This window comes from Enterococcus sp. C46 (genome assembly GCF_040887565.1).
Lineage (GTDB): Bacteria > Bacillota > Bacilli > Lactobacillales > Enterococcaceae > Enterococcus_B > Enterococcus_B lactis.
Window position 1 is genome coordinate 401813 of sequence record NZ_JBFOGA010000001.1, and the last position, 115343, is coordinate 517155.

Annotated in this window: 110 protein-coding genes, 2 tRNA genes, 1 other RNA gene and 2 pseudogenes (1 of these 115 cut by a window edge); 29 read left to right on the forward strand and 86 right to left on the reverse strand. The window is 38.5% G+C overall.

The annotated features are described in order from the left end of the window. From AB3I27_RS01990 to AB3I27_RS02080, 19 genes and pseudogenes are all read right to left on the reverse strand, one after another. A protein-coding gene (locus tag AB3I27_RS01990; RefSeq protein ID WP_002309306.1) for a PTS system mannose/fructose/sorbose family transporter subunit IID crosses the window boundary here: on the reverse strand, positions 1-693 show its 5' portion. 120 nt of this gene lie to the left of the window's left edge; the window shows 693 of its 813 coding nt (coding positions 1-693); its start codon is at positions 691-693; the stop codon falls past the left edge of the window. A 14-nt stretch (positions 694-707) separates the two neighbouring features. Continuing rightward, positions 708-1487, reverse strand: a complete 780-nt coding sequence (locus AB3I27_RS01995; protein ID WP_002313784.1) for a PTS sugar transporter subunit IIC — start codon at positions 1485-1487, stop codon at positions 708-710. Between the two features lie 19 nt (positions 1488-1506). After that, the gene (locus tag AB3I27_RS02000) at positions 1507-1977 is read right to left on the reverse strand and encodes a PTS sugar transporter subunit IIB (RefSeq protein ID WP_002309310.1); all 471 of its coding nucleotides are present in this window, start codon (positions 1975-1977) and stop codon (positions 1507-1509) included. Further along, positions 1974-2390, reverse strand: a complete 417-nt coding sequence (locus AB3I27_RS02005; RefSeq protein ID WP_002309312.1) for a PTS sugar transporter subunit IIA — start codon at positions 2388-2390, stop codon at positions 1974-1976. Before AB3I27_RS02005 ends, AB3I27_RS02000 begins: the two co-directional genes overlap by 4 nt. A gap of 452 nt (positions 2391-2842) precedes the next feature. Continuing rightward, the gene (gene pyrE, locus AB3I27_RS02010) at positions 2843-3472 is read right to left on the reverse strand and encodes an orotate phosphoribosyltransferase (protein ID WP_029680876.1); all 630 of its coding nucleotides are present in this window, start codon (positions 3470-3472) and stop codon (positions 2843-2845) included. Positions 3473-3481: 9 nt separating this feature from the next. Beyond that, positions 3482-4195: pseudogene (gene pyrF / locus AB3I27_RS02015) on the reverse strand (orotidine-5'-phosphate decarboxylase); the annotation flags it as partial. After that, entirely contained in the window at positions 4192-5124 is a 933-nt protein-coding gene (locus AB3I27_RS02020; RefSeq protein WP_002309316.1) for a dihydroorotate dehydrogenase, read from the reverse strand. The pseudogene pyrF and the gene AB3I27_RS02020, both read right to left, overlap by 4 nt. Next, positions 5121-5897 (reverse strand): dihydroorotate dehydrogenase electron transfer subunit, encoded by a 777-nt coding sequence (locus AB3I27_RS02025; protein ID WP_002309317.1) that lies wholly within the window; start codon positions 5895-5897, stop codon positions 5121-5123. Before AB3I27_RS02025 ends, AB3I27_RS02020 begins: the two co-directional genes overlap by 4 nt. A gap of 53 nt (positions 5898-5950) precedes the next feature. Beyond that, positions 5951-9136: a carbamoyl-phosphate synthase large subunit gene (gene carB / locus AB3I27_RS02030; protein ID WP_002309319.1), complete on the reverse strand. Its 3186-nt coding sequence runs from the start codon at positions 9134-9136 to the stop codon at positions 5951-5953. Between the two features lie 4 nt (positions 9137-9140). After that, entirely contained in the window at positions 9141-10217 is a 1077-nt protein-coding gene (locus AB3I27_RS02035) for a carbamoyl phosphate synthase small subunit (protein WP_002329184.1), read from the reverse strand. A 4-nt stretch (positions 10218-10221) separates the two neighbouring features. Continuing rightward, positions 10222-11502 (reverse strand): dihydroorotase, encoded by a 1281-nt coding sequence (locus AB3I27_RS02040; RefSeq protein ID WP_002329183.1) that lies wholly within the window; start codon positions 11500-11502, stop codon positions 10222-10224. Positions 11503-11520: 18 nt separating this feature from the next. After that, on the reverse strand, positions 11521-12447 hold the full coding sequence (locus tag AB3I27_RS02045) for an aspartate carbamoyltransferase catalytic subunit (protein WP_002309323.1): 927 nt from the start codon (positions 12445-12447) through the stop codon (positions 11521-11523). A 12-nt stretch (positions 12448-12459) separates the two neighbouring features. Then, the gene (locus tag AB3I27_RS02050; protein ID WP_002309324.1) at positions 12460-13743 is read right to left on the reverse strand and encodes a solute carrier family 23 protein; all 1284 of its coding nucleotides are present in this window, start codon (positions 13741-13743) and stop codon (positions 12460-12462) included. Positions 13744-13756: 13 nt separating this feature from the next. Beyond that, entirely contained in the window at positions 13757-14296 is a 540-nt protein-coding gene (gene pyrR, locus AB3I27_RS02055) for a bifunctional pyr operon transcriptional regulator/uracil phosphoribosyltransferase PyrR (RefSeq protein ID WP_002295862.1), read from the reverse strand. A gap of 235 nt (positions 14297-14531) precedes the next feature. After that, positions 14532-15443 carry an RluA family pseudouridine synthase gene (locus AB3I27_RS02060; protein ID WP_002309325.1) on the reverse strand — a complete coding sequence of 304 codons (912 nt, stop codon included), beginning with the start codon at positions 15441-15443 and terminating at the stop codon, positions 14532-14534. Then, positions 15440-15904 (reverse strand): signal peptidase II, encoded by a 465-nt coding sequence (gene lspA / locus AB3I27_RS02065; protein WP_002309326.1) that lies wholly within the window; start codon positions 15902-15904, stop codon positions 15440-15442. Before lspA ends, AB3I27_RS02060 begins: the two co-directional genes overlap by 4 nt. A 4-nt stretch (positions 15905-15908) precedes the next feature. After that, positions 15909-16607: a CBS domain-containing protein gene (locus tag AB3I27_RS02070; protein ID WP_002309327.1), complete on the reverse strand. Its 699-nt coding sequence runs from the start codon at positions 16605-16607 to the stop codon at positions 15909-15911. Further along, entirely contained in the window at positions 16594-16980 is a 387-nt protein-coding gene (locus AB3I27_RS02075; RefSeq protein WP_002309328.1) for a hypothetical protein, read from the reverse strand. The genes AB3I27_RS02070 and AB3I27_RS02075 overlap by 14 nt, the downstream gene beginning before the upstream one ends. Before the next feature lie 173 nt (positions 16981-17153). Next, positions 17154-18824: a formate--tetrahydrofolate ligase gene (locus tag AB3I27_RS02080; RefSeq protein WP_002329182.1), complete on the reverse strand. Its 1671-nt coding sequence runs from the start codon at positions 18822-18824 to the stop codon at positions 17154-17156. A 182-nt stretch (positions 18825-19006) separates the two neighbouring features. On the opposite strand from AB3I27_RS02080, the gene AB3I27_RS02085 reads away from it, so the two are divergent. Further along, on the forward strand, positions 19007-19237 hold the full coding sequence (locus tag AB3I27_RS02085) for a cold-shock protein (RefSeq protein ID WP_002309330.1): 231 nt from the start codon (positions 19007-19009) through the stop codon (positions 19235-19237). Positions 19238-19340: 103 nt separating this feature from the next. Here AB3I27_RS02085 and AB3I27_RS02090 read toward each other — a convergent pair whose 3' ends face one another. Further along, the gene (locus AB3I27_RS02090) at positions 19341-19790 is read right to left on the reverse strand and encodes an EbsA family protein (RefSeq protein WP_002309331.1); all 450 of its coding nucleotides are present in this window, start codon (positions 19788-19790) and stop codon (positions 19341-19343) included. Positions 19791-19868: 78 nt separating this feature from the next. Between AB3I27_RS02090 and AB3I27_RS02095 the strand changes: the two genes are divergently transcribed. Further along, positions 19869-20273 carry a ribonuclease HI family protein gene (locus tag AB3I27_RS02095; protein WP_002309332.1) on the forward strand — a complete coding sequence of 135 codons (405 nt, stop codon included), beginning with the start codon at positions 19869-19871 and terminating at the stop codon, positions 20271-20273. A gap of 46 nt (positions 20274-20319) precedes the next feature. On the opposite strand, the gene AB3I27_RS02100 is transcribed toward AB3I27_RS02095, so the two are convergent. The 3 genes from AB3I27_RS02100 to alaS form a co-directional block, all read right to left on the reverse strand. Continuing rightward, the gene (locus AB3I27_RS02100; protein ID WP_002309334.1) at positions 20320-21468 is read right to left on the reverse strand and encodes a cation diffusion facilitator family transporter; all 1149 of its coding nucleotides are present in this window, start codon (positions 21466-21468) and stop codon (positions 20320-20322) included. 122 nt (positions 21469-21590) lie between these two features. Next, entirely contained in the window at positions 21591-22187 is a 597-nt protein-coding gene (locus tag AB3I27_RS02105) for an ECF transporter S component (RefSeq protein ID WP_002309336.1), read from the reverse strand. Positions 22188-22392: 205 nt separating this feature from the next. Next, on the reverse strand, positions 22393-25035 hold the full coding sequence (alaS, locus tag AB3I27_RS02110; protein ID WP_002313789.1) for an alanine--tRNA ligase: 2643 nt from the start codon (positions 25033-25035) through the stop codon (positions 22393-22395). A gap of 390 nt (positions 25036-25425) precedes the next feature. Between alaS and AB3I27_RS02115 the strand changes: the two genes are divergently transcribed. Then, positions 25426-25857, forward strand: coding sequence for a GNAT family N-acetyltransferase (locus tag AB3I27_RS02115; protein WP_002309339.1), 432 nt, complete (start codon positions 25426-25428; stop codon positions 25855-25857). Between the two features lie 44 nt (positions 25858-25901). Here the strand turns inward: AB3I27_RS02115 and AB3I27_RS02120 are convergent, their stop codons facing one another. Both AB3I27_RS02120 and AB3I27_RS02125 read right to left on the reverse strand, forming a co-directional pair. Then, the gene (locus AB3I27_RS02120; RefSeq protein ID WP_002309341.1) at positions 25902-27251 is read right to left on the reverse strand and encodes a DEAD/DEAH box helicase; all 1350 of its coding nucleotides are present in this window, start codon (positions 27249-27251) and stop codon (positions 25902-25904) included. A gap of 69 nt (positions 27252-27320) precedes the next feature. Continuing rightward, positions 27321-28484, reverse strand: coding sequence for a VanZ family protein (locus AB3I27_RS02125; protein ID WP_104760136.1), 1164 nt, complete (start codon positions 28482-28484; stop codon positions 27321-27323). A gap of 128 nt (positions 28485-28612) precedes the next feature. On the opposite strand from AB3I27_RS02125, the gene AB3I27_RS02130 reads away from it, so the two are divergent. Continuing rightward, positions 28613-28936, forward strand: a complete 324-nt coding sequence (locus AB3I27_RS02130; protein WP_002313792.1) for a hypothetical protein — start codon at positions 28613-28615, stop codon at positions 28934-28936. Positions 28937-28975: 39 nt separating this feature from the next. Here AB3I27_RS02130 and AB3I27_RS02135 read toward each other — a convergent pair whose 3' ends face one another. The 11 genes from AB3I27_RS02135 to AB3I27_RS02185 all read right to left on the reverse strand — a co-directional run bounded on the left by AB3I27_RS02135 (position 28976) and on the right by AB3I27_RS02185 (position 41466). Next, positions 28976-30517 (reverse strand): AbgT family transporter, encoded by a 1542-nt coding sequence (locus AB3I27_RS02135; protein ID WP_104771502.1) that lies wholly within the window; start codon positions 30515-30517, stop codon positions 28976-28978. Positions 30518-30737: 220 nt separating this feature from the next. Continuing rightward, complete coding sequence (gene pepV / locus AB3I27_RS02140) at positions 30738-32156, reverse strand: dipeptidase PepV (RefSeq protein WP_002344201.1); 1419 nt, start codon at positions 32154-32156, stop codon at positions 30738-30740. A gap of 88 nt (positions 32157-32244) precedes the next feature. Then, on the reverse strand, positions 32245-33594 hold the full coding sequence (locus tag AB3I27_RS02145; RefSeq protein ID WP_104771501.1) for an APC family permease: 1350 nt from the start codon (positions 33592-33594) through the stop codon (positions 32245-32247). 63 nt (positions 33595-33657) lie between these two features. Next, positions 33658-34611: an L-threonine 3-dehydrogenase gene (locus AB3I27_RS02150; RefSeq protein ID WP_002309349.1), complete on the reverse strand. Its 954-nt coding sequence runs from the start codon at positions 34609-34611 to the stop codon at positions 33658-33660. A gap of 101 nt (positions 34612-34712) precedes the next feature. After that, positions 34713-35903 carry a glycine C-acetyltransferase gene (locus tag AB3I27_RS02155; RefSeq protein WP_002309350.1) on the reverse strand — a complete coding sequence of 397 codons (1191 nt, stop codon included), beginning with the start codon at positions 35901-35903 and terminating at the stop codon, positions 34713-34715. A gap of 495 nt (positions 35904-36398) precedes the next feature. Continuing rightward, a complete protein-coding gene (locus AB3I27_RS02160; RefSeq protein WP_002313797.1) occupies positions 36399-37082 on the reverse strand; it encodes an HD domain-containing protein in 684 nt (227 codons plus the stop codon). A gap of 80 nt (positions 37083-37162) precedes the next feature. Then, on the reverse strand, positions 37163-38659 hold the full coding sequence (locus tag AB3I27_RS02165) for a carboxypeptidase M32 (RefSeq protein ID WP_002309354.1): 1497 nt from the start codon (positions 38657-38659) through the stop codon (positions 37163-37165). A gap of 45 nt (positions 38660-38704) precedes the next feature. Further along, the gene (locus tag AB3I27_RS02170) at positions 38705-39871 is read right to left on the reverse strand and encodes a class I SAM-dependent RNA methyltransferase (protein WP_002309357.1); all 1167 of its coding nucleotides are present in this window, start codon (positions 39869-39871) and stop codon (positions 38705-38707) included. 157 nt (positions 39872-40028) lie between these two features. After that, an RNA gene (gene rnpB, locus AB3I27_RS02175) (RNase P RNA component class B) lies at positions 40029-40396 on the reverse strand. A gap of 21 nt (positions 40397-40417) precedes the next feature. Next, entirely contained in the window at positions 40418-40837 is a 420-nt protein-coding gene (gpsB, locus tag AB3I27_RS02180) for a cell division regulator GpsB (protein ID WP_222896818.1), read from the reverse strand. An 89-nt stretch (positions 40838-40926) separates the two neighbouring features. Further along, the gene (locus tag AB3I27_RS02185) at positions 40927-41466 is read right to left on the reverse strand and encodes a DUF1273 domain-containing protein (protein ID WP_002309361.1); all 540 of its coding nucleotides are present in this window, start codon (positions 41464-41466) and stop codon (positions 40927-40929) included. Between the two features lie 63 nt (positions 41467-41529). On the opposite strand from AB3I27_RS02185, the gene recU reads away from it, so the two are divergent. Both recU and AB3I27_RS02195 read left to right on the forward strand, forming a co-directional pair. Beyond that, a complete protein-coding gene (gene recU, locus AB3I27_RS02190; RefSeq protein ID WP_002309362.1) occupies positions 41530-42177 on the forward strand; it encodes a Holliday junction resolvase RecU in 648 nt (215 codons plus the stop codon). Beyond that, a complete protein-coding gene (locus AB3I27_RS02195) occupies positions 42167-44542 on the forward strand; it encodes a PBP1A family penicillin-binding protein (protein WP_002309364.1) in 2376 nt (791 codons plus the stop codon). Before recU ends, AB3I27_RS02195 begins: the two co-directional genes overlap by 11 nt. Positions 44543-44558: 16 nt before the next feature. Here AB3I27_RS02195 and nth read toward each other — a convergent pair whose 3' ends face one another. Both nth and AB3I27_RS02205 read right to left on the reverse strand, forming a co-directional pair. Next, positions 44559-45236, reverse strand: coding sequence for an endonuclease III (gene nth, locus AB3I27_RS02200; RefSeq protein ID WP_002309365.1), 678 nt, complete (start codon positions 45234-45236; stop codon positions 44559-44561). Positions 45237-45242: 6 nt separating this feature from the next. Continuing rightward, the gene (locus AB3I27_RS02205; protein WP_002309366.1) at positions 45243-45941 is read right to left on the reverse strand and encodes a DnaD domain-containing protein; all 699 of its coding nucleotides are present in this window, start codon (positions 45939-45941) and stop codon (positions 45243-45245) included. A gap of 267 nt (positions 45942-46208) precedes the next feature. Between AB3I27_RS02205 and AB3I27_RS02210 the strand changes: the two genes are divergently transcribed. After that, the gene (locus tag AB3I27_RS02210; RefSeq protein ID WP_104760133.1) at positions 46209-47396 is read left to right on the forward strand and encodes an MFS transporter; all 1188 of its coding nucleotides are present in this window, start codon (positions 46209-46211) and stop codon (positions 47394-47396) included. Between the two features lie 2 nt (positions 47397-47398). On the opposite strand, the gene AB3I27_RS02215 is transcribed toward AB3I27_RS02210, so the two are convergent. From AB3I27_RS02215 to AB3I27_RS02250, 8 genes are all read right to left on the reverse strand, one after another. Continuing rightward, positions 47399-47842: a MarR family winged helix-turn-helix transcriptional regulator gene (locus AB3I27_RS02215; RefSeq protein WP_029743112.1), complete on the reverse strand. Its 444-nt coding sequence runs from the start codon at positions 47840-47842 to the stop codon at positions 47399-47401. Between the two features lie 149 nt (positions 47843-47991). Next, on the reverse strand, positions 47992-48279 hold the full coding sequence (locus tag AB3I27_RS02220) for a DUF5960 family protein (protein WP_002309371.1): 288 nt from the start codon (positions 48277-48279) through the stop codon (positions 47992-47994). A gap of 232 nt (positions 48280-48511) precedes the next feature. Further along, the gene (locus tag AB3I27_RS02225) at positions 48512-49864 is read right to left on the reverse strand and encodes an NADH oxidase (RefSeq protein ID WP_002348029.1); all 1353 of its coding nucleotides are present in this window, start codon (positions 49862-49864) and stop codon (positions 48512-48514) included. Positions 49865-50134: 270 nt separating this feature from the next. After that, a complete protein-coding gene (locus tag AB3I27_RS02230; RefSeq protein WP_002289542.1) occupies positions 50135-50581 on the reverse strand; it encodes a Fur family transcriptional regulator in 447 nt (148 codons plus the stop codon). A 240-nt stretch (positions 50582-50821) separates the two neighbouring features. Further along, positions 50822-51748, reverse strand: a complete 927-nt coding sequence (cysK, locus tag AB3I27_RS02235) for a cysteine synthase A (protein ID WP_002309374.1) — start codon at positions 51746-51748, stop codon at positions 50822-50824. 142 nt (positions 51749-51890) lie between these two features. Further along, entirely contained in the window at positions 51891-52784 is an 894-nt protein-coding gene (locus AB3I27_RS02240) for a glucosaminidase domain-containing protein (protein ID WP_002309375.1), read from the reverse strand. A 246-nt stretch (positions 52785-53030) separates the two neighbouring features. Continuing rightward, positions 53031-55028, reverse strand: a complete 1998-nt coding sequence (gene tkt, locus AB3I27_RS02245; protein ID WP_002309376.1) for a transketolase — start codon at positions 55026-55028, stop codon at positions 53031-53033. 101 nt (positions 55029-55129) lie between these two features. Beyond that, positions 55130-55381, reverse strand: coding sequence for a DUF896 family protein (locus tag AB3I27_RS02250; RefSeq protein ID WP_002309377.1), 252 nt, complete (start codon positions 55379-55381; stop codon positions 55130-55132). Between the two features lie 146 nt (positions 55382-55527). On the opposite strand from AB3I27_RS02250, the gene lexA reads away from it, so the two are divergent. Together lexA and AB3I27_RS02260 are read left to right on the forward strand one after the other, a co-directional pair. After that, positions 55528-56151, forward strand: a complete 624-nt coding sequence (gene lexA, locus AB3I27_RS02255; RefSeq protein WP_002309378.1) for a transcriptional repressor LexA — start codon at positions 55528-55530, stop codon at positions 56149-56151. A gap of 177 nt (positions 56152-56328) precedes the next feature. Further along, complete coding sequence (locus AB3I27_RS02260; RefSeq protein WP_002297436.1) at positions 56329-56547, forward strand: hypothetical protein; 219 nt, start codon at positions 56329-56331, stop codon at positions 56545-56547. Between the two features lie 221 nt (positions 56548-56768). Here the strand turns inward: AB3I27_RS02260 and AB3I27_RS02265 are convergent, their stop codons facing one another. The 7 genes from AB3I27_RS02265 to obgE form a co-directional block, all read right to left on the reverse strand. Further along, the gene (locus tag AB3I27_RS02265; protein WP_002295813.1) at positions 56769-57281 is read right to left on the reverse strand and encodes an adenine phosphoribosyltransferase; all 513 of its coding nucleotides are present in this window, start codon (positions 57279-57281) and stop codon (positions 56769-56771) included. A 13-nt stretch (positions 57282-57294) separates the two neighbouring features. Beyond that, the gene (gene recJ, locus AB3I27_RS02270) at positions 57295-59592 is read right to left on the reverse strand and encodes a single-stranded-DNA-specific exonuclease RecJ (RefSeq protein ID WP_002344196.1); all 2298 of its coding nucleotides are present in this window, start codon (positions 59590-59592) and stop codon (positions 57295-57297) included. Between the two features lie 141 nt (positions 59593-59733). Then, a complete protein-coding gene (locus AB3I27_RS02275; protein WP_002309380.1) occupies positions 59734-60177 on the reverse strand; it encodes a lipopolysaccharide assembly protein LapA domain-containing protein in 444 nt (147 codons plus the stop codon). Next, the gene (locus tag AB3I27_RS02280; RefSeq protein WP_002309381.1) at positions 60178-60966 is read right to left on the reverse strand and encodes an SDR family oxidoreductase; all 789 of its coding nucleotides are present in this window, start codon (positions 60964-60966) and stop codon (positions 60178-60180) included. After that, on the reverse strand, positions 60963-61904 hold the full coding sequence (rnz, locus tag AB3I27_RS02285) for a ribonuclease Z (RefSeq protein ID WP_002313806.1): 942 nt from the start codon (positions 61902-61904) through the stop codon (positions 60963-60965). The genes AB3I27_RS02280 and rnz overlap by 4 nt, the downstream gene beginning before the upstream one ends. Positions 61905-62088: 184 nt before the next feature. Next, entirely contained in the window at positions 62089-62676 is a 588-nt protein-coding gene (locus tag AB3I27_RS02290) for a hypothetical protein (RefSeq protein ID WP_002309384.1), read from the reverse strand. A 164-nt stretch (positions 62677-62840) separates the two neighbouring features. Continuing rightward, positions 62841-64154: a GTPase ObgE gene (gene obgE / locus AB3I27_RS02295; RefSeq protein WP_002313807.1), complete on the reverse strand. Its 1314-nt coding sequence runs from the start codon at positions 64152-64154 to the stop codon at positions 62841-62843. A gap of 288 nt (positions 64155-64442) precedes the next feature. Between obgE and gap the strand changes: the two genes are divergently transcribed. Further along, positions 64443-65453 (forward strand): type I glyceraldehyde-3-phosphate dehydrogenase, encoded by a 1011-nt coding sequence (gene gap, locus AB3I27_RS02300; protein ID WP_002309387.1) that lies wholly within the window; start codon positions 64443-64445, stop codon positions 65451-65453. A gap of 85 nt (positions 65454-65538) precedes the next feature. Here gap and AB3I27_RS02305 read toward each other — a convergent pair whose 3' ends face one another. Next, positions 65539-66474 carry an alpha/beta hydrolase gene (locus AB3I27_RS02305; protein ID WP_002313809.1) on the reverse strand — a complete coding sequence of 312 codons (936 nt, stop codon included), beginning with the start codon at positions 66472-66474 and terminating at the stop codon, positions 65539-65541. Positions 66475-66636: 162 nt separating this feature from the next. Then, complete coding sequence (locus AB3I27_RS02310; protein ID WP_002309391.1) at positions 66637-67731, reverse strand: DUF871 domain-containing protein; 1095 nt, start codon at positions 67729-67731, stop codon at positions 66637-66639. A 188-nt stretch (positions 67732-67919) separates the two neighbouring features. Between AB3I27_RS02310 and AB3I27_RS02315 the strand changes: the two genes are divergently transcribed. Beyond that, positions 67920-68672 carry a peptidylprolyl isomerase gene (locus tag AB3I27_RS02315; protein ID WP_002313811.1) on the forward strand — a complete coding sequence of 251 codons (753 nt, stop codon included), beginning with the start codon at positions 67920-67922 and terminating at the stop codon, positions 68670-68672. 125 nt (positions 68673-68797) lie between these two features. Here the strand turns inward: AB3I27_RS02315 and fabZ are convergent, their stop codons facing one another. Next, the gene (gene fabZ, locus AB3I27_RS02320) at positions 68798-69238 is read right to left on the reverse strand and encodes a 3-hydroxyacyl-ACP dehydratase FabZ (RefSeq protein ID WP_368022893.1); all 441 of its coding nucleotides are present in this window, start codon (positions 69236-69238) and stop codon (positions 68798-68800) included. A 218-nt stretch (positions 69239-69456) separates the two neighbouring features. Here fabZ and fabI point away from each other — a divergent pair, with 218 nt between their 5' ends. Then, the gene (gene fabI / locus AB3I27_RS02325) at positions 69457-70212 is read left to right on the forward strand and encodes an enoyl-ACP reductase FabI (protein WP_002309397.1); all 756 of its coding nucleotides are present in this window, start codon (positions 69457-69459) and stop codon (positions 70210-70212) included. A gap of 110 nt (positions 70213-70322) precedes the next feature. On the opposite strand, the gene AB3I27_RS02330 is transcribed toward fabI, so the two are convergent. Beyond that, a complete protein-coding gene (locus AB3I27_RS02330) occupies positions 70323-71375 on the reverse strand; it encodes a branched-chain amino acid aminotransferase (protein ID WP_002316226.1) in 1053 nt (350 codons plus the stop codon). Positions 71376-71500: 125 nt separating this feature from the next. Here AB3I27_RS02330 and AB3I27_RS02335 point away from each other — a divergent pair, with 125 nt between their 5' ends. Continuing rightward, complete coding sequence (locus AB3I27_RS02335; RefSeq protein WP_002313813.1) at positions 71501-72421, forward strand: mechanosensitive ion channel family protein; 921 nt, start codon at positions 71501-71503, stop codon at positions 72419-72421. 278 nt (positions 72422-72699) lie between these two features. On the opposite strand, the gene cbpB is transcribed toward AB3I27_RS02335, so the two are convergent. The 8 genes from cbpB to AB3I27_RS02375 all read right to left on the reverse strand — a co-directional run bounded on the left by cbpB (position 72700) and on the right by AB3I27_RS02375 (position 79062). Beyond that, positions 72700-73200, reverse strand: coding sequence for a cyclic-di-AMP-binding protein CbpB (cbpB, locus tag AB3I27_RS02340; protein ID WP_002309404.1), 501 nt, complete (start codon positions 73198-73200; stop codon positions 72700-72702). Between the two features lie 106 nt (positions 73201-73306). Next, on the reverse strand, positions 73307-73825 hold the full coding sequence (locus AB3I27_RS02345; RefSeq protein WP_002309405.1) for a metallophosphoesterase: 519 nt from the start codon (positions 73823-73825) through the stop codon (positions 73307-73309). Further along, positions 73825-75180: a ribonuclease PH gene (rph, locus tag AB3I27_RS02350; protein WP_002309406.1), complete on the reverse strand. Its 1356-nt coding sequence runs from the start codon at positions 75178-75180 to the stop codon at positions 73825-73827. The genes AB3I27_RS02345 and rph overlap by 1 nt, the downstream gene beginning before the upstream one ends. Next, positions 75170-76003 (reverse strand): glutamate racemase, encoded by an 834-nt coding sequence (gene racE / locus AB3I27_RS02355; protein WP_002316225.1) that lies wholly within the window; start codon positions 76001-76003, stop codon positions 75170-75172. The genes rph and racE overlap by 11 nt, the downstream gene beginning before the upstream one ends. A 160-nt stretch (positions 76004-76163) precedes the next feature. Beyond that, entirely contained in the window at positions 76164-76820 is a 657-nt protein-coding gene (locus tag AB3I27_RS02360) for an amino acid ABC transporter permease (RefSeq protein ID WP_002309409.1), read from the reverse strand. Between the two features lie 15 nt (positions 76821-76835). Then, positions 76836-77483, reverse strand: a complete 648-nt coding sequence (locus AB3I27_RS02365; RefSeq protein WP_002313814.1) for an amino acid ABC transporter permease — start codon at positions 77481-77483, stop codon at positions 76836-76838. Positions 77484-77495: 12 nt separating this feature from the next. Then, positions 77496-78311, reverse strand: coding sequence for a transporter substrate-binding domain-containing protein (locus AB3I27_RS02370; protein ID WP_002313815.1), 816 nt, complete (start codon positions 78309-78311; stop codon positions 77496-77498). A 13-nt stretch (positions 78312-78324) separates the two neighbouring features. After that, entirely contained in the window at positions 78325-79062 is a 738-nt protein-coding gene (locus AB3I27_RS02375) for an amino acid ABC transporter ATP-binding protein (protein ID WP_002309413.1), read from the reverse strand. Positions 79063-79315: 253 nt separating this feature from the next. Between AB3I27_RS02375 and trpS the strand changes: the two genes are divergently transcribed. Further along, positions 79316-80326, forward strand: coding sequence for a tryptophan--tRNA ligase (trpS, locus tag AB3I27_RS02380; protein ID WP_002309414.1), 1011 nt, complete (start codon positions 79316-79318; stop codon positions 80324-80326). 164 nt (positions 80327-80490) lie between these two features. On the opposite strand, the gene AB3I27_RS02385 is transcribed toward trpS, so the two are convergent. The 8 genes from AB3I27_RS02385 to AB3I27_RS02420 all read right to left on the reverse strand — a co-directional run bounded on the left by AB3I27_RS02385 (position 80491) and on the right by AB3I27_RS02420 (position 94651). Beyond that, entirely contained in the window at positions 80491-80664 is a 174-nt protein-coding gene (locus AB3I27_RS02385; protein ID WP_002309415.1) for a hypothetical protein, read from the reverse strand. A 269-nt stretch (positions 80665-80933) separates the two neighbouring features. After that, the gene (locus AB3I27_RS02390) at positions 80934-81068 is read right to left on the reverse strand and encodes a hypothetical protein (protein WP_002292952.1); all 135 of its coding nucleotides are present in this window, start codon (positions 81066-81068) and stop codon (positions 80934-80936) included. A gap of 500 nt (positions 81069-81568) precedes the next feature. Continuing rightward, positions 81569-83989, reverse strand: coding sequence for a phenylalanine--tRNA ligase subunit beta (gene pheT, locus AB3I27_RS02395; RefSeq protein WP_002309416.1), 2421 nt, complete (start codon positions 83987-83989; stop codon positions 81569-81571). Positions 83990-83993: 4 nt separating this feature from the next. Further along, on the reverse strand, positions 83994-85037 hold the full coding sequence (gene pheS / locus AB3I27_RS02400) for a phenylalanine--tRNA ligase subunit alpha (RefSeq protein ID WP_002292949.1): 1044 nt from the start codon (positions 85035-85037) through the stop codon (positions 83994-83996). A 310-nt stretch (positions 85038-85347) separates the two neighbouring features. Then, on the reverse strand, positions 85348-85689 hold the full coding sequence (locus AB3I27_RS02405; RefSeq protein ID WP_002292948.1) for a helix-turn-helix domain-containing protein: 342 nt from the start codon (positions 85687-85689) through the stop codon (positions 85348-85350). Between the two features lie 68 nt (positions 85690-85757). Further along, entirely contained in the window at positions 85758-89480 is a 3723-nt protein-coding gene (gene addA, locus AB3I27_RS02410) for a helicase-exonuclease AddAB subunit AddA (RefSeq protein WP_002335032.1), read from the reverse strand. Continuing rightward, on the reverse strand, positions 89477-93004 hold the full coding sequence (locus AB3I27_RS02415) for a PD-(D/E)XK nuclease family protein (protein WP_002309421.1): 3528 nt from the start codon (positions 93002-93004) through the stop codon (positions 89477-89479). Before AB3I27_RS02415 ends, addA begins: the two co-directional genes overlap by 4 nt. Positions 93005-93184: 180 nt before the next feature. Continuing rightward, complete coding sequence (locus tag AB3I27_RS02420) at positions 93185-94651, reverse strand: peptide MFS transporter (protein WP_002309423.1); 1467 nt, start codon at positions 94649-94651, stop codon at positions 93185-93187. Positions 94652-95037: 386 nt separating this feature from the next. Here AB3I27_RS02420 and AB3I27_RS02425 point away from each other — a divergent pair, with 386 nt between their 5' ends. Beyond that, a complete protein-coding gene (locus AB3I27_RS02425; RefSeq protein WP_002309425.1) occupies positions 95038-95634 on the forward strand; it encodes a nitroreductase family protein in 597 nt (198 codons plus the stop codon). A gap of 55 nt (positions 95635-95689) precedes the next feature. Here the strand turns inward: AB3I27_RS02425 and AB3I27_RS02430 are convergent, their stop codons facing one another. Next, positions 95690-96172, reverse strand: a complete 483-nt coding sequence (locus AB3I27_RS02430) for a hypothetical protein (protein WP_002292941.1) — start codon at positions 96170-96172, stop codon at positions 95690-95692. A 105-nt stretch (positions 96173-96277) separates the two neighbouring features. Continuing rightward, positions 96278-96475: a hypothetical protein gene (locus tag AB3I27_RS02435; protein WP_002288059.1), complete on the reverse strand. Its 198-nt coding sequence runs from the start codon at positions 96473-96475 to the stop codon at positions 96278-96280. Positions 96476-96769: 294 nt separating this feature from the next. Between AB3I27_RS02435 and AB3I27_RS02440 the strand changes: the two genes are divergently transcribed. The 3 genes from AB3I27_RS02440 (at position 96770) to AB3I27_RS02450 (ending at position 98134) form a co-directional block, all read left to right on the forward strand. Beyond that, positions 96770-97528 carry a C39 family peptidase gene (locus tag AB3I27_RS02440; RefSeq protein WP_002292940.1) on the forward strand — a complete coding sequence of 253 codons (759 nt, stop codon included), beginning with the start codon at positions 96770-96772 and terminating at the stop codon, positions 97526-97528. A 59-nt stretch (positions 97529-97587) separates the two neighbouring features. Continuing rightward, positions 97588-98016 (forward strand): hypothetical protein, encoded by a 429-nt coding sequence (locus tag AB3I27_RS02445; RefSeq protein WP_002292939.1) that lies wholly within the window; start codon positions 97588-97590, stop codon positions 98014-98016. 45 nt (positions 98017-98061) lie between these two features. Beyond that, positions 98062-98134 (forward strand) — tRNA-Gln (locus AB3I27_RS02450). A gap of 147 nt (positions 98135-98281) precedes the next feature. Here AB3I27_RS02450 and AB3I27_RS02455 read toward each other — a convergent pair. Further along, positions 98282-98653, reverse strand: coding sequence for a YxeA family protein (locus AB3I27_RS02455; protein WP_002292938.1), 372 nt, complete (start codon positions 98651-98653; stop codon positions 98282-98284). Between the two features lie 215 nt (positions 98654-98868). On the opposite strand from AB3I27_RS02455, the gene AB3I27_RS02460 reads away from it, so the two are divergent. Next, positions 98869-99057 carry a hypothetical protein gene (locus AB3I27_RS02460; RefSeq protein ID WP_002292937.1) on the forward strand — a complete coding sequence of 63 codons (189 nt, stop codon included), beginning with the start codon at positions 98869-98871 and terminating at the stop codon, positions 99055-99057. 154 nt (positions 99058-99211) lie between these two features. Here the strand turns inward: AB3I27_RS02460 and AB3I27_RS02465 are convergent, their stop codons facing one another. Then, positions 99212-99400 (reverse strand): hypothetical protein, encoded by a 189-nt coding sequence (locus tag AB3I27_RS02465; RefSeq protein ID WP_002344185.1) that lies wholly within the window; start codon positions 99398-99400, stop codon positions 99212-99214. A gap of 23 nt (positions 99401-99423) precedes the next feature. Next, complete coding sequence (locus AB3I27_RS02470) at positions 99424-99687, reverse strand: hypothetical protein (RefSeq protein ID WP_002292935.1); 264 nt, start codon at positions 99685-99687, stop codon at positions 99424-99426. Between the two features lie 157 nt (positions 99688-99844). On the opposite strand from AB3I27_RS02470, the gene AB3I27_RS02475 reads away from it, so the two are divergent. After that, the gene (locus AB3I27_RS02475; protein WP_002292934.1) at positions 99845-100102 is read left to right on the forward strand and encodes a hypothetical protein; all 258 of its coding nucleotides are present in this window, start codon (positions 99845-99847) and stop codon (positions 100100-100102) included. Between the two features lie 69 nt (positions 100103-100171). On the opposite strand, the gene AB3I27_RS02480 is transcribed toward AB3I27_RS02475, so the two are convergent. From AB3I27_RS02480 to AB3I27_RS02490, 3 genes are all read right to left on the reverse strand, one after another. Further along, complete coding sequence (locus AB3I27_RS02480; RefSeq protein ID WP_002344183.1) at positions 100172-100363, reverse strand: hypothetical protein; 192 nt, start codon at positions 100361-100363, stop codon at positions 100172-100174. Between the two features lie 142 nt (positions 100364-100505). After that, positions 100506-100826 carry a hypothetical protein gene (locus AB3I27_RS02485; protein ID WP_002292931.1) on the reverse strand — a complete coding sequence of 107 codons (321 nt, stop codon included), beginning with the start codon at positions 100824-100826 and terminating at the stop codon, positions 100506-100508. 22 nt (positions 100827-100848) lie between these two features. Further along, on the reverse strand, positions 100849-101283 hold the full coding sequence (locus AB3I27_RS02490) for a universal stress protein (RefSeq protein WP_002292929.1): 435 nt from the start codon (positions 101281-101283) through the stop codon (positions 100849-100851). A 334-nt stretch (positions 101284-101617) separates the two neighbouring features. Between AB3I27_RS02490 and AB3I27_RS02495 the strand changes: the two genes are divergently transcribed. Next, on the forward strand, positions 101618-102244 hold the full coding sequence (locus AB3I27_RS02495) for a LysM peptidoglycan-binding domain-containing protein (RefSeq protein ID WP_002310878.1): 627 nt from the start codon (positions 101618-101620) through the stop codon (positions 102242-102244). 225 nt (positions 102245-102469) lie between these two features. Here AB3I27_RS02495 and AB3I27_RS02500 read toward each other — a convergent pair. Together AB3I27_RS02500 and AB3I27_RS02505 are read right to left on the reverse strand one after the other, a co-directional pair. Further along, positions 102470-102553, reverse strand: a tRNA-Leu gene (locus AB3I27_RS02500). A 21-nt stretch (positions 102554-102574) separates the two neighbouring features. Beyond that, entirely contained in the window at positions 102575-104095 is a 1521-nt protein-coding gene (locus tag AB3I27_RS02505) for a hypothetical protein (protein ID WP_002344182.1), read from the reverse strand. A 295-nt stretch (positions 104096-104390) separates the two neighbouring features. Between AB3I27_RS02505 and AB3I27_RS02510 the strand changes: the two are divergent. Then, positions 104391-104890, forward strand: a pseudogene (locus tag AB3I27_RS02510) (GNAT family N-acetyltransferase). Positions 104891-105078: 188 nt separating this feature from the next. On the opposite strand, the gene AB3I27_RS02515 reads toward AB3I27_RS02510, so the two are convergent. Further along, positions 105079-105423, reverse strand: a complete 345-nt coding sequence (locus AB3I27_RS02515) for a metal-sulfur cluster assembly factor (protein ID WP_002292174.1) — start codon at positions 105421-105423, stop codon at positions 105079-105081. A gap of 151 nt (positions 105424-105574) precedes the next feature. Beyond that, positions 105575-106495: a YitT family protein gene (locus AB3I27_RS02520; protein ID WP_002316215.1), complete on the reverse strand. Its 921-nt coding sequence runs from the start codon at positions 106493-106495 to the stop codon at positions 105575-105577. Positions 106496-106679: 184 nt separating this feature from the next. Between AB3I27_RS02520 and AB3I27_RS02525 the strand changes: the two genes are divergently transcribed. Further along, entirely contained in the window at positions 106680-107171 is a 492-nt protein-coding gene (locus AB3I27_RS02525; protein ID WP_002309430.1) for a YajQ family cyclic di-GMP-binding protein, read from the forward strand. A gap of 24 nt (positions 107172-107195) precedes the next feature. Here the strand turns inward: AB3I27_RS02525 and AB3I27_RS02530 are convergent, their stop codons facing one another. Beyond that, positions 107196-109571 carry an ATP-dependent DNA helicase gene (locus AB3I27_RS02530; protein ID WP_002348579.1) on the reverse strand — a complete coding sequence of 792 codons (2376 nt, stop codon included), beginning with the start codon at positions 109569-109571 and terminating at the stop codon, positions 107196-107198. 327 nt (positions 109572-109898) lie between these two features. Between AB3I27_RS02530 and AB3I27_RS02535 the strand changes: the two genes are divergently transcribed. The 6 genes from AB3I27_RS02535 to AB3I27_RS02560 all read left to right on the forward strand — a co-directional run bounded on the left by AB3I27_RS02535 (position 109899) and on the right by AB3I27_RS02560 (position 115200). Then, positions 109899-110525 (forward strand): MBL fold metallo-hydrolase, encoded by a 627-nt coding sequence (locus AB3I27_RS02535; protein ID WP_047929585.1) that lies wholly within the window; start codon positions 109899-109901, stop codon positions 110523-110525. A 23-nt stretch (positions 110526-110548) separates the two neighbouring features. Beyond that, on the forward strand, positions 110549-111253 hold the full coding sequence (locus AB3I27_RS02540) for a histidine phosphatase family protein (protein WP_002309433.1): 705 nt from the start codon (positions 110549-110551) through the stop codon (positions 111251-111253). 191 nt (positions 111254-111444) lie between these two features. Continuing rightward, positions 111445-112278 (forward strand): undecaprenyl-diphosphate phosphatase, encoded by an 834-nt coding sequence (locus AB3I27_RS02545; protein WP_002309434.1) that lies wholly within the window; start codon positions 111445-111447, stop codon positions 112276-112278. Between the two features lie 196 nt (positions 112279-112474). Next, positions 112475-114403: a heavy metal translocating P-type ATPase gene (locus AB3I27_RS02550; protein ID WP_047929583.1), complete on the forward strand. Its 1929-nt coding sequence runs from the start codon at positions 112475-112477 to the stop codon at positions 114401-114403. A gap of 132 nt (positions 114404-114535) precedes the next feature. Continuing rightward, on the forward strand, positions 114536-114991 hold the full coding sequence (locus AB3I27_RS02555; RefSeq protein ID WP_002292185.1) for a DUF441 domain-containing protein: 456 nt from the start codon (positions 114536-114538) through the stop codon (positions 114989-114991). A gap of 80 nt (positions 114992-115071) precedes the next feature. Next, positions 115072-115200: a hypothetical protein gene (locus AB3I27_RS02560; protein WP_002292186.1), complete on the forward strand. Its 129-nt coding sequence runs from the start codon at positions 115072-115074 to the stop codon at positions 115198-115200. The last annotated feature ends 143 nt before the right edge of the window (positions 115201-115343 follow it).

The window sequence follows — 115343 nt, forward strand, 5'->3', positions numbered from 1 at the left end:
AATCAACTGGGGCATGATATTATCTAAAACATCCTGTAAAACAAACGCCTTGCCGAATCTTAGCGGCGTGGTGATCCCAATCATACTAGCAATCATGGCTCCAATGACCATCAAACCGATAATCGTACAAACATACATCACTTTATCCATCAAACCTTCTTGATACAGTTTCGCTAAATATTTATTCCCAGTATTATAACCAATTTTTCCGCCATAATATGTAACGAAAAAGGACGGAATGAAGGAGATGATAATGGCCAAGATAGGGCCTAAGATACTACCTTGCTGAGCGAGATTGATTCCAAAGCCAAAGGCCAAAACACGTATGGTTCCTTGGAAGAAAGAGTCTCCGATTCCTGACAAAGGGCCCATAAGCGAAGTCTTCAAAGCACTGATGGTTTCCGGATTGAAATTCTCTTGATCTTCGGCATATTGTTCTTCCATAGATGCTGTTAGTCCTAAAACGAATGAACTTGTTTGCGGCGTACAATTGTAGTAAGCCATGTGCCGCTCATAAGCATCGATTTTCTTTTGTTTGTCTTCTGGCTTGTCATAGATTTTATCGATGATTGGTGCAATACCATACATAAATCCCATATTCATTTGTCGTTCGTAATTCCACGAAGCTTGTATTGCCCACGAACGCCAGAAAAATTGCCAATACTTCCAACTATTTTGATCTTTCTTAGTCATAAAAAAACTCCTTTCTATAAATCATCTAAAGGATCAGGTTCGCTTACTGCTGTCCTATTATCTTTACCATTGAATTTGACTTGTGCCATCACAAAGGCCACAATGCAAGCAAAAGCTGCGATACCTGTGATGCTTAATCCGGAGTAAGCTGTGATTAGAAAACCAAGTAATAAAAACGGGATCATTTTTTTCGTCAACATCGTTTGTAACAACAAAGCAAAACCATATGCTGGTAAAATTTTGCTTGCTAAAGTCAGACCATTTGTCAACCATACTGGGATACTGCTCACGATATTTTTCACTAAATCTGTTCCAAAGTAAACAGCTAAAAAGATAGGGATAAAATACATCAGTGAATATAAGACCGTACCATAGATTATGTGGATCCGTCGTGCTCTGCTGAACTTTCCTTCATTGATTAAATTATCTGCCCAATGTGTCAGATTTGAGAGTACCGTCCGCATCAATATTCCAAGCATTTGTCCTAATACAGAGATTGGAATGGCAATAGTCAGAGCAGTTTCAGCATTGGAGCCAGATAGAATAGCAAAAGCTGTAGCAATAATGGACGCCATATTCATATCCGGTGGCGCTGCTGCTCCGATATTTACCAGACCAAGCGACATCAATTCCAGAGAAGCACCAACCAACAAACCTTTTTCCAAGTCACCTAATACTAACCCAACTAACGTACTCACGATTAAAGGCCGTTCAAAATTCATCCTCCCTAGTAGTCTAGAGTCCAAGATGCACATGATTCCGACCAGACCTAAGGCAATCGATTGAAACAACATAACGTAAACTCCTTTCTTTTTAAATCATTGTATTCAAATCCTCTTTTTTGGAGGTTGGAACCTGTTGCATGAACTGTTTGATGCCCATTGATTTTAGTACTTTCGCATCTTCTATCTCATTTTCAGTCAAGAAGATAGCATTACTGAATTGTTTTGATCCTTCTTTTTTTATGATGCCTCCGTAATTGATTTCCTTAACGTTTGAGTAACTTTCGCAAAACTGACGAACATCCTTGGTATTTCCAAAGATCATCATGATGTTTTCACTCAATGCTTCTATTTTAGATATTTTTGTCAAGGTATTTTCAACGGTAAATATATTGAGTTTGATTCCTTGAGGTTTTGATAGTTCTAAAGACATTTTTTTAAATTCATCATTGGCTGCTTCATCATTCACCACCAGAATTCGGTTGATTTGTAAAGATTTACTCCAAGAAAACACCACTTGTCCATGTAACAATCGGTGATCGATACGAATGAACTTGATCATAGATCATCTCCTCCTTCATTTGATTTTTTTAGTAATCGATTGCAATCAATCAATGACTGCCGACTTTCTTCGATAATCAATTCTAAATCTGCAGCAGCAATTGGGTTAACTTGCGTGGCGATTGAAATCACTAAGGGTAGATTCATTCCTGTGATCAAGCGTATTGCTGGCTCTTTCTTTAACAGTCCTATCATTTCATTATTGACACTTCCTCCTAAGATATCTGTGAGAATAAATAGATTTTCTTTTCCTAATTTTGAAACTATACTTTGTATTTGTTGTTCTATCGGCTCATCTTCATCGCGATAAGCCGATAATGCATAAATATTAGTGGCAGGTCCCAAGATCATTTCAGCTGTTTGTTTTAGACCTTGAGATAATGCGCCATGACTAGCTAGAATAATCGTATTCATTTTTATTTCCTCCTCGCTGACAGTTTTATATAAAGCAAATACCGTGCCAACTTCTGTTCAGCCTGTAAAAGCTATAGTTACAACTATTTCCCAACACTTTTATCATTTACTGATAAGTGTTCAATCTATTTTGTAAAAGTGTTGAACTGCTTTTCTACATATATAAAACAAAAATAGCCTCTCGACTGTGGGATAGGAACACAGTTGATGGGCTGTTTTTGACTCGTTGAAGTCGTTCATACTTTGTGTAATCAGCGCTATTGAAGATCATGCATATGTATTTTATGGATGTATCTCCTCATCCAAATCATCCATGCAGGGTTATGAAAAAAATAAGGATACAGTTACATAAACTGTATCCTTAAAAAATATAACGGTGTAGAGAAATGGTAATTTAGAAATATTCAAAATAATATAGCTTTATTTCTTCAATTATCTAAGTATTTTTGTACTTAAAACTGCCAATTTTCAGGATCTTTTTTCCATTCTTTTAGCAGAGTTAATTCTTGCTCATCGATATAACGATCTTCTAAAGCTGCTTCGATCAATACAGAGTAATTGGTCAACGTCATAAGAGGGATTTCGGCTTTTTCGAAATTTGCTTTTCCTTTTGGCAACTCATACGTAAAGATAGCTGCAACACCAAGGATAGCTGCACCTTCTCTTTTTGCTGCTTCAGCTGCTTCCAAGACGCTACCTCCTGTAGAAATCAGATCCTCGATCACAACCATCTTCTGACCTTCAACTATACGCCCTTCGATTTGGTTGCCTTTCCCATGATCTTTCGCCTTACTTCGAATATAGACCATTGGCAAGTCTAATATTTCCGCTACCCATGCAGCATGAGGAATTCCTGCCGTTGCAGTTCCAGCAATTACTTGTACTTCAGGGAAAGCTTCTTTGATTTTTCTTGCTAAGCCTTTTGCGATCTCTTTTCGGACTTTTGGATAGCTCATCGTGATTCGGTTATCACAGTAAATGGGGCTTTTGATTCCACTTGCCCAAGTAAAAGGATTACTTGGATTTAAAAATACTGCTTCAATCTCTAATAGATCTTTTGCGATACTTTGTTCTACATTCATTTTAGGTTGGCTCCATTCTGTTTGAATCGCTCGGTATGCTTCATAAGGATCAGTTGCCTGTGTGATTGGTCGTCCCACAACGATGAAAGTTGAGCCAATCTCTCTTGCTTGAGAAGGTGTGACTACTCTTGTCTGATCTCCTACGACTGTTCCTTCTGGTCTTATCCCTGGAGTTAAGCAAACAAATTCATCTCCCGCCGTTTCTTTGATCGCTTCTACTTCCCAAGCAGAAGAAACCACACCATCTAATCCTGCTTTTTTGGCACAGTTAGCGTAATGGATCACACTTTTTTCTAAAGGAACTTCGATTAGTTGGTCTGCATGCATCTCCTCTTCACTTGTAGAGGTAAGTTGAGTGATAGCTAGAAGTAGGGGACGTTTCCCACCTTCTGGCGTTCCTTCTTCTAATCCACGCATTGCCGCCTCCATCATGCGAATACCGCCAGCTGCATGAACACATGTGACATCAACACCAAGCTTTGCCAGTCCCCGCATTGCTTTTTCGACCGTATTCGGAATATCGTGAAGTTTCAGATCTAAAAACACATCGTGACCAGCATCTTTTAAATAACGTACGATTTCAGGTCCTTCTTGGTAGAACAATTCCATTCCGATTTTCACAAACAATTTTTCTTCTTCTGGGAAAAAAAGAAGAAAGTCTTCTACTTCTTGCCAAGTTGAAAAATCTAATGCAATGATTGGTCGTTGGTTTAGTTGGTTCATCGTTCACGTTCCTCTCTCACTTCTTTGATTAATCTTTCCAGTGACTCAATACCTAGTTCGTTCATTCGCACTGGGAGCTCTTTGATTAGTTTAGGACAGATATAGGGATCGGTGAAATTCGCAGTCCCTATAGCTACAGCGCTTGCTCCAGCCATAAACATCTCAAGAACATCGTCCACTGTCTGCACGCCGCCCATCCCAATGATTGGAAGATTGGATATACTTGCCACTTGATGAATCAAACGGATAGCGACAGGCTTGATTGCTGGTCCGGATAGTCCACCTGTTTGATTGGCTAAAATTGGTTTTCTTGTCTTAAGGTCAATCCGCATACCAAGTAGTGTATTGATCATTGTAAATCCATCTGCCCCTCCAGCTTCGATTGCCTGAGCGATTGGAACGATGTCTGTCACATTGGGAGATAGTTTGACATAGACAGGAACAGAAGCAACTTTCTTTACTGCTTGTGTTAATTGAAAAGCAACGTCAGGATCTGTTCCAAAAGCGATACCGCCATGCTTGACATTTGGACAGGAAATATTCAGCTCGATTGCTTTCACATTTGGCGCTTCGCCGATTTTGCTACAAACTTCTACATAGTCTTCTTCACAAGCACCAGCAACATTTGCGATGATGGGTAACTCATTGTACTCCTCTAATTCTGGAAGAAGTTTATTCATAACAACGTCTAGACCAGGATTTTGTAAACCAATCGCATTCAACATGCCAGATGGTGTTTCCGCCACTCTCGGTGTGGGATTGCCAAAGCGAGCATTTGGAGTCGTTGCCTTGACCATGATCGAACCAAGCTGATTCAAATCATAGTATTTTCCATATTCTTTGCCAAAACCGAAACAGCCGCTTGCTGGCATGATAGGATTTTTTAATTCTAGGCCAGGAAGTTTGACTGCTAAAGGATTCTCATTCATATAATTACCTCTCCTATTTTAAAAATCGGTCCTTCGTCACAAACTTTCACACTTTTTGTTCCTGTTTCATCTTCCGGCGTATGACAAACGCAAGCATAGCAAGCCCCTATCCCACATGCCATGCGGGATTCTAATGATAACTGGACATTTTGATGCGAAGAAAACAGCTGTTCCACTGTCTTCAATAACCCGTTTGAACCACATGCAAAAACTGCTGTAGGTTTCGTCTTCGTTCCTAATAATAAATTACCGACATTTCCGTGCATACCGTATGTGCCATCGTCAGTAGCGATTCTTGTTTCTCCAAGACGATTAAATTCTTTTTCATAATAAACGACTTCATGTGTGGCAAAACCTAAAAAGTGCGTTGGCTTGATCCCTTTTTTGACTAACTGCTTTGATAACTCATACAGAGGCGGGACACCGATTCCTCCACCGATTATAAATACTTCGTCTCCTGTATGAAGATCAGATAAATCAAAGCCATTACCTAAAGGGCCCATAACATCTAAATAGTCTCCGGCAGAAAGAGTAGAGAAAACGCTAGTCCCCTCACCTTCCACCCGATAGATAATACGGCAAGTATTTGTCTCGTGATCGATATGATTCAAGCTAATCGGTCGGCGTAGCAGCAAGTCTGCACGCGGCACGAGGATATGCAAGAACTGTCCTGGTTGCTGCATTTCTTTTACTAGATCACCTTTTAATGTCATTTCAAAAATCTTTGGTGCCAGCTGTTTTTGCTGAACGATTTCCATCATTTCTTGTTTCATCTGTCCCCTCCTGTAACGGATTTTCTTCTTTCGGTCTTAACATGTATACACCGTTAAATAGGGTTGGTTGAAAATGCACGGGATTCCATCACTCGAACGATCGCATCTGCTGTGTCTAAAGAAGTAAACAACGGAATACCATGTTCGACTGCTTCTCTTCGGATAATGAAGCCGTCTTTAGAAGCATTTCCCCGATCTTTATCAATCGTATTGACAACCACTTGTGTTTTACCATCTCGTATTAAGTCGACTACATTTTTTTCTGCTGCTTCCTCAGAAATTTTCGCAACTGTTTCAACAACCAAACCATGTTTTTCGAAATAGGCAGCTGTATGTTTCGTTCCTATCAGACTATAGCCGATTTCTGTAAAACGTTTAGCCAACTCTAGTGCTTCTTCTTTTGTTTCATCCGCAATCGTAAACAATACGGCTCCATATTCAGGCAAGTGTAATCCAGAAGCTTCGAATGCCTTGTACAAAGCTTTGTCTAATTGTCTGTCAGACCCCATTACTTCTCCAGTCGATTTCATTTCAGGCCCTAAGTAAGTATCGACTTTCTGCAATTTAGTAAAAGAAAAGACGGGCGCTTTAACATGGACTTCTTTTGTTTCCTTATAAAGTCCGTTTTCATAACCAAGTGCCTTTAATTTCTCTCCCAAAATAGCTTTCGTCGCAATTTGTGCCATTGGAATTCCTGTCACCTTACTTAAGAATGGAACAGTCCGACTTGCTCGAGGATTGACTTCGATCACATAAACCTCATTTTCATGGATGACGAACTGGATATTCATCATCCCGACACAGTTCAAACCTAATGCTAAACGGATCGTGTAGTCTTCGATCGTTTTCTTGATTGATTCAGATAATGTTTGAGGTGGATACACAGCCATTGAATCCCCTGAATGGACACCGGCACGCTCAATATGTTCCATGATCCCTGGAATGAGTACTGTTTCACCGTCACAAATCGCATCCACTTCGCATTCGCCACCAAGCAAATAGCGGTCCACTAGTACTGGATGTTCTGGAGAAGCTTTCACAGCATGTTCCATGTAGTCTTCTAAATCTCGCTGATTTTCAACGATTTCCATCGCACGCCCGCCTAATACATAGCTTGGACGAACAAGTACTGGATAACCAATTCTCGAAGCGATAACCACGGCTTCTTCTTTACTTGTAGCAGTATCCCCTAAAGGTTGAGGAATATCCAACTCTTTCAGCGCTTGCTCGAATAAATCACGATTTTCCGCACGATCCAAGTCTTCAATCGTTGTCCCTAAGATTTTTACACCAGCAGTAGTCAAAGGTTCGGCTAAGTTGATTGCTGTCTGACCACCGAATTGAACGATTACTCCTATCGGCTGTTCTAGCTCGATCACATTCATCACATCTTCGAAGGTCAATGGCTCAAAATATAATTTATCCGAAATAGAAAAGTCAGTAGAAACTGTTTCCGGATTGCTGTTCATGATGATTGCCTCGTATCCTGCCTGCTGGATGGCTTTGACAGAATGCACAGTCGCATAGTCAAATTCAACTCCTTGTCCGATACGGATAGGACCAGATCCCAGTACTAGAACTGAGGGCTTTTCTGATCGTGAACTTTCATTTTCATATTCATAGGAACTATAAAAATAAGGTGTTTTTGATTCGAATTCCGCTGCACAAGTGTCAACCATTTTATATACAGGAATCAAATCATTTTCTTTTCTCATCTGGCGAACGGCTTCTTCGCTTATTTCCCACAGCTCCGCCACTTTTTTGTCTGTAAAACCGTTTTGTTTCGCTGTTTTCAATATCCTGTCATCCAACGGCTGCTGTTTCAACTGCTGTTCGATTTCTACGATATGCAACAGTTTATCTAAAAAGAATAAATCGATTTTTGTCAAATCTGCCAATTCTTCTATGGTGTACCCTCGTCTAATAGCTTCAGCTACATAAAACAGGCGATCATCTTGTGCTCGAACCACTTTTTGGATTAGGTCATCGTCCGTGATGTCTGCCAACTCAGGAAGTTCGATATGGTGTGTACCGATTTCTAAAGAACGCACAGCTTTCAATAAAGACTCTTCGATATTCCGACCGATAGCCATCACTTCACCAGTTGCTTTCATCTGCGTACCTAAAAGCCGTTCTCCGTTTTCAAACTTATCAAACGGCCAGCGAGGAATTTTAGCTACAACATAATCTAATGCAGGTTCAAATTCTGCAAAAGTCGTTCCTGTTACAGGATTTTTCATTTCGTCTAATGTTAATCCAAGCGCTATTTTAGCAGCTAGCTTAGCGATCGGATAGCCAGTCGCCTTACTTGCTAACGCCGATGAACGAGAAACACGCGGATTGACTTCAATCACATAATAATTAAAGCTATGTGGATCAAGAGCAAGTTGGACGTTACAGCCTCCTTCGATCTTAAGTGCTCGAATAATCGAAAGAGAAGCATCACGAAGCATTTGATATTCATGGTCAGACAATGTCTGGCTAGGAGCAAACACGATAGAATCACCTGTATGGATACCCACTGGGTCAAAATTTTCCATGTTGCAGACAACGATTGCATTATCAGCCGAATCTCTCATCACTTCATATTCAATTTCTTTAAAACCCGCAATACTTCGTTCAATTAAACATTGGGTAGCTGGGGAAAGACTTAATCCATTTTCTGAGACTATTCGTAATTCTTCTTCATTTTCACACATGCCTCCACCAGTCCCGCCTAAAGTAAAGGCTGGACGAACGATGACGGGATAGCCGATTTTATTTGCAAACGCTACAGCTTCTTCTACTGTATTGACGATTTCAGACTCGGGGATTGGCTGATTCAATTCTTTCATCAACTGTTTGAATAAATCACGGTCTTCTGCTTGATCGATCGCAGAAAGCTTCGTTCCTAGAAGTTCTATGTTCAATTCTTCTAAAATACCTGATGCTGCCAGCTCCATTGCCATATTGAGGCCTGTCTGTCCGCCTAAAGTTGGAAGGAGAGCATCTGGACGCTCTTTTCGAAGAATCCTTGATACAAATTCAAGTGTGATCGGTTCGATATATACTTGATCTGCCACTTCTTTGTCCGTCATGATCGTCGCAGGATTAGAATTTACTAAAACCACTTCATATCCCTCTTCTTTTAAAGCAAGGCAAGCTTGTGTTCCTGCGTAGTCAAATTCTGCGGCTTGACCAATGATGATCGGACCAGATCCAATCACCATAATTTTCTTGATATCTGTACGTTTCGGCATCTGTTTACTGCTCCTTTCCTGCATCCATCATTTCCATAAATTCATCAAATAAATGTAGTGCATCGTGCGGACCAGGAGCAGCATCTGGATGAAACTGCACACTGAAAGCGGGATAATCTCTGTGTTTGACTCCTTCTACTGTTCCGTCATTTACTTCTACATGGGTTACGATGAGTTTTTCTGGATCAATCGTGGCTTCATCGACTGCATAGCCATGATTTTGAGAAGTAAAATCAATTCTTCCGGTCGCTACTTCTCGTACCGGGTGATTTAATCCTCGATGTCCGAATTTCATTTTATAGGTATCTGCACCGTTGGCTAAAGCAAATAACTGGTGACCAAGACAAATACCAAAAATCGGTACTTTTCCTTGGATTTTTTTGATCATTTCGATTGCTTCTGGCACATCTTTTGGATCACCAGGTCCATTCGTCAGCATGACTCCGTCTGGTGATAACGCTAAAATCGTCTCGGCATCTGTGTTATAGGGAAGTACTGTGAGGTTACAGTTTCTTTTACTCAATTCTCGTAAAATACTATGTTTCAAGCCGAAGTCAATGACGATAACTTTCCGTCCTGTCCCTGGACTTGGATAAGGTTTGTTAGTGGAGACTTGCTGCACTTGATTGGTTGCTAGAACGGTTGCTTTCAGCTGATCAAATGCATGTTCGAAGGAATCTCCAGCATCAACGATACTTGCTTTCATCGTTCCGGCTTCACGGATTTTACGAGTAAGGGCGCGCGTATCGATACCTGATATTCCAGGAATCCCTTTTTGTTTCAAAAATGAATCTAGCGTCATTTGGTTTCGCCAGTTTGAAGCTACACGCGCGTGCTCTTTTACTACTACTCCTTTGCATGTTGGAGAAATCGATTCATAATCATCTCTATTTACCCCATAATTGCCCACCATAGGATAGGTAAATGTAATGATTTGACCGTTGAAACTTTGATCGGTGATGGTTTCTTGATAACCAGTCATACTTGTTGTAAAAACGATTTCTCCGAAGACATTTGCATCCGCGCCAAAAGCTTTTCCTTCGAAAACTGTTCCATCTTCTAATATAAGCAAACGTTCCATATTTTTATTCTCCCTTCTGCCACACAAGTTTTCCGTTGACAAAAGTCATTTGTGTTTCACCTTTTACTTTCCAGCCGATAAAAGGTGTATTTTCCCCTTTTGATAAAAAGTCTTCTTTATCGATCGTGCAAGTTTTTGTAATATCAAAAATTGCTACATCAGCGGGTGCGCCGACTGTCAGCGTTCCTGCATTCAAACCAAAAATCTCAGCCGGTTTAACTGCCAGCCAATTGATTACTTGTTCCAATGTGAATTGTCCAGTTTCTACAAAATGAGTGTAGATCAGTTGGAATGCTGTTTCGCTTCCTACTATGCCAAATGGCGATTTCATGAAGCTTTGGCTTTTTTCTTCTAATCCATGTGGGGCATGATCTGTAGCGATACAATCGATCGTGCCGTCAAGCAAACCTTCGATCAAGGCTTCCCTGTCCTTCCGTCCTCTTAGCGGTGGATTCATTTTCCAAAAGCCGAAATCTTCGGGAATATCTTCATCGATCAAAATAAGATGATGGGGCGAAACTTCCGCTGTTACGTGGATTCCTGCTTTTTTTGCGTCTCTGATTACTCGGACACTCTCTTTAGTAGATACGTGGCACACATGGTAATGAACACCAGTTGCTTCAGCTAGCAACAGATCTCTGGCGATTTGAGAAGACTCGGTTACACTTAAGATCCCGGGAAGACCCAGTTCTTCTGCCTTCTTGCCAGCATGCATAACACCGCCAAATAATAAAGATTCGTCTTCTGTATGGGCTACTAGTGCTTTATTGTTTTTCGCAGCTTCTTTCATAGCCAGATACATCGTTCCAGCCGTTTGGACACCTACACCGTCATTTGTGAAAGCAAAAGCACCTTCTTCAATCAGTGCTTCTTGATCAACTAATTTCTCACTTCGCAGATTTTCTGTGATTGGCGCATACTGTAATACCTTCACAACTGCATCTTTTCTAATGATGTCATATACTTGTTTCAGCTTTTCTGCCGTATCAGGTACAGGATTTAAATTCGGCATCGCGCATACAGTAGTAAAACCACCACGTGCAGCTGAGCGAGTTCCAGCTTCGATCGTCTCCTTGTATGTAAATCCTGGCTCTCTCAAATGGACATGGACGTCCACTAAACCAGGTGTGATCAATTGTCCCTTTGCATCAAACACTTCATCAAATTCGGCTTCTGAGAATCCTGTACCGATTGCTTTGATTCGCCCATCTTCTATCCAAATTTCTGCTGGTGTCGTCATATTTTTTCGTGTATTGATCTGACCGTTTTTAATGAGTGTTTTCATTTTTCCATCCTCCTATAATTACGCTTTTCCATTTAGCACTGCTTCTAAGATTGCCATTCTGACAAAGACACCATTGCTCATTTGTTGAACGATTCGTGACTGTAATCCTTCCACTAATGAATCAGCTAATTCCACATCGCGGTTAACTGGTGCTGGGTGCATAATGATTGCATGTTTTTGCAGCTTCTTCGCACGTTCAACTGTTAAACCATATTCCTGATGGTAGCCTTCTTTTGAGAAGCTTTCTTTTCCATCATGGCGTTCGTGTTGCACTCGAAGCATCATCATGACATCAACTTGATCTAGTAGTTCGTCCAATGGCATATAATGTCCGTATACTTCGAATTCATCGTCGTACCATTCTCTAGGACCTGAGAAGAATACTTGTGCACCTAAGCGTTTCAACATCTGCATATTGGATTTCGCTACCCGAGAGTGGGTGATGTCCCCTACAATGGCAACTTTCAGTCCTTCAAAGTGTCCAAATTCTTCATAAATGGTCATCAAATCAAGCAAGCATTGGGTTGGGTGCTGTCCGCTTCCGTCTCCCCCATTAATAATCGAGCACTGGATGGTTTTGCTTTGTATCAGTTCGTCATAATAGTTTTCATCACCATGACGGATGACCGCTACATCTACACCTAATGCAGACATCGTCAGTACTGTATCGTATAACGTTTCTCCTTTTTGGACAGAGCTTGTACTTGCTTCAAATTCAATCACTTCAAGCCCTAGTTTTTTCTCCGCTACATCAAAACTTTTATGTGTGCGGGTACTATTTTCGAAAAAGAGGTTTGTAGCAAAGTACTGGCGCTTTTGCGGAGTCCAATTAGCCCCTTGCTTGAATTCTTGCCCTCTGCGAATCAAGCCCATAACTTCTTGGTCAGTAAGTGCCTCAACGGTCAATAAATGCTTTAAACTGATACGTTCTGATTTGATGATCATAATGTTTCCTCCTTAGTTTTCTTCGCTTCGTGAAGTTTCTGGTAAGATAAGATTTAAAACGATGCCAAGTACAGTTGCTAACGCCATTGCCGACAATGTAAATGTGCCTACTTCAAAGACAAGTCCGCCAATTCCTACTACTAGTATAACTGAAGCAATCAACAGATTTTTCTTTTTGTCAAAATCGATTTTGTTCTCGATCAAAATCTTCATTCCGCTTGCTGCAATGACACCAAACAAGATAAAACTGATTCCTGAGATGACTGGTCCAGGGATACTTAAAATCAAAGCGCTTAATTTTCCTACGAATCCCAAAACGACTGCAAAAACTGCAGCTCCCCCAATCACAAACACGCTATGGACGCGTGTGATAGCCAGAACACCAATGTTTTCGCCGTAACTTGTTACAGGAGGTCCACCAACGAAGGCTGCTACGATTTGTGCTAAGCCATCACCTGTCAACGTCTTATGAAGACCCGGTTCTTCAAAGAAATTACGTTTAGTTAGTTTATTCAATACCATAAGATGGCCGATATGCTCTGTCATCGTCACAAAAGCGATGGGCGCCATTGTTGTGATTGCTCCAAGATATAGCTTTGGTTCATATTGTAAAAATGGAATCTCAAAGTTAGGAACAGCAAACCAGGCAGCGTCTACGATTGGCTTAGTATCCACGATTCCAAACAGCAAGGCTACGATGTACCCGCTAATAATACCTAGTAAAATCGGAATCAATCCGAGAAAACCTCTTAGCCACATGTTGAAGAAGATGGTCAATCCTAATGTGATCAGTGCTACGGCAATATACTTGAAATCATATGTGCCTTGATTATACATAGCATTTGTTGCTGCATTTGCCGCAAGTCCCAACCCGATAACCATGATGACTGGGCCGACGACGATCGGAGGCAAGATTTTATCTAGCCATGCTGAACCGATCTTTTTGATGATCAGCGCAACAATCAAGTAGACTAATCCAGTTGTGACTGCTCCTTGTGCAATCGCTGGATAACCATCTGTTTTCATCAAAAGCTGCATCGCTGCAATGAAAGCGAAGCTGCTTCCTAAGTACGCAGGTATCTTTCCTTTAGTAGTAAATAAGTACACCAATGTACCTAGTCCTGAACTGACTAGTGCGATACCTGGATCGATCCCTACTAAGATAGGTACTAACACGGTTGCTCCGAACATCGTGAACAAGTGTTGTAAACTTAATCCAACCCAATGTCCTGGGGTTGGGCGATCGTGGATATCTAACACCACGTCATCATTATGAAATCCTTTTTTCTCCGACATGTTTCTCTCTCCTCTAATCTTCCTCTTTCAAAATCATGATGCGATCTTGTCCATCAAGCTCTTGCATCTCTACTAAAATCTCTTCCGCCCGAGATGTTGGAATGTTCTTCCCAACATAATCTGCACGGATTGGCAATTCTCGATGCCCACGATCTACTAGGACTGCTAATGAAATTTTTCTTGGTCTGCCAAAATCCATTACTGCGTCCATTGCTGCTCGAATCGTTCGTCCTGTATACAAAACATCATCAATCAAAATAACTTCTTTTCCTTCTAAGGAAACTGGGATGTCAGAAGAATGAAGTTCCGGTTCTTCTGGATTTTCTTTTTTGTCATCTCGGTATAAAGTGATATCTAGTTCTCCTACAGGAATATCGATATCTTCTAGCTGCTTCAGGCGTTCAGCGATTCTTGATGCAATGTAGATCCCTCGTGTTTTGATACCTACCAATACGATATCTTGGATACTATGGTTTCTCTCGATAATCTCATAAGTAATTCGAGTCAATGCTCGCTTCATCGTTACCTGATCTACTACTTCTTTTGCTTGCATTTTCATTCCCCCTACTTTTTTGCATAAAAAAACTCCTGCCCTAAGAGGACAGGAGGAATGTTTAGACTGAGCGTATACTGATACACTGATAGCTATACTATGTCAATGAGCAATTTACTTTATGGCGCACCATACGTATCCTTGCTCCCACCCTTCTTAGCCTCACGGGACTAAACTTAAAGGAATTCTATTAAGTTTTATGCTTTCGTTGTTAATTACTATACCGTTATCTAAATTAAAATGCAATGTTTTTTCTTAATTTTTCTAAAGTTTTTTCAAAAACTTCTGGAAGAGGTGCTTCAAAGATCATCTTTTCGTTTGTAGTCGGGTGCGTAAAACCTAACATTTGCGCATGGAGAAACTGACCATTGCCTTTCAAAGTTTTCTTCGGTCCGTATACTGGATCTCCAGCTAACGGATAACCGATATACTTCATATGCACGCGGATCTGATGTGTTCTTCCAGTTTCCAGTTTTAATTCAACTAGAGTAAATCCTTCAAAACGTTCCAATACAGTAAAATGCGTGACAGCTGGCTTTCCATCTTCTCTTATCGCCTGCATTTTTCGGTTTTCTTTCGAACGGCCGATTGGCGCATTGATCGTGCCTTTTTCGTGAGGAATCTCTCCATGGACTAAAGCAACATATTTACGTAAAGAAGTCTTATCTTTTAATTGCTTAGCTAATGATTCGTGTGCCTGGTCATTTTTGGCAACCATCAGCAAACCTGAAGTATCTTTGTCGATTCGGTGGACGATACCCGGTCGGATAACTCCGTTGATCGTAGAAAGATCCTTGACATGATACATCAGCGCATTGACCATTGTACCATGCGTATGACCTGCTGAAGGATGAACGACCATTCCTTGGGGTTTATTGATTACCGCGACATCTTCATCTTCGTAAACAATGGTCAACGGGATGTTCTCTGGGACAACATCTAATGTTTCTGGTTCAGGAATCAAGACAGTGATCTCGTCTCCTTGTTTTACTTTGTAATTTGCTTTGACTGGTTCTCCATTGACAGAAACCGCACGTTCTTTCAGCCACAATTGAATTTGCGAACGGCTGTAATTACTGAATAGATTAGTCAATACTTTATCGATCCTACCAGATTCATGATAAATCGTTGTTTTAAGTTCTGTCATTTTTTTCTTTGATCCTTTTCATCTAAAATAATATAAATTAATATACAGATCACTCCGCATACAAGTGTCACATCTGCTACATTGAAAATTGGAAAGTTCATAAAGTCTGTTTGAAACATATCTACTACATAGCCAAGTCGGAGACGATCAATAAAGTTACCTATCGCACCAGCTAGAATCAGGCTCAATCCAATCATGAACCAGCGATTACCTTTTTCACGATTTTTAATCATCAATGTGAGAATCACAACGACTGCAATGAGTGTCACTATAGTAAAGAACCACATCTTCCCTTCTAGCATACTCCATGCGGCTCCAGTGTTTCGAATATGATTCAGTGACAATATACCTGGTATAAGACTTTTCGTCTCTCCAAGCGCTAAATTATCAGTGATCCACCATTTGACCAGCTGATCCACTCCCACTAGCAGAGCGCTGAATATCCAATAAATAATTAACAAAAAATCAATCCTTTTCTATTTGTTTATAAATATCGCGAGGTCGTATGATCCCAAGCAGATTACCATCGGGATTACCATCTTTAGTGATAAGTACGGCTTCCAAAGTTCCTTGCTCACGAAACATCGCTTCAACCTCGTAAATATGTGTTTTAGCTGGAACAAAATGATAATTTGTGTACTTCCCATTTTGGATAATCAAATCCAATGCTCGTTTATTTGTTAAATCAACAGGACCTTTTTGGCTTTCTTTTGCTAGCCAAAATCCGATATTCCGTAAAGTAATCAATGCTACAAATTTTCCTTTATTATATAACGGAAACTGTGAATACCTTTTTTCTGCTACTATCTTTAACAGTTCAAGTAGCGGAAGATCTTGCTCAAAACCGGTTACACGTTTTGCAAATCGAGGTAGTACGGTTTCTGGGCGTATCAGTTCTTGTTCGATCAGCTGGATTCGCTTGACTGTCCAATCATTTGGTTCTGCAATGACAAAATCGACGGCGATTCGGTCATGGACGATTGCATTCCTTAACTGAGCAAGCTGTAAAAGATCATCTTCATATTTTCTGATCATCAATTGTTTTCTTTGAGCTAGGCGTCTGACAAGTTCGGTAAATCCCATGTTTCGTGCATTTCCCATCTCGTCTCTCATCCATTTTTCGATTCGATTGAAACTGATTAAAAAAAGATCAGAGTTTGCCATAATTTTCCTCCTTGATCAAATATGCCCGGTTTTTTATATAGAAAAAGAACGCAAACATCACGACAACTGCAAAAAAACTGAAAAATAGATTTTGTAGGAAAACGGCCCCCAACCCAGTTGCCAGAAATAAGAACGGGTAGATTTGAAGAATCAAACTATTCATTGTGATCACATAAACAGGCTTTGCTTCTTTCACTGTATAAACGGGGCTTTTTAGCCAATAAAAGGTGACCTGCATCGTAAAGGGAACTTCCAGATCAAGCGTTATCTTTTGTTCATGATTGAGAAAACTGCGTTTTTCATTATTGATTCTTAATTGAATCGAGCTGCCCATACCGTAAAAACCGGTTTTTCTTATAAATGTCGTTTTCATCGTACCCTCCTATTATGCTTTAGTATAGCTCAAAATACAATAAAGAAAAAGAATGATCCTAGTGCAAACACAATTAATCTCTTGACACCTTCAAAAAAAGAAGCTGTAGTCAAAATACAGCTCCTCTTATGTTTAATGAAAGTCATTTAGTATACGGTAGATTATAATCAAGCTTAAAACAAACCAAATACTTCTCCGTCGTTTGTCACGTCCATATTTAATGCAGCAGGTTTTTTAGGCAAACCAGGCATCGTCATAACATCCCCAGTTAAGGCTACTAAAAATCCTGCCCCTACTTTTGGGATGATTTCTCGGATGGTGATGGTGAAATCTTCAGGTGCGCCTAGCAATGAAGGATCATCAGAGAATGAATATTGGGTTTTCGCCATACAAATCGGCAAATTATCCCATCCATTTTTCGTAAATTCTTCTATTTGTTTTTGCGCCTTTTTACTAAAAACAACACCATTTCCTCCGTAGATTTTCTTGACGATTGTTTCAGTCTTTTCTTGTATCGTTTCTTCTAGGAGATACAATGGCTTGTAATCAGCTTCTTTTCTATCAATCAATCGTACCACAGCTTCTGCTAAATCAACGCCACCTTCTGCTCCATTTGCCCATACACTTGCTCTTTTAGCAAGGATTCCCTGATCTTCGCACAAGTGCTCCAGCAGTGTAAGTTCACTATCTGTATCTGTTACGAATTCATTGATTGCAACGATCACAGGGAGTTGGTATTGTTCCATGTTACGTATATGACGTTTTAAATTTGCAAAACCTATTTTCAAAGCGTCAAGATTCTCATTTTTAAGTTCATCTTTTTTCATTCCGCCATGCATTTTCAATGCGCGGATTGTTGCGACGATCACCACTGCATCCGGCGCTTTTTTCAAGTTAGGTACTTTGATATCTAAAAATTTCTCTCCGCCAAGATCTGCACCAAATCCTGCCTCTGTGACAACGTAATCTGCTAATCTCAATGCTGTCTTGGTAGCTAAAATACTATTGCAGCCATGGGCGATATTGGCAAACGGTCCCCCGTGGACAAAAGCTGGTGTTCCGTAAATTGTTTGTACAAGATTCGGTTTGATAGCATCTTTCAGCAGTAATGCCAGAGCGCCTTCTGCTTTCAAGTCTCCAGCAGTCACAGGCTGACGGTCAAATGTATAGCCGACAACGATTCTTGCAAGACGAGCCTTTAAATCTTCGAGGTCTGCCGCAAGACACAAGATAGCCATGATTTCGCTAGCAACTGTGATATCAAACCCATCTTCTCTTGGGACACCTTGGATTGGCCCACCCAAGCCAACGATTACTTTACGCAGTTCACGATCATTGAGATCAACTACCCGTTTCCAAATCACTCGGCGAGCATCGATGTTCAATTCATTTCCTTGATGAATATGATTATCTAAAAGAGCAGATAATGCATTATTAGCTGTTGTGATAGCATGCATGTCACCAGTAAAATGCAAGTTGATATCTTCCATAGGCAATACCTGTGCATATCCTCCGCCTGCAGCACCACCTTTGATTCCCATCACAGGACCAAGTGAGGGTTCTCGCAATGCAATAACAGATTTTTTATTGATTTTATTGAGCGCGTCTCCTAACCCTACAGTGATTGTTGACTTTCCTTCGCCAGCTGGTGTTGGATTGATGGAAGTAACTAAGATCAAATGCCCTTCAGCGTTATCCTTTGAGCGATTGATTCCAGAAAAATTGATTTTCGCCTTATATTTCCCATACAGTTCCAAATCGTCTTCCTTAAGATCTAATTTACTAGCTACTTCAATAATCGGTTCTAGATCTGTTTCTTGTGAAATTTGCAGATCACTCTTCATTTGATTACCCCTTTTCACGAACTTTATTTAAAAAAATACCTTCTTTGTTAAGATATGCCAATTATACCTTGTTTTATTCAGAAAAAAAACATTAAATTACGGGTTTTTAATTTATTTGACGTACTTATAAATACTCTTTATAATGAAGGCTATGATCAGACTTTAGAAAGGTCGTGAGTGCTTTGACCACAGGAATTGTAAAATGGTTTGACAACAAAAAAGGATACGGCTTTATCAGTTATGATGACACAGAAGAAATTTTTGTACATTTTACTGCGATTGAAGAAGAGGGATTCAAAACTTTGGAAGAAAATCAAGTGGTCGAATTTGAGATCATCGAGGGGAATCGAGGAACACAAGCTGCCCATGTCAAGAAAGGCAGTGTTCACACTTCCGAATCCAGTATACATTGATTTAGATAATCAAATAGAGTGAGACGTTTAACGGGTTGATCCGTACGTCTCACTCTTTTCTTTTCCTACAAAGATTCATTTCTTCAGGGCCTATTTTTTAAAATTAACTTTTTCTATTTTTCGTATATGGGGTATTATTTCTTTGCTGTTGAGAAGATGGTCCTACTTTAGGCCCACTTTTTTCAAGATGATCAAAAAGAACCACTTGATCTTTTTTTCGCATCATAAAAACAGATGGGGCTTTCTCATTTTGCAATGTCATTTGTACTCCTGTATTAGTCGGTGTCAAAGATCGAATCTGTCCGACAGTTATTTCCCGGTCTTTCCAAAAAGCAGCATAGCGTATGATGACCGAGTTGGATTTTAAAATAAAAGAACGCCGCCATCCTAGAAATAGAAAAACAAGAAAAACACCTAAAACAATATTGCTTTTCCAATACGGACCTGTGTTTTCTAAAGAAAGAATCAGACTAAAAAACAGAATGATCAAGGTCAATGACCAATAGATGATCGTATGTGCCAATTCAGGCTGCCATCGAATATTTTTTTTCATTCTCTAACCTCTCACCGATTCAGTAATGATATAATCTTACCATAACATTAATTTGAACAAAAAGGAGAATCTCTTTTTATGTTAAAAGTATACATTGATGCCTCTACAAAAGGCAACCCTGGACCTAGCGGAGGAGGGATCTTGATTGTCTATCAAGGTAAACAAGAACAGCTATCTATTCCCCTTTCTGTAGGGACAAACCATCAAGCAGAGTTCGAAGTCTTTTTAAAAACTTTAGAATTTCTAAAGAATAAGGGTTTACAGAATGAAACGATTTTCTGTTTTTCAGACAGCAAAACACTGGTTTCTACAGTCGATAAAAACACAACGAAAAACGAGCTTTTCCTTCCCTATCTCCAAAAAATCAAAGAACTTCTGCCCGACTTTTCCTTGTTAATCCTACAATGGTTGCCCGAAAACAAAAACAAAGGGGCAGATAACCTCGCACGACAAGCCCTACAAAAACAATTAAAAGAAAAATAGACTCTTCGAAGAAAAAACTTTAAAGAGTCTTTTTAGTATCTTGTCTTTAATACAAAAGATAATTGTGATCAAAAGTGATTTCCAAATGATAATCTCCGATTTTTTCTTCTATTTGAATACGTAAAATTCTTTCGAGTTCTGTATCATCAAATTGGAATTTTTCAGGAACAACTACGTCAAACTGCAATGTTTTCCCTTGATGGATGACTCTAAAATCATGTATATCGAGCCCTCTACCTGTTTCAAAAAGAATTTGCTTTAATTGATGCAAGATATTATAGTATTTTTCGTTATCAACAGGCATTGGGTCCAAGTGACAGACAAGTTCTACGTCTAAAGACTTTTTGAAGTCTTTTTCTATCAGGTCAATAATCTTATGTGCTTCATTCAAATTCATTGATTCATCTACTTCGATGTGGACTGATGCAAAGCGTTTATTGGGTCCATAGTTATGCACCAGCAAATCATGATAGCCAAGTATATCGTCGCAGGCATTCAAGTGTTCTTCCATTTCTTCAATCTCTGCTGACGTTGGGCGACTACCTAATAGCTCATATACAAAATTCCGAAGCATAGTTAAACCACTATAAAGGATATATAATGCTAAAGCAAAACCGATATATCCATCGATACGCCATCCAGTTACCCATTCGATTGCTGCTGAAAGCAATACAGCCAGTGTAGTAAAGACATCATTATAACTATCTGTTGCTGTAGCTCTCAATGTTTCAGAATCAATGGATCGTGCAATAACCTGGTACATTTTTCCTTGTGCAAATTTCAAAAAGATGGAAATGATCAGGACAAAAAAGACGATGGGTGCTAAAGAGACATTTTCTGGATGGATGATTTTTTCAACGGATGACTCTAAAAATTGAAATCCTACATAAGTAATGATGATCGAAACAAATAACCCACTGATATATTCGAAACGTTCATGTCCATAAGGATGTTCCTGATCCGCTGGCTTTGCAGCAATTTTAAATCCAATCAAAGTCAATATAGATGAAGCAGTGTCTGATAGACTATTCACTGCATCAGCCATAATGGAGACACTCCCTGAAAAAAGCCCGATCATTAGCTTAGAGACAAACAAGATTAGATTCGTAACCAATCCTAATATGCCAGCTAGTACTCCTTTTTTTGTCCGCTGTTGCGGTATTTGTTTCTTTTTTTCTTCTTGTTTCTTAACCAAGTTTTTTATCCCTTCTAGTTTGCTTGTTGCTCAGGTAAAAAGATGGAGAGGACAATTCTTTTCCTCTCCTCTCTTCCTTTTTCCATCTATCATGCGTCCTACTATTCATTCAAAGATGGCCGTTATTCTGGTTTTAATGGCGTTGCTGCAAATAACGCTTTTGCTAGTAATGGTGTTATGATTCCCGCTCCTATTGCTTCAGGTATCCCATTGATTGCTGCAACTCCTGCTAAGGTTTTAAATAAAAGAGCAGAATCTACACCATAGGCATCTGCCGTTGCACCTGTATAAAATAATCCCATGAATCCTAACACTAAGACTGTATTGACCAATGAACCTAATACCCCTGCAAAGACCGAGCTGATCGTTATTGATTTATTTTTTTGATAAATCCAGTGGAAAACCAAACCAGCTACTAAGCCAACAAGCACTCTGGGAACTACCGAAATAATCGGGTTCGTGAATACCAATGTATCAAATGGCGTTGTCGGCATGGCGTAGGCACGGACAATTGTAGCAATTCCCCAAAACAGGCCAATTACCATCCCATCTTTTGGACCCAATACTACTGCGGCAATAATTACTGTAATATGAATAATCGTTAAACTAATGAACCCTAATGGAATAAAGCCAAGCCAAGGTACCATAGCTTGTACGATGATGATTGCTAATAAGATAGCACGTAAGACTAGTCGAAAGGTTTTATTTCTGCTATTCATTTTTTTCACCCCTTTTATTTATACTAATCGTAAAAATTTCTGTCACTTTCGTCAACTAAAGACCATCCGAAATCGACCATTTGATTAGATGCGCTCTTCTATTCCATCGAAAAAAGTATGAGGGCAAGACTATTTGTCTTCGCCCCCATGATCGTGTTTCGTTCAATGATTGAACAGTTGTTTTTTTCTATCAAACATAAACGGTCTATTGTTGCGCAAGCCATTCTTTCGCAGCTTTAAGTGCATCTGGAATACCAGCAGGATTTTTCCCACCAGCTTGTGCCATATCTGGACGTCCACCACCGCCACCGCCTACTTTCGGTGCGATTGCTTTAATCAAGTCGCCAGCTTTTAGTCCAGCTTCATTTGATTCTTTCGTCATTGCCGCTAGCAGACTGACTTTTCCTTCTTGTTCGTTTGCTAAAACAAGAATGTCTGAAATATTTTTTTGTTTCCATTGGTCAGCTAATTGACGCAGCTGATTCATGTCTTTCACTTTTACTTGTGCTGCAATGATTGTTTTTCCATTGATCCTTTCTGGATTCTTGAATACATCACCGGCTTGTTGATTCGCTAACTTGCTAGCTAATTGTTCATTTTCCTTTTGTAGCTCTCTTACTTGCTGTTGCAATTGTTCCGCTTTTGAAACAACTTCCTTCAATTGAGGTGATTTAACAATTGTTGCTACTTGTTTTAGTTGTTTTTCTTCTTCTTCAAGTAGTTCATACGCTTCTTTGCTTGTTACAGCCTCGATTCGTCGCACGCCTGCACCAATTCCTGATTCAGAAACGATTTTGAAGATTCCGATGTTTTCTGTGTTTGCTACATGTGTGCCTCCGCACAGTTCGATTGACCAACCGCCAATATTGACTACGCGAACGTCATGTCCGTATTTTTCACCAAACAAAGCCATTGCACCCATATTTTTGGCTGTATCGATATCTGTTTCAATTGTTTCAACTGGGATAGCTTCCCAGATTTTTTCGTTGACGATTCTTTCCATTTCAGCTAATTCATCTGAAGTGATTTGACCAAAATGGGTAAAGTCGAATCGTAAATGTCCAGGAGCGACTAAAGAACCAGCTTGATTTGCATGCTCGCCAAGTACTTCTTTCAATGCTTTGTGCAGTAAATGGGTTGCTGTATGGTTTTTGATGATACGGTTGCGCATCGATTGATCGATCAATAGATGATAAGTTTGTCCTTCGCTCATTGGTGCTTTTACTTCTACTGTGTGCATAAATTGACCATTAGGCGCTTTTTGAACATCTGTAACAACTGCAACGATTTCTCCTGCTTCATCCATGATCCAACCTTGGTCTGCTACTTGGCCACCCATTTCTGCATAAAAAGGTGTTTGGTCAAAGATCATTTGAGCTTCACCTTCTGCGATTTCATTCAGAAGAGATTCGCCTTTTACGATGACCAATAATTGACTATCTGATTCTTGCTCCGTGTATCCGATGAATTTACTTTCTACTTTGATATCTGTCAATAAAGCAGATTGTACACCCATTGATTTTTCTGTACTACGGGCAGAGCGAGCACGTTCACGTTGTGCGTCCATTTCTTTTTCAAAACCAGCATGATCAACTTTCAGTCCTTCATCTTCTGCCACTTCTTCCGTTAATTCTACTGGGAAGCCATATGTGTCGTATAATTTGAAGATGTCTTTTCCTGATAGAGTCGTACCGTTTTCGTTTTTCACTTCTTGGATCACTTGATTCAAGATTTCCAATCCTTCATTGATTGTTTCATTGAAACGTTCTTCTTCTGTACGGATAACTTTTTCAATAAATTCTTTTTGTTGAAGTACTTCAGGATAATAACTTACCATGATTTCCCCAACGACAGGGACTAAACGATATAAGAATGCTTGTTCAATACCTAATTTTTTCCCATGCATGACCGCGCGACGAAGCAAACGGCGTAAGACATACCCTCTTCCTTCATTCGATGGTAATGCACCATCGCCAATAGCAAATGAAAGGGCCCGAATATGATCTGCGATTACTTTGTAAGAGATATCTGTTACTGGGTTTTCACCATATTTTACTTGTTTGCTTAGCTTTTCTACGGCGTGGATAATAGGCATAAACAAATCTGTCTCAAAGTTCGTGGGCGCATCTTGAACGATTGAGACCATACGTTCCAATCCCATGCCCGTATCAATGTTTTTATGAGGAAGTGGTTCAAATGTATTATCAGGTTTATGGTTGAATTCTGAAAATACCAAGTTCCAGATTTCTAAATAACGTTCATTTTCTCCTCCTGGATAGTTTTCAGGATCATCTTCTGCTAAATCGTTATAAGCTTCTCCTCGGTCATAGAAAATTTCTGTATCTGGTCCACATGGGCCTGCACCGATATCCCAGAAGTTGTCTTCTACATCAATAATGTGATCTAACGGTAGACCGACTTCTTCATGCCAGATGCGTTTTGCTTCTGTATCTTTTGGATAAACTGTTACATAAAGTTTTTCTGGATCGAATGCCATCCATTTTGGATCAGTCAAAAATTCCCATGCCCAGTGGATGGCTTCATTTTTGAAATAGTCACCAATAGAAAAATTGCCCAGCATCTCAAACATCGTATGGTGACGTGCTGTTTTACCGACATTTTCGATATCATTTGTTCGAATAGACTTTTGGGCATTTGTGATTCTTGGATTTTCTGGTACAACTGAACCATCAAAATATTTTTTCAATGTTGCAACACCAGAGTTGATCCATAATAAGGTTGGATCGTTCACGGGGATCAAAGACGCACTAGGTTCAATTGTATGTCCTTTAGATTGGAAGAAATCAAGAAACATTTGTCGAACTTGTGCACTACTTAATTGTTTCATATCATTACCTGCTTTCTATAAATTAAATACAAAAAAACACCATTACAGCCAAGGACGAAAACTCGCGGTACCACCTTGATTGCAATGATGTGTAATCATTACCTCTTAAACTCGATAACGCTGAGCTGCGTCGGTATTTCTACCAAAATAGAAAAAGGGAGCAATTTGATTAGTGACTATTCTTTTTTCAGCCAAGAAAGAATTTTCTGTGAGTCTTAAAAAAACAAATCATGTCCTTTTCGTACTTTAATAAGTATACGCATTCTGTCAAGCACTGTCAATATCTCAATTACCTATTTTTATTTCCTTTTGGTCATATTCCATATTTTTTGGTACGATAAGGATAAAGAAATCAATACATCTCTGTTATTCATGATAAGGAGGAATATGATGAAAAAAATAGTTGGCGCAGATGAATGGATCCGCGCAGCTAGCTGCTTTTTGAGATATCAAGTTTTTGTATTAGAACAAGGAATTCCTGCAGAACTAGAATTCGACGGAAAAGATATCCCGCAACAAAACTATTATCTATTTCTTGATAAAAAAAGACCAGTAGCCACATTGCGTTATGAAAAGAAAACACCTACTTGCTTCAAGCCAGAACGCTTTTGCGTAGCAAAAGAATACCGAGGAAAAGGGTTAGGCGGTCAGTTGCTTGAAGCTGCAGAAAAACGGGCGATGTCAGAAGGTTGTCAGACTAGTTATGTAGTAGCTGAAATGACGGCTGTAGATTTTTATGAAAAACAAGGGTATCATACTTGCACGAAACCTTTTATTGAAGATGAAGTACTTTGTATCGGAATGGAAAAAAGTCTCGCTTAAAAACAAGAGACTGTGACAAAAGGCGTGTCACAATCTCTTGTTTTTTATTTATGCGAATTTTTCTTATTTTTACGAGCAATACGACTTTGCTGTCTGCGTTCGATTTTGCGTTCTTTTTTATTTTTTTCTGCAATTGCCCAATCGATTTTTTTCTTATAACCAGGCTTGATCTTTTTCTTTTTCTTCTTCACAAGTCCAATCAGAGTTGGGTCTAATACATCCTTTGATTTTTCTCGTTTGGTACGTCTATTACGATCATATGTTTTAACGATTTCACCATTTTTGATTTCTTTCGGTTCAAATGAGACGCCTAATTTCTCGATCGCATCAATGGCTTGTTCATCGTTTGGTGAATACAACGTAATGGCCGTTCCTTTTAAACCATTACGTCCAGTACGTCCGACACGATGGATAAAGAAGTCCAGATCTTCCGGGATTTCTGCATTGATAACATGAGAAACACCTTCGATATCGATTCCTCTAGCAGCTAAATCAGTCGCTACAACATATTGATACTCCAGATTCTGTACTTGTCGCATCACTCGTTTTCTCTCTCTTGGTGTGATGTCCCCGTGAATCTTTGCTACTTTCAATCCTTGGTTTTTCAAATAATCAGCAATTTCATCCACATGCTGTTTTGTATTGGCAAATACGATTGCTAAATAAGGATGACCAATCGTCAGCAGTTGATAAATCATTTGATTCTCATCTTTACCTTTTGTTGAGATCAGCCAATTTTCGATATCTTCAGAAATAACTGCTTTCGGCTTGATTTCTTCAATGATTGGATTCTCCATATATTTTCGCAAGAATGGACGCAGTTTTTCTGGAATAGTGGCAGAAAAGACTAAGAACTGCAATTTTTCTGGTAACCGACTTGCAATTTGGTCTACTTCATTTAAAAAACCCATATCCAATGTCATATCCGCTTCATCAACAACAAATGCAAATGCTGTGTGAATCTTCAACGCTTGTTCATTCATCATGTCTAATATTCTACCTGGCGTGCCTACTACGACCTGTGGCTGCTGATGGTGCAGACGGTTTAACTGACGCTGTTTGTCTGTCCCCCCGACAAAATTCGAAACACGGATCTCCGGTGTAGAAAATTTAGCGATTTGTGTAGCTGCTTCATAAATTTGTGCAGCCAGTTCTCTACTTGGAGCTGTAATAACAACTTGTACTTCCTCTTTATCTGCATTGATTTTTTCAAACAACGGCAACAAAAACGTATGTGTTTTTCCTGTACCAGTTTGAGATTGCCCAATGATATTTTTTCCTTTTGCAATTAAAGGAATCAAACGTTCCTGGACCTCTGTGGGCTGTTTGAAGCCCTTTGCGGCTAACGCTTCATTGATAAATGGTTTGAAGCGAAATATATCAAAATTATTCATTCGTGCACCTCTTCTCTTTAAATTATCACGACTTTGGCATTATAACATAGACAAAGTATTTTTGCTCAGCTAATTTCGAGAATCATCATCCTTTGTTTGAGCAATCGTGCTAACGGTATATGTGTGACTAGCTTTTTCATAAAACAGAATCCGTTTTTTTCTCAAAAATGATAGCAAGATATTTAAAATAAAAATACCTTGCAGTAGCAAGACACCGAGAGAAATGAATACTGCACTCATCTGCAACACCGTATTCGTTGTCGAATTCATGATTTGCTGAAGCAACTGCCCCAACCAGCTTAAACCATAAAAAAGAAAATATAGATACCCATAGCGGATGATCAATGCTTTCAAAGAAATTCGCTCGCGGTCTTGCTCCACCAAGCGGATGCGTACAACTTTTTTCCCAAGTGTCCATCCATTGGTTATAAACGGTACAATCATAAAGTATAGCCCTACTTCCAATAAAAGCCACCAGATATGAGAAGTAACTGTCCCTGAATCGAACGCAAGTTTAAAGAAAATCGCTGCGATAAAATTGACAATAGATAAAAATGTCCAGTCGATCAAATAAGCGACCAAACGTCGTGTCAACGAGACAGTTTTTCCTTTTTCATAAGAAAGTTCATCCATCCGTCTTCTCGTAGGAAGCATAAATGTAAATAACGGCGTAACAACAAAACCAATGATTCCACCCAATGTATTTGTCACTAAATCATTCACATCAAATAAGCGGTATGGTCTTGGGTAGATAAAATAAAGGCCACTTAGCTGCGTCAGCTCAAAAAATAGTGATAGACAGAAACTAGCAATCATCGTTTTCATAAAGGAAAGCCGGAAATAATATCTTAAATAAATGCCAAATGGTATGAGTAATAAAACATTAAAAGCTGGTTCCAAAAACACACTCTGCTTCATCGCCGGCAGATAGGTACTAGGTTCAGATAATACCAATACCGTGTTGTCTCTGAAATGTTGCCATGAAGCAAATAAATGCAGCTCCATCTTTGGTCCTGTCATTTGGGCAACCGTCTCCTTTGCCGGAAGTGGTAAGATTACCAGAAAGTATGCACACAATAAATAGAAAACAAAGGAATACAAAATAACTGCCCTTGTTACTAGAAATGTTCCATACTTTCGATATTCATAAATAAAAAAAACAGATGAAATCGCTAAGGCTAAAAATGGAAAAACAACCAGCGCAAAACGAATCGGTTCGATATAACTTGCCATGTGACTCCTCCTTGATTCTTTGTATCTCCCTTATCTTAGCAGTCCTTTGCTGTTTCAAGCAAGTAACGAGGCTATTATTTCTCATTTCTTTCAAAGTAAAGTAAGATAAACTCAAAGGGGGTGTCGAGATGCTGAATATGTACTTTGTTTTTGGCGTACCTATTTTTTTACTGTTCCTTTATGCAACAATTGCTTATGTAAGAAAAAGAACTACGATTCATTATTTAGGATTTATTCTCCTGATTATTTCAGGTTTCATGCTTGTCTTCAACCTTCAGACTTGGCAGCAAGCGCTTTTTGAAATGGATAAAATGACTCCACATGCTTTGTCTAAAATGATTGGCTACCCTGTCTATCTGATTTGGCTTCCCATTTTCATTTCTGGTTGCTTGGTTTTATTAAATATTTATCGCAGTGTACGCCGAATATTTCTCTTACGCAAAGCAAAATAACAGGCAGAAATCGGTTGAACCCGGTTTCTGCCTGTTTTCTCAATTCAAATGCATACCGATCCCTGGTCCTAGCGGTAGCTGGAATACATAATAGAGAATAAATAAAATGATCCATGTGATAGTTAGACTTACAGCATGTGGTAGCATTATGGAAATAATCGTTCCGACACCGGTTTTCTTTTGATATTTCGTGGCAAATGTAACGATCAAAGCAAAATACGGCATCAGTGGCGTGATAATATTGACAGGAGAATCAGCTACTCGATAAGCAGCCAAAACAGCTTCTGTAGCTACTCCCAACTGATAGAGTAATGGAACAAATATTGGGGTTAAAATAGCAAATTTTGGTATCGCTCCCACTAAAATAAAATCAAGAATAAGTGCTAGTGCTAAGAAACTAAGTAACAAGGCTAAGCTGCTCAAATTCATATCTTCAATAATCGTGGCTGAATTGACTGCCCAAACAGTACCTAAATTAGTAAAATTGAAATATGAAATGAATTGGCTAATGATTAACAATAAGAAAATCATCCCGCCTAAGTTGCTGAATACTTTAATAATCGGATTTACTACATCCAAACTGGATTTGACTTTTCCAACTGCCTTTCCAAAACATATCCCTGGAATCAAAAATGAAATCAAGATCAAAGCGATTAAACTATCCATAAAAGGTGTAGAACCAATCAATTCATCAGTTTCAGGATGGCGAAGTGGGGCACCACTTGGTATCGTAATCAACAGCATAAATGCCAGTACCACTGTAAATCCCCAAAAAGCCCAATGTAAGCCTTTCGATTCATCGGTAATCTCATCGTTAGTAATCATTTCTTTTTCTTGGAAAGTTCCTAAGCGAGGTTCAATGAGTTTTTCGTTAATGATAGTGGAAACAATCACTACTAAGATGGTTGATGCAATCGAAAAATAAAAATTTGCCATTAAATCAACAGAATAGGATGGATTAATGATATGTACTGCATCATTTAATATTTCGGTAAGCATTCCATCCACTGGCGTAATAACTAAGTTGACACCAAATCCTCCTGAAACACCTGCAAAGGCCGCAGATAAACCTGCTAAAGGATGTCGCCCGACTTTATAAAATACTGCTGCACCTAATGGAATCAATACTAGATACCCAGCATCAGAGGCAATACTCGACATTACGCCAAGAAGTACTAGTACCGCTGTCAGACTAGATTTTGGTACTACCTTTACCAGCTTTCGAATCATCGCACCGATTAAGCCAACCTCTTCTGCAAATCCTACGCCTGCCATCGCCACTAAAGTGACTCCAAGAGCCTGAAAGCTCATCAAATTTGAGACGATCGAAGTCAACATAAAACGGATCCCTTCACCACTCAACAAACTTTTTACATGTGTAGTAGTAAGCTCTAGTGCTCCTGTTTCAGCATTAATAGCATCAAACGTAACGTGTTGACCCATTAGATAAAAAATATGAGACAGTACTCCTACAATAACGATCAAAATTAAGAATATAATAGCTGGATGGGGCACCTTGTTCCCTAGTTTTTCTACTGTATCTAACACTTTATCTAATCTAGAATGTTTTTCTTTTGGCATCTATTCTCCTCCTTTTTCAAACCAGATGAAAGAAAAACAAGCTTTTTCTATCATCTGGTTCATTTTTATTTTTAGAAGCTTCTTTACTTCAAGGAAATTGCCGTCTTATTCTCTGCAATCTTTCAAACTTTCATGAATATTCTTTTTTACTGAAGGATACAAACGTTACGAGTGTGAAAATAGTTACGACTGATTGGTAACGTTTTTTCTATGAATACGTTTATTTAACCAAATGGTAGATTGCTTCAGCGTAAATAGCTGTTGCTTTCAAGATATCTTCTACGTACATATATTCATTTGGCTGATGCATTACATTTTCTCTACCAGGAAATAAACTACCGTACGCACATCCTTTTTCCAAGATTCGTCCATACGTACCTCCACCAATTGTTTGTTCATAACCTTTTTCCCCAGTATGTTTTTCGTAAACAGACAATAATGTTTGGATGAATGGATCATCTCCTGAAACATAATGCGGAGTCTTGATATCTCCAATTATCGAAATTGATACTGATTCATTTTGAAGGACAGTCAGCAAGGATTCTTGAATTTTTTCTTTTGTAATCCCTTTTGGATGACGAATATTAAGAATGATCTTTTTCTCTCCTTCTTGCTGATAAATGAATACATTAGCACTTGAAGTCACTTTTCCCATCACGTCATCTTCATAATCGACCATTAACCGATGCCCATTAAAGTCTTCATGCAGATAATTGGCAATGACAGAAAGATAAGCAGATCCTGAGCTGTCTAATGGATATTGATGCAAAAAGTCGGCGAGATAAGTTCCCGCATTGATACCAAATTTTGGTTCTTGGGCATGTGCAGCTTTTCCATACAGAACGAAGGATGCTTCTCCTTCCTTATATTCAAAAGTCCCTTTCAATTTTTTGTCATCTAGATATTTTGTATATCCAGCTTCTAAAGAAGATAACTTTTCCAAATCAGGAATTTCCAAGACGGCTATTGCCTCGCTTGGTACCATATTTGCACGCAAACCAGAAGAGAATCTTTTCAGTTGCATTTTGTCTGCCTTTTCTTCCTTCAAAGAAAAACTCAGCTCGAAAGATAAAATCCCTTTTTCACCATTAATGATTGGGAAATTGGCATCTGGCGAAAATCCAAATGCTGGCATTTCTTCTTTTTCCATATAATGATGGATACCTATCCACTCACTCTCTTCATCTGTTCCGAAAATGAATCGAATTTTTTTCGATGTTGATAATTGCAGTTCTTTGATAATTTTCATCCCATAATAGGCAGCAATACAAGGACCTTTGTCATCACTTGAACCTCTTGCGAACAATTTCCCTTCTTTGACGATTGGTTCGAACGGATCAGTTGCCCACCCTTCTCCTGGCGGTACGACATCTACATGTCCTAAGATACCAAGTGCTTCTGCTGTTTCTTCCCCATATTCTATATGTCCGGCTAGATTATCAATGTTTTTAACTCTGAAGCCATCTCTTTCCCCAAATGACAGTACTTTTTTCAATGCTAAAGCAGGACCAGCACCTAGTGGATATTCATCTGTCTGATGTTCGATATCCCTTACACTATTGATGCGTAGCAATTCACTTAAATCCTCTAGCAACATCTCTTTTCTCTTTTGTGCTTCTTGCAACCAGTTTATTTCCATAAGATCCTCCTTGGTAGAAATGACTTAATTTCTTAACGGGTATTTATGGTCAAAAGTTTGTTTCCAATGAATTTCAAATCATTTTTTGCTATCTACGTTTCAAATAAAGGTAAAACGGGACACCAGCAAGTGTCAATGCAATCCCCATCGAAGCTAAAAAAGTTTGAGTGATAAGTGTGCTTGATACAATAAAGGTTCCTCCAATGATTGCTACTAATGGGATAAACGGATACATTGGAACTTTATATGGTCGAATCAGATCAGGTTCTTTTTTACGAAGAAGGATGACACCAACAAAGACCATCGTATAAAAAATCCAAATGACAAAGATCAGCATATCTGTTAGTGTATCAAAACCACCGACCATCATCATGCCAATAGCGATGACTAGCTCTAAGATACCCGCGGCTACAGGAACTTTAGTTTTATCATGAAGTTTAGCAAAAAGCTTGCTAAAAGGCAGGTTGTTTTCTTTTGCCATAACGTAAGGAAGACGCATTCCAGTAAGAGTATAGCCATTGATAGTTCCATAAACAGAAATCAAGATACCAACTGTGACTAGTCTTCCACCAAAGCCGCCAAAAATCATTTTTGCAACATCACTTGCCGCATTGCTGTTTCCTACGACTCCGTCGATAGACGCAGTTTTTAAGAAAACCGCATTTACTAATAAATAAACGATCATGATTCCGATGATTCCTAAAGAAATGGCTTTTGGCAAATCTTTCGCCGGCTTTTTCAATTCTCCCGAAATATTTCCTACGTGTATCCAACCGTCGTATGCGAACATCGTTGCTAGTAAGCCAGCTCCCAAAGCAGAGAAAAATGAAAGGTTTTCTCCTGCTTGGATCGGAAACAGTTGGAAGTCTACTCCTTCTTGTCTGAATAAACCAAAAATAACGATCACAAACAAAGGAATGAGTTTGCAGACAAGCGTAATCGACTGAAAAGCTCCTCCAGCTTTAGAACCTAAAAAATTGATCAGCATGATCGATACAGCAGCTGTAACAGCTACAGGAACAATCATCGACTGGGAAAGATCAAATAAATTGACGAACTGTGTACCGAAAATGATCGACAAGGCTGCTACATTTGCTGGAAAATAAATCACGACTTGAGCCCAGCCAAGTAAAAATGCTGCTGTATTTCCATAAATCCGTTCGATATATTTGATCATCCCGCCTGTTTCAGGAATAGCCGCTGCCAATTCAGCTCCTGTCAGTCCTGCACAAACAGAAATCACACCACCTAGAAACCAGGAAAACATATGCAAACTGACGGTACCTATTACTTCTGCTACGCTTGCGGCTTTGAAAAACACCCCTGCACCGATCACTGTGCCCATAACAGTCGATAAAGCAGTGAAAAAACCCATCGTACGCTTCAATTCATTTTCCGTTTTTACTTCCTTTATTGGCGTGGCTTGATATTCTTCCATTACTTACCTCCTTACATACCATAGCCAAAAAGTATAGAAACCTTTTTGGCTATAGTTCTTGTTTTATACCGTCTCTGCTAATTTTTCTCTCAGTTTTTCCAACATATCCTTTGTCATTGCATCTAAATCGTATTTTGGTGAAAAGTCCCATTCCTCTTGCGCACAAGAAACATCTAGTGAGTTTGGCCAAGATTCTGCTATCGATTGACGCACAGGATCGACATCGTAATCCATTTCAAAATCTGGTATGATTTTTTGAATAGATGCTTTGATTTCTTCAGGCTCAAAAGACATTGCCGATATATTAAAGGCGTTTCGGTGAACTAGTCGATTAGGGTCTGCGTTCATGAGCTTTATAATGGCATCGATCGCATCTGGCATATACATCATATCCATTGATGTGCCTTGATCAATAAAACTAGTGTACTTTCCTTCTTTGATTGCTGAATAATAAATATCGACTGCGTAGTCTGTCGTACCGCCTCCTGGCAAGGTCGCATAAGAAATCAATCCAGGGAAACGGACACCACGAGTATCTACGCCATATTTCACATAATAATAATCACATAGTAGTTCTCCAGCTACCTTCGTTACCCCGTACATGGTTGTAGGGCGCTGAAGAGTGTCTTGTGGGGTATGATCTTTTGGAGTATTTGGACCAAACGCGCCGATTGAACTTGGCGTAAAAAATTTCAGCTGGAATTCTCTAGCGACTTCCAATGCATTGACCAGCCCAGTCATGTTCAAATCCCATGCTAACTGTGGTTTTGCTTCTGCAACAGCTGACAAAAGAGCAGCCAAATGGATCAATGTGTCCACTTGATATTGTTCTGCTATGCTGCGCATTTTTTCGTAATCCATTACATCTAGGATCTCAAAGATATCGTTTTTCCCAATGACTTCAGGCATGCGTATATCTGTCGCAATGACATTTTCACTGCCTAGTTCTTGACGTAGCCGCGTGATCAACTCTGAACCAATTTGTCCTAAACATCCTGTCACCAATACTTTTTTCATGATGATCCTCCCTGATCTTTTTTTACTACTATCTTCAGATGATTAACAATATATGCGTGAACATGTTCTCTAATTTTAAATATGCGAAAAAAATAAATTAGTTAAATAATTTCCATTTCTTTTCCTATTTTTTGATAAATCGCTACTGCTTCATCAAGCATTTCCTTTGTATGTTCCGCAGTCGGCATATTTCTGATTCTACCTGTCCCCAGAGGAACAGTTGGATAAACGATTGGTTTAGCATAAATCCCATGTTCGATCAGTTTCTTAGAGAAAGTCTGAGTCACTTTTTCATCTCCTAAAATAACTGGAGTGATAGGTGTTTCAGACACACCGATGTTATAGCCGACTTTTTTCAATTCTTCTTTAAAATAATTAGCATTTTCCCAAACTTTTTCGACAAGTTCCGGATGTTCTTGCATCAAAGAGATCGAAGCCAACGCAGATGCAGCTGCTCCAGGAGTTAGCGAGGTAGAAAATAGAAATGGCCGGCTTCTGGCTTTCAACCAGTCAATCAGTGTTTTTGAACCAGCTACATAACCCCCAACAACACCTACAGCTTTCGATAACGTACCCATTTGCATATCAATTTTGTCGCTTAATCCAAAATGTTTGACGGTTCCTGCACCTTTTCCAGTTACACCTGAGCCGTGCGCATCATCTACATAGGTGATGAGTCCATATTTTTCGGCGATTGGGATGATTTCCGGCAATCGTGCAATGTCTCCATCCATGGAGAAAACCCCATCTGTGATATACATGATTTTTTTATATTTCTTACTTTCTACGGCTTCCTTTGCTTTATTCTCAAGGTCTTCCATATCTTGATGTTTGACTCGGATGATTGTTGCTCCGGATAAACGACATCCATCAATGATAGATGCATGGTTTAATTCATCCGATAAGATAGCATCTTCTTTTGTCATTACTGCAGAGATAGCACCCATATTACAGTTGAATCCAGATTGAAAGGCGATTGCAGCTTCTGTCCCTTTGAATTCTGCGATTTTTTCTTCTAATTGTTGATGGATCTTCAGCGAGCCATTGATTGTTCGGACTGCACCTGCTCCTACGCCATAAGTTTCAGTTGCTTCAATACATGCTTTCTTCAATTCTTTGTGATTGGCAAACCCGAGATAATTGTTGGATGCCAGATTGATCATCTTTTTTCCGTCTACGATGATACAAGCACCATTTTCGCTTTCTAGTATATCGATCGTGTTGTACAATCCCTTTTCTTTCAGTTGCTCCAATTCTCTCTCCAAATACGTCATTAACTCTTTGGAAGACATGGTCTCCACCTCCATATTCATCTGTCTTGCAGAACATCCCAAACATATATCTTGTCATTCATCTACGAAGCAAGTATGCCACACGATTGGTAACGCTTACATTAATTATGAGAGTTATTTAACCATATTTTTTATTTACTGCATCTTTTTACTTTCCAAGAACTTGGATAGTATGAAAAGTTAACTTTTAAATAATGGTGGTATATTGATTTACCTAGAAAGAAAACACAACAAAACCATTGTTGGAAGCTAGCTAGATAAAATCTAGTATATTCTGAATTTTTAAACTATTTATCGCATAGACCAATAAAAAATAAAAAAATAAGCAAAAAGCTTTCATCTTTATTTATCAGCAATTTTTAATCTTATTATCTGATCATTTTTTCACAAAATATTTATATTGAATTTGAAAAAAGACTGTGATAAATGTCTTATCACAGTCCCTTCTTCCGAATAAACGGTGTTCTCCTGCCAACTCCTCGGTCACAATCTCCATCATTTTTTGTTATTTTTGATCCAATTTTCTGGTGTGAAAGATGGATCGTCAATAGACCACTCTAGAAAAAATTCTTCTAAAAATTCACGCATAAAGCCTTCTCTACGTTTGGCTTCTTTGTATCCGTAATCAGTGTTCATTTTATCAGGTAACAAGAACAGTTTTTCATAAAAATGATTGATCACTGTCGTGCCTTTTCGGTAATTTTTTTTATCCTTGAATGTTTGTGGATACAGTTCAGAATCAAAAATCGGGTGTCCATGTCCTCCACCGAAATAAGCAGTTCGCAAAATGCCGATTGCTCCTAACGCTTCGATACGATCAGCATCTTGAACGATCTTCCCTTCCAAAGATAGTTCGACTGCTTCAGAGAGATTTTTAGAAAAGGACATATTTTCGATAATGGCAAAAATCATTGAAATCTGTTCCTCTGTGATTGGCAAAGAGCGAAGAAATACACGAAGCTGTTGCTTTGCTTCGTTCTCATCTTTAACGACTTTATCATCAATCGTATCATGCAAGTAAGCTGCTGCAAGCGTCACAAAACGGTCTGCCTGCGGTTCCGTATCCAAAATTCTCTCTGCTAGCTTGACGACTCTTTTGGTATGATCGCTTCCATGTCCCGTTTGATCATGTGCTAATTTTTCCATGCTATAATCAGCGATTACTTGTAATTTATCCATCCAGTCCACTTCTTTCTTAAGTAAATAGCTGAAAACATCTAATCGATTAGATGAATTCCAGCTATCTTTATAAATAGGTTTTATTTTACTTGATATACATTGAAATATAGCTCTCTCATGTAATCGATCAGATATTGCGGATTAAGTGGTTCATGCGTTGCATCCATAATCAATTGATTTGGCTTTCTAGATGCACCATATTGATGGATATGCTCTGACATCCAATTTTTGATTGGAGAGTAATCATCTGACGCTAGAACATTTTCCACATCTATTTCTTGCTGCAAAGAATGAAGTAATTGTGCCGCATACATGTACCCCAATGCATAAGATGGAAAATAACCAAAGCTTGCACCTGACCAATGAACGTCTTGTAGGATACCTTCCACATCATTTGTTGGTCGTATTCCCAGATACTCTTCATATTTTTGATTCCATATTTCAGGTAATTCAGCAACACCTACGCCTTCATTGAAAATCATTTTTTCGATTTCATAACGAATGATGATATGGAGAGGGTAAGTCAAACTGTCTGCCTCGATACGAACCAAACTTGATTGTGTATGTTTCAATGAACGATAAAACTTGTCAAAAGGAATATCATCGAATGTTCCTTCTGCACATTCCTGGAAGAAAGGATATTGCTTTTTCCAGAAGCTGCGACTACTTCCCACAATGATCTCATTAAACAACGATTGTGATTCATGAATACCCATTGATGTGCCTTGATAAACCGGTGTATAAGCATATTTATCATCGATGTCTTGTTCATACATTCCATGACCAGCCTCGTGGATCACTCCAAAAACAGCCATTTTGAAATCTGTTTCGTTCCAGCGTGTCGTGATCCGTGCATCATTTGGATTGATTCCAGTCATAAATGGGTGGACAGTGTCATCTAGACGACCACGACTAAAATCATAACCAAGTTGTTCGATCACTTTTACTACAAATCTCTTCTGTTGTTCCTTTGTCATTCTCCGATTTAAGAAGTCTGTTTCAGGTTCCGTCCCTTTTTCTTGGAGCGCACGGCGGATCGTAAGAATTCCTTCTTTGAGTTGATCAAATACCTTATCGAGGATTTCAACAGTCATCCCAGGTTCATATTGGTTAAGTAGAACATCATAATCTGTCTTTTCTTCTTTTTTCCAATAAGGTATCAATTGTTTTGTCAATTCGATATTTTGGTTCAATGATTCTTGAAAATCAGAAAACTGTTGTGTTTCTCTAGCTTTTTGCCATTGACCATGAGCGGAAGAAACAGCAGCTGTATATTTTCTCATGAGATCTTCCGGTACGCGATGTTCTAAATCATACTCTTCTTTTACTTTGTCAAAAACGGACGTTCCGACTTCCGATAATTCTTCCGGATGTTCAGAAAAATAGCGAATGGCTTCTTTAATTTTTGGACCGATCTTTTTTGAAAAATAAATACTGTAAAGATAGCTATCTACTTCACTCCGGTATTCACTAGCTTTTTCTGGCATACCTGTTTGTGTATCCCAATCGAGGATTCCTAAAGCTTGTTGTAGAAGATTGATTTCTTTTACTTCTTGTAAAAACTCTTTTTCTTTCATTCCCTATTCCTCCAAACATCCAATTGAATGAATCAATTAGTCAGATTATTCGTCTTTCTCTTTTTTTCTAGGCGGACGAGTTCCCCAATACTGGAACAGATCCGTACGCAAAGCACCATTATACAATTTTCTTTTTTTGGTTGCTTTTTGTCCGTAAAATTCCTCAAACGCTAAGTCGCTAGTCAAGATATATTTACTCCATGTTTTTAATGGACGGAATACATCGCCCATTTCTTTATATAATTTTCGAACGGTTTCTTCTTCTCCTAGTCGTTCTCCGTATGGCGGATTAGCAACGATGACCCCATATTCTTTATCTGTCTTGAAGTCTTTCACTGCTTGTTGTTTAAAGACAATCGAAGAGCCTAGTCCGATTTCTTCAGCATTGGCTTTGGCAATTTCAATCATTCGTCCATTGATATCTGAACCAGTAATATCTAATACAATATCATAATCTGCTTTTTCTTCTGCAGCTGATCGAACATTTTCCATGATTTCCTGACTGAACCAGTCCCAAGATTCGCAAGCAAACTCACGATTGAATCCTGGTGCGATATTATGGCCTATTAAGGCTGCTTCAATACAAAGCGTACCTGAACCACATACAGGATCATAAAATGGACGATCTTTCCGCCAATTTGTCAGCATCACAAGCGCGGCCGCCATGTTTTCTTTCAATGGTGCACCACCTTTTTCTAAGCGATAACCACGTTTGAATAAACTTGGTCCTGTCGTATCCAAAGTTAGCATCACATGGTCTTTCAGCAAAGCTACTTCCAATTGGAAATGTGCGCCTGTTTCCGTCAGCGGAACAGAAGCTGGACGATGATAATACGTGCGAAGACGTTCAACGATTGCTTTTTTTGTGATTGCCTGGCAATCAGGCGTACTATATAGTTTCGACTTGATTGATTTTCCAGCTACAGGGAAAGCTGCATCTAGTGGAAGAAAATCTTCCCAAGGCAATGCTTTTACGTTTTCAAACAATTCATCAAACGTATACGCATCGAATTCCCCAACCACGATTTTTACTCGATCTGCTGTACGTAACCATAAATTAGCTGTAGCGATTGTTTCCATTGTTCCTTCAAATCGTGCACGTCCGTTCTCAACTTGGCATTCAATTCCAAGATCTCTTAATTCTTTACCAACCAGTGCTTCGAGACCGCTTGCCGCAGTAGCGACGAGGTTGAATTTCCTGTTTTTTTCCATACATAATCTCCTTATTTATAAAAAAAGGGGGGTGGGACATCAGTCAGTCCTACCCCACGCTTTTACTCAAACTCCGAATAACCGGTGACACAAAAGTCTGTTTTGTAATAAGAACAAAATACTTTTGTCACGACCTTATTCCCTGATGTTTGCGGTTTTCTATAAGCCATGTTCTGTACTTTGCTTTTCCAGGGAGAAAAAGCAAAGTGGTAACCATCTATCTGCAGTTGTACTGCCTTTTTGTCTTGTTCTTCTTCCAAACAAAAAGCGCCCCTACCATTGTTTGGGTTGCTCGCTCGAGGGGTTTACCGCGTTCCACCGGATGGGTTTCCCCAGCCGCTTCGTCACTGTGGCACTTTCAAGGATACTTAAGCATAGCCGAAGCCTTAGCTTGTTTTCCTGCCGTTACTCCAAAGAGTACCTTAGCTTATGTTTTCGCTAAGCACGAACACTACAGGCATCACAGCCTGTGCGAGCATGGACTTTCCTCAGCCTGATCAAGTCAGACCGCGATTACCCGAAAACCGCAAATTCATTAGTCAAAAATTAAAATTGACGTGTTTTTTCATTATCATCTAAGCTTGTATCTGCATTTGTGTAGTTATTTGGATTAGGTTGTGCTGGTTTAACTGCACTTGCTTGTTGATCAAGCTTTTTACCAAATACTTCACGTTCAAGGTTTGACAAGCGTTTTAAGATATCGAAATTGGTTACTGCTGCGCTCTTCGTTACTTCTGTTTGCTGCACACGTGTTTGAGCTGCTCCTTGAGTTTTAGATAATTGAGCTACTTTTGCACTCAATCGATCGTTTTCTTCTTGTAAAGCAAGGAGTTCTTTGCTGTAAGTTTCATAATCTTTGATGATATTGTCTAAGAATTCATCAACTTCAACGGGATCATAGCCGCGCATTTTTGTTTTGAATTCTTGTTGTAAAATGTCTTTAGGACTATAAACCAAATTCGCCATATTTACACCTCTAGTTTTCATTTACGTAATAACATTTCTACCTTTTTCATTGTATAGGAAAAAAGTTGATAAATCAAACACAATATCGATTATTCACTAAAATTTTGAAGATCGTCCATGCTGATCAGCCGAATTTCGTAGGGATGATCCGCTTGGTAATTCTGTGCATCTTCAAAAAAATACTTCGTTTTCCCAGGGAATTCTTCATCATAGATCAGCAGACAGCCTACTGTATGTTCAAGTATAAAACGAGTATGATTCTTTAGCTGACTAGGTGATTGGTAGGGTTGATGGCTAACAGCTTCGACATAATCTGCTAATTGCTCTGCTAATTGTTTTTTCTCTTGGTTCCCTTCATTCCAGTTATTACCAAAATCAGCAAAAGGATACAAAATACCAATGGAAAGTTCCGGATATTCTTCTTTCAATTCCGCTACTGTTTGCACGGTCCATAGTTCAACGCCCAAATTCCCACTGACAAGTACCCATTCCACCCCTTCTTCTGCTAACTGGCGGAGTTCCCTTTTTAAAACATTTTTAACAACTTGGATTTTAGGGTCATTTTCTTTAAAAACACCGAGTTCGAAACTTCGATACCCAGACACATAGATTACTTTTGACTTATCCATCTCAGATTCCTTTTCTTTCTATCTGCTTTTTTGCTATAATGTGGCCTAGGAGTGTGATTAAAGATGGTATTGCGCTATCCAAACGGCCAACCTTATTATAAGAATGCCTCTCCCGTCGAAAAAATTCAAGAAAAAAGAAAACAAATCACCGAATTCGGCAATCGGGGGATGCGCTTTGAAGAAGCAATCAATGAAAGTAATGAGTATTATCTTTCCCGCGGGTTGGCAGTTATCCATAAAAAGCCTACCCCTATCCAAATCGTGAAAGTAGACTATCCTAAGAGAAGCGCTGCTGTAATCAAAGAAGCCTACTTTACCCAAGCCTCAACCACAGACTATAATGGCGTCTATCGAGGCTTTTACTTGGACTTTGAAGCAAAAGAAACCAAGAACAAAACATCGTTTCCCTTTAAAAACTTCCATGCCCATCAAATCGAACACATGAAAGCATGCCTCGAACAAAAAGGAGTCTGCTTTGTCTTATTATGGTTTTCGACATTGAAACGCTGTTTTTATTTGAATAGTGTTCATTTGATTGCTTACTGGGATGCTCAAAAGGAAAAAGGACGCAAATCACTGCCTTTATCATTGATCGAAGAACTAGGAATAGAGATCAAAACTGGTATTTCTCCGCGGATTCCTTATTTGGACGCGGTTGACTTCTATTTATCAACATTATCTATTGAAGGAGAAAGCAAGAATGGCAAATGAACAAACTAGAAGCTCTAGACGACAGAAACAGCCTACTCCTAAAAAGAGTGTGAAGAAGAATTCTGGCAAAGGTTCTGGGAAGACTTCTGGACCACATAAAAAAGGATTATTTATTAAAATCCTTTTAGGCATCCTCTCGTTTTTCTGTATCCTCTTTTTAGCAGGTGTAGGACTGTTCTGGTATTACGCAAAAGATGCACCCGAATTGACAGATAAAAAATTGGACGCTACCGTATCTTCCAAATTATATACACAAGATGGCGAATTATTCGAAGATCTAGGTGCGGAAAAGCGAGAAAAGATTTCTGCAAATGAATTACCGAAAACATTGGAAGATGCGATCGTGTCAGTAGAGGATCGGCGTTTTTATAAACATATCGGGGTTGACCCTATTCGGATCATCGGTTCTGCCCTTTCTAATTTCACCTCTGGCGGTCTACAAGGCGGAAGTACTTTGACACAACAATTGATCAAACTGTCCTTCTTCTCCACCAGCGCCGAGGATCAGACCCTGAAACGTAAGGCTCAAGAAGCGTGGATGGCTGTAAGATTGGAACAGAAAAAATCGAAACAAGAAATTTTGACCTACTACGTAAATAAAGTGTACATGTCAAATGGTTTGTACGGGATGGAAACAGCTTCTGAGATGTACTTTGGTAAGAAACTATCAGAACTTTCTTTACCACAAACAGCATTGCTTGCTGGAATGCCGCAAGCCCCTTCTGCCTATGATCCTTATGTTTATCCCGATCAGGCGAAGAAAAGACGAGATACTGTTTTGTATACGATGCTTCAAAACGAAAAAATCTCTCAAACAGAATATGATCAAGCTGTCAATGTACCGGTAACGGATGGTTTGCAAGAGCTAACTCAATCTGATGACAACACTAAGATCGTCGATAATTATGTCAAAGAAGTCATCAATGAAGTACAAGAAAAAACAGATAAGAATGTCTACACAGACGGTTTAGAGATTTATACGAATTTGGATCTGGATGCTCAAAAGAAACTATATGATATCGTCAATACGGATCAGTATGTCTCTTATCCAGACGACGAGATGCAAGTTGCCTCCACGCTTATCGACACAAATACTGGGAAAGTCAAAGCCCAGATTGGCGGGCGTCACATCGCAGAAGACGTGACTTTAGGCAACAACTTAGCAGTGAATACTTCCCGTGATTTTGGTTCTACGATGAAACCTGTCACAGATTACGGACCAGCTTTTGAATATTTGAAATATTCTACTGGAAAAACTATCACTGATGCGCCGTATAACTATGAAGGCACTTCTACTCCTGTAGGAAACTGGGATAATCAATATATGGGCACCATTACTTTACGCCAAGCACTTTACTTATCCCGTAATGTTCCAGCAGTCAAATTATTCAATGAAGTCGGTTCAGATAAAGTGGCTTCTTTCTTAAAAAATCTTGGGATCGAATACAGCACGATCCATCAATCGAATGCGATCTCTAGTAATACGGAAGAACAAGATGGGACAAAATACGGAGCTTCTTCCTTAAAAATGGCAGCAGCCTATGCGGCTTTCGCCAATGGAGGAACCTATTACAAACCTCAATATGTTAATAAAATCGTCTTCCAAGACGGTACAGAAGAAACTTATGAACCTGATGGAAAAACAGCCATGTCTCCAGAAACAGCTTATATGATCACAGACATTTTAAAAGATACAATCACTGAAGGTACTGGTACGAATGCGCAAATCGCTGGGTTATATCAAGCCGGTAAGACCGGAACATCAAATTACACAGATGACGAATATGCGAAACTTGGTATTTCTTCTGGTGTATATCCAGATATCCTATTTGCGGGCTATACACCAAATTATTCGATTTCCGTGTGGACAGGTTACAACAAGAAAATGACACCTGTCACTTCAGAATCGTCACACGTGGCCTCTGATGTTTATCGCGAGCTTATGCAATATGTTTCAGCTAACGTGACAAATACAGACTGGGAGATGCCAAGCGGTTTGATTCGTGTGGGCGGTGAACTGTACTATAAGGATCAATATACAGTGAAATCAAATACAGTTGCGCCATCAACAACTATTCCTTCTTCCAGCTATGTCCAGGCTCCTGAAAGCTCAACAACAGAGACGACGACTCAAACTAGCTCTACTAGTCAAAGTGAATCAACCGCTGAGTCCTCAACAGAAAGCACGACAGCAGAGACAAGTGAGCCAGCGTCATCAACGACGGTTCCTTCTTCTTCATCTGAAGAAAGCTCGACGCCGTCTTCATCTACTCTTCCTTCTTCCAGTGAACCAGCAACTAGCGAAGCGGATGCTGCAAATGACCATACACCATCCAGTAGCACCTCAGCTTCTGGAAACAGATAGAAAAAAGAAACCACGTCTACAGGCGTGGTTTCTTTTTTAGCGTCTTTTCTTTTAGGCGCATCCGATTTTTCCCATCTTGACATATTGATAGCAAAGGACACACCTCACACTTAGGATTTCTTGCTGTACAATGATATCTACCGAAAAAAATCAGTGTATGATGTGTCTTTACCCATAATTCTTGCGGCACTTTCCGCATCAGTGTTTCTTCTACTTCCATGACCGAGGCATCTAGTTTGCAGATCCTCAGTCGTTTTGAAACACGCTCAACATGGGTATCTACTGCGATTGCTGGTATCCCGAATGCATCTCCTAATACGACATTTGCCGTTTTTCTGCCCACGCCAGGAAGAGACATCAATTCTTCTCTTGTCGTTGGTACTTGTCCGTCGAAACGTTCAATCAGCTGCTGCGCACACGCTTTGATATTTTTTGCTTTGTTACGATACAAACCAATCGTTTTTATTTTGAGGATGATTTCATCGATTGAAGCATCTGCTAATGCATCAGGTGTCGGGAAGGAGGCAAACAAATCTGGCGTTGCTTTATTTACTGATACATCTGTCGCTTGGGCACTTAAGATCACTGCAATCAATAACTCAAATGGATTATTGTGTTTCAGTTCTCCGTGTGCTTCTGGGAACATTTCATACATCGTTTCTAGAGCTTCCATCGTCTTTTGTTTGCTTAACATATTCTGCTACTCCTCCAACCAATTTTTCAGCGAAACTTTTGGCAATTCTTCTTGTTGAGTCGGCTGTTCTACTTCTCTTTGAAGAAGTTGCTGTTTCCTTCGTTTTTGGTCTTCTTCTACTTGCTGTTTTGTACGTAGATTTTTTCTTTCCCACGATAGCAAAATGCGGTCAATGTAATTAAAACTATAAGCCTGATTCAATACGGCTTCCCGTAGTGCTAGCTTCAAAATTTCCGGCTGATAATGGTCTTCTTCTAGCCATTGACCAATCCGCTGGAACTCGATCGAAGAAAGCGGGCGTCCAAATTCTTGTTCAAATAATTGATACACTGACTGGATTTCTTTTTCTTGTATTTTTTCTTCGTATTTTTTTTCTTGTGTTTTTAAATACTCACCTAATTGATCATAAATAGGGTAAAGATTATATCGATCTGCTTTTTTACCATTGACAATCGTCGTTTCTATCTTGATAAATCCATTTGTTACGAGACGATCCAGTATTTGAAAAATCTGGTCTTGTTTGATTCCCATATCTATAGCAATCATCTGCAAATCAGGGAAAGTATCTCCTTCAAGCTGTGCCATGTGCAACTGTAGAACAAATAAAAATTCTTCAGATTGCAGACCGATCCTATGATAATTTTTAAGTAAAAGATTAGATATGACTGTTTGTCCAGCGCTTAAGTATTTTTCTAAATTCAACATGATTTCTCCTCCGCTCAATCACAGTATACGTAAAAAAAACATGGGAAGCAAGAACAGGTTTCTTTTCTATTGCTTCACTGATCGGTCAGATTTATAGTGTCGTCTACTTGATTTTTGTTTGTTTATGTTTTTGATGTGCATTTTCACTTTTCGGAATAAATAAGTCAAGTAGATTTCGCTGCTCCTCATAACGTTGACAAGGAAACAAAATTACTGTACACTTTTTTTGTTTCCGAGTTAACATTATTGTATAAAGGAGTTTTTTAAATGTTCAGTTTCACAAATAAACATTCTAAAGTTTTTGGATATATTTCTGTCTTATTCACTGGATTAGGATTTACTATCGTCAGTCCTGTACTTCCTTTTTTAGTGCTTCCTTATTCCCACTCCGCACATCAGCAAGCTTTCTATATCACTTTGCTCATGTCTGTTTATGCTCTAGCTGCCTTCTTATCTGCCCCCATTCTCGGTAGCTTAAGTGATCATTTCGGGCGTCGTCCGATCCTTATTATCAGTTTATTAGGATCAAGTATTGGATATTTGATTTTTGGTTTAGGAAATTCGATATGGATGTTGTTCCTTGGTCGTATCATTGAAGGATTGACAGCAGGAGAAATCTCCACCTTATATGCTTACTTTGCCGACATCACGGAACCTAATGAAAGAACCAAAGTTTTTGGATGGATGGGTGCTTTAGTCGGTATAGGAACAACGCTTGGTCCTATTATAAGTGGTCTATTAGCTGAATTGGGAAATTCTGTTCCTATATTTATTGGAGCACTCTTTACTTTCTTAAATGCCGTTTATGGCTACACATTTATGCAAGAAAGCCTTCCAATAAAAAAACGTTCAGTAGATTTAAGTTTCTCCCATGTAAGACCTTTTCACCAATTACAACAATTATTCAAGATTTCATCCGTTATTCCTTTATTGACAGTCGGTTTTGCTGTTTGGTTAGCGGCTGGCTCTCTGCAATCTATCTTTTCTCAATTTTCGATTGACACCTTTCAGTGGAAAGCGGGGTTGGTTGGTTTAAGCTTCTCTTTGATTGGAATCTTGGATATTGTCTCGCAATTATTCATTATGCCTCGATTGCTCAAAAAATTTTCAGAACAGCAGATCACAAGAATAGGAATGTGCAGTGAAATCCTCGCCTATCTATTCATCACATTATCTGGAATTCTTCTACTGCCGGTTTTGTTTTTATTTGGGATTATCTGTTATGGTTTCGGCGATTCTATTTTTACTCCTGTATTCAATGGCCAACTATCCAATTCTGTTTCAGAAAACCAGCAAGGTCTTGTAATGGGCGGTACCCAAAGTATACAATCTCTATCGCGCGTCATCGGCCCGCTAATCGCAGGACAGCTTTATGCCGCAGCACCAGTTCTTCCGACGATATTCGGGTTTTTGCTTATAATCTTTGCCTATTATTATTACAATATAAAACATTAGTTTCATTTGCTACTCCGTATAAATTCTCTGTATCGACCGATAAAACGAAATACTGTGTCAAATTCTTCTTTTGACATATTTTCAAATACAGCAGCATCTCGCTGGACCCATTTTTGATGTAGTTGCTCGTGTCTATTCTTTATTTTTTGTCCGATTGGCGTCAATTGAAAATAGATTTCTTTTTTATTCTCTTCGCTTTGATAAGTGTTTATGATCCCTCTGGCTATCAGTTTTTTTGTTAGCTTACTGATGGCTCCTCTAGTCATATAACTAGCATTCGCTAATTTTGTCACGTTAGGATCAGGGATTTTCCCGATATGTTCAATCACTTCTAGTTCATTTAGCGTAAATCCTGCAAATTCTTTTTCCATTTCTGGTTTATTACGATGAATAATCTCATTAGCTAAATCCAGATATTCTTCTATTAGCAGCTGTCTTTTATCCATTTCTACACCTTCTTTTTCTTTCATTATATTATTTTTTTGTTTCCTAAACAACAAAGTTAAAAGGATTTTTGTAGTAAAAAAGAGAATGAAATCAAGAAAAAAGGGGTTTGACAAAAATGTCATAACCCCTTTTTCCGAATAAACGGTGTTTAAACATCATCTTCTGTTTCTAGTTCATACGGCTGTCCTTCATATGTGTACTCCGTATTCAACGTGCCGTCATTTTCATCTGAGTAGATACGCCGACTGAAAGGAAAACGATGAGAAGCATTATCTTTCGCATCTTCTGCTGGCATCGTATAATATTCCTCTTGTGTTTCATTCAATTGAGAGAGCACTTGCTCCGCCAACTCATCTATATTGATCGTCGACTCCTTCGCAACATTTTTATAATCTTCTAAAAATGCATCTTGTTGGACAAAATATTCTTTATTCATCTTCTTTCTCACCTTTCTTTTCAAGTTCAAGTAAAACTGCTTGTTCTTTTACGTAACAACTTTATCTTTGTTGCTTATTGTGACAAAAAATGCGAAGAAAGACAACTAATTGTACTTTTCACAAAAAGACGGAGGGTCGTGACAAAAAATACGTCACAACCCTTTTTCCAAAATAAACGGTATTTAGTCAAAACTAAACAGCTTTTTCCTAACCGCTCTCGTCTGTCTTTCTTTATTGTGCTGTTTCGATTTCGCCTAGCGCTGCTTGTGCAAGTAGGTTCAAGTAATTCCAAGGACGGTCAAAATGTGGTTGGAAGAAGAAGTCTGAAAGAGCAAGATCTTCTACAGTCATTTTATTTTGAACAGCTAAAGACATAGTATTTGCTGATTGCGTAATGTCGTATTTAGACATGAACTGAGCACCAACGATACGATTTGTGCCTTTTTCATAAACTAACTCCATCATTACTTTTTCGGTAGTCGGCATGAACTCTGGACGATAATTGTCTTCAAATACCGTTGCTTGGACTTCTAGATCGTTCAATGTTGCGCTTTCTTTGGTCACTCCTGTCGAGCCAATCGTCCAGCCAAAGAGATAAAGTCCTGAAGTTCCTTGAGTCCCACGATACGCCATTTTATGCTCTGTCAAGTTATTTCCTACAAGCAATCCTTGGCGCACGGCATTTGTTGCCAGAGGAATATAGTTTTGTGTGCCACTTGGATTGTAGTTGACTACTGCTGAATCTCCAGCGGCAAAAATATCTGGATCACTTGTTTGCATGTATTCATTTACTTTGATTGCCCCGTTTGGCAGTGTCTCTACTTTTCCTTCGATCAGTTTTGTATTTGGACGGAAGCCCACACATAAAATGACCATATCTGTATCAAATGTATCTGTTGGTGTAGCTACTTGTTTCACTTTTCCTTCTTCATCTGTGATGAATTCAGTAACATTTTCACCTAATGCAAGAGTGACACCACGGTCTGTCAATTCTTTTTCTAGGATATCTGTGAATGGTTTATCTAGATATTTGTTCAAGATGCGATCTAACCCATCAATCAATGTTACTTGTTTTCCAGATTCGACAAAAGCTTCGACTAATTCAATACCGATATACCCACCACCAACGATTACTACACGTTTTGCTTCTTTCGCTTGTGCAATGATTTCATTTGCTTGGTTGTAGTTTTTGCATAGGAGTACATTTTTTGCATCAATTCCACTAATCGGTGGGATGATAGGCCATGAACCAGTTGTCATTACTAATTTATCATAAGAAACCGTTTCTGTTACTCCTGTTTTCAGATCTTTTGCCGTCACTGTTTTGTTTTCTGTATCGACGTCTGTTACATCGTGTTCCATTTTAACTGTTGCTCCTAATGAAGATAATTCTTCAGGGTTTGAGTAGAACAAGCCTGCTGGGTCTTTTACTACTCCGCCGACATAAAGTGCGATACCGCAAGATAAGAAAGAAATATTGTCATTTCTTTCATACACTGTCACTTCTGCTTCTGGATGATTTTTTAAAATACTTTTTACAGCTGCAGTACCTGCATGAGTACAGCCAATTACTACTACTTTCATTTATGGTCCCTCCGATTAACATTTTGTCCTTCGACAAAATTACTATAACAGAAATAAAACGGATACAACAGTTTAATGCTTGTGAATTCACAAAGGTTTATTTGTAGTTTTACTCATTTACAATCATAGAAATCCATTGTTAGCAAGATCCTCATTGTGATAACATTCACTTTAACGTTTGTCCTTGTGAATAAAAGACAAAAAAATAAAAAAAGCTAGCGTTTTTTTACGTAGCCAGCTTTTTTAAGTGTAACACTTGTAGAAACTGTTTTACATTTGTGCCTTTTTTGCTGATTCTTTACAGTCTGGACAAAGTCCATACAATTCCAACCGATGTTCGTTAATCTCAAAATCAGTCAGCCTACTCGCAGCCATTTCTATATCTTCTAACCCTGGGTAATGAAAATCAACGATCTTACCGCAGTTTTCGCAAATCACATGATAGTGCCGCTTTGAGCTGAAATCAAAGCGACTAGAAGCATCGCCGTACTTCATTTCTTGAACAAATCCAATCGAAGTAAACAGACGAAGATTGTTGTAAACGGTCGCAACACTCATGTTTGGGAAACGATGTTCAAGTGCTTTATAAATCTCATCAGCTGTTGGATGGGAATGATGTTCAATCAAATATTCTAAAACCGCATACCGTTGAGGTGTGATTCGAATGTTCTCTTTTTTTAACTTTTCGATAACCTCTTCGACTAACTTATTTTCCATGTAAACACCCCACGTTGTTATTCTCGTCTTATCATACTATTTTTACATTTTAAAATCCACTTAACATGAAAAGAAAATTCAATTTTATTGTATTTTAATGAAAAAAAGACGTAAAACAGTCATGTTCACCATTCTACGTCTCTATTCAACTAACTCTTTTCTTATCATAGATTTTTGTGTTTTCTCTTTTCATCTGTAAAAGCCTTCCACATAAACCTATTTATAGAGAAACAAGTTTACTTACATTTCTTGGTAAAGGGCTGTAGATAAATAACGTTCACCATTGTCGGGAACGACTGCTAATACCTTTTTGCCTTTCCCTAGTTCTTTTGCGACTTTTAATGCGGCAGCAATTGCAGCACCAGATGAGATACCAACTAAAATCCCTTCTTTTCGTCCGACTTCTCTAGCTGTTTCCATCGCTTCGTCACCAGTCACGGAAAGGACTTTATCATATACAGAGGTATCCAGTGTTTTAGGGACAAATCCTGTACCGATTCCTTGGATCTTGTGAGGACCCGCTTCTTTTCCTTCTAAAATGGCAGATTCTGCCGGTTCTACCCCTACTAATTCGATTTTTGGATACACACGTTTTAATTCTCGGCCAGCACCAGTGATTGTCCCGCCTGTCCCGATACCTGCGACAAAAGCGTCCAATCCATTTACTCCAAAGGCTTGATGAATCTCTGGACCAGTCGTTTTTTCATGTACAAGAGGATTTGCTTCATTTTCAAATTGTAATGGTAAAAAGTAGCCATTTTCTTTTGCCAAACGTTCTGCTTCTCTAATGGATCCAGAAATACCATCCACACCAGGCGTCAGAATCAACTCTGCGCCGTATCCTTTCATCAATAAACGTCTTTCGATACTCATCGTCTCAGGCATCACGATAATGACTTTATATCCTTTCGCGACTCCTACCATCGACAATCCGATTCCTGTATTTCCGGAGGTAGGTTCAATGATAGTATCTCCTGGTTTCAGTAATCCATCATGTTCCGCTTTTTCTATCATACTTAGAGCAATCCGGTCCTTTACACTTCCTCCTGGATTAAAAAACTCAAGTTTCACAAATACATCTGCTGAATCTTCTGGTACGAGTTTATTTAATTTGACGATTGGCGTTTTACCAATCAATTCGGTGACTGAGTTATAGATAGCTGTCATCTTCAATTCCTCCTTGTCTTTGCTCTTCCCTACTTATCATAATACAATCTGTTCATTTCTGGCGAGTGATTCGTCTTTGACTAGTAAAAAAAAAAGACAAAGATATACCAGATATGGTCGTTTCTTTGCCTTTTTATCTAAATCACACGTTTAATTCTTGTCCGACTAATAAAGAATAACTGGACATGGACATGCCGTTTTTCGCCATTAGATCATCAACAGACATGCCAAATTTTTGTGCAATATCCCATAGCGTATCTCCTGATACAACTGTATATGTTTGACTACTATTTGTATCCGTACCTGTTGTCGACGATGATGATGACGTTGAAGTCGTCGTAGTAGTTGTTGTTGTTGTACTTGTAGTTGTTGTTGTCGCCGAACCAGTTGATGGTGTATCAAAACGGGTTAAATTATAAGTATTAATCAATGAGTTCAATTTGGTTCCATAATCTGGATCAGTAGCGTAACGACCTGTCAAGTACGCTGTTGCATCATAAAAACTTGTTGTATTGCTTTTCCATACACCAGCATAATGATAATCGCCTGTTGAAAAACTGGTTGAACGAAGAACATTTGCGTGGTCTTGGAAGGATTCCCAATAAGAAGAATATTTTCGGAATGGTTCATTCATCGTTACCCATTGTCCGTTTACATATTCTTTGGTTGCCATATAAACGACCTGTCCGTTATAGCTTCCTTTTACACCGAACAAATTATAATTGGGCGCACTAGCTAATCCGGAAGTACCATATGCACTTTCCAACAACGCTTGAGCGATCATGACTGAAGCATACAAGTCATTACTTGCAGCAACTTCTGATGCAGACCAGCCGATTTGATCGATAAACGCTTGAGGATCAGCAACTGTTTGAGATCCTTGTTCATCTGCATGAACACTTTGCGGTACCGCTGTAACCATCATCGGCCCAACTAAAAGACTCGTTCCAATTAAAGGAGCAATCGCTTTTTTATTGATCACCATGTTTCTTTTAGGTCTATGGTGTCGGGCACTGCGGGTCTTCAGCTCTTGCATTCAAATTCCTCCTCAAAATAAAAAAACTTACTAAAAAGTTCTCTTCTTAAAACAAACTTAATTAATTAAATTATACTTTTAATTCTCAAGAAACACAAACTAATCCGAAGAATTCTTTGTTTTGTCATTTAAATGTAATATAAAAGAAAATGAAAAGTAACATTGATTTATTCTTACCACCACATAAAAAACAGCTGCCTCCAACTTGCAGACAGCTGTCTTTATCATTCAAACAATGATTGGTGTCTATGATAATTGATTGTACGTATTCACAACATTTTCTACTGTAAATCCAAACTCTTCTAAAATTTTAGCACCAGGAGCAGATGCACCGAAATGATCGATGGTAATCGTTGTTCCTTCTGTACCCACATAGCGTTCCCATCCGAATGATGCAGCAGCTTCGATCGCCACGCGTTTCTTCACTGCTTTAGGAAGTACGCTTTCTTTGTATTCAGAAGATTGTTTTTCAAACAGGTCGAAGCTTGGCATAGAGACAACAGAAACATCTTTCCCGTTTTCTGCTAATTCTTTTTGAGCTTTCACGGCTAAATCAACTTCAGAACCAGTTGCAATCAAAATACCTTCTGGTGTTTCTCCTTTAGCTGGAGAAAGAACGTATGCGCCTTTTTTGACCATTTCATCTGCTACTTCTTTTGTAGAAGGCAATACAGGAAGGTTTTGGCGGCTCAATACAAGGATAGTAGGCGCATCAGTAGTCTCCATCGCCACTTTCCAAGCAGCACGTGTTTCATTTCCGTCTGCTGGACGAATCACTTGGACACCAGGCATGCAACGAACAGAAGCTAATTGTTCAATCGGTTCGTGTGTTGGTCCGTCTTCTCCGACAGCAACGGAGTCATGTGTCAAAACGTAAACAACAGGCGTATGTTGAATCGCTGCTAAACGAACAGCTGGTCTTAGGTAATCGACAAAGACAAAGAATGTTCCGCCATAGATACGAGTTCCGCCATGAAGTTGGATACCATTCATAGCCGAAGCCATCGCAAATTCGCGAACGCCAAACCAGATGTTACGTCCTTCATAATGTTCAGGAGTAAAATCTTTATCAGCAGCTACCATTGTATTATTGGAACCTGATAAATCTGCTGAACCACCCCAGAAACTTGGTATAGCTTTCGATAATTCTTGGATGACTTCTTTACTTGAAACACGGCTTGCTTGACTGCTTCCCACTTCATAAGTTGGCAATTCTGCATCCCAGTTTTCTGGCAGTTTTCCATCAAAGGCATCTTCAAATTGTTGTGCTAATTCAGGATAAGCTTTTTTATAATTGGCAAACATTTCATTCCACGCATCTTCAGCTTTTTGTCCTTCTTCTATCATTGTTTGATGGAAGCGGGCAGCTACTTCTTCGGGAACAGTGAAGTCTGGATAATCCCATCCGTAAACTTCTTTAGCCATCTTGATACCATCTTCACCAAGAGGAGCACCATGAACAGCAGATGTTCCTTCTTTAGGAGCACCGTAGCCGATGACTGTTTTTACTTCGATCAACGTTGGTTTATCTGTTTCAGCTTTTGCTTCTTCAATCGCTTTAGAGATTGCTTCTAGGTCATTTCCGTCTTTCACTAAGATATGTTGCCAGCCATATGCTTCATAACGAGCACCAACATTTTCTGTGAACGCTTTTGAAGTTGGACCATCTAATGAAATATCGTTTGAATCATATAAAACGATTAATTTACCTAACTTCATATGACCTGCCATCGAACTTGCTTCTTGAGAGACTCCTTCCATCAAGTCTCCATCCCCACAAATTGCATACGTATAGTGATCCATTACGTTGAAGTTTTCTTTGTTATAAGTGGCTGCAAGATGTGCTTCTGCCATCGCCATACCAACAGCCATTGCAATTCCTTGGCCTAATGGGCCTGTAGTAGCTTCTACACCATCTGTATGATGGACTTCAGGATGTCCCGGTGTCTTAGAATCCCATTGACGGAATTGTTTCAAATCATCAATTGTCACTTGATAGCCAGCTAAATGAAGTAAACTATATAACATTGCTGACCCATGTCCTGCTGAAAGAATGAAACGGTCGCGATCAGCCCAATTTTTCGATGTCGTTGGATTTACTTTCAGGTGTTTTGTCCATAACGCATATGCCATAGGTGCTGCGCCCATCGGCAATCCAGGATGTCCTGAGTTTGCTTTTTGGACTGCTTCAATACTTAATGTACGAATTGTGTTAACGCCAAGTTGGTCAATTTTGTCAAACAAAATAACCCCTCCTATTAATTTAGGTTTTTTTTACCTTTATTTCTTACACTCTCATTCTATAAGATGTCAAACGAAAAAGCAATCATTTTCAGTATTTTTTACTAAAAGTTGTCATTTCGGTTGTGTAAGCCTTTTTTCTTTTGGATTTCTTTTAATTTTTCCGGGGTCACGTCATTGCCCTCAGGATCGACGATTTTCATTCCTTCGATATGATGACGCATACCGGAACGAAAAGCTTCCAAATACTCTTTGCGCAAGTTGATTTGTTCTTGTTCTTCGGCTTTCGAGAGACCATTTTCCTTCTTTTTACGTGCAAGTTCATTGATCCGCTCTATTTTTTCAGGTGACAGCATGCTCAGCCCTCCTTTTACTCTCCTTCATATTATATAAAAACTGAAAAAAAAACAACTAGATAAACTAAATAAAATACGAACATTCGTTTGATTTAGCGCTTTTTATATGGTACTATTTATTTATCAAGTGAAAGAAGGTGTACCTTGTGGCCCGACAAACTGAATCAAGACAAATTGAAGTCTTACGTTATATCCATGAACAAGTAACCCAAAAAGGATACCCGCCAACTGTCCGTGAAATCGGGGAAGCTGTTCAGCTTTCTTCTACTTCTACTGTTCACGGTCATCTTGCACGGCTTGAAAAAAAAGGGTTTATCCAAAGAGATCCGACGAAACCTCGTGCAATCGAGTTGACAAAACAAGGTTTAGAAAAGATTGGGATTCGTCCAACAACTATTCCAGTACTTGGCGTAGTAACAGCTGGAGAACCAATTTTAGCAGTAGAGGATGCTTCGGACTTCTTTCCGATCCCTCCTAATCTTTCTTCTGAAGAAGGCAGTCTCTTTATGCTGACGATTCGTGGAGATAGTATGATCAATGCTGGAATTTTGGATGGCGACAACGTGATCGTTCGGAAGCAGGAAACTGCACAAAACGGTGATATCGTCATTGCAATGACTGCAGAGGATGAAGCGACTTGCAAACGATTCTATAAAGAAAAAAACTACTTCCGTCTTCAACCTGAAAACGACTTACTCGAACCAATCATTTTAGATCAAGTATCTATATTAGGACGAGTAGTAGGGCTTTATCGTAGTCATATCTATTAATTAGTACTAAAAAAGAAATTTTTTAAAACCGAGTTTGAGACCATTGTCTCAAACTCTTTTTTCGCCCAAGTTCTTCTTCTTTCAAATTTTTATCGCTTCCCTCTTTACAAACCGAACAAATATTCGTATACTAAATATACGAACAATTGTTCGCATAAATTAACGAGGTGAGAATTCATGAAATCAATGAGACGTCTTGGCTTAGTATTAACTGTTTTGTTTTTAGGTATTATTATTGGTAATTTCGGCATACGTCCAGCTTTACTTGTGTTTGTTCCGTTATTTACTTTGTGGTTCATGTTGTGGGATGAAAAGAAGTACCGTCAATCTGAGCGGCGCAGAATTCATGAAGATCATTTCTATCATGAACCCTACTACAGATCCAGGCAATCATAATGAGGATTGACTGCTAATTGTTCAAAAGACAAAAAGTTAAACTTTTACGAGGGTGTGACAAAAAACGGTCACATCCTTTTTTTCGAACTTTTACTGGACTTTGACTGGCCCCATTTATAAAAAAATAGCGACCCTCAAGCGTCAGAGTGCCTATCTGACTTTTGAGGGTCGCTTCAAAATCGCTTCTTTATAAATTATAAATCATAAATCGCTTTTTCTGCTTAATATTCCATTAATGTAATAATGTCGTATCCTTTGATTTTGTCGCGTCCATGGAGATCCATCAATTCGATTAAAAATGCGCAGCCTACGACTACACCACCTAATTGTTCGATCAGTTCGATTGTCGCTTTGATCGTTCCACCTGTAGCCAGCAAATCGTCACAAATCAGCACACGCTGACCTGGTTTAATGGCATCCTTATGCAATGTCAATGTATCTGTTCCATATTCTAATCCATAAGTCACTTCGATGGTTTCTCGAGGTAATTTTCCTTTTTTGCGGACTGGTGCAAAACCAACTCCTAACTCATAAGCAACAGGACATCCTACGATGAACCCACGTGCTTCTGGTCCAACTACCATATCAATTCGTTTTTCTTTTGCATAATTTACGATTTGCTTCGTAGCTTCCCGATAAGCATCACCATCTGCCATCAGCGGGGAAATATCTCTGAACACAATTCCTTTTGACGGATAGTCGGGAATACTGGCAATATAATCTTTTAAATCCACTCTTTGTTTCCTCCTAGGTTGTTAACCATTTCTTTATGGTAGGAATATCGCTCAAAAGCAAAAATTCCTCAACTTTGATTTTATTTAGCCGCCGCTGGTATAATTTGCTCTCAGTCAAAGGATGACTTTCTGGGCTGGCGACTTTTTGTAAAACACCGTTCTCTATTGTAACAAATTTCAATTCAAAAAACACCTGTATCATAAAAATTAATAATTTTTCAGGGATACGCAAATATTGAGCTACTGCTTTTATTTTATGACGTATATCTATTCGTTCTTGAGAATGGATCAATTTAAACAATTTGGCGTACTGTTCTCTTGTGCCTACCCCATTCAAATAAGCCTCATCAGGTGAAATCCCCATCAGATAAACACGATTGAATGAATAAGACCCAAAGACTTCTTTCAGCTTTGCTAAATCATCTGGACAATCCATAATAACCAGAGATTTCGGTTTTCTTTTTTCAATTACTGCTTGTATAAAGTCCATTCCTTCGAAAACAATCGCCGTTTCTTGGATGCTCTCCGGCACGAATTTCAACGTCGAAGAATCAAAAGCTAAATAAAGACTGTCTTCAGATGTTCGGCTCTGTTCACGGAAACGTTTTGCCCGCCAATCAAATACCTGCAGACCACCTACTGCAAAATCAGATACCATCAGTTGTGGTTTCTTACGTCCATTCCATTCATTGATCGAAAGCTTTCCTACTACATCTACTAGATTATTCAGCAGTTCTTCTTCTTGAGTTCCAAAACCAAAAGCGACCGCATCAAGCTGACTAGATTCATCGGAAAGGACAAATTTCAGATGCTGTTGGTTTGCTCCGATTTTTTTGACATTCGCTACTTGGACTTGCCGAAATAAAAATTGAGGTAAAGGATTATCTGTACCAAATGGCGCTAATAATTTTAGTTCATCAATACGCTCTACTGTTACTTCATTCGGAAGTAGCACTTCATCAATTCTTAATTCAGGTCCTCTTGTCAAATCGATTTGACGATCGACTATATATTGGTTCATCTTCTCCTGTAGTATTGTGACATTTTCACTTGGCATCGTTAACCCGACTGCTGCATGATGTCCTCCAAAATAAGTAAATAGATCCCGCATCTGGTCAAGCATTTCAAAAAGGTTCAAGGCTTCAACACTACGTCCAGAACCTTTAGCTGATCCGTCTTCTTTTAAAGTAAGAACAAGCGTTGGTTTACCAGTTTCGTTCATTATTTTTCCTGCAACAATACCTAAAACACCTTCATGCCATCCTCGGTTTACCAATAGATGGATATGATTCTCCTTATTGACCATTGCTAATGCTTCTTCTGTTATCTGCTCTACGATTGCTTTTCTTTCTTCATTGATTTCATTCAATTTTTTTGCTTGAATGGATGCCTCTTCTTCGTCAAACGTTGCAAGCAATGAAACGGCAGGTCGCGGGTCACCCATTCGACCAATGGCATTTAGTCTGGGCGCAATCGAAAAGCCGATCGTTGTTTCGTCTGCATCCCTCATTTTTATGCCGCTTTCTTCAAACAGCGTCTGAAGTCCTATTCGTTCTGAATGATGGATGGCATCGATTCCTAATGAAACAAGGATTCGATTCTCATCAGTCAATGAAACTAAATCGGCGATTGTTCCTATCGCTACTAAATCCAAAAATTCTGCAGGTGGTTCTTCCAACAATGCAGAAGCTACTTTGAATGCTACTCCGACTCCTGCCAGATCTGGAAATGGATATTGCCCCGCTGGATGACGAGGATGAACAATCGCATAGGCGTCTGGTAATTTCTCAGGTAGTTCGTGATGGTCTGTAATGATCACGTCTACACCAGCTTGCTGAGCATATGCTACTGCATCATTTCCTGCTACCCCGTTATCAACAGTGATAATCAACTGGATGCCTTTTTCGATCTTTTCTTGGTATACCGATCGATTTGGTCCATACCCGTGCTCAAATCGATTTGGCAAAAATACTTCTACTTCTGCGCCAAGTAATTCCAGTGTTTCTTTCATTACCGTTGCACTGGTGATTCCGTCTGCATCATAATCACCGTAAACGAGGATTTTTTCTCCACTGATTACAGCTTCTTGTATTCGACTGATTGCTTTATCCATATCGTGCATCAGATACGGATCATGTAGTTCTTGTTCCTTTGGATGTAAAAATCGGTTGATATCCTCTTCCTCATGGTAACCTCTTTGCCACAGTAACTTACCGACAAATGGAGATAATTTCAGTTCACGGATCATTTGGAGAAAGGATTCAGAAGGCTCTGTCTCGCTTAACTTCCAATCAAAATTTGCTTGTCTCACTTTCTCACTCCTAACTTAGTTATTATAGCAAAGGAAATCAGCAAAAAAAAGCAGAAAGAAAGAATAAAAATAGATCAGATCCGCTAGACTGATGTTCAGCAGGACCCGATCTTTTATACGACCATTTATGAAATATCCCTATTAGTCAAAATAATTGAAGCTTTGTTTTGGCACTTGCGTTTTTTGTTCTTCCGGCGCTTTCAATTGACTGATTTGTGTTGTTTTCGCTTGTAATTCCGCCTGGTAAGCAGCTTCCAACTCCGCGCGTTCGTTTCTAAACTCGCGTTGCTGTTCTTCTTTTGCTTCTTCAATTTTCTTTTGCAGATCTGTTTGGTATTCTGATATTTCCTGAGTCAGCTGCTTGATTTGCTTTTTTTGCTGCCATAGTGTTGCCGAAGCAGTCAAGAATACGATCAGTGCACCAATCAGCGCAGAACCGATGATCACTAAGATCAACGGTGCAGAAAAGGAAGTGAAGCCAAAACTTACAGGGACATTTTTATTGTTCAATACAGCAAAAAGAACAATAATCAAAACTAAGATAAATCCAAGAATCACATTGCTTTGCTTTTTCAATTCCTCCACCTACTTTTTGTTAAAAATTCCGCTGGCTAAATAATCACCAATCGTTGGAAACAGCGTATAAAATTTTGATGCAACTTCTAAAATAAACGGTTGATTGATTTCCCGTTTTGGATGTCTCATATTGCGGACAATCATTTTTGCCAACTTAGTAGGTTCTAAAACGATTTGCCCGACTTTTTCCAAATAGCTTCCGCTTGGATCAGCCTTGTCAAAGAAATCTGTCTCGATTGGACCTGGATTTACTGTCGTAACAGCTACACCAAGTGGTTTCAATTCTAATCGCAAGGCGTTGGAAAAGCCAAGGACTGCAAATTTCGTTGCAGAATAAACCGTTGATTTTGCAGTTGCCATTTTCCCAGCCATTGAGGCGATATTAATAATATGTCCTTGTCTTCTTTCTGCCATATTGATCGCAAATTTTTGTGTCAAAACCATCATTCCTAAGATATTGACTTCAAACATATCGTACGCTTTTCCGAGATCGAATGTAAGGAAGTCCTCGAAAATACCAAAACCAGCATTGTTTACCAGAATATCGACACGTCCAACTTCTTCCATTACTTTTTCATATAGTTCATCCACACTATAAGGATCGCTGACGTCTACTTTGAAAGCATAAGCCTCTTTGCCACTCAAGCGTCTGCACTCGTCTCTGACACCTTCTACAAATGCCATTCTTCGTGCGCAACTTATAACGATTGCTCCTTGCTTTGCTGCTTCATAACAGATTTGCGCGCCTAGACCACCTGAACTACCTGTTACTAAAACAACTTTATCTTCTAAATTCATGCCTCATCCTCCTCACGAAATGGTATCTCAATGCTATCAAAATCTTTCATGATCGTTGTGTTTTCAAACACTTCTTTTGCTTCTTTTTCAAGCTCTAGAGCTGCTTTTCCTAAATATCTTGCACTGATATGAGTAAGCAACAACCGTTTTGCCTGCGCTTCTTTTGCTACTTCAGCAGCTTGATGAGTCGTGGAATGGAAATAGTTATGCGCCATTCTTGCTTCATCTTTATTAAATGTGCTTTCATGTACCAGAATATCACTGTTTTCCGCAAGCACAACAGAATTATGTGTTTTTCTCGTGTCCCCCAAAATAGTCACGATCCGCCCTTTTTTATTTGGGCCTACGAAATCTTTTCCATTGATCGTCCGACCATCTTCTAGTTGGATCGTTTCCCCTTGCTTTAGCTTGCCGTACAGTGGTCCAGCGGGAATGCCTAATTCTTTCAGACGATCCACCTGCAATTCTCCTTTATGATCATGTTCAACCACACGATAACCGAAACTGTCGATTCCATGATTTAGTTTTTTTGCATAAACAGAAAATTGCTGATCAGTAAAAATCGGGTCTGTTTCATTTAACTCGATGAATTTCAGCGGATAACTTAACCGTGTTTGCGAAATGCCTAAAGAGACTTTTATGTATTCCTCTATCCCTTTTGGCCCGTAAATCTCTAATGGCGTATCCCCACCTTGAAATGAACGGCTGCTGATGAGTCCGGGAAGCCCAAAAATATGATCGCCGTGTAAATGTGTAATGAAAATTTTTCCGATTTTTCTCGGACGGATAGTCGTTCGCAAAATCTGCATTTGCGTGCCTTCACCACAGTCGAATAACCAAACTTCATTACGTTCGTCTAAAAGTTTCAATGCTATGCTTGTCACATTTCTATGTTTTGCAGGAACACCTGCGCCTGTTCCTAAAAATTGTAATTCCATAATCTACCTGACTTTCTTTAAGTTCCTCTTTAATTTTAGGGGAAAAAGATAGGATAATCAACCGTAAGTCGAGAAAGGCTTCAAATAAAAATAATGTTCTTCTGTGATAACGTTTTCTTTAAACTCCTTTAAACTCCATTGTAAAAACAGCAGCGAATCCTTTTGAGATTCTCTGCTGTTTTTATTAATTTGAAGATTCGGAACTCTCATTGTCATCGGAAGATTGCGGATGTTTGTCCTCCCAAGTCTTTTGGGCAGCTTCTTTCGCCTGCTTTTCGGCTTCCTTCGCATCATGCACATCTTTTTCGACATCTTCATAATCCAAACGGGTGATTTCTCCGCCTAATTCCATCATCACTAATTGATTCAATGGACGATTGTCTTCTTCATCCGCAATCAAAATCAGTCCTGTAGCTCCTTCACCGATTTTATTTCCTACAAAGTCGAACACAGTCTGAGCATCTTTTATTTCTTTTGCATCTTGTGTCGCACCGATCATCCCTCCAGCAAACCATCCTAATAGAATCCCTAGCGGCCCACCTAATACGCCAACCAACATACCAATCAACCCACCAGTAGAAGATTTGTTATTACCAGTAAAGTCGATAAAATCTTCTATTTTGAATTGATGGGTTCCATTGGGATCATGGCTGACAACGGCCATCTGTTCTCCTTTGATCGAACGAACAGCATGGAGTTTTTTGATTTCTGAAAATGCCTGATATGCTTGGCTTTCTACTTGAAAATTTAAAATGATTACTCGCTTGCTCATTGAAAACGCCCCTTTCATACCTTCTTGTTATTTATTTTACCTTTAATTGTAAAATAAGAAAAGAAAAGCACTCTTTTCTACCTAATAAAAAAGGAGAATGGCCTCAGCCATACTCCCCTTAGATTTGAATCTATATTTTTTGGTATTTGTTTTTATTTGTTTGCCTATTCGACAAATTCAAATTCAAATTCACCGATACGGACAAGGTCGCCATCTTTCGCCCCACGTGCTCGAAGTGCCTCATCCACACCCATACCACGTAATTGACGAGCAAAACGCATTACCGTTTCATCATGATCGAAATTCGTCATTTGGAATAATTTTTCGATCTTCTCACCGGATAAGATCCACGTTGCATCTGAATCACGATTGATCTGGAACTCAGGACCTTCTGGATTGAATCCATAGTGTACAGTTTCTTCTTCCAGTTCTTCCTCGTACAATGGGAATTCTGGCGTTACTTCTAACAAGTCTGCTGTAGCATTCAATAACGCATCCAATCCTTGTCGAGTCACTCCAGAAATTGGAAATACTGGGATATCATCAGCGAATTCGTCTTCTTTTTCCTTGTTCAGCTGTTCTTTGAATTTCACTAGGTTTTCCTGTGCATCCGGCATATCCATTTTGTTAGCCACGATGATTTGCGGACGCTCTAACAAGCGTAAGTTGTAAGTAGATAATTCTTTGTTGATGGCAAGATAGTCTTCGTAAGGATCTCGTCCTTCCATCCCACTCATATCGATCACATGTAAAATAACTCGCGTTCTTTCGATATGACGAAGGAATTGTGTACCTAGCCCAACACCTTGCGAAGCTCCTTCAATCAACCCTGGCAAGTCTGCTGCGGCAAAACTTCTGCCATCACTTGTAGTAACCATTCCCAAGTTAGGGACTAGTGTCGTGAAATGATAAGCGCCGATCTTTGGACGAGCAGATGAAATCACAGATAGCAAAGTCGATTTTCCAACAGATGGAAAGCCTACAAGCCCAACGTCTGCCAATACTTTCAATTCCAGTTCGATTTTTCGTTCTTGTCCTGGTTCCCCGTTTTCAGCAATTTCCGGTGCAGGGTTCCGAGGAGAGGCAAACCGAATATTTCCTCGTCCGCCACGTCCCCCTTTCGCCACAACTAGTGTTTGACCATTTTCAATTAAGTCTCCTAAAAGAGCACCAGTCTCTGCATCTCGGACAGTGGTTCCTTGCGGTACTTTCACATAGGTATCTTCTGAACCACGGCCGTGCATCCCTTTACTCATTCCATTTTCACCTGGCTGCGCTTTGAAATGGCGATTAAAACGAAAGTCCATCAATGTACGCAAACCTTCATCGACGACCAAGATGACATCACCGCCACGACCACCGTCTCCACCAGCCGGTCCGCCGTCAGGAACGTATTTTTCGCGACGAAATGCAACCATTCCGTCTCCGCCCTTGCCAGCTTTCACATCGATCGTTACTTGATCTAAAAACATGGACATAATTAAGTCCTCCTATTATTCAATTTATTTATTTGACTGCCTGAATTTCCACAATAAACAAAAGTCTTCCTTATTTTATCGGTGAAATCTGTTTTTGTCTATCATTTCAGCAAAAAGATTGATTGCCTTCTTCTTTTTTTATTATTTGGTAAGGTTTCCAACCATTTTTCTGCTATCGAGTATAATTTTTTGACAAAATATGCTTTGCGTAGCAGAATAACAGTGTATTAATTGTATTAATTGAGGATGCCGTTTCATAGCACCCCTAATAAAGGAGGAACTTTTGATATGACAGTAAAAGTAGGTATTAACGGATTTGGGCGTATCGGCCGTCTGGCTTTCCGCCGCATCAAAGAAGTATCAGATGATATTGAAGTAGTAGCAATCAACGACTTAACAAGTCCAACTATGTTGGCACAATTATTGCAATTTGACTCTACTCACGGTACTTATCCTGGCACAGTTACTGCAACAGAAGACTCAATCGTAGTGGATGGCGAAGCAACGCGTGTTTATGCAGAACCCGACGCAAGCAAAATCCCTTGGGTAAAAGAAAACGGTGTAGATATCGTACTAGAATGTACTGGTTTTTATACATCTGAAGAAAAAGCAAAAGCACATTTAGATGCTGGTGTCAAACGAGTAGTTATTTCTGCCCCAGCTGGTGCAATGAAAACCATCGTCTATAACGTCAATGATGATACATTAGATGAAAACGACCGAATCATCTCAGCAGGTTCATGTACAACAAACTGTTTAGCACCTATGGCTTATTTCTTGAATAATGAATTTGGGATCGAAGTTGGTACAATGACAACAGTCCATGCCTACACTTCAACCCAAATGCTGTTAGATGGACCAGTAAGAGGCGGTAATTTACGTGCTGCTCGTTCAGCTGCTGACAACACTATTCCACATTCTACTGGTGCTGCAAAAGCAATCGGCTTAGTTATCCCTGAGTTACAAGGAAAATTACAAGGACATGCGCAACGTGTTCCAGTCGTTGATGGTTCATTAACTGAATTAGTTTCAGTATTGAAAACCAAAGTAACTGCTGATCAAGTAAATGAAGCAATCAAAAAACACACAGTTGACAATCCTTCATTTGGGTATGATGACCGTCAAATCGTTTCTAGCGATGTCATTGGCACAACTCAAGGTTCGATCTTTGACCCAACCCAAACAGAAGTAACAACTGCTGGCGATTTCCAACTTGTCAAAACTGTTGCATGGTATGACAATGAGTACGGATTCACTTGCCAAATGATTCGCTTACTAGAAAAATTCGCTAACTTGTAATTTAATAAATCAAACAATAAAACAAGCCTTTGACTGGGTCTAGTCAAAGGCTTGTTTCTTTTTATCCTTTTGCATTTAAACTAGTTCAATGAACATATTGGCTTAAAAACTGTTGGACTACTTGCTGATACTTTTCAGGATCTGTCTTGTATGCTTCCGCATGCTCGGCTCCTTTTACAACATACTTTTCTTTTGGTCCCTTCGTTGCACGATAGACCTTATCCAACATTTCAAATGGTACAAATGTGTCTGCGTCTCCATGTATAAATAGCATTGGACGCTGGTTTTTCTTCAATTGATCCACTGCACTTGCCTCACCGAAAAAGTAGCCGGCACGGACTTTTGTCACTAGACTCGTTACTTGCATAAGCGGAAATGCTGGAAGACTAAACATATCGTCTAGCTGATACGCAAGCTCATCATGGACAGAAGAATAACCGCAATCTTCAATAATTGCTTTTACGTTATTTGGTAATTTTTCTCCGCTAGTCATCATGACAGTTGCTGCCCCCATGCTGACACCATACAGAACGATTTCTTGCGAGTTTCCATTTTCTTCTAACACTTTGTTGATCCACTGCACATAGTCTTTGCGCTCTGGCCATCCAAATCCAATATAATCCCCTTCGCTTTTTCCATGCCCTCTTGCATCAGGAACAAGGACATTGTAGCCCATATCATGGAACATCTTTGCATAATTGGTCATTGTTTCAGCATCTCCCATGTAGCCATGAGCAACTAGAGCTGTTTTTTCACTTTTCGTTTCAGCAGGAAGATAAATCGCTGATAATTTCAGACCGTCTTTCGAAGTGATTGTCCAATTTCTTCGGTTCTCTTTTGAACTAAACCACTTATGTGCATCCGTTTCTTTGGAGGTCTGTGTTGTACCTGGTGTATCTTCATCTAAAAAGTCTTTCTCAGACGGCACGACAGCATAATTATAAAAATAATTCCCTGCAAACAATAGCGCAACGATTAGAACTAGGGCAACGCCTAGAAGGATTTTCATCCAAAGTTTCATAAATTATCCATCTCATTTCTCTTTTTTCATCTAACCTTGAATTAGTATAATCAAAGAATCTCTACTATGCAATGTTCATTTTTATAACCTATAAAAAAACAAAATAAAAAAGCAGAAATAATTGGCTATTTCTAGCGGATTATTTCTGCAGCAACTCATTATCTATTTTTTATTTTCAATTAATTTAAAGCTTGACCAAGGTTTCAAAAAGTCAAGGAGGAACAGTTCGTCATCAGAAATTCTTCCTACAACATTGACCCGTCCGTCATTTTTCATGTCCTTCAAGGCGATTTGTGTTTCTCCCTTATATTGACCATACCCATCATTATCAATCAGCACATCACCATGATGCATATCTCGCGTATTATGAGGTGGAAAATCTTTTTCTTTATAATATACACGAGTCATCGTCGAACGAAGGATATACTCTGAGCGATCTCCTCGATAACTGTGGAGGTTGTCAAATAAGCAGATTCGTTCGTTTTCTGTAATCCCTTCTTCCGTATCTACTTTCAATGTTGGATAATCTGCATTAAAAGCTTCTGCCATTTCTTTCAATTCTTCTTCGCTTGCATACGCATTTCCAATAGAAATATCATCAATCAGCCCTGTAAGGATCAAATGCTTCACTTGTGTAGCAATCTCAAGGTCTCGGTGGTCTTCTAGTGTGCACAAGCCATCTTGTGTAGGCCAAGGGCCAAACTCAGCGGATTGCGAATTGACGAACGCCATCGTATTCAAATTATATTTTCTAAATTTTTCTGAACAAAAAACAAAATGGTCGTAGCCTAAACCAGAATATCGATGAGGATAAAAATTATGAGAACCTAATAAATTATCCGTGTTTGGCGAATAACTCATGATGTTGTCAACATAATTCGTGCCCGAACTCATATTGATCTCGATTTTGATACCGAAAGGATTACGCGTCATTTTTGCTTCTTCTGCTCCGGTGAACCCGATATCTAAGCGAACTCCATAGGCACCCATCTTATGGAAAAAAGATAAGTCATCGTAAGAAATCTCCAACTGTTCAAATAACGCTGGATTGATATCCACCATTACTTCCATGCCTAGGCTATTCGCATAATCAACTACTTCTTTAAATTCTGAAAGAACTTTTTCTTTGTCGTCGTTGATTTGCAGTAAACTGGTAAAAACCCGTTTATACCCATACTTATGAGCTAAATCCAAGTACGCTTTGTCCTTTTCAAATGTTGATCGTTCTGGATAAATCGAGATTCCTAATTTTCCCATATTACCATTTCCTCCTGCATCTTTTCGTTTTTGTATCCACTTACATTATAGCAAAGACAAGACAAATGGTCTACACCTTTTCTTTTTCTTTTAAAATAAATGATAAATTCCAATAATTTAAGTAGGTATTTCTCCTCTATTTTGTTATCATTAAAGATAACAAAATAGTAAATTGGAAAGGAATAGTTATGAAGAAAAATAAAGTTATTTTAAGTATTAGTTTAGCTGCAGCATTATTGTTTGCTGGTTGTTCCGCAAACAGTACGACTTCTCCTAGTTCATCCGCTGAAAGTTCAAAGAGTACATCCACTGCGGAAAGTACAACTGCCAGTAGTGTCGATTTGAATGCATTGGAATTGCCACAATTGACGAAAGATGTAGCTGAAAATGAAGATTTGGTCGAAATGGTGACAAATAAAGGCACAATCAAAATCAAATTATTCCCTGAATATGCACCTAAAGCAGTTGAAAACTTTATGACACACGCAAAAGATGGTTACTATAATGGCTTGACTTTTCACCGCGTCATCAAAGATTTCATGATCCAAGGCGGCGATCCTAAAGGCGATGGCACTGGAGGCGAAAGCATTTGGGGAGAAGGATTTGAGACAGAGATTAACAACCACCTTTACAATATAAGAGGTGCGTTATCTATGGCTCGCTCACAAGATCCTAATAGTAACGGCAGCCAGTTCTTTATCGTTCAAAATTCAGATGACATGCATGATGGTCTTTTAAAAGATGATTACCCTCAAGCGATTATCGATGCTTATAAAAACGGCGGTTATCCTTCCCTTGATGGTCAGTACACTGTCTTCGGTCAAGTGATTGAAGGAATGGATGTCGTGGATGCTATTGCAAATGTCGAAACAGATAGTTCAGACAAACCAAAAGAAGAAGTAAAAATTGATAAAATCAATATACTGCAAGAAGCAAAATAAACAGAACATAAAAATAACGTCTGAATCTAGCAAATATGACAAAATGTGCTAGATTCAGACGTCTTCTTTTTACATAAAAAAGCAGGTAAGCATCCTTCTATTTTTCTATAACAACTTTTTTATGATCAAGCATTTTGGTTGACGATGAACGTGAATTCACACTCACAGACTTTTTTATCATCTACATATGTTGCAGATAACGCTGTACCGACTGACCCCTTCATTTTGGTGATTTCAAAATGACATTTCAGTACATCTCCTGGAACAACTTTTTGACGGAATTTGGCCTTATTGATTCCACCTATATAAGCTCGTTTTCCTAGGAACTCTTCTGATTTTAGGATAAGAATCGAACCTGCTTGTGCCAGTGTTTCTAGGATCAACGCACCCGGCATCACTGGATTGTCAGGAAAGTGACCTTGGAAAAAATCTTCATTGATCGTTACATTTTTTGTCGCCACGATCTTTTTTCCTGGTTCTAATGTATCTACATAATCAATATAACAAATAGGATAACGATTAGGGATCAAGTCCATTACTTCAGTAGCAGATAATACGTAAGACATAACTAAACTCCTTCTTTCAGGCAATTGCCATTTTCATTACTTTGACTATCAAAGTATCATATTCCTAAATATTTAGCAATCTTTTTTTAATTTAAGAAAAAATAGTTTGACAATCAAAACATTTTGACTAATAATTAAGAAATCAAGAAGTTATTTTAGCTATTATTTTCTATTTTTTACGACTATCAAATTTTTATCAGAAACAAAGGAGAGTCATTATGTCATTTCTAGAAGGAAAAAAAATCGTCATCATGGGCGTCGCTAACAAAAAAAGCATTGCTTGGGGGTGCGCTGAAGCAATGTTGAAACAAGGGGCAGAGATTATCTATACTTACCAAAATGAACGAATGAAAAAATCATTAGTCAAATTGGTCGGCGAAGAAGCATTCACTGTAGAATGTGATGTTTCTAGCGACGAAAGCATCGAAAAAGCAATGAATGCCATCGGTGAATATGCTGGAGAGATCCACGGCCTTGTCCATGCAGTTGCTTACGCCAACAAAGAAGAATTGTCTGGAAATGTGTCTGATATTTCCAGAGACGGCTATCAATTAGCTCAAGATATCAGTAGCTACTCTTTGATTGCTGTATCAAAATACGCACAACCGTTTCTTGCACCAAATAGCGGAATCGTTAGCATGACTTATCTAGGTTCAGAGCGCGCAATCCCGAATTATAACATGATGGGTATCGCGAAAGCTTCTCTTGAAGCAGCTATCCGTTATTTGGCAGCTGAATTTTCACCTAAAGGCATCCGAGTCAATGGTATTTCAGCTGGAGCAATCAAAACATTAGCTGTTACAGGGGTTAAAGACTATCAAAAACTGATCCAGTTATCTGAATCTCGTACGCCTGATCAGCAAGGTGTAACGATCGAAGAAGTCGGTAATGTTTGTGCTTTCTTGATTAGTCCTCTTTCCAGCGGAATCATCGGTGATATTATCTACGTTGACAAAGGTGTCCATCTTTCATAACCCTTTTGTTGCATTCTTTAAAGTAAAACATATAAAAATCAGGAAAAAACTTTTTAAAGTCTCTTCCTGATTTTTTCTTTTTTACGTTTTTTCAACTTATTACTTTGAAATTATTCCACGACTTCAATCCAGCCTTCTGGTGCTTCTATGTCCCCGAATTGAATACCTGTCAATTCATCATACAACCGCTTGGTTACTGGTCCTACTTCCGTTTCGCTATAAAATACATGCAGGTTGTTATTGTGATAAATCCCGCCGATTGGAGAAATAACAGCCGCTGTACCACATGCACCAGCTTCTGCAAATTGATCTAGATCATCAATGAAAATATCTCCTTCTATTGCTTGAAGTCCTAGTCGTTCTTCAGCTAATTGCAGCAAAGAATATTTCGTGATACTTGGTAAGATAGATGGCGATTGCGGGGTGATGAATTTTCCGTCTTTCGTAATCCCAAAGAAATTTGCTGCCCCTACTTCTTCGATTTTCGTGTGTGTGGCTGGATCAAGATAAACACAATCTGAGTAATCCAGTTCTTTTGCTTCTGTTCCTGGAAGTAAACTTGCTGCGTAATTTCCGCCGACTTTTGCTGCGCCAGTTCCCTTAGGAGCAGCACGATCGTAATCAGATACAATAAAGTTCGTTGGTTTTAGCCCACCTTTGAAATACGCTCCTACTGGCGTACAGAAGACGACAAATAAGTATTCTGGAGCAGGATGGACACCGATGTTTTCACCGACCCCAATCAGTAAAGGACGCAAGTATAATGTAGCGCCTGTTCCATACGGAGGCACGAAAGCTTCATTTGCTTTTACCACTTGCTTAACAGCATCAACGAACATTTTTTCAGGGACCATCGGCATCAGCAAGCGTCTAGCACTTTGATTCATCCGACGACTATTTTGTTCAGGTCGAAAGAGATTGACCTTCCCGTCTTTTCGACGATAAGCTTTTAGACCTTCAAAACATTGCTGACCATAATGAAGCGCTGGAGAGCCTTCATGAATCGTCAGGTAATTATCTTCTGTCAATTCCCCTTCTTCCCATTGTCCGTCTTTCCATTTGGCAATGAAACGCCAAGGAGTTTTGATATAAGAAAATCCTAAATTATTCCAATCGATTTGCATATATTTACCACCTTCGTTATTTTCTCCACATTTTATCATTATCCATATTGTTTGTCATTTTATTTTCAGCTTTTTTCCTTCATTATAGTTATCTTTGCTATTTCCTTTTTTGAAAACTTCTTGGTACAATACAGAAAGAATCAAATTTTAGAAAAGAGGATTTTATGTTTTCATTATTAGCAACTGCCGGTACGACAGACTCTTCTGGCGAGACATTGACAGATCAAGCTGTCAGCAAAGTAAATGCGTTTCAGCGGTTTTGGGACGGGATTGATTGGGACGCTATTTTGGCTGCCTTTATCCAAAAAAGTTTATATCTGGTTTTTTTGATCATCCTTTTTTGGATTCTTCACCGTGTGGGAAAATATCTGATTGATAAGTCTTTTAATCAGTATTCTAAAAAAGCCATTCTAAACGAGAGCCGCTTAAAGACTTTACATAGTCTTTTAAATACTATTTTTCATTATACCCTTGGTTTCTTCTTTATCTATGCAATTTTATCTGCTATCGGTGTACCGATCGGATCACTTTTGGCTGGTGCCGGAATTGCAGGTGTGGCGATCGGTCTTGGTGCCCAAGGGTTCATGAGTGATGTTATTACCGGATTTTTTATTATCATGGAACAACAGATGGATGTTGGAGACTACATCAAGTTAGCAAACTTAACGATTGAAGGAACCGTCGTATCTGTTGGTATCCGTACCCTTCAGCTAAAAGCAACGGATGGTACTGTCCATTTCATCCCGAATCGAAACATCACCACGATCAGCAATCTTTCTCGTGCAAATATGCAAGTACTTTTAGATATCCGGATCGTTCCTGAAGAAGGATATGACAAAATCTATGAGATCATTGATCGAGTAAATCATACATTAGCTGAAAAATACCAAGAAGAGCTTCAAACTGAACCTTCCATATTTGGTTTAGTGGATCTTGGTAATAGTAATTTTGCTATTCGTACGGTCTGCTACGCATTGAACGGAAAACAATATGCCTTAAAAGAAGAGTTTTTGAGCTCCTATGTCAAAGAATTGACAGCTTCTGGGTTCACGATTCCGAACAGTCCAATTGCTGTCGGAAAATAATTTGGTCAAACGATGCAACGGATCTCACTAAAAAGAGCGTGGGACAAAAGTAAAGAACACTTTTGTCCCACGCTCTAAACACGTATAAACGGCGGAAGTAGAAGCAAATCCTTCGGAAATAGCTGAAATTCACAAAAATTTGAAAAGCAATTTTCGTGAATTTCAGCTTATTCCTTGGAGTTAAACGCTTCTGTCCCAGCCTCTTTTTCAAGATAAAGTCAAAACTGGTACGCTTTTGTTTCTACTTATTTTTTGATTATCTTTCAGTTTCTCGTTCTTTAGCTCACAATATCGATTTGTTCTTTTAATTCTTCGATTTTTGGAGACAATATATTGCGACGTTCTAATTCATGCACCATGAAGTTTACGGCTTTAAGCAGCTCTTTCCTTGTGATGATTCCTTTGAAAACCCGTTCTTCTGTGACAACCGGTAAAAAAGGCGAATCAACTAACAAATGGAGTACTTCTTCTAGTTCCCAATTTTCATCAATCGTCGGAACATCCGTTTCTGTTACATCAGCAACTGTTAGTCCTTCTAAGGGATCCATGCTGATTGTTTGCAAGTCAATCATTTTATTGACCACATCTGATAAACTTACTAGTCCTACAAAGTGATCATCTTTTCCTAATACAGGAATTTTGGAATAACCGACCTTCGATAAGACAAGTAAACCATGGGATAATGGATGATGATACATAACATTTGCCACATTTTCTGCAGGAATCAAAAACGTTTCCTGATTTTCCAGCAGCATTTCTCTTACTATAGGTCCAATCATCTGATGGCCTCCATTTCTATTTCATTCAACACTACTATTTTACCGAAACCGGATGCAAAATTCACAAAATAAAGCTTATTTTTATTAAAAATTAGAGTTTTTTTATTCAGCGCTCTCTCGAAAAAGAAAAGGCCAACTCTTCAACTGCCTGATGGGCACGGTTATAGTATTGAACAGAAATTTGGTCATCTAAACTTTCAATAAGAGCATATGATGGGATTTGGATCGGGCCTCTAGGTTGAGAAATGCTTCCAGGATTCAAAAATAGGATTTTCTGATCCATCTCACAGCCTATTTGATGGGTATGACCAAAAAACACCATATCTGCATTTGCAGCTCGAGCTTCGATTGCTAACTGTGTCAAACCAAATCGGACATTCGATAAATGACCATGAGTCATGAATACTGTATCCTGACCAGTTTGGATCACTTTTTTCTGTTCGAATCCTGGTCCATAATCACAATTACCTTGAACCACTTGGAATGTATCCCATAATGGGTCAGAAGCTTCTAATTCCGAATCACCACAATGGAAAAAGATATCCACTTCAGAACGATAGCGATCTACTAAGTCAACGAGGATATCTCTGTCCCCATGATTATCACTTACTACTAAATACCGCACTATCTCTCTCCTTCCAGCCATTGTTTCCACTCGGCACTCAATTTTTTCATTGCTTGAGCCCGATGACTGATCTTGTTTTTTTCTTCGCTCGATAATTCTGCTGCTGTTTGTTTCTTACCTTCTGGGATAAATAAAGGATCATACCCAAAGCCGTTTTCGCCAGATGGTATACGGGCTACTCGACCGGGCCATTCCGCTTCTACTACAAGGCTATCTTTTTTTGGTGCCGCGAATACTAGTGTACAATGGAATTGTGCTGTTCTTTTTTCATCTGGTACATCTGTCAATTCATATAATAATTTGGCGTTATTCCCCGCATCACTTTTTTGTTCCCCTGCAAAACGTGCAGAATAGATTCCTGGCATACCGCCTAATGCATCCACTTTCAAACCTGAATCATCTGCTAAGACTGGTTGATCAAGTAATTGTGCAATCGTTTCTGCTTTTAATCGGGCATTTTCTTCAAATGTGCTGCCAGTTTCTTCTACATCTGGCAATTCAGGATAGTCAAGTAATGTTTTTACATGATATCCCGCTTCTTTGAACATATTTCGAAACTCTTCTGCTTTTCCTGGATTTCTTGTCGCAATGATGATTGTTTTTGTTTCTTCTATCCGCTCATTATCTTGAGCAAATTCTGTTAGCAAAGCATGTTTTTGCTCTTTGATCAAATCTTCAATCGCGTTTTTTCCAAAAAAGAGCATTTCATTCAACTGTTCTCCATCAAACGTTGCTTCTTCTCCAGTTCCTTGAATCTCCACGAATTTTCCTGATTCTGTCATCACGAGATTCATATCTACAAGTGCTGCGGAATCTTCTTGATAGTCCAAATCTGTCACGCAAGTCCCATCCGGCAAGATCCCTACGCTAACTGCAGCAAGATGCTCTTTAATTGGATCTTCTGACAATTCCTTTTCTCTTAAAAGCTTTTCAATTGCTAGTCTCAACGCGACGAATGCCCCAGTGATGCTAGCTGTTCTAGTTCCGCCATCCGCTTGGATCACATCGCAGTCTATGATGATACTACGCTCTCCCAGCTTTTCCAAGTCTATTACTGCACGCAAGGAGCGACCAATAAGACGCTGGATTTCCATTGTTCTACCAGAAAGTTTCCCTTTGCTGCTTTCTCTACGATTTCTCGTACTCGTTGCTCGAGGTAGCATACTGTATTCAGCAGTTACCCACCCTGTTCCTGTTTCTCTCAAAAAGGGCGGTACAGAATCCTCTACTGTTGCAGAACAAATAACTGTTGTATCACCAAAACGGATCACAACCGATCCCTCTGGATATTTGAAAACATTTGTTTGAAGCTCCAGTTTACGAAGCTCTTGGGCTTTTCTCCCGTCATGACGCATCCTTATTTCCTCCTAATTCAATATGATCTACATTTAGGTGTCCGATTCCAAGCCAGTCTTCGGCTATTTCTTGGAAAAGTTTAGCAGATCCTGTTGTATAAAACTGACATAATGTCCGTCCATTTTGCGGTGAATTGCTCAAATTGAAATAATCGAGTAGCATAGATACTTCACCTACTGTTTCTGCTCCAGAATCGATCAGTTGAACATTTTCACCCACTACATTTTGAATGATGGGGCGTAATAATGGATAATGGGTGCATCCCAAAATCAATGTATCGATTTTTTTAGTCGTTAACGGAGCTAATGTTTCTGCCACGATTTTTTTTGCCACAGATGAATGGTATTCATTACTTTCGACAACTGAAACAAATTTGGGACAAGCAAGACTTGTCACAGTCAATTCTGGCACTTTCTCTTTCAATGCTTTTTCATAAGCTTGACTTTTTACCGTACCAATCGTACCGATAATGCCAACTTGTTTATTTTGTGTTTTTTTTACTGCCGCTCTTGTACCGGGAAGGATCACACCGATGACTGGAATAGAAAGAGCAGCTTTGATTTCTTCTAAAGCAACCGCAGTTGCGGTATTGCAAGCAATCACTAGCATCTTGATTCCTTGCTCCACCAGATAATCCGTCATTTCCCAAGTATACTGGATTACCTGTTCCGCGGGTCTAGGGCCATATGGGCAGCGTGCTGTGTCTCCTACAAATAAAATATTTTCATTCGGTAATTGTTTCAGGGCTTCTTTTACTACAGTCAAGCCGCCGACACCTGAATCAATAAATCCGATAGGGCGATTATCTGTCAATCGTATCATCCTTTTTTTCAATAAATTCTATCCTCCCTATTGTGTACTTTTTAGCCTGAATTTTCAAGTGCTCTCACTTGCTTAAAACAATCAAACTCTCTTTTTTCGAATGGAAAGAGGAAAAGCGGTTGTGACTTTAGTCTGCCACAACCGCTAAAAGAATCATCTATTAATAACTGTACCGTCTCTTTTCCAAGTAACCGGAAAGCAGAGAAAGCGCGTAACACACCACGAAATACATAAGTGTCATGATGATGAACATCGGAAGCACATAATTGGTATTCTGTCCATAAATAATACGTGCTTGATGAGAAAGTTCAGGTAAAGAAATGATTACTGCTAATGAAGTATCTTTGATCAGTGAAATCAATTGGCTCACAATTGCCGGAATCATTGATTTGAATGCTTGCGGCAAGACGATCGTCCGCATCGTTTCTACATAAGTCAGTCCTGTTGACAATCCTGCCTCCATCTGCCCTTTCGGAACAGCATTAAGTCCTGCTCGGAAAATCTCCGACAGCATAGCTGATTCAAAGATCGTCAATGCTGCAACAGCGGACCAGAAGATGTTCATCTGAATACCAATCTGAGGCAAGGCAAAATAAGTGAAGAAAATGATCAATAATAATGGAAGATTTCGTATGATATCGATCACAATACCAAGGATTTTGGACAAGAAAGGGATGTTCGCAAAACGAATCACACCTGCCAGACCACCAATCAAGAAACTGAAAATGATCGAAAACAATGAAACTTCAACAGTAACCTTTAATCCTTCCAATAAAAAACGGACATTCATCCATGAAAAAGCGCCGCTAAAATCCATGTATTTCCCCTCCTTCTATGAACGAACCGCCCATTTTTTCTCAAGATAAACCATTAAGTAAGATAACGGCAGCGTGATAACTAAGTAAAATAACCCAACGATGATATACGTATCGAAGGTATTGAATGTTTCACTGGCGATCAAGTCTCCTTGATACATCAAATCCAAACCAGCTACGATTGCTAAAATAGACGAGTTTTTCACAAGATTAATAAATTGGTTGCCTAATGGCGGAATAACGATTTTGAATGCTTGCGGCAAAACAATATAACGCATAATTTCTGGATAGGTAAATCCAGAAGACAATCCTGCTTCTGTTTGGCCTTTTGGTACGGTTTGAATCCCTGAACGTACCGTTTCAGCAATAAAAGCGGATGTATAGATAGTCAATCCAATCGTCCCAGCTTGAAATCCGTCTAGATTAAACCAATAAATCGGTACGACAACATAAAAAAACATCACGATAATCAATAATGGAATGTTTCTAAAAAATTCTACATATGCCTTTGCTAAGGCACTCACTATTTTATTCTTTGATAATTGGAAGATTGCCATCAACGTTCCGATAATCAAACTAAACACAAGTGCTAAGACACTCGAAAACAATGTGATCTTGAACCCGTCGACAAAGATTGGTCCATAAGTCTGTATCAATTCGCTCATTGCCTCTCCCCCTTACTCTACTTTTCCTTCAGTTTCATTTGGAAACCATTTTTGATAGATTTTATCGTATGTGCCATCTGCATGCATTTCCTCTAGCGCCTGGTTAACAGCTTTCAAGAAGTTTTCTTGTCCTTTGTTGATTGCAATTCCATAAGGTTCATTAGTAAACGTTCCGCCGACTAATTCGTACTCTGGATTTTCATCTGCAATCCCTAACAAGATCGCATTATCCGTAGTCATCGCATCTCCCTGGCCAGATTGTAAGGCAGTAAATGCTTCTGCATAATTTTCCAATTCCAGAATGTTTGCATCTGGTGCATGCTGTCGGATATTCGCAGCCGACGTAGAACCTTTGACTGCTAGAACTGTTGTAGAAGCATTCAAATCATCTACACTTTTGATTCGGCTTCCCTTCTTTACCAACAAAGCTTGGCCAGCATCGAAATAGACATCTGAAAAATCGACTTGTTTTTTTCGTTCATCTGTGATCGTCATCGTCGCAATGATTGCATCGATGTTTCCGTTTTTCAATAACGGGATCCGCGTTTTAGAAGTGACTTCAACAAATTCCGCTTTTCCATTTTCACCAAGGATCTTTTCAGTGATAGCTTTTGCAATATCTACATCAAATCCTTGTACGGTTCTGCTCTCAATATCCATCATTCCAAATAATCGAGTATCATATTTGACACCCCAGATGATTTCATTGGTAGATTTGCTTCGCTCTAAAATATCTTCATTTGCCAACCCATTTCCTTTACATCCGGCTAGTGCAAGAAAAGCAATGCCTAAAAGGAAAATCAGGCGTATCTTTTTAAACCTGCGCATCTTTTTCCTCCTATCAATGATTGATAACTTTACTGATAAATTGCTGTGCTCGGACTTCATTTGGATTTTCGAAAAAGTCTCTCACATTTCTGCTATCTTCCAATACTTCTCCGTCAGCCATGAAGATGACACGATCCGCAACTTCTTTGGCAAAGCCCATTTCATGCGTCACGACAATCATTGACATACCATCATGCGCCAATTTTTTCATGACGTCCAATACATCACCAATCATTTCCGGATCCAAAGCAGAAGTAGGTTCATCAAACAGGAGCATCTCAGGATTCATCGCTAAACCTCTGGCGATTGCCACCCGTTGCTGTTGTCCACCGGATAACATGGAAGGATAAGAATCTTTCTTATCTAACATATTGACAGTTTTCAGAAATTTCTCCGCGTTTTTGATTGCAGTTGCCTGGTCTTGCTTTAACACTTTGATTGGTGCTAATGTAATATTTTCCAGAACGGTTTTATTAGGATACAAATTGAAATGCTGGAAAACCATGCCGATATTCTTTCGGACTTCTGTCAATTTTGTCCTTTTATCATGCAAGTCAGCATCATTAATTAGTAGCTTGCCTGAAGAAATCGTCTCTAATCCATTGATACAGCGAAGCATCGTGCTCTTTCCTGAACCAGAAGGACCAATGACAACGACAACTTCTCCTTTCTCGAATTCGAGATTGATATTTTTTAATGCGTGGAACTTGCCATAATATTTATCCACGTGATCAAATTTAATCATTGCCATAGAATTACACTCCCATTATTATTTAGTAAGATTTCTTTTAAAGATGTATAATAAAATACATTATATCTGATAGTTTAGTAATTTGTAAAGTTTCTTAGAACGTTTATTCTCCCATAAATATTTCTTTCATTTCTAATCTATTAGTTATTTTATCCTCTTTCCTTGTTTTTTCCTTAGGAACTGTTGTTTCTTGTCAGGAAAAACGGTAAGATATTAAGTGCTCAGACTTACAAATCGTAAAGAGGTGTCTTTTTTGAAAAATATTATTTTAACGGGAGATCGACCAACTGGGAAGCTGCATTTAGGGCATTACGTCGGTTCTCTAAAAACCCGAGTGGCTATGCAAGCAGATGAAGACAACCAACTGTTTGTCATGATTGCTGACATGCAAGCACTGACCGATAATGCTAAAAATCCTGAGAAGGTTTCATCCAATGTCTTGCAAGTTGCTTTAGACTATTTAGCCGTGGGATTAGATCCTGCAAAATCTACTTTATTTATCCAATCACAAATTCCGGAATTAGCTGAGTTAACCATGTATTATTTGAACTTGGTCAGCGTAGGACGCGTTCGTCGCAATCCGACTGTCAAAACAGAAATCGAACAAAAGAAATTCGGTGAAAGCGTGCCTACAGGATTTTTTATCTATCCTGTTTCTCAAGCAGCAGATATCACTGCATTCAAAGCGAATCTCGTTCCTGTTGGCGAGGATCAAAAACCAATGCTAGAGCAGACACAGGAAATTGTACAAAGCTTCAATCATACATATGGTGAAGTCTTGGTGGAACCAAAAGGCGTATTCCCACCAAAAGGAATGGGTAGATTACCTGGAATCGATGGAAATGGCAAAATGAGTAAATCGTTAGGAAACGGTATTTATATCTCCGATCCTGCCGATGTCTTAAAGAAAAAAGTCATGAGTATGTATACTGATCCAAACCACATCCATGTACAAGACCCTGGACAAGTAGAAGGGAATATGGTCTTCACCTACTTGGATGTATTCGGAACAGATAAAGAAGCAATTGAAGAAATGAAAGCTCATTACCGCCGCGGCGGACTTGGTGATGTAAAGATCAAACGATACCTCATTGATGTATTGGAAGCTGAATTTGCACCGATCCGCGCGCGCCGAGAAGAATTGGAAAAAGATCCTTCAGCTGTTATGGAAATCTTACGTAAAGGTAGTGAAGAAGCTGCTAAAGTAGCTGCACAAACACTTTCTGAAGTAAAATCAGCAATGGGGATCAATTACTTCCATTAATACACCGGTGAATCCATCTTAGTGACATCATTACCAAACTCAAAAAACCGAACAATAGTTGAGTAGCTGCTTACTTGCATGCGTACGCTCTCTATCGTTCGGTTTTTTGATGTTCAAAATCAGAATCAGAGACTTTCACTTTAGTTGAAATAATTGGCCAGTTCTTAGTCCGTGACGACTTGTTTGTCGATCACTTGAGTGGTTTCTTCAAGAAGTGTCGTATACTGCTTTTCACAGTTGATCAGTTTTTTCAATGCATCTTCGTATTCATTGATCGGCTGAGTGGCGACCACAGCTTCAGTGACATTCCCTTTTTCAAGTGCGGATATTTTGTTCAACTGTCGTCAAGAAGGGCCAAAAGCTGTGTCCCCCTCATTTTTATTGGTAGTTTTTTATAGATTTTCTACTATTTCTTTTCTTACTAAATAGTTCCTTTATTCTCCATATTTAATGAAGTGTTTAAGATATTTATGTAAGGTAAACAAAGAATATACTATCGCTATTACAATTACTGGAATGATTAAAAATCTAGTTTGAATATCAAAAAACATTAAAATATAAACGATTAGTAAAAAGCCTCCTACAAAAAAAGCAATAGATGAAGCTCCTAATGCACCTTTTTTTGAACTTCAATCGGTTTATCTTTAAAAGTATTCCCAGCAACTATTCCATACCATTTGCCTCTTCTAAGTTGAATACCAACGATTATTAATAAAAGACCAAGAACAACTAACATGAACACCACTACCACCTCCTTTAATCTCTGAAGTAGCCATGTGCAAAACGTCTGAAATTCAATTAATGATACACTAAGAAAAAATGGTTGGGATTACCACCTCGGTCATTTTTCCATATTCAGCAGATTAAATGTCATGATTTCTTATCCAATAAACCTCTTATTAGTATATAGCCAAAACTGTTCTTTGAAAATTAGCGATAAAAATAATGATTTTCCTGTTCATTTAAAATCTAATTACTTGTGTAATAAAACTCTCCCTTTTCAATTTCATCTTCTCTTTTTTTCATACTTACATAGCCGTGTTATTGATAGTCTTTCACTGTGAATACGACGGCTCGATAACTACCTATTTTTCTGATTTTAGAAATTTATGGAATCTACCTGAAAAATAAAAAAGAGCAGAACCGAAGATGGATCTGCTCAAGTATCTACTCTATATAAAGTGTTTTTAAAAAAACATTTTCAAAAGCATGGACGACTGATAACTATTTTGCTTCTAACTTTTAACGAATACTTGCTCCAAGCGTTTCTGTCAAAGCTTTTGTTACCTTATCCATTGCTTTATTGATTTCTTCATCTGTCAATGTTGCTTCAGGATTGACGAATGTCAGGCTATAAGCCATGGATTTATGTCCTTTTTCGATGTTTTCTCCTTGATAGACATCAAATAATTGGATATCTGTTAAAAATCTTCCGGCAGCAGAATCGATAACTTCTGTTAATTCCTGATTTGTCACAGTTTCTTTTACAAGCAAAGCGATATCCCGGCTGACTGCTGGGAATTTTGTCACTGCTTCAAAAACGATTCCTTTTTGAGCAGCTTCCACTACAGCAGATAAATCAAACTCAGCTACATATGTTTCTGGAATATCATAACTTTTGGCAATTGTCGGATGCACTTGACCGACAAAACCGATAAATTGTTCGCCAAGGTAAATCGCAGCAGTTCTTCCAGGATGCATTTCTTTTATTTCTGTCACTGTTTGATAATGGATATCTTCATGGATACCTAGTTGTTCAAATAAGTTTTCTAAAAGACCTTTGATGGTGAAAAAGTCTACGTTTTGTGCTTTCGTCTGCCAATCTTTTTCTTCCCAAACACCAGAAATAGCGATTGCTGCATGTTTTACTTCTTGTGGCAGATGTGCGCGCGGATCATTTTCTTGGAAGAATACCCGACCGATTTCATATAAAGCAATCTCTGTATTTTTTCGAGCAGTGTTATAACTGATATCATCTAATAGTCCGCTGATCAAATTCATTCGTAATACAGAACGTTCTTCGCTCATTGGCCAGTCCAAACGTGTAATATTACTTTCTTTTATAACAAACTGTCTTGATTTTTCTTCTGTTGTCAATGCATAACTGATTGCTTCGCTCAATCCGCTTCCTTCAAAGATTGTACGAATTTTACGAGTAGTTTCTTGTTCTTTTGACAAGCTTCCAGCAACCGTTTCTCCACTTGGAAGTGTAGATGGCAACTGGTCGTATCCATAAATACGAGCAACTTCTTCGATAATGTCTGCTTCGATTTGGATATCCCAGCGTCTTGGTGGTACGACTACGGAATAAACATGATCCTTTTCTTCATAGCCAAATCCAAGTGCTTCAAAAATCTCATTTACTTCTTTAACGACAAGAGATGTTCCTAAATATTGATTGATGCGTTCAAGTGAAATCTTCACTGATACGTCTTCTGCTTTGATCTCTGAACCTTTGACCGCGCCTTGTAGAACTTCCCCACCTGCAAGAGAAACGATCATTGCTGCAGCAACCTCACTGGCTTCTCCAACAGTTGCATGGTTGATCCCTTTTTCAAAGCGTGCAGAAGATTCGCTACGCAAATTAAATTGTTTTGCTGTACGACGGATCGAAATTGGATCAAACAAAGCAGATTCCAGTGCCACTGTTGTTGTTTCATTCGTGATCTCTGAATCTAATCCACCCATGACACCAGCTAAAGCAACTGGTTCTTTGCCATTAGTGATGACAAGATTGTCAGTTGTCAATTTCCGAGATTCTCCATCTAACGTGACTAATGTCTCATTTTCTTTTGCATGTCGGACAAGGATCTCGTTTGATTTCAATTTGTCGTAGTCAAATGCATGTAGTGGTTGTCCGAATAAAAGCAAAATATAGTTCGTCACATCTACTACATTGTTGATTGGGCGGATGCCTTCATTCATCAAAAGATTTTGCAGCCATTGAGGACTTGGTTGGATTCTTACTCCTTCAATGATGCGGATTTGATAGGCAGGAACGACTTCTTTATCTTCAACTGTCACTTGGATCTTATCGCTAGCAAGTTGTGATGATTCTACTAATTTCTCGTCATCGAATGTAGGCGTCTGACGATAGATTGCTCCAACTTCATAAGCTACGCCACGCATTGACAATGCATCTGCACGATTTGGTGTGATAGACAATTCAATGATCGAATCATCCATATCTAAATAAGAAAAAACTGGATCGCCATTTACAGCTTCTTGTGGCATATAATAGATACCTTCAGCGTATTCTTTCGGTATAACACTGTCTGAATAGCCAATTTCTTGTAACGAGCAAATCATGCCATTTGATACTTGACCACGCATTTTCCCTTTTTTGATCTTCACATTTCCAGCAATCCGTGAGTTAGGAAGCGCAACAATCACTTTGATTCCGACCTTCACATTAGGCGCTCCACAAACGATTTGAGACAGTTCGTCTTCGCCAATATCGACTTGACAAATAGAAAGGTGATCGGAATCTGGATGTGGTACACATTCCTTGACTTCACCGACAACGATTTTTTTCAAGCCTTCTTCTGGAACCGTGATTCCCTCGACTTCGATTCCTGTTACAGACATTTTATCCGCTAATTCTTTTGGTGTTACATTCGATAAATCCAAATAACGATTAAGCCATTTATATGAAACTAACATCTTCTTACTCCCCCTTGAACTGACTTAAGAAACGTAAGTCATTTTGATAGAAATTACGGATATCATTCACTCCATACCGCAACATAGCTACGCGGTCTGGTCCAAGGCCGAAAGCAAAGCCTGAATATTCTTCTGGATCGATTCCTGACATCTTCAACACATTCGGGTGCACCATGCCAGCTCCTAAAATCTCGATCCATCCAGTGTATTTACATACGTTACAACCGGCACCACCACATTTGAAACAACTGACATCTACTTCTACTGATGGCTCCGTAAATGGGAAATAACTTGGACGCAAACGGATTTCACGATCTTCCCCAAACATTTTTTTCATTACGACTTCTAATGTTCCTTTAAGATCGCCCATCGTGATGTTTTTATCAACAACTAGCCCTTCAATTTGATGGAACTGATGGCTGTGGGTCGCATCATCTGTATCTCTGCGGAAAACTTTTCCAGGCGAGATCATTCGTAGAGCACCCTTAGAGAAATCATGCTTTTCCATTGTCCGTGCTTGGACTGGTGAAGTATGTGTCCGAATCAATATCTCGTCTGAAATATAGAAAGTATCTTGCATGTCCCTTGCCGGATGGTCTTTTGGCAGGTTCATCCGTTCGAAATTGTAATGGTCAGACTCTACTTCGTAACCTTCCACGATCTGATACCCCATACCTACAAAAATATCTTCAATTTCTTCCATGATTTGTGTCACGATATGACGTGTACCATGCTTTACTTTTCTACCAGGCAATGTCACGTCTACTGTTTCTTTTGCCAAAGCCGCATTTAACGCTTCTTCTTCTAACACTTGTTTTTTTCGCTCTATTTCTTCTGTCAAAAGGTCTCGGATCTCATTTGCGAAACTTCCGACTTTTGGACGTTCTTCTGGACTTAGATCTTTCATCCCACGCAATACTTCTGTGATCGGTCCTTTTTTTCCTAACGTTTCAACACGTATTTGATTTAATTCTTTTAAATCTTGTGCCGCCGTGATTTTGACGATTGTTTCTTCTTTCAAGCTCTCTAATTGTGCTTGTAAAGACATGTGCTTGTTCCTCCTTTAAATTCCAAATACAAAACAAAAAGACCTCATTCCTGTTAAGGAACGAGGTCTTCGCGTTACCATCCTAATTTGCGATAAATAAACTTACATCGCACTCTTACTTCGTTAACGACAGTTGCCGGTCTGATAATGATCAGACGAACTCGGAAAGTGAACTTCATTTTTCAAACACAGGACCTGTTTTCAGTCTGTGACAGATCTCCCTGAACTGGTTTAGCCAAACTACTCTTTTTCGTCATCGTTCTTTTACTTATTCGTATGGACTATAGTTTACAAGATTTTTTTTACAAAATCAACCGCATTCTTCCTCTGTGACCCATTTTTCGCTCCAAACTTGTATTTGACGCATTGCTTTTTGCAAGTCTGCTCCTTTTTCAGTCAAGAGATATTCTGAACGGCTTTTTTCACTACAGGCAATGTTTCGAGTGACTATTCCTTCTTTTTCCAATTCCTTCAAGCGTTCGACCAATACCCGATCACTAACCATCGGGATTTTTGCCGCAAGCTCGACAAAGCGTTGCGGACCATTTTCGAGTAGTACATCGATAATCAATCCGTTCCATTTTTTTCCTAAAATAGAGAACGTTTTTTCAAATTTAGGACACAAAACGAATTCTGTCTGTGTTAGCTCCATCATACTCACCTCTTCCCAGAGTATAGCATAATCCTTACAAAATATAAGTCAAGTTTGCTCAATTATAATTATTTATTAATGTTTATGATTCGTTTCACTCGAAGTAAAATTAGGAAAACATTTTCTACAGGTTTATTCAGTGCTTCTGTCATTGCTTGTTGGTAAAGTCTTAGCTGTCCCTGATATTTTTGGACGATCGCGTCTATTTCTGCTGGATCATCCGGATGTAAAATGAAATCTGTTTTAAAATCATAGATATGGAGATGATCTTTTTCTTCTAAGTATCCATCGACGATTCCGTGGATCAATAGCTCATCTTCCTGATTTGGATAGTCTTGAAATACTTCATCAGCAGAAAGCAGCATGGAAAAAGGTTGTTCCCGTTTTACGTTTTCTTTGTTGGCAATCAACTGTTGCCCAAGTTCTGTTTGAAAGAACCATATAATAGAAGAAACATCTACTTTTTTTGCGACCTTTTCGTCTATTAAACGTTTCTTTACTAATTCCTGCAACTTTTGATTGATGCTCTCTGTAGTTGGCATCTCTAATGGCAGCAATTGCAATAAAGCATGGGTAGCTGTTCCAACAGCAGCTGCCGACACTTGCCGATCTTTTTGTAAAAATTTTGGTTCTGCTAGTTGTTCTTGCGTATAACGGAATTGACGAGATGCTGCCTTTGTCTGACTACTTTCCAGAGTCAAGCGTGATTCTTGTGTATCATCTGGATCTTCGAATAATCGTTTGATCTCAGATACAGATTGATAACTTGTGGTTTGCGAAGAAGCCTGATAAGGATATTCATAGGCTAGACGTTTTTGTAACGAATCTGCTAATACAGTTTCCTTTTCTTTCACCTGCTGATCTAAGTTAACCAGTTCTTTTTCAGCAAGCAACTGTCTTTGTTCAATGATTGATTGCTGATTCATCCATGAAATGGAAAACTGTGCATTTGAATATTGAAGGAGAGAAGTCGAAACTTCTTCCTCTAAGTATTTCTGCATTTCAGGATGACGGATCAATCCGTAACCAATCCAATTCATCAAGCTGCTTCTGCCCTTCAAACGTAGCGCAGGATCAAAAACCAACTCCTCATGATCAGCTGCTTCAGACCACGTTTGGATCATTTGCTCTTTATTTTTATAGGAACCGACAATGAAAAGCTTTTGTTCTGCCCGAGTCAATCCTACATACAATTTACGCATTTCTTCCGATAACAATTTGTTTTGCTTTGCCAATTTGATGGCTTGAAACGGTAACGTATCATACAGTACCCGTGTTTCAGGATCCATATAGCGAATACCTGCTCCAAGTTTTTCTTCAAAAGCATACCGATTGCGCAAGTCTTGTAAGTTGAATTCTTTCGTCATATCTAACAAAAATACAACTGGAAATTCCAAGCCTTTACTTGCGTGGATCGTCATTACGCGAACAGCATTATCTTCTATTGAAATGACTGGTTCTGCTAAGTCTTTATCTTTTTCTTGCATTTTTTCAATGAAACGCACGAACTGATATAATCCTCTGAAAGAACTTTGCTCGTATGCTTTGGCACGATCGACCAATGCATAAAGATTGGCTTGTCTCTGTGCCCCTGCTGGCAGACCGACCACATACTCTAGATATCCCGTCTCATAATAGATATCCCATAGTAAGTCAGTGATCGAAGAACGGCGAGCAAGTTCTCGCCAATGATCTAGTTGTTTGCCAAAATGTTCCAGCTTAACCGCTAATTCATCTTCGTTTGATGCTTGATAAGCAAGCACAGCATCATAGTAAGTATGTGCACGGTCGGCTAATCGGATACTTGCTAATTCTGGTTCAATCAAACCCACGACTGGCGAACGCAATACAGCTGCAAGCGGAATATCTTGATAGGGATTGTCAATCAATTGTAGCAACGAGATCATCGTGCGAATTTCTGTCGCTTGAAAATAATTTTGAGCATCATTCATCTCCAAAGGAATATCCAATGTTTTGAAAATCTCTAAAATTGTTAAGTTGTTCTTTTTTGTAGGTGTCAAGAGAACAATGTCTCTGTATTCTATCGGACGATCTTTCTTTGATTTTTTATCATAAATCATAAAGGAAGAATCAATCAATTGACGAATCTTCAGTCCTGTCATAAAAAGTTCGCCTTCTGTTTTGTCCTCCAGTATATCGTCAGTGGGAATCTCGATCTCTGATTCTTCCTGTTCTTTTTCATAGATCATGATTTCTGGCTCAAACTGTTCATTCTCTGGAAAGTCTGAAAATCCCTGTATCAGTTTGGCTGCTTCGTCATAATTGATTTGACCAACTGCTGGATCCATTAGTTGTTCAAAAATAAGATTCGTAAAAGAAAGGACTTCTTTTCTAGAGCGGAAGTTCTCAGCCAAAACGATCCGACGTCCGCCTTCTTTCTTTGAAAAATTCTCGTATTTCCCGATAAATAAACTAGGATCTGCTAAACGGAAAGAATAAATGGATTGTTTGACATCCCCAACCATGAACATATTTCCTTTTGTATCATCAGGTTCTCTTAGCCAGTATAAAATGGCTTCTTGTAATTGGTTCACGTCTTGATATTCATCTACCATTACTTCTTTGAATTTTTTTCGATAATGTTTTGAAGCTTCACTTGGCAGCCATGCATCTTTCGTTTTTTCTGTGAGAATCTGCAACGCTAGATGTTCCAGATCATTGAAGTCCAATACGCCTTTTTCCCGTTTACGCATACTGAAACCGTCCATAAAGCTTTGCGTGACTTTTGTCATTTCTTCGACTAACGGTAGTGCTTTTTCCGTTAATTCTTCCATTTGGCTTGGTGAAACAGGAAAGTAACTTTTACTTATCTGCTGAATCAATTTTTTTGCTTTATCCCTCATGCCCTTGACTTCATTGGAGATTTCTTTCAATTCTGCTTTACGACTGCTCTTAAAAGTTGAAAAAGTCAGTTGTTCCAAACTAGCATAAGCATCTTCTAACCGATCTTGCGAGAAAGCTTCATAGATATTTTTGATCTGCTGTTGTTCTCCAGCTACTTGCTCATACATTTTTTCTAATCCTTCACCTTGTGCTAACTGAGTCATCTGTTCATATAATTGTACACATTGGTATACATCTGCCAAAACTAAAGGACGGATTTGTTCTTGATATAATCGAGATTTCGCTAGCCCCTCAGTCAAACGATAATTAGCGCTTAACTGTTCTAGCCATTTTTTGGGGTCAGGGTTGGCACGGGCAAACTCATAAAGCGAAAATACCAGATTCGTCAAGCCGTCATCTGAACGATCATTAGAAAAATTCATTGTTAATTGGAAAAATCGTTCATCATTTTCTGCATAAAGTGCTTCTCTCAGCTCGTCCCACACATCCTCCTTCATCAAGATCGTTTCTGTTTCATCTGTTAACATGCGAAAGACCGGATCAATATCAATTAAGTAATAATAACGTCGAATAACTGTTAGACAAAAAGCATGTAAGGTTGAGATATTCGCTGTGGGCAATAAAACTAACTGCTTAGTAAAATGCTGTCTTCGTACAGGGTCGCTTTCGCTGTTGACCGCTTCTTGCAATGCCTCTTGAATTCTTTCTTTCATTTCTCTTGCAGCTGCTTCAGTAAATGTCACAATCAGTAATTCATCGATATCAAAACCCATTTTTAATTTTTCAATCACTCTTCGAACAAGCACTGTAGTTTTACCTGATCCGGCAGACGCAGAGACTAACAAATTATCTCCTTGATCGAAAATCGCCTGCCACTGATCATCTGTAAATCGTTCATTTTGCGGTTTTAAAGGAATTTGATTCACTCTTCTTCACTCCTTTTCAATATTCTGCGCAGTGCTTCTTCCTTATCTATTTTCTCCAGACGGTGGTAATTATTTTCTTTCAGCATCACATCAAACGTACAGATGCTTCTGAATGGACAAAATTCACAGGCAATTCGCTGTTTATCTTTATAAGCTGGGTTCAGTTTGATTTCTCCGGAAGTGATTGCATCTCCAGCTAACCGCATATTTTCCCGATTATGCGCCATGAACAGTTGCAGTTCTTCTTCCGTGAAAAATTTATCTTTGCTGAAACTACCTTTTTGGTATTCATCTTTCGCATTTTTTTTCACTGGATAGATCAGTGATTGTTCTTTTGCTTCCAGTGAATGATCTAGTACTTCTAAAAGAGCGGGATCATCGACAAAAACGCCATCATAACTAAATTTTTTCAATGTATTCTTCTCTACATCATCGGTCTCCGTCAATACAGGATTATGAACATGTAAATAATATGATCCTGCTGGTTTAACAGCCGCCTTTCCAGTCAAACGTACCGCATCCATCAATGCTACGTCCAGATACGTCAATAATTGCATAGCCATGCCATAATAAGCTTCTGTGACATCGAATGAACGTCCACTAGATTTGTAATCAATAACGCTTAACCAAGTATCTTCTTGTTCAGAAGCTACATCGATCCGATCGATTTTTCCTCGAACGTGGAGTTTTCCACCATTACTCAACGGTAATTCCAGACCTGTGATACCTTTTGCTCCAGCAATCTGACCAAATAAAATCTCCGTCTGAAGAGGATGCATGCCCGTATTTTTGCTCTGTTTTTGCAAAGCCCATGCTACTTTTTGGATCGTCTGTCCTAACTGATAGCGGATATAGTTCATTCTTGCGGAACTATCCAATATCTCAAACCGAAGTTCTCCGAACACTTCTTGCAGCACTTTTTCAGTAAAGTCTTTACGCTGCGCATCGGTCATATTCACTAAGGATAATTGGTTTGAAAACAGTAGCTTGAAGAAACGATCCAATGATTCATGATAAAAATCACCTGTTGCTGCTGGAGTCAAACCATAAACAGTTCGTTCTTTCAATTTCAACCCAAATTGCATGAAGTATTTGTATTCACAATTATAAAAATTCTCCATACGTGAAATCGAAGTATAAATTTCTTTTCCATAAAGCTCTTCCGCCATTTTTTCTGGCATCGAAACAGGCACATTCAAATGTTCCTGACTTTCAAAGATTTGTAAAGCAAAATTGCGCCATGAGGAATTCAGTACTAATTCTTTGAGCTTTTGCCAATGTTTTGGTACAGGTTTCTTTTCATCTAAAGCTAATCGATAAATCCTATTGACTGTATTGATTCCGCTTCTGTAAGTTCCTACATAACAATCAGGATCGCTTTCGATTGTCAAATGCTCTTTTCTCTCGACGGGAACTGATAAATATTCTGTGATTCTGCGCAAATAAGGAGACATCTTCAGTGAACCATCTGTGTCATAGCTTTGTGCATAGCTAAGATATAATCGATCCGTTCCGGAAAGAAAAACAAGGTAGGCTTGGAAAGGCTCAAAAGAGATACTTTCTTTTGATGGGTCGAATAAAAACTGTCCATCTGGCAAAGCTTGATTTAATACTTCTCGTTCTTCACTGGACAACAATCCTTTTGTTTCTTTACGGTCTGGAAACACTTGATCATTCAAGCCTAATGCAAAAGTGACGGCAGCTTGATTCGGTCGAACTAATTCCAAACGGTTGATTCGCACTTGGTCGATTGCGGTAGGGATTTTACCATAACTTAGATTTTCGAGACCACTCGTAATGATTTCTTGGAACAGAGACCAGTCAAAAGCCGATTCACCATAAATGACTACATATTCATCCAGCAGATCAATCAGCGCTCCCCATGTCTGCTCATGGTTTCTTGCCGCTTCTAAGTTTCCTCTGTCTACTTCCTGATTACGCCAAAACAATAATTGTTGCTGTACACCACTTTGAATCAAAAATTGATAAAAAACATTTGCGGCCGCTTGACCTGTTTTACTTTTCTTTATTTTTTTAAAAAATGCAGGTACAGATTTCTGAAATAATCGTCTAATCGTATTTGACTGTTCTTCCAGATACTGTACGTCTTCAATCTGTTCTGCTTCAAAATCATACGCCACAAACTGCCAGTCTTTTTCACGCGTCCAGTAAGTGCCTTGATAATTATAAGCAAGTGCAACATTTTCTGTGATGTCCAATTTTTTCCTGAATTCATCTCGTTCTTGTTTCCATTCATCCAGTTCGGTTTCTGTTTCCATCGATAGGAACAATTCCGTCTTGAAAAAACGCATAATATCACTTAGTCGATAAGAATATCGGTCAAGAGCGAACAGACTGTTGACCCATTCAATCAGCGGATGATTTTCCATCATTTGTTCTTCATCGATATAAAAAGGAATCGCCATTTCTTGAAAGATTGGTCGAAGAATATTTCCATATAAGGACATATTTTTTGTCAGTACTTGGATATCACGATAACGGTAGTTTTCTTCACTGACTAGCCGTCTGATTTCAACAGCTAGCTGTCGGACTTCCTCAGTTGGATTTTCAGCTTCCCACAAATGGAGAGCCTCTTGTTCCCCTAATTTGCGGACGGTTGCTTTCTTTTGGCTGGAAGTCTCTTCCCACATCGTTTGCAGCAACTGAAGCTCTGTCGGACGATTCTGCTCTGGCGCAAAACGATCTACTAATATAGGAACTTTCCGTTCTCTCGCACTTTGAAAAAGACGGAAATAAAGCTTTCCAGTCTCATGAAAGAGCGTAAGTACTTCTGGAAGATCCGCTGTATAAGGACGATCCAACAATAAATCGACAACTAATTGCCCCTTTTCCATCATTGCCTGCAGTAATTGATACTCTTGCCCATTGATTCGGGAAAAACCGCTGACGATAAATTGGACGTTGGTGAAATCTTGTGTCTGCATATAATTTGCTAGTATAGCCAGTGCATCTTCATTTGATAGTGCACGTTCGGTCAATTCGCTGTCATAAGCTGAAAAAATCAGCTTCAAGTCTTTCATTTTAAGTTGCTGGTCTTCTGCATTCGGTGAATCACCAAATAAAAGCATCAAGTCTTCCGGTTGAATATTCCCTGTGCGCAACTCACTATAGAGTTCTTGCAATTGGCGAATAAATCCTCTTTTATTGATTTCTCCGCGAAAGATCGTTAATTCTTCCTCATGTTTTTCTAAAATCTGTCGCAAGATCATCGCAGATCCGGATTCTGATAATTCATTTCCTGTAAGAAGGGTTGTCTGTTGCAGCAAATACCAAGCCAGACGGTAAAAACTGAATACTTGAACATTTGTTGTGCTGAAAGCTTTTTTCCCGCTTCTTCTTCGCATCTCCGCTAAAATTTCTTGTTCCTGTTCGAATTTGCTGTAATTGGGAACAAGGAAAAATACTTGGTTGCTTGCATCTTGGTCGAGCCAAGCTGATGCTTCGTCAATCAAGACTTGACGGTGATCTTTTTTCCCGTTTCCAAGAATAAATTGTAAAGACATGCTTTTCCTCCTTCAACACATGATACGGTGCTTCTTTATTATATCAAAAAATACTGAACATTTGTTCTATATTCTTCAAATTATATACTTTTATGGTTCTGATATTTCTATCTTTTTTGAGTATACGCAAAAAGACAGGAATCGCTACAAATAAGCAATTCCTGTCTTTTCATGAGTTGATTAATGGATAGATCCCATTAGTTTTTTGATTGGTTCTTTCACAGTAAATAGCAAGATACCACCGACGATTGCTACTGCACCGATAATACCGAAGTAGGCAGATTCTGTTCCTGGTGTGTAGAAGCGTGCAATTTGTGCATTGATTGCTTGTGAAGAAGCATCAGCTAAGAACCAAATAGCGATTGTTTGTGATTCAAATGCTCGTGGTGCTAATTTCGTTGTCACAGACAAACCAACTGGTGAAAGACACAATTCAGCAATAACCACGATGAAGAAACTTCCTAACAACCACAATGGACTTACTTTTCCACTTGTTCCGTAAAGCATACCTGGCAACATCAATAGTAAGTATGATAATCCTGCAAACAAAAGACCAAGAGAGAATTTCACTACTGTAGATGGTTGGCGTTTGCCAAGTTTTGTCCACATTGTTACGAATACCGGCGTCAAAATAAAGATGAAAATCGGATTCAATGATTGATACCAGCTTGCTTGGATCGTCACACCAAATAGTGTAGATTGCGTACGTTCACTAGCAAATAAAGCTAAGATAGATGAACCTTGTTCTTGTAATGACCAGAAAATGATTGCTGCAAGGAATAATGGGATATACGCCCATACTCTTGGTTTTTCTTCAGCAGTTACATCTTTTGAAGTCAACATTTTGATAAAGTAATACAACGGTAAGATAATCCCTAATACACTGATTGTATTGACAAAAAAGTCGATTGTCAAATGACCAGTTAATTGTGCGCCACCGAATACTGCAACGATAACAACAAGTGCGATGATCAAGTTACGGATGAATCCTTTACGTTCTTCAGTTGTCAAAGGATTCGGTGGTGTTGTACCCACTCCGTCTAATGTCTTGCGCCCTTGGATGATGTATTGTAATAATCCAAAGAACATCCCAATAGCAGCTAAAGAGAACCCTAAATGGTAGTTATATTCTTGACCGATTGTCCCAACGATTAGTGGTGCTAATAACGCCCCTAAGTTGACACCCATGTAAAAAATCGAAAATCCTGCATCTCTTCGCAAATCAGTCTTTGAATAAAGATGTCCGACCATGCCAGAAACGTTCGGTTTCAAAAAGGCGGTTCCAATAATGATCAATGCCATTGAAACAAATAATGTACTTACACCAAATGGTAAAGCCAAGACGATGTGTCCAAGCATAATGAAGACTCCACCAAAGAATACAGTGCGTTTTGCTCCTAACACTCGGTCAGATACCCATCCGCCGACGATACTAGACATGTAGATCAGAGATCCGTATATCGACATGATAGCTAATGCTGTTGCTCGTGGTAATCCAAGTCCCCCGTTGGCAACTGTATCGTACATATAATAGATAAGTAATGCACGCATACCATAATAACTAAATCGTTCCCACATCTCAGTGAAGAACAAAGTTGACAATCCCTTCGGCTGCCCGAAGAAGCCCTTGTCTTGCTGTTTTTCCATAATCTATACCCCAATTCTTTAAATTTTCAGAAAATATTATACATCTTTACCGAAAAATTTAACTAAAAAACTTATTTAAGAAATATAAACTAATTTTCTATAAAAACAAGTAATTTTTAATGGCAATATCATAAAAAAAAGAAGATAGAGATTTAATAATTATATATCAGACGTTTTTTTCAAATAAGCAAAAATTCCTCAAACACAATAATGAAAGCGATAACCAAGGAAATCCTTTTCTAACGATTTCCCTTATCAAAATTGTTTTTTGAACTTCGCTTATTTTTTGTGAGCATATCTATTTACTTACTTTTTGTAAGATGATATACTTCATTTCGTAATCAATTAAAAAAATGCAAAACGCAAATCAAAGGAGAAATTTTAATATGACAACTTTTACTGACACTTTAAAAAACCGCCGTTCAATCTATCATCTAGGACGTAACGTTTCACTTTCTAATGAAGAATTGACAGCTTTGATCAAAGAAGCAATTAAAGAAAGCCCAACTGCTTTCAATGCTCAATCAACACGCGCAGTTATTCTTTTCGGAGATGCACATGAAAAACTTTGGGAAATCACTGAAGAAGCACTTCGCCCATTGACTCCAGCAGAAGCTTTTCCAAATACACAAAACAAATTAGCTGGTTTCAAAAATGGTTATGGTACAGTATTATTCTTCAAAGATACTGACGTGGTAAAAGGTCTACAAGAACAATTTGAATTATATGCAGACAACTTCCCAGATTGGTCAGAACAATCAAACGGAATCGCAACAGCGAACACTTGGGTAGCATTAGTTGATAAAGGATTGGGCGCAAACTTGCAACATTACAACCCAGTTATTGACGAAGCAGTTGCAAAAGAATGGAATATCCCTTCAAACTGGAAACTACGTTCACAATTAGTATTCGGTTCACCAGAAACACCAGCTGGGGAAAAAGAATATATGAACGATGCAGATCGCTTCCGTGTATTCGGATAATTTTACTTGAAAAAAACAGAGGTTGTGACAAACATCTTGTCGTAACCTCTGTTTTTTATTCTGGATCGATCATAATATCAATCTCCGCCTCATCGTTCAAGCGTTGGGACAAAAATGGAACTAATTCTTCTAATGATGCAGAAAATTTCAGCATTGGTCCCCGCCATCCGTTTCGGAAAAAATTCATTTTTACAATTTTAGAACCTTTTGGTTGGTACAACACGATTTTATTGATTTCAGAAAAAGGAACACCTTTTTTATCAAAGCTATTCAAGACAAGCCCTTCTTCTGTAATTCCTCGACTGTCCAACAAAAAACTAATAAAAATCATCGCTGACAAAATCCCTTTTGCCAATTCATCTGCTGTAGGCTGACTGATGAGTGTGTACCAAACGACTAGTACTACTAAGAATGGTATGACCAAGTAAACCCATCGATTCCGAACAGTCCGATAAATAATTTCTTTTCGAACCAGCCAAAGAAATAAGAACATAACAACAACGAATAAAAACAATAGAACCGTAAAAAATGTTACCATGACAACTCGCCTCGCTTTTTCTTCTCCTGAAAACAGGAAAAGAATACTGATTTACCTTCTCAAAGAAATTGGACTTGCAGCACGCCGCACGTCCAATTATTTTCTTTATTCAAATGTATCATATTTTGCAACAACCATGCTTGCTTTTTCATCTAATAACTCTTGATCCTCTGCAGCACATTGGGCAACTTTGACCACGGCACAGTTTGTCATTTTTGATACAACTTCACCAATGACCGTTTTTGTAAAGCCAATTGGTTTGCATGCATATTGTTCTCCTAAATTAATCATTTCTTCCGTCATCAAAATCCTCCTAAACTGCTGGAACTTTTCTCCATATTACAACTGCTATTTTTTGGAGATTTAATTATTTGATTTTTTGTTTACAGTCAAAAATCAACCTTACAGGCATTATAGCGTACTGTTTTCGTTTTCACAATTAAAACAGCTGTTGTATCTAGAAGAATTTGTTCTAGAATAATAAATAATATTCCTCAAAAACTGATTATTTCTTACATATTTAAATAAAATACTTCCCTTCCCAATAAAAATACACTTATAATAGGAAAGATAAACAGCTGAAAAGGGAGATTTCCAATGAAGAAAAAAACATTTAAAAAACTATTGTTTCTAGGAGGTACAGCTACTCTTTTATTAAGCGGTACAAGTTATTACCTACATATCCATTCTCCAGAACATACAATGAATACTACACAAAAAAGTTCAACACAAAAAACGAAAAAGACAAAAGAGAAAGCAGAAGTTTTGCTAGATGTTCCATTAGAGAGCCAGTTTGACTCTCCTTCTCTAGAAAATGGCTGCGAGGTCACTTCGCTTTCCATGCTTTTATCTTTTTATGGTTATGAAACGACTAAAAACCAGTTAGCTGAACAATTGGATTACGTCCTTGTTTTCAATGCAGACGGGACTCACGGCGATCCTAATGAAGGATTTGTTGGAGATATCAGTGGCGGAGACTGGGCTATGGGCGTCTATGTCCCTCCTGTTGCCTCTCTTGCTCAACAAATCGTCCAAACGGATTATCATACTTTTCCAAAAACAGACGCTCAACTAGATGATATCAAAAAAGCTCTATCTAAAGGAAATCCTGTATGGACTTCCGTGACTATCAATTTTGAAGTCCCTGATGAAACTGATTTTATGACTTGGACAACAAACAACGGAGAAGTAAGAGTCACTCCACTTGTTCATGCTTGTGTAGTCACTGGATACGACAAAGAAAATATTTACGTCAACGACCCCTATGGCGTAAAAAATCGAGCAGTACCGATTAATGATTTTTCGGCCATTTTCACTGCAATGGGTGGACAAATGCTAACTTTGGAGAAAAGCTAGTAATTAAAGTAAAAATCCCTTATACTCTAGATACCGAACCTTTGAAGGGAGCACAGATAATGGAAAAATTCACTCATAAAAAAATGGATCCAAATGAAATTCCGATTATTTTTGTCCGTGACCGCAAAGGAAATGTTCAAGGTAAAGTTTCTATTAATGAGTGGAACGAACGGTGCAGACCTGCTACCCTCAATGAACTAGAAATCAAACTGTATCGTCAAGCTCTTGTCTATTATGGAGACCAAGAGTATGGAAAAGCAATCGATTTATTAAAATTTCTGATCGCTCGAACGGAGTACACCCATTTTGAATATATCGAACGTTTAGCAAACATTTACCATATCATGAATGAACCTGTCAAAGAATATCACTTGCTTGACTCCGTCTTGTCAGTAGCAGAGCGGATTGCCCTTCCTGCTGGATTGGAAAAGAAACTGGTGCGCCGCCTTTTACGAGTAAAACAACAACTATCTGATCAAGAAAAATAACTTGCGTTTTTTTAGAAAAGTGCTATGATTATTTTGTTGAATAAATGGGATGTAGCCAAACTGGTAAGGCACTTGACTCTGAATCAAGCAATTGTAGGTTCGAACCCTGCCATCCCAATTTGATGGACTTGTTGATAAAAAATGAACCCCTGAAAAAAGATTAATCTTTTTTCAGGGGTTTTTGGAATATTTTTATTATTTATTATATAGTTTACATAATTTTATTATAATTAACAATTAAATCTGTAGCACTCATACAGTAAATTTAGCCAATAATTGCTAATGCTTTTTCCGGAACTTTTTCTCTAGGAACTTCTTCATACGTTTCTATGTGCGCTCCTTTATTGCTGATTTTCAAATAATGATTTTCTTTTAACACAGAAAGTCCATTAAATTCAATTGTACGCTCTTCCCCATCGACATTAGCAGCTTTTTGAACATACCTTGCCGTTCCATGTTCATTTACTTCCTCTGGTTTTTGTGTTTTTACATAGACCTCACCTTTTTCAACTAATGGATTTAGTTGATCAAGTATACCAGGGATTTCCCCGTAACTTCCTTCAGTATAGTATTTCAGTCCAAATAGCAAAATACCACTAATCGCCGCCAATCCTATCAAATATTTAATCACTTTCATCTTTCTACCTCCTTGTTATATATTCAGTATATGGGGCAATTAGAAAAATTCCATCCGACCTAAGTTGGAGATTTTTCTCCTACTTTAGAAGCGAGAAACAAGTGTTTTTTTAGTAAAAATGATCGTTATTTGATATTATGGAGGTGTGGATAATGTAGTTTTTCTCACTTTATCCATGTTAAAAAATCAAGTTGATGGCAAAGGATGTGTTTAAAATGAATCAAGAAGAATTATTTCAAAAAGTCAAGGAAATGATAAAAGGCGGCAACTTCGACGGCGCAAAACGATTTATCGAAGAACATAAAGAACAACTAGGTCCTTACAAAGAGAAAGCACAAAATCTTCTAAAAGACGTAAATATCGACAGTGTGAAAGACAAATTCAAAAATCTATTTAATAAGTAGGAATTTTCATTTCTGGAACACCGGGAATCAGAAGTTGTAAAAGAGACGTTCAGCCTTATTGCCGATAGGCTGTCTCTTGAACACCGTTTGTCCAGAAGAAGGGACTGTGACACGATTTTTGTCACAGTCCCTTCTTCTTTCTGAATCATCCTTACTAAAATAAGCGTGTTGGATCATAATGATAAGTCACATTGCCGTTCAGCGATGCTTTTCCTACCACATATTTACGATTCTCCAATTTCAGCCATGCTTCTCGAAAAGCCATCAATTCTTCTCTTTTTACATCAATTTTTTCGATTTTTCCATTAATCAGATCTTGGATAAGTTGTTCATATGGATTCATTTTTTTCCTCCATTTGCTGTTAATCAATAAGTTGTAAAAATAGGTTCATATGCCTTTTTAGTATCCAGATCTTCTCTGACTTTGACTGTCGTATAAATGATTTTTTCTACTGGGATACTATAATAACTACCTTCACCGTTATTGAATCGGTGAACGTCTTTCTTTGCTAAAATACCATTGATTTTATTCGTCAGTACACGTTGTTCGACACTATTGCTTACAACATAGTAAATCACCCGAATATTATTGATTAAATGCAAATCGATTTCTAACACTACATGATCCATGAAAATTCCACTCCTTCTTTCACTTTGATTATAGCAATTTTCCCCTATAAATTCAAAAACAATACATATTTTACTGGATAAATCCATAGAGCTGCTTGCACCTTCACGCACAAAGTGTTATTTTGTATCTTGGACTTTATTTATTGGAGGCAATAGTATGATTGCGATCGGTCAGTTTGTTTTTTATATTCCTTTTTTTATTATGCTAAGCATTCTTTTCTATTACATAAAATGGACGAAAAAGAAGTTTTCAGTTTTACTGGCCTCTTTACCTGCCGTATATTTTACTTATCAGATTTTTTCTTTTAGACATTGGGAAACAACATCTGTGTTAGTGATACACATCATCGAATTGACGCTTGCAGTAGTTTTTCTAATCATTTGGATTTATTTTTTATATAAAAATCAGAATTGAATCCTAGCAGTTTCAAAAGAAAACGATTAAAGATCAGCAGAGATTTGCTGTATCTTTAATCGTTTTTTTCTATTCTGTGATACCAAAAAAATGTTTGAATCGGTGAAGAAGCGTTCCTTGTTTTAATTCTACAAATTCTTGTGCAATCGAATATTTTTCTTCCAAATTTTCTTTGTTCTTTTCAATCAGACTTTTTGCTTCTTCATATTTTTTATCTGCACATAATACTTTTACTTCCTGTAAAACTTTTCCTGCTTCCATTTACCTCACCCTCTTGCCTTTTTTATGGCTTTAAGTTTGATTTAAGCTATACGCATTATTCTATATTCATCCCAAATAACCTTTTTTCATTTTTTACTCCTCGAACCAGTCAGTTTTCTAAAGACTGATTGGTTCGTCTTTTTTATTTTTCATCCATTTTATGCTGCTCTTCTGCTAATTTGTCTAATGCTTTGAGGGATGTGACGGTTTTCGCATAATCATAGCTGTATAATTCTGTAAATTTATCAGGCAGAACAAACCACGCTGGATGGTAGCCGTTCGCAGTGATTGGGAATCCTTTGTCTTGTTGATTATCTCCATCCCACCTTACAGCAACACCTTTTTTTCCTTTCCACTTTATTAAAGCAATCGAGTATCCTTTTTTTGTTTGTGTGCCGTCTTCAATAATTGCTAAAATTTCTATTTTTTCTTTTGGTGCACGAACTTCTTGAGGGCGAACCATTTTCTATTCCTCCCTTATCTAATTACTTCACAACCAATACACTGCAAGGGGCATGTGAAACGACATAAGAAGCGGTCGATCCTACTAGTGCTTGTTGTATCGCTCCTTTTCCTGTCGCTCCCATAACAATCAAATCAATATTTTCTTGTCCAGGGATGACATTGGCAATCAAATTTCTTGGATCTCCAGTTTCAACTATTGCATGGATCTCAGCAATACCGAACTCTTTGGCATCATTGATTTTTTTCAGCATGGCTACTTCTGTTCTTTGTTTTTCATCTGCATAGATTTTTGAAAAGGCATAGGCACTATGGGTCAGCTCAACTTTGTTGATGATTGACACGATAAATAAGTGGGCTTCATTGTCCTTTGCTAAGTCAAGGGCTTCAGCGAACGCTTTGATCGATTGTCTTGATCCGTCAACTGCTACCATGATGTTCTGGTATCTCTTACTCATTGGAACCGCCTCCTTTTTCTTTTATTGTAACATCTCAAGCAAAAATACAAAAAATATACGCAATGTGTAAATAAAATGATGATTAATAGCAATTTTTTTCAAGTTATTTATACATTTCTGTTCTCATCAGAACTCTTGTTCTAAACCTATTATTTCTGCATTATGTGAATTTCCTCATCATTTTTCACATGAGATGAACATCATTCTGTTACAAAAAACGTGGATTTGTCATAAATTGTCATGCTTCTTTTACCTATGAAATATTTTCACGTGTTAAAGTATTCCTCGTTGAACACAACAAATAAAACTTTTTAACGAATAAAGGAGATTTTTCATGACATCACTTAAAACTTTACTTTTTGGAACAACTTTGGCTGCCGGTGCTGCATTCTTCATGGGAACGACTGCTCATGCGGACGAAGCTTATACCGTTCAATCAGGTGATACTCTATCAACGATTTCTCAAAAATACGTTGGTGACAACTCCTTGATCAATGCCATTGCAGAATCAAATTCAATTTCTGACATTAACCTGATCTACTCAGGACAACAATTAACGATTCCAACAGAAGGCTCTACACAAGCAGCTGCTGAACCTCAAGCAGCCGTTCAAGAAGCACCAGTCCAAGCTGAACCTGTTCAAGCTGAACAACCTGTTGTACAAGAAACGGTTCAAACGGAAACACAAGCAGCCCCTGTTGCTGAAACACAATCTGCTACAACAGAAACAACGGCAACAAGCACGAATGCTGCAAAAGAATGGATCGCACAAAAAGAATCAAGCGGTTCTTACACAGCAACGAACGGACGTTACATCGGACGTTACCAATTAGATTCTTCTTACTTGAATGGTGATTACTCTGCTGCGAACCAAGAAAAAGTGGCAGAACAATATGTTGCTTCACGTTATGGTTCTTGGGAAGCTGCGAAAGCATTCTGGGAAGCAAACGGTTGGTACTAAGATTCATTATTTGAACGTTTAAACACATTCAAAATAGGAAGAGGCCATGCGAAAGAATACATCGCATGGCCTCTTTTTGAGTTGTTTTGTCACATTAGAGCGAGTTTTTTGCTCATCTATTACTTCTATGACTTTCTTACCGAAATCTATTTTATATCAGATTTTATAAAAAAATACCGATGGGATCTCTCCCTCGACATCTTTTCTCAGTATATATAAAAATTATGCGGCTAAGAAGATTCGAACTTCCACGAGGTCGCCCTCACTAGCGCCTGAAGCTAGCGCGTCTGCCAATTCCGCCATAGCCGCATCATATGTTCTAGTTTAGGATTACATTTGTTTTTTGTCAAGAACATATTTTTTGTTCTTTTTTATCTCTACGCGTTTTCCCTCTTGCAACCAATACAAATAGTTCATCCGAATAACTCCATCATCTATTGAAGGGCGATAAAAAAATTCTGTTTTTTCCATAAGCTCAATTTCACTTTTCAGAAAATTGGTCACATGATGCGGGACGCTGTCGATGCAAACATAGACATAGTCAACAGCACGGATTCTTTCAAATAGTGCTTTCTCCCCGTACTCATATGCATCGATTCTTTCGACAGTTTCTACATATTTCTGCAATCCTTTTACGAATCCTTTTATTTGTTTGTTCCCGATCACAGCAATTTTGAGTGATGATGCCCACTTTTCAGCGTCTATGCTCAATTGCTTTTTACTTGACTGTTTAGATTTTTGTCTTGTTCTCTTTAGATATTTGTCGCTTCTTCTTTTTGACTTATTCTGTTCAACGATAGGATAGCAATACCTTAGATATACTGGACCGTCTACTATTTTTTGATGTACTCGTACTGCTATGCCATCTGTTAAAAGATCTTTGCGTTTAAAGCTCTCTTCTACTATCAGTGGTCTTCTTTGCTCCGTATTGACCTCATAGAAATAAATGTTGTCCTCTTCTATTTCTACAAAACCATAAAAAATATTTGTTTCTTGATACTGCAAATTATTCGCTTGTTGTTCAAAGATCCATTGATACCTATTGAACAGCTTGTTCAGCTGATTGAACTTATAAAATGATTGGGTATCTAACTGTTGGATCAATGCATGGATCAGATCTTGAGGAGCTGCTTGTACGAAGTTTTGTTTTTTCTTTGCTAATTGTTCTGTTTGTCGCTGGTTGACTTTATACAACTGTTGCAGTTCTTGTTTTTTCTTCTCCATGATTTTCAGATACGTAGCATTTCTATTTGAAAGCTTTTCTAATTTCTTGTTCAGTCGATCATTTCTTTTCTTTAATAAACCTGACGCTTTATGTATGCTCTCTAGATAATGTTGCATTTGGCTATTTTTTTGCAGCAAATAAATGATGATCTGGTTACGTTTTTGGAGTTCCTGAAGTGCGTGATTATCTGTATTCCAGCCCACTTCTTCTAATTTTTGATACAATAGTTCTGTTTTCCTCTGCTGTTCGATGGCTTTTTGTCTCATCTCTTCTTTTTCTACTTTTGCTTGTTGGTGCTGTCGTTCGAGTTGCTGTGACAGCTCTCTGATGTGTTTCTTGTCCTCTCTTCTTTTCTTGCTCACAGTAGCTACTTGTTTTTTTGCTTTACTCAATTCTTGCTTCAATTGATTCATTTCATTGTTTAAACGAACGATTCTGGGATCGGTAGCTATTTTATTTTGCTGCTTTTTCTTCGTTTCTTTGTTCTTCTTTTTCTCTCGATTCAGCTGTTTTTGCTGCATTTTCTCCAACAACTGTCTTCTTCTTTCGTTTTGATACTGATCATTTTTTGCTTCTGTTTGCCGCCATCCTTCTGGAATTCTTTTATAACCGCTAAAGTAGTTCACGAGATCTCCTTTCTAGTGATCATAAGCAACGGACGAAAAAACTTTAAATAACACATTTATTAAAAATTCAATTTATCTTGAACTTTCAATATCAATCAATAAGATCATTTTTAAAAGATAACGAGGATTCATCTATTATAAAAACAATACAATAAATAACAAAAATCTGCAATCATTTATTTTGTTAAATTATTCTTAATACGATACATCACAAAAAAATAAAAATAAGAATGGCTATTCGCCAAAATAGTGCTATAGTAGAAAAAATATGTTTACTTAGGAAGAGGCGGATTCGATGAAATTGATCAAACTATGGGAAGCAGATTTGGAGAAAGCTTATCGGCTGCAAACTAGCTTCGGACCAAACGAGAATGGATTTATCAACAGTGCTTATGGCTATACACTTGCTGAATTTTTAGATTATGTAAAAAAATGCGAAAACACTTCTTTAGGTATTGATCTTCCTGAGAATTACGTTCCCGCAACCGTCTTTATTTTGGAAAATGATGGACATGAGTATGTAGGAATTTTTAATCTGCGCCATAAACTGAACGAATCATTAAGAAACGGCGCTGGCCATATCGGTTACGGCATCTCCCCTGACTATCGTAAAAAAGGATATGCAACACAAGGTTTAGCATTAGTACTACAAGAGGCAAAAAAATCGGCATCGATGAGGCACTTTTGTCTGTAAATAAAAAAAATCTTGGCAGTCTTAAGGCGCAGCAAAAAAATGGGGCCACGATTTATCGTGAAGATGAGAAAGAATACTATACGAAAATCAAATTGATGTAAAAAATATGGATGGCAAAAGAAAAGAGATTTGAATGTCCTTTATCAATAGAACACATTTATTTGATTAACTTCTAATATAGCAGACAAAATTTTATAAACAAAAAAACCTCTTATCTCTTTTCTTCTAGAAAGGATAAAAGGTTTTTTGTTTTTACTATTTGCTTCTCATAGCTAGTCAGTCAAGATCCCTATCGAATCCCCAACGCAATCCGTGCATAACGGCTCATCTTATCGGTCGTCCATGCGGGATACCAGACAAGTTTTACTTCTGCTTTCGTTACTTCTGGTACTTCTTTCAATGCGTCATGGATAGATTCTGTTAAAATATCGGCTAGTGGACAGCCCATAGTTGTTAGCGTCATTTTGATGACTGTTTCTCCGTTTTCAGGATTGAATTCTATATCATAAATCAAGCCTAAGTTGACAATATCGATTCCTAATTCAGGATCGATCACCATTTCCAAGGCAGCAAGAATACGTTCTTTGATCAGTTCTATTTCTTGCGCAGACCGTTCTTGGTTTGCTTCGCTCATCGTACGACACTCCTTAACACGATTTTTATTTATCATACTCTTTTTTTAACTACTTGTAAATGAGAATTTAGAAGGAAGATTCTCGTTTAAATTTATAAAATGTCCTTATTAGATGGAATACATTAAATTCATTCTAAATAAAACTGATTCCTCATTTTTTTTGTGAACGATTTTTTATTTCTGGCAACACACCTGTTGTTCGATACATTTTTTGTTCGTTTTCATTTGCAAATCGGCCAAATACTGAATGAGTTGGTAAAATATTGATAAATGCATCGTCGTCGATTTCATGAACGATCTGATCAAGATCATACATTTCATAGCGGGTGATGACCATCATGATCATATTTCCTTGTTTTTTTGAATAGCCACCGACAGACGGAAGCAATGTCATTCCACGTACCATCCGTTTCGCTAGTTCTTCTGTTACCTCTTCCGGTTTGACGGTCACGATCATCGCTGTTACTTTTTGATGACTCGTATGGATGGCATCAATCACTTGAGTCATTGCATAAATGGAAATAATCGTATACAAGGCACTTTCCCAGTTAAAGAAGAAGCCTGCGATGACTACAATGATCCCATTTAGAATCAGCATGTAATTTCCGACTGTTTTTCCAGTTGTTTGTGAAAGCACAAGAGAGATGATGTCCATTCCCCCAGTTGTAAAGCCCATTTTTAAAGATAACCCTACGCCAAGACCTAATAAAACACCGCCTACTAAGGCATTCATCAAAATATTATCAGTGATCTGTCCGACTGGAAGTAGCATCGTCATCACTGATACGCATACAACGTTCACAAAACTAAGGATCGTTGCTCGTTTTCCTACTTTGAGGAACCCTAATACAAACACAGGGATATTCAAAATAAAAATAAATGTTCCTGTGTCTACCTTGATATGAAACCATTCATATAAAAGCGAGGAAATGATTTGAGCGATCCCATTCATCCCTGCAGAAAAGACATTGGCTGGAATCAAAAAATAATTTAAAGCGACCGCAGCGGTCAATCCGGTTATCAAAATAACCACTATTTTTTTTAATCTTTCATTTTTATGATACGCAGTCATAATTTTGCTCACAAGCACCTCTCCTCTACTTTGTTATTCCAAATGTAAGAATAACAGTTTATCTATTAAAATAAAATACTTCGAACTCAAATGAGAAGAATTTTAGCAAACAAGTAAGAATCTGCCCCATTCCTATGATAAGATAGATGTATAGTAAACTTATACGTATATCAGGAGGGTTCTTATGGCAAAAGATGCTAGCTTCGACATTGTATCAGAAGTCAATACAGAAGAAGTAAAAAATGCGATTCAGCAAACAACAAAAGAATTGACTAATCGATTTGACTTCAAGGATTCTACGGTAGAAATCAAATTAGAGAACAGCAATCTAGTTGTCTTGAGCGATGATGATTTCAAAATCGAACAGATCAAAGATGTATTATTTGGTAAGTTGATCAAAAGAAATGTGCCAATCAAAAATATCCATTTTTCTGAATCGGAACACGCGCTAGGTGGCAAAGCTCGTCAAACTGCCGATCTTGTCAACGGAATCGATCGTGAAAACGCGAAAAAAATCACTACAGCTATCAAAAATGAAAAACTGAAAGTAAAAGCACAAATCCAAGAAGATCAGATTAGAGTGACAGGTAAAAACCGTGATGATCTTCAAGCTGTGATTGCTTTATTACGTAAACTTGACTTACCAATCGAGTTGCAATTCACTAACTATCGTTAATGAAAAAAACGAGGCTGACATCTGTCATCCCTCGTTTTTTTGATTTACTGCTTCTTTGGATGACCAAAAACGCTGTATTCCTTCTTCCAATTCTCCAACACTTCGTACTTCTCTTGCTGTTTGCCAATGTTGTGGGAATAAACGTCGATAAGAAAAACGAGCAAATCGTTGATCTGCCAATACTACGATTCCTTGATCCGCCATGCCACGAATCACTCGACCACCAGCTTGCAAGACTTTGTTCATTCCAGGAAGCTGATAAGCGTAAGCAAATCCAAGGTGTTCCTTCTCATCATAATATGATTTGATCAGTTCCTGCTCATGATTCATCTGCGGCAAACCTACACCTACAATCATACTGCCGATCAATCGGTTCCCTCTCAAATCGATTCCTTCTGAAAAAATCCCACCAAGTACACAAAATCCTATCAATGTTTCATCGGGATCTGCTTGGAATTTTGCTAAAAATCGTTCGCGTTCTTCTTCATTCATGTCCGTTTCTTGAATCAGCACATCGCTGTCAGGATATTGCTGTTTGAATGCTTCCGCCGCAAGGTCTAAATATTGATAAGAAGGAAAGAAAACGAAATAATTTCCGACCTTTCCATCAGCAAAAGCATGGATTGTCTCAACTAATTGTGCCAGACTTTGTTCCCTTTTTCGATAAGTCGTCTCTAAGTAATTTGCGATGAAAACTTGCTGGTTTCCTTCTGGAAAAGGACTCGGCAGTTTGTAAGCGAGACTTTTTTGTCCGCCCAGTGTTTCCTGATAATAAGATAGGGGTGAAAAACTCGCAGAAAAAAGGATACTGCTTCTTCCTTTATCCAACGAATGCTCAAGAAACAAGCTTGGATCAATACAAAACTCTTTTACTATCAGATCGCGATACGTTTTTTCGACCGTTGTTTCATAGTGATCATCATAAAATTCACTGACCTTCAAAAAATGAAGCAAATCAAAATAATAAGGAAGCAATTGTTCTTGTGATGGATGCTCAGGAAATTCTGCTAGCCATTCTTTGATTTTTTCGCTTAATTGATAACCTGCCTTTACTAAAGATTCAGCCGGTGCTTTTTGATGATGATAATCCCAATGATCTTCTTTTGCTATTTCTCGGATCGAATCAAATTCTTTCAATAGTTTGTTGAAACGACGATGGAGTTTTTTGAATTCCTTTGGTATAGCTTCCTTACTTCGTTTCGTTTTTTCATAAGATAGTTCTGCCGAATACATCTCTCGGGAACGATTCACCAAATTATGTGCCTCATCAATCAAAAACAGATAATCCTCGTTTTTTTCATCTTCAAAAAAACGTCTTAAATAAACAGTGGGATCAAACAAATAATTGTAATCCCCAATGATCACGTCGCACCAGATACTGACATCTAATGATAGTTCGAAAGGACAAAGTGTATGCTTCCTTGCATAAGTTTCGATGACTTCTCGAGTGATCTGATTCTCATGATTCAAAAGATCCCATAATCCTTCGTTGATACGATTGTAATAACCATTGGCATACGGGCACTGATCTGGATTACAGGTCGTCTCATCTAAAAAGCAGATCTTATCTTTAGCCGTCAAAGTGACACTTTTTATTTCAGCTCCAGTATCTTTTAATGCTGTCATGGCATCTTCAGCTACTTGTCTAGTTATTGTTTTGGCCGTTAGATAAAAAATCTTTTCTCCCTCTTCTTCCCCTACAGCTTTCAAAGCGGGGAATAACGTAGAGATTGTTTTTCCAGTTCCGGTAGGTGCTTCTACAAACAATTTCTGTTTCGTACGGATTGTTTTATAAGCAGCTACTGCTAGTTCACGCTGGCCTTTCCTATACTCATCATGGGGAAATTTCAAAGCCATCAAAGAGGCATTGCGTACAGTACGCCAGTTTTCTTGAAAAACAAGCCATTCTTTATAATCTTCAGTCAGTTTTTTAAAAAAAATTTCTAACTGCTCTCTTGTCTGATGTTCGACCTTTCTCGTAATCACTTCTTCTGCCGTCTGAAAGTAAGTCAACTGCAGATTTATTTCTTGTAAATCATGCTCTTGACTATAGATATAGGCGTATACCCTTGCTTGATGAAAGAAAAGTTCCACTTGTTCTGGTTCTAAATCTTCAAATCGTGGTTCGGAGGTTTTGATTTCATCTATATAATAAATACCGTCTCTTTTGAAAATACCGTCTGCACGGCCTTCAACGATCAGGTGATATTCATCTAATGGAACTGTTGTTTTTAAAAAAACTTCTTTTTCATAGTCTTCTCCCGCATCTTTTTGGAGCTTGCGGTGGATTCTTGCTCCTTCTAATGCAGTATGGCTACTTTTTTTACGATTGTCGATACTTCCACGTCGCAAAATAAATTCTACTAAGTGCCGCACAGATATTTTTGACTGTTTGATCATTTCCACCACCTCTTTCTCTCTAAGATTACCTGAAAAAGCCTAGTTTAGCAAAAAGAGCTCTCTTTTCAAGCATAAAAAAAAACACCCTGCTGATTAGGCAGGGATATAGGATATAGAATTTGGATTTTTGGATGGGTCTAATGTAACAAGGACATATTAAAATGCTATGAAAACTTACTTTCCTTCTCTTTAGAATATCCAAATACTTTTCATATAGTCTGATAATTCAGATAAGTAAAGAGAAATAAGTACCTGTTTTTGTTTCCTAGCAATGAATGCGTTATACTAATGGATGAAAGAAGTTTTGGCTATCAAGGAGGAATGCACATGCATATCGAAAGATTAAAAACAGGAATGATTGAAGAAAACTGTTATTTGGTCTACAACGAAGAAGCACTTTTGATCATTGACCCTGGAGAAGATGCGGAACAAATCAAACAAGAAATCAAAAAAACAAACCAACAACCGGTAGCGATTTTACTTACCCATACCCACTATGATCATATTGGTGCAGTAGAACCCTTACGCGCATATTATCAAATCCCGGTGTATGTCAGCCCACTAGAACAAAAATGGCTAGGTGATCCGATTTTGAACCTTTCTGGACTCAGACGACATGATGATATTGCTGATATTATTGTCTCACCTGCAGAATATGAATTTGAAATGAAAACTTATACTTTAGGAAACATGTCTTTTCGTGTGGTCCCTACTCCAGGGCACTCCATCGGAAGCGTTAGCTTTATTTTTGATGATTTTGTCGTTTCTGGCGACGCCCTATTTAGAGGAAGTATAGGTAGAACCGATCTGTATACAGGAAATTTAGAACAATTACTTCACAGTATTCGGACCCAGCTGTTTGTTTTACCTGATGAATTTGCAGTCTATCCAGGACATGGTGATGCAACAACGATTGAACAGGAAAAAAGGACAAATCCTTTTTTCAATCGTTAAAAATGATTTAGGAGGAGAATAAAATGACAGAAACTACACTTTATATCGTACGGCATGGAAAAACGATGTTCAATACAATCGAACGCGTACAAGGCTGGTGTGATACGCCACTCACAAAACAAGGACAAGAAGGCATCCATTATTTAGGGCGCGGGTTAAAAGATGTCGACTTTTCTTTTGCTTATTCTAGTGATAGTGGTCGGGCGATCGAAACTGCCCGTATTATTCTAGGAGAACATTCTAAGGGAAAAGAAATTCCTTATTTTATCGAGAAACGGATCAGAGAATGGTGCTTCGGGTCTCTTGAAGGCGGCTATGACATGGAAATGTGGGGTGTGATCCCTCGCGTATTGAATTTTAAAACATATGATGAAATGTTCACCACAGAAGTTTCTTTTGAACAAATTGCCAATGCTGTATACAATTTGGATACGGCTGGATGGGCAGAAACTTATGAAACATTACGAGATCGTGTGTGGACAGGATTTGAAGATATCGCCCATCACTGCGAAAAAAACGGCGGCGGAAATGTTTTAGTCGTATCACATGGTTTGACGATTGCCTTCTTGCTTAATCTGATCGATCCTAAACAGCCTGTTCGTGCTGGTCTTTTAAATGGCAGTGTAACAAAGGTTACTTATGCAAACGGTCGATTTTCTATCCTTGGTATCAACGATACGTCTTATATCGAAAACGGGAAAGCACATAGTCGAAACTCGTTTTTATGATGGGATATTTTAATTTTTAACAGAGAATCATAAAAGGCAAAGTCTGAACGAGGGCTTTGTCTTCTTTTTTTCTCTTCGTATTCTTATCTGCTTCATTTCTCAAGTTTTTCTTAATATTAAAAAACAGATTGGGTTTATCAAAAAATAACGGTATACTATAAGATGTATCTTAATTGGGAAGGAAGGAATTTATGTTTTTTGCAAATATTATCAAAGCAGTGATTCTCGGTATTATTGAAGGAATAACGGAATGGCTGCCCATCAGTAGTACTGGTCATCTGATCCTAGCAGATGAATTCATCAAACTGGATGCCAGTTCACAGTTTATGTCGATGTTCAATGTCGTTATCCAATTAGGGGCGATCTTAGCTGTCGTCGTTCTTTATTTTCACAAATTAAACCCCTTTTCTCCAAGTAAATCAACGATAGAAAAAAAAGATACTTGGACACTTTGGTTTAAAGTGATCGTTGCTTGTATACCAGCCATCATCATTGGTTTGCCTTTGGATGATTGGTTAGAAGCAAATTTCCACAAGTTCTTACCCGTTGCCATTGTTTTGATCGTTTACGGTATTGCCTTTATTATTGTCGAAAAACGTAACAAAAACAAAACACCTCGTTGGACTTCGCTGAATGACTTTACGTACCAAGCAGCTCTTCTTGTTGGGTTATTCCAAGTCTTGGCACTTGTTCCCGGAACATCCCGTTCTGGTGCAACGATCCTAGGAGCTATCTTGATTGGCGCTTCGCGTTTTGTCGCTACAGAATTCTCATTTTTCTTAGGGATTCCTGTCATGTTTGGCGCAAGCGGCTTGAAGATCGTCAAATATTTAGCTGAAGGGAACTCATTCAAAATGGAAGAAACTGTTGTTCTTCTTGTAGGAACATTCGTATCTTTTGTGGTTTCTGTCTTAGCTATTAAATTCTTATTAAGTTATTTGAAGAAAAACGACTTTACCGCTTTTGGCTGGTATCGTATTATCCTTGGTATCATTTTAATTGGTTATTGGTTTATCGCAATGTAAGAAAAACCAGAACACTTCTCTTGTATGAGAAATGTTCTGGTTTTTTATTTTCTTTAATGATAATTATTATAAACAATAAAAACTATATAAAGCTTCGTAGCCAACTGATAACCATTATCGTTCTCATTTATCTGTTTTTATTATCAATTACATTGTTATTATGCTATCCTTGTTTTGACAAGGAGGACTGATAACGATGATTAATCAGAAAAAAGCTTTTGCAGCAACAATTGGCTGTCTTTTATTTATGATTGCCGGTTTTATTTTCGACCGATTCTCTCTTACCATCACCTCGCTTTTTTATATCAGCGCTATTATCATCGGTGGATACAAACAAACATCGGAAGGCTTGAAAGAATTGTGGAATGACCGAACACTGAATGTGGACTTATTGATGGCTTTAGCTGCTATCGGTGCCTGTTTGATTGGTAATTACTTTGAGGGAGCAATGTTGACATTCATCTTTTGTTTAAGCGGTGCATTAGAGGAATACACGACCAATAAAAGTCAAAAAGAAATTACCGCTTTGATGAATCTTCAGCCACAAAAAGCTCAGTTACTAAAAGAAAACGGACAAATGCAAGAAGTAGATGTTTCGCAATTAAAGGTGGATGACTTGGTGTTCGTCGCTAAAGGAGCGGCTGTTCCGATCGATGGTTGTTTAGAAAGCACACAGGCAACGATCGATGAGTCTGCATTAAGCGGTGAATCTGTACCTGTAGAAAAATATTTAGGAGATGAGATGTTTGCAGGAACGCTGAATCAAGGAAATCCCATTACGATTCGAGTAACAAAAACGAGTGCCGAAACCGTCTTTGCTAAGATTATCCAATTAGTGGAAGAAGCACAGAATACGCCAACTCAAACAGCTTCATTTATCGAACGGATCGAAAACAATTATGTAAAATTGATTTTGCTTGCTGTGCCTCTAATGATCCTTCTCCCCCACTTTTTCTTAGGTTGGAGTTGGGATGAAAGCTTTTATCGAGGAATGGTATTACTAGTCGTGGCTTCTCCTTGTGCGCTTGTCGCATCTGCTACTCCTGCTTCTCTAGCTGCTCTTTCAAATTCTGCAAAAAATGGGATTCTAATCAAAGGCGGGATTCATTTAGAGAAGCTTTCTGAATTAAAAGCGATTGCCTTTGATAAAACAGGAACACTCACTAAAGGAAAACCAGTTGTGACTGACAGCTTTTTCTTTGATGAGAAGGATTTGGCACAACAACTTCTTGTTGCTATGGAACAAAAAACGACACACCCTCTTGCTCATGCGATTTTACAATATTTCGATTGCACAATACCCGAAGCAATCCAATCCCTATCAATAGAAGAAATTACTGGTTTTGGATTACAAACTACCTATTTAGGTGCGCAATGGAAAGTTGGCAAACACGCTTATGATCCTGAGACGATGAGAATCAGCAAAGAGATTGAGGAAATGATCGAACGTTTAGAAAATCAAGGAAAAACTGTAATCTATCTGTCTAAAGATCAACAGTTAATCGCTGTTTTAGGTCTGTTGGATATTCCAAAAGCAAATGCCCAACAGGTGATTTCTTACTTTAAATCCCAAAACATCCATACAAGTATGATAACTGGCGACCATTCTGGCACAGCAAAGGCTATTGCTGAACAAGTAGGGATCGAACATTACTATGCAAGCTGTACTCCGGAAGAAAAAACACAACTAGTCAAAAAAGAAAATGAACTTTACCAAGTAAATGCGATGGTTGGTGATGGAGTCAATGATGCGCCTGCTTTAGCAGCTGCTTCATTAGGTATCGCTATGGGACAAGGAACAGACGCCGCTATGGATATCGCAGACATCGTCTTAATGAAAAATGACTTAGATAAATTTGTCTACAGTCATCGGCTGTCTTTAAAAATGCGGCGGATCATCAAACAAAATATTATTTTTTCGATTCTTGTTATTCTCTTGTTGATTGCTTCTAACTTCCTGCAATTTTTAAATCTACCTCTTGGAGTTGTAGGACACGAAGGAAGCACAATATTGGTTATTCTGAATGGCTTGCGTTTACTAAGACCTTTACCTGCTCTTTCTGATTCTTCAAAAAAATGTAAGTCTTGTCCACTATACAAAGCGCGGCTGTCTTCTGTCAAATAAGCGAAGTGTTTTTTATAATTTTATTTTATGAAAAAAACAGCTTATGAATAGGTCTTGAAGGATGAATTCCTACTTTTGCAACTTTCCAAAAAGATGTTATGATTGTTTCGAAGAAAGTGAGGAATATATTTTATGGAAAGTTGGCTTTTTTTAGGAATTATTTTACTTGTAGCAATTTTAGCTAAGAATCAAAGTCTGATGTTAGCGGCAGCTTTTGTGTTGATTATGAAGCTCATACCAACCTCCCGTTCCTTTTTCCCTTGGCTTCAAGGCAAAGGAATCAATATTGGTGTGACGATCATCACTGCAGCTATTCTGATCCCTATCGCAACAGGAGAAATCGGTCTACGTGATTTATTAGAAGCCTTTAAATCCCCTATCGGCTGGGTAGCTGTTTTTTGCGGTGGGCTAGTGGCTGTCTTATCTTCCAAGGGCGTAGGATTGATTGCTTCTGATCCGCAAATCACTGTTGCGCTTGTTTTTGGCACGATTTTAGGTGTTGTCTTCTTAAGAGGAATCGCCGCCGGACCAGTCATTGCTTCTGGCATTACTTATTGTATCTTACAAGTATTTGCTTTAGGAAAATAGATCAAATTTTGCCTATTTTTAGGAGATTCTTAATACCCCCAATTTACTGATCCGTGATATACTGACAACGAGGTGATACAATGTTCGAAAAATTGAAGTATTTCATAGGAACAATTGGCTGGTTTCTTTTAGCGGTACTTTTGATTCTAGGCTTAGCTTATCTTTTATTTCCTGATTTGATACAAAATGTGTTAGATACTGCTTTTTGATTGACCTATTAGAATGATATAGGGATGCTCCTGCGATGCAGGGGCTTTTTTTAAACAAGGAGCGAGCGAATGAGATTCCCTATTGAAATCGATGCACTTTTTTCTTTTTGGCTCTTCTCCTCTTTTTTGTTATACTAGATTAC

Coding starts and splice junctions, on each gene's coding strand:
- AB3I27_RS02560 (WP_002292186.1), top strand. CDS start 115,072: ATGTTCGAAAAATTGAAGTATTTCATAGGAACAATTGGCTGGTTTCTT.
- AB3I27_RS02095 (WP_002309332.1), top strand. CDS start 19,869: ATGTTAAAAGTATACATTGATGCCTCTACAAAAGGCAACCCTGGACCT.
- AB3I27_RS02420 (WP_002309423.1), bottom strand. CDS start 94,651: ATGGAAAAACAGCAAGACAAGGGCTTCTTCGGGCAGCCGAAGGGATTG.
- AB3I27_RS02470 (WP_002292935.1), bottom strand. CDS start 99,687: ATGGATCATGTAGTGTTAGAAATCGATTTGCATTTAATCAATAATATT.
- AB3I27_RS02415 (WP_002309421.1), bottom strand. CDS start 93,004: ATGTCTTTACAATTTATTCTTGGAAACGGGAAAAAAGATCACCGTCAA.
- AB3I27_RS02445 (WP_002292939.1), top strand. CDS start 97,588: ATGGAAAAATTCACTCATAAAAAAATGGATCCAAATGAAATTCCGATT.
- AB3I27_RS02070 (WP_002309327.1), bottom strand. CDS start 16,607: ATGGCAAACTCTGATCTTTTTTTAATCAGTTTCAATCGAATCGAAAAA.
- AB3I27_RS02430 (WP_002292941.1), bottom strand. CDS start 96,172: ATGGTAACATTTTTTACGGTTCTATTGTTTTTATTCGTTGTTGTTATG.
- AB3I27_RS02155 (WP_002309350.1), bottom strand. CDS start 35,903: ATGTCTTCCAAAGAGTTAATGACGTATTTGGAGAGAGAATTGGAGCAA.
- AB3I27_RS02540 (WP_002309433.1), top strand. CDS start 110,549: ATGACAGAAACTACACTTTATATCGTACGGCATGGAAAAACGATGTTC.
- AB3I27_RS02250 (WP_002309377.1), bottom strand. CDS start 55,381: ATGCTGTCACCTGAAAAAATAGAGCGGATCAATGAACTTGCACGTAAA.
- fabZ (WP_368022893.1), bottom strand. CDS start 69,238: ATGTCTTACGTATTATCTGCTACTGAAGTAATGGACTTGATCCCTAAT.
- AB3I27_RS02535 (WP_047929585.1), top strand. CDS start 109,899: ATGCATATCGAAAGATTAAAAACAGGAATGATTGAAGAAAACTGTTAT.
- AB3I27_RS02290 (WP_002309384.1), bottom strand. CDS start 62,676: ATGAGCAAGCGAGTAATCATTTTAAATTTTCAAGTAGAAAGCCAAGCA.
- AB3I27_RS02360 (WP_002309409.1), bottom strand. CDS start 76,820: ATGGATTTTAGCGGCGCTTTTTCATGGATGAATGTCCGTTTTTTATTG.
- gpsB (WP_222896818.1), bottom strand. CDS start 40,837: ATGGCGAATTTGGTTTATAGTCCTAAAGACATTTTACAACAAGAATTC.
- AB3I27_RS02335 (WP_002313813.1), top strand. CDS start 71,501: ATGTTTTCATTATTAGCAACTGCCGGTACGACAGACTCTTCTGGCGAG.
- AB3I27_RS02060 (WP_002309325.1), bottom strand. CDS start 15,443: ATGACAGAACTTAAAACAACGATTTATCATGAATCTGGTAGGATCGAT.
- obgE (WP_002313807.1), bottom strand. CDS start 64,154: ATGTCCATGTTTTTAGATCAAGTAACGATCGATGTGAAAGCTGGCAAG.
- AB3I27_RS02480 (WP_002344183.1), bottom strand. CDS start 100,363: ATGGAAGCAGGAAAAGTTTTACAGGAAGTAAAAGTATTATGTGCAGAT.
- AB3I27_RS02210 (WP_104760133.1), top strand. CDS start 46,209: ATGTTCAGTTTCACAAATAAACATTCTAAAGTTTTTGGATATATTTCT.
- AB3I27_RS02025 (WP_002309317.1), bottom strand. CDS start 5,897: ATGAAACAAGAAATGATGGAAATCGTTCAGCAAAAACAGCTGGCACCA.
- AB3I27_RS02075 (WP_002309328.1), bottom strand. CDS start 16,980: ATGAAAACGACATTTATAAGAAAAACCGGTTTTTACGGTATGGGCAGC.
- AB3I27_RS02090 (WP_002309331.1), bottom strand. CDS start 19,790: ATGAAAAAAAATATTCGATGGCAGCCTGAATTGGCACATACGATCATC.
- AB3I27_RS02460 (WP_002292937.1), top strand. CDS start 98,869: ATGAATCAAGAAGAATTATTTCAAAAAGTCAAGGAAATGATAAAAGGC.
- AB3I27_RS02310 (WP_002309391.1), bottom strand. CDS start 67,731: ATGGGAAAATTAGGAATCTCGATTTATCCAGAACGATCAACATTTGAA.
- AB3I27_RS02370 (WP_002313815.1), bottom strand. CDS start 78,311: ATGCGCAGGTTTAAAAAGATACGCCTGATTTTCCTTTTAGGCATTGCT.
- AB3I27_RS02555 (WP_002292185.1), top strand. CDS start 114,536: ATGGAAAGTTGGCTTTTTTTAGGAATTATTTTACTTGTAGCAATTTTA.
- AB3I27_RS02405 (WP_002292948.1), bottom strand. CDS start 85,689: ATGGAGCTAACACAGACAGAATTCGTTTTGTGTCCTAAATTTGAAAAA.
- AB3I27_RS02495 (WP_002310878.1), top strand. CDS start 101,618: ATGACATCACTTAAAACTTTACTTTTTGGAACAACTTTGGCTGCCGGT.
- AB3I27_RS02485 (WP_002292931.1), bottom strand. CDS start 100,826: ATGGTTCGCCCTCAAGAAGTTCGTGCACCAAAAGAAAAAATAGAAATT.
- AB3I27_RS02135 (WP_104771502.1), bottom strand. CDS start 30,517: ATGCCAAAAGAAAAACATTCTAGATTAGATAAAGTGTTAGATACAGTA.
- racE (WP_002316225.1), bottom strand. CDS start 76,003: ATGATACGATTGACAGATAATCGCCCTATCGGATTTATTGATTCAGGT.
- AB3I27_RS02045 (WP_002309323.1), bottom strand. CDS start 12,447: ATGATCATCAAATCAGAACGTATCAGTTTAAAGCATTTATTGACCGTT.
- AB3I27_RS02305 (WP_002313809.1), bottom strand. CDS start 66,474: ATGAAACTTTGGATGAAAATCCTTCTAGGCGTTGCCCTAGTTCTAATC.
- AB3I27_RS02530 (WP_002348579.1), bottom strand. CDS start 109,571: ATGATCAAACAGTCAAAAATATCTGTGCGGCACTTAGTAGAATTTATT.
- AB3I27_RS02220 (WP_002309371.1), bottom strand. CDS start 48,279: ATGAATAAAGAATATTTTGTCCAACAAGATGCATTTTTAGAAGATTAT.
- AB3I27_RS02035 (WP_002329184.1), bottom strand. CDS start 10,217: ATGGAACGTTTGCTTATATTAGAAGATGGAACAGTTTTCGAAGGAAAA.
- AB3I27_RS02475 (WP_002292934.1), top strand. CDS start 99,845: ATGATTGCGATCGGTCAGTTTGTTTTTTATATTCCTTTTTTTATTATG.
- AB3I27_RS02240 (WP_002309375.1), bottom strand. CDS start 52,784: ATGCAAGAGCTGAAGACCCGCAGTGCCCGACACCATAGACCTAAAAGA.
- AB3I27_RS02545 (WP_002309434.1), top strand. CDS start 111,445: ATGTTTTTTGCAAATATTATCAAAGCAGTGATTCTCGGTATTATTGAA.
- cbpB (WP_002309404.1), bottom strand. CDS start 73,200: ATGATTGGACCTATAGTAAGAGAAATGCTGCTGGAAAATCAGGAAACG.
- AB3I27_RS02160 (WP_002313797.1), bottom strand. CDS start 37,082: ATGGATAAATTACAAGTAATCGCTGATTATAGCATGGAAAAATTAGCA.
- AB3I27_RS02515 (WP_002292174.1), bottom strand. CDS start 105,423: ATGAGCGAAGCAAACCAAGAACGGTCTGCGCAAGAAATAGAACTGATC.
- AB3I27_RS02050 (WP_002309324.1), bottom strand. CDS start 13,743: ATGTCGGAGAAAAAAGGATTTCATAATGATGACGTGGTGTTAGATATC.
- cysK (WP_002309374.1), bottom strand. CDS start 51,748: ATGACAGCTATCTATAACTCAGTCACCGAATTGATTGGTAAAACGCCA.
- AB3I27_RS02185 (WP_002309361.1), bottom strand. CDS start 41,466: ATGGATAAGTCAAAAGTAATCTATGTGTCTGGGTATCGAAGTTTCGAA.
- AB3I27_RS02225 (WP_002348029.1), bottom strand. CDS start 49,864: ATGAAAGTAGTAGTAATTGGCTGTACTCATGCAGGTACTGCAGCTGTA.
- AB3I27_RS02150 (WP_002309349.1), bottom strand. CDS start 34,611: ATGAAAAAAGTATTGGTGACAGGATGTTTAGGACAAATTGGTTCAGAG.
- recU (WP_002309362.1), top strand. CDS start 41,530: ATGGTATTGCGCTATCCAAACGGCCAACCTTATTATAAGAATGCCTCT.
- AB3I27_RS02165 (WP_002309354.1), bottom strand. CDS start 38,659: ATGAAAGAAAAAGAGTTTTTACAAGAAGTAAAAGAAATCAATCTTCTA.
- AB3I27_RS02205 (WP_002309366.1), bottom strand. CDS start 45,941: ATGTTGAATTTAGAAAAATACTTAAGCGCTGGACAAACAGTCATATCT.
- AB3I27_RS02440 (WP_002292940.1), top strand. CDS start 96,770: ATGAAGAAAAAAACATTTAAAAAACTATTGTTTCTAGGAGGTACAGCT.
- carB (WP_002309319.1), bottom strand. CDS start 9,136: ATGCCGAAACGTACAGATATCAAGAAAATTATGGTGATTGGATCTGGT.
- AB3I27_RS02130 (WP_002313792.1), top strand. CDS start 28,613: ATGCTGAATATGTACTTTGTTTTTGGCGTACCTATTTTTTTACTGTTC.
- rnz (WP_002313806.1), bottom strand. CDS start 61,904: ATGGAATTACAATTTTTAGGAACAGGCGCAGGTGTTCCTGCAAAACAT.
- rph (WP_002309406.1), bottom strand. CDS start 75,180: ATGCGTCATGACGGGAGAAAAGCCCAAGAGCTTCGTAAACTGGAGCTT.
- AB3I27_RS02260 (WP_002297436.1), top strand. CDS start 56,329: ATGAAATCAATGAGACGTCTTGGCTTAGTATTAACTGTTTTGTTTTTA.
- AB3I27_RS02020 (WP_002309316.1), bottom strand. CDS start 5,124: ATGAATGAGAATCCTTTAGCAGTCAAACTTCCTGGCCTAGAATTAAAA.
- AB3I27_RS02105 (WP_002309336.1), bottom strand. CDS start 22,187: ATGAATAGCAGAAATAAAACCTTTCGACTAGTCTTACGTGCTATCTTA.
- AB3I27_RS02170 (WP_002309357.1), bottom strand. CDS start 39,871: ATGGAAAAAAACAGGAAATTCAACCTCGTCGCTACTGCGGCAAGCGGT.
- fabI (WP_002309397.1), top strand. CDS start 69,457: ATGTCATTTCTAGAAGGAAAAAAAATCGTCATCATGGGCGTCGCTAAC.
- AB3I27_RS02040 (WP_002329183.1), bottom strand. CDS start 11,502: ATGAAAACACTCATTAAAAACGGTCAGATCAATACACGAAAAAATATG.
- AB3I27_RS02280 (WP_002309381.1), bottom strand. CDS start 60,966: ATGAATTTAGAAGATAAAGTTGTTTTAGTAACAGGTAGTTCAGGTGGT.
- pepV (WP_002344201.1), bottom strand. CDS start 32,156: ATGGAAATAAACTGGTTGCAAGAAGCACAAAAGAGAAAAGAGATGTTG.
- AB3I27_RS02525 (WP_002309430.1), top strand. CDS start 106,680: ATGGCAAAAGATGCTAGCTTCGACATTGTATCAGAAGTCAATACAGAA.
- gap (WP_002309387.1), top strand. CDS start 64,443: ATGACAGTAAAAGTAGGTATTAACGGATTTGGGCGTATCGGCCGTCTG.
- AB3I27_RS02375 (WP_002309413.1), bottom strand. CDS start 79,062: ATGGCAATGATTAAATTTGATCACGTGGATAAATATTATGGCAAGTTC.
- AB3I27_RS02120 (WP_002309341.1), bottom strand. CDS start 27,251: ATGAATAATTTTGATATATTTCGCTTCAAACCATTTATCAATGAAGCG.
- AB3I27_RS02365 (WP_002313814.1), bottom strand. CDS start 77,483: ATGAGCGAATTGATACAGACTTATGGACCAATCTTTGTCGACGGGTTC.
- AB3I27_RS02115 (WP_002309339.1), top strand. CDS start 25,426: ATGAAAAAAATAGTTGGCGCAGATGAATGGATCCGCGCAGCTAGCTGC.
- AB3I27_RS02330 (WP_002316226.1), bottom strand. CDS start 71,375: ATGATAAAATGTGGAGAAAATAACGAAGGTGGTAAATATATGCAAATC.
- AB3I27_RS02000 (WP_002309310.1), bottom strand. CDS start 1,977: ATGATCAAGTTCATTCGTATCGATCACCGATTGTTACATGGACAAGTG.
- alaS (WP_002313789.1), bottom strand. CDS start 25,035: ATGAAACAATTAAGTAGTGCACAAGTTCGACAAATGTTTCTTGATTTC.
- AB3I27_RS02005 (WP_002309312.1), bottom strand. CDS start 2,390: ATGAATACGATTATTCTAGCTAGTCATGGCGCATTATCTCAAGGTCTA.
- AB3I27_RS02455 (WP_002292938.1), bottom strand. CDS start 98,653: ATGAAAGTGATTAAATATTTGATAGGATTGGCGGCGATTAGTGGTATT.
- AB3I27_RS02425 (WP_002309425.1), top strand. CDS start 95,038: ATGACAACTTTTACTGACACTTTAAAAAACCGCCGTTCAATCTATCAT.
- AB3I27_RS02125 (WP_104760136.1), bottom strand. CDS start 28,484: ATGGCAAGTTATATCGAACCGATTCGTTTTGCGCTGGTTGTTTTTCCA.
- AB3I27_RS02195 (WP_002309364.1), top strand. CDS start 42,167: ATGGCAAATGAACAAACTAGAAGCTCTAGACGACAGAAACAGCCTACT.
- AB3I27_RS02230 (WP_002289542.1), bottom strand. CDS start 50,581: ATGGAAAATAAGTTAGTCGAAGAGGTTATCGAAAAGTTAAAAAAAGAG.
- pyrR (WP_002295862.1), bottom strand. CDS start 14,296: ATGCAAGCAAAAGAAGTAGTAGATCAGGTAACGATGAAGCGAGCATTG.
- AB3I27_RS02215 (WP_029743112.1), bottom strand. CDS start 47,842: ATGGATAAAAGACAGCTGCTAATAGAAGAATATCTGGATTTAGCTAAT.
- AB3I27_RS02550 (WP_047929583.1), top strand. CDS start 112,475: ATGATTAATCAGAAAAAAGCTTTTGCAGCAACAATTGGCTGTCTTTTA.
- AB3I27_RS01995 (WP_002313784.1), bottom strand. CDS start 1,487: ATGTTGTTTCAATCGATTGCCTTAGGTCTGGTCGGAATCATGTGCATC.
- nth (WP_002309365.1), bottom strand. CDS start 45,236: ATGTTAAGCAAACAAAAGACGATGGAAGCTCTAGAAACGATGTATGAA.
- pyrE (WP_029680876.1), bottom strand. CDS start 3,472: ATGAATGTAGAACAAAGTATCGCAAAAGATCTATTAGAGATTGAAGCA.
- AB3I27_RS02465 (WP_002344185.1), bottom strand. CDS start 99,400: ATGAATCCATATGAACAACTTATCCAAGATCTGATTAATGGAAAAATC.
- AB3I27_RS02145 (WP_104771501.1), bottom strand. CDS start 33,594: ATGGAAGAATATCAAGCCACGCCAATAAAGGAAGTAAAAACGGAAAAT.
- AB3I27_RS02080 (WP_002329182.1), bottom strand. CDS start 18,824: ATGAAGAGTGATCTGCAAATTTCACAAGAAACAGATCTAGAACCGATT.
- AB3I27_RS02520 (WP_002316215.1), bottom strand. CDS start 106,495: ATGACTGCGTATCATAAAAATGAAAGATTAAAAAAAATAGTGGTTATT.
- pheT (WP_002309416.1), bottom strand. CDS start 83,989: ATGTTAGTTTCATATAAATGGCTTAATCGTTATTTGGATTTATCGAAT.
- pheS (WP_002292949.1), bottom strand. CDS start 85,037: ATGTCTTTACAAGCACAATTAGAGAGCTTGAAAGAAGAAACAATCGTC.
- AB3I27_RS02490 (WP_002292929.1), bottom strand. CDS start 101,283: ATGAGTAAGAGATACCAGAACATCATGGTAGCAGTTGACGGATCAAGA.
- AB3I27_RS02315 (WP_002313811.1), top strand. CDS start 67,920: ATGAAGAAAAATAAAGTTATTTTAAGTATTAGTTTAGCTGCAGCATTA.
- AB3I27_RS02435 (WP_002288059.1), bottom strand. CDS start 96,475: ATGACGGAAGAAATGATTAATTTAGGAGAACAATATGCATGCAAACCA.